Below are 115,343 nucleotides of genomic sequence, written 5' to 3' on the forward strand. Positions count from 1 at the left end.
GAACACACTGCATACCGCCAATGGTCAAACCCCCTTCGTAACCTTTGGGTTTGGTTTAGGCACATCGCAAGAAGCACGCTTGATCCAACAATCCATTCTAAAAAACCGTATCGCTGGGTTAGGTAAAAATCGTAAAACTGCCGTTTTCCCTAAATTAGTGTTTGCTATTAAAAAAGGCCTTAATCACCAATATGGTGATCCTAACTATGATATCAAACAGTTAGCATTAGAGTGTGCGAGCAAACGCATGTATCCCGACATCTTAAACTATGACAAAGTTGTCGATGTAACAGGCTCGTTTAAAACACCAATGGGCTGCCGCAGCTTCTTAGGTATCTACGAAGAAAATGGCCAACAAATTCATGATGGTCGTAATAATTTAGGTGTCATTAGCCTTAACCTGCCGCGTATTGCCATTGAAGCGCAAGGCAATGAAGACGCGTTTTGGCAACGACTCGAAGAACGTCTGGCGATCGCCAAAAAAGCCTTGATGACACGCATTGCACGCCTAGAAAATGTCAAAGCACGCGTTGCACCTATCCTATATATGGAAGGCGCCTGCGGAGTACGACTCAAAGCAGATGATAGTGTGGCGGAGATCTTTAAAAATGGTCGCGCATCCATTTCATTAGGCTATATTGGCTTACATGAAACAATCAATGCACTATTTGGTACACAACAGCATGTGTACGACAACCCATTATTAAGAGAAAAAGCCATCGCGATTGTAGATCGCCTACGCCAAGCGACCGATGAATGGAAAGCAGAAACAGGCTATGGTTTTAGCCTTTATAGCACCCCAAGTGAAAACTTGTGTGATCGTTTCTGTCGCCTTGATACTGCTGAGTTTGGGGTTATCGAAGGTGTTACGGAAAAAGGTTACTACACCAACAGTTTCCACCTTGATGTTGAAAAACGCGTTAACCCATACGATAAGATTGATTTTGAACAGCCATACCCTGCTCTCGCAAATGGCGGTTTTATTTGCTACGGCGAGTATCCAAACTTACAGCACAACTTGAAAGCACTTGAAGACGTTTGGGACTACAGCTATGAGCATGTACCTTATTATGGAACCAACACGCCTATTGATGAATGTTATGAATGTGGATTTACCGGTGAATTTAACTGTACCAGTAAAGGTTTTGTGTGCCCACGTTGTGGTAACCATGACACCAACCGCGTCTCCGTGATCCGCAGAGTGTGTGGTTATCTAGGTAGCCCAGATGCTCGACCATTTAACGCGGGTAAACAAGAAGAAGTCAAACGACGCATTAAACATTTAGGCAATGGCCAGCTGGGTTAATGCGATGAATTACCATCAATACTACCCAGTTGATGTGGTGAATGGCCCAGGAACACGCTGTACACTGTTTGTTTCTGGTTGCATCCACCAATGCAAAGGTTGCTACAACCAAAGTACATGGCGAATTGATTCAGGTCTTCCCTTCACACAAGTAATGGAAGACCAAATCATCCAAGATCTGCAAGATCAACGTATCCGTCGGCAAGGGTTATCCCTTTCCGGCGGGGATCCACTACACCCCGCAAACCTGCCTGCCATTTTGAAATTAGTACAACGTGTAAAAACGGTGTGCCCTGATAAAGATATTTGGCTATGGACGGGTTATCTATTTGCAGATCTCACCCTCGAACAGCAGAAAGTGGTGAGTTTCATCAACGTATTAGTGGATGGGAAATTTGTTCAAGAATTGCATGATCCCGCTTTGCTTTGGCGAGGAAGCAGTAATCAAGTGATCCACCGGCTACGCTAACTATCACGCTGCCAATACAATTTGCTACCAAAGCCTAATTGATTATTCACCATTTTGACTTCTTGCAAATCTAATCGCCATACAGGCAACTTTGCTGTTAACGCCACAGGGAAGCGGCGACAGTAGAAATCACGGGCGGTTTGCTGTGCCGCTTCGACAATAGCAACCACCTCACCAATAAATTGGATCCCTTGGATTTGACTAACGACTTTCGTTTGTGCGGAGACTGTGCCAGCAACACGGCTGTTTTGAAGCATTAATTGACCATGACGCGAGTTCGCATCAGTCATAAAAAACAGGCTCATCTGATTAGCATCAAATGCATAATAGCAACTGGCAGGCCAGATATCATTATCTTGATAAGTAAATAGTGAAAAGACGTGTTGGCGAGAAAAATAACGCTGGATATGTTGTAAGGATTGTTGGGTATTCATCGCAAAAACCTAAGTTAGCCGTTCAGAACACGCTCTTTATACACTATTTCATGTCATCGAGCGTGCTTAAGCTGTTCTGAACGTTTAGAAATGGGTAATTTGCTAACCACTATAACCTATATGGTTCATATCGTCACAGTATGACGAATACTACTATTTATAGATTGCAGCAACACCATTCATTGAGTTTTCACCACCAGCAGAAATTACGCGGAATGAACTTGCACCAGCTTCATCAGCTTTTTTGGCCAATTGTGCGGTCAGATCATTTACACTTACAGCGCCTGTTACTGAAACATAACCTGCGGCTGGTTGGCTAGAATGTTGAACTTCTTCAGCAGCCATTGTTCCAAATGAAATAGCACTTAAAGCTAAAGTTGCAGCAACTAATGTTGATTTTTTCATAATGTTTTCCTCATTGAGATTCAGTTTTTATCAGGGGATTTTACTGTCCCCCTGTGATATGGATCATATTATGCACTTTAATTGATAATGAAAATTAGCTAATTTTGCTGTTGTCATTCAAATTATTTGATCTAGATAGATGGTATTGATGACAAATTCATGAACACTGCGTGTCATTTTTTGTTTATAATTTAGTATGTTACATTTATCTTTATTCGATAACTTTTCACATTTTGGCATCTTTTTTCTCCTTTGATTTCAGCACAGAAAGATAAAAATAGGGCAACAAAAGCAAATGAATACGCAAAAAATTTGGCACATCTACCTAATTAGAGAGAAAAATAACAGGTTATATTGTGGGATCACCACGGATGTCCAACGCCGTTTTACACAACATCAAGAAGGAAAAGGTGCAAAAGCACTGAAAGGTAAATTACCACTGACTTTAGTGTTTAATGGTGCGGTGGGAGATCGCTCGACAGCATCTAAATTGGAATTTCAGATCAAAAAACTCAGCAAACAGGCAAAAGAAAGGCTGGTACTCGACCAGCCTAGTGATATCGTTGACTACTTATTCATTCAAACAGCATCAAAGTGCGCAGAGTAAGTCACTCTCCCTTGGTGATCACTCAATGTGCCATTCTCTAATCCACAAATCATAAAATGCTCTTGTAACTCAGGCCATGGACAAACAACATTATGCTTAGAAGCAGGTTCGAAGCCAAAACGACGATAATACTGGCTATCTCCTAATACCACGACGGCACCATAACCGAACTCATTCAGGCTATCTAACCCTTCGTAGATCAACTGCCCACCGATACCTTGCCTCTGAAATTCTTTTCTCACCGCCAGAGGCGCTAGACCAACCCATTGGACATCTTCATCATTGACGTCAACAGGGGTGAATCCTACATAGCCAATAACTTCGCCATCATCATTTGTTGCAACAACACCAAGGGTTAATAGGCCGTCTTCACGTAGTTTTTGCACTAAATTAGCTTCTGCCTCAGTTGGGAATGCCTCACGCAGCAGCTTATCAATACCCATGGCATCAACGGGGATCTCAACACGAATTAGCATGAAACAACCACAGAGCTTTTAGACTCAGTGTCCTCATCTTGTTGGGCAGCTTTGATAAAGTCCGCCAGTTGTAATAATGCAAAACGTAGTGGCGCCGGCATATTTTCTAGCTCAAACGCATCCATTAGGTTTTTGACGTATAAACCTAGCTCCGTATCACCTTCAATCACCAATCGACGTTGGAAAAACAACGTATCAGGATCTTCTTTACGTGCCGCAATCAGGATCAGATCATTCGCCGCTGCACACACATGCACATCGGCTTGCTCATCAGAGCGCACCACCAATATGCCATTTTGTAGACTAATGAACCAAACTAAGTTAAGGTCACTGACTTCAACTTTCAGCCATTTCCCCTCAAGAAAATCCAACTCTCCTTCTTTGACCGACTCACGAAACTGCCAGCTAAGCAGCTGTTCTAACACTTGACGCTGTATGGCGAATGGGGTCACTTTTAAAGGCAGCTTCAGTAATGAAGGACCTTTTGAAATAAGTTGAGAACGAATTTTTCCTAACATAGTACGACTCCCTTATCATTTTTGCCTATCTGCTAACAGTTACGCACTTCTATAAAGCAACCAACAGAAATCAATAGCGGTATACCTGATTATATGCAGACCATATAAACTCTAAATAATTCGAGATGCAACTAGGCGATAAATAAATGCGCTGCAAGAAACATACATCAATGTGACTCGCGCGAGTCAACCAAACCAACAACGCTGCAACTTGAAATATGATATGTATATTGACAGAAAATAGATTTATTCATTTGATCCTATATCAAGATTTACACATACGACCAGTATTAATTTGTGAAAATCACCAATTCACCATCACAACCACACCGCAATCCGCACAAAATATCAACAATTACTGTTGAAAATAACCACAAATTTATAATGGTTTAATCCCTCATTCACTGCCTTAAATCAAAATGTAGACCTGATGAGTTGACTACAATGCTAAATTGTCGAATTTCTACTCTGGAACAATTCTCATGGAATTACTCTGCCCAGCTGGCAACTTACCCGCCCTCAAAGCAGCTGTAGATAATGGTGCTGATGCTGTCTACATCGGCCTAAAAAATGATACTAATGCACGCCACTTCGCAGGGCTTAACTTTACTGAAAAAAAACTTCATGAAGCCGAACGCTACATTCACAGCCGTAAACGTAAACTTCATATTGCGATCAACACCTTTGCTCATCCTAATGGCTTTCAGCGCTGGAAAGATTCTGTTGATCTCGCTGCATCACTCGGTGCTGATGCGCTGATCCTCGCCGATCTGGCCATGTTGGAATATGCAGCAAACAAATACCCACATATAGAGCGCCACGTTTCAGTACAAGCTTCGGCCACTAATACAGAGGCGATCCGTTTCTATGCACGCAACTTTGAAGTGCATAGAGTTGTATTACCTCGTGTGTTATCCATTCACCAAGTCAAACAATTAGCAAAAAGTAGCCCTGTCCCTTTAGAGGTTTTTGCCTTTGGTAGCCTATGCATTATGGCAGAAGGACGCTGCTATCTGTCATCTTACCTTACGGGCGAATCACCCAATACGGTTGGAGCTTGCTCACCAGCCCGCTTTGTTCGTTGGCAACGAACCCCACGCGGGATGGAATCACGCCTTAATGAAGTGCTAATCGACAACTATCAAGGCAATGAAAATGCGGGCTATCCTACACTCTGTAAAGGCCGTTATTTAGTCGATGGCCATAAGTACCATGTGCTTGAAGAGCCCACAAGCCTCAATACTATTGAGCTATTACCTGACCTAATGGCTGCTAATATTGCCTCAGTGAAAATTGAAGGTCGCCAAAGAAGTCCTGCTTATGTCACTGAAGTAACACGTATTTGGCGGCAGGCCATCGATAAATACAATGCTAATCCAACCGCATTTATGGCAGAGCCTCAATGGCTAAAAACACTCGGGGATCTTTCTGAAGGCAGCCAAACTACGCTGGGTGCCTATCACCGTGAATGGCAATAAAAGGAGTCAAATATGCAGTATTCATTAGGATCAGTGCTGTATTACTGGCCCAAACACAAACTTTACGAATTTTATCAATTAGCCGCCCAAAGTGATGCAGATATTATCTATCTAGGTGAAACCGTTTGTAGTAAACGGCGTGCGATGAAGCCCGCAGATTGGATTGATCTTGCAAAACAGCTCTCCGCAAGTGGTAAACAAATTATTTTAAGTACATTAGCGCTATTACAAGCACCTTCTGAACTTAAAGAGATCAGCAAATTAGTTGATAACGGTGATTTTCTCGTTGAAGCACATGATTTTGGTGTCGTTAACATGCTAGCTGAACGCAAACTGCCTTTTATTGCTGGTCATGGACTGAATTGCTATAACGCCCAAGCACTGAATATCTTATTACGCCAAGGTATGATGCGTTGGTGTATGCCTGTCGAGCTATCTAGAGATTGGCTCATTAATTTGCTAAATCAATGTGATGAATTAAAAATCCGCAATAAGTTTGAAGTTGAAGTGATGAGCTATGGGCGCCTTCCACTGGCTTATTCGGCTCGCTGTTTCACCGCACGTTCAGAAAACAGGGCTAAAGATGATTGTGAGACTTGTTGTATTCATTACCCACAAGGCCGCAAGGTGTTATCTCAAGAGCAACAGCAAGTTTTCACCCTCAATGGCCTGCAAACACAAAGTGGTTATTGCTACAATTTAGGTAATGAGCAAACGTCAATGAACGATTTAGTGGATATTGTGCGTATTTCCCCTGACAGTATCGATTCACTGGCAGTACTGACTCAATTTAAAGCCAATCAAACAGGGAAAGCCCCTCTCCCTATTGATGATAAAGATTGTAATGGTTACTGGCGACAAGTTGCAGGGTTAGAGATGGTGGATTAGAGGTATTATTTTATAGGGTGTGAGTGCCGTATTCACACCCTATAAAAATACAGACATCGATTTCAATCCAATTATTTTACAATATCTATTTATATAAGAACTTAATTCACTCATATATCTATCAATAGTGGAATTCGTGACCTCTTTGCTCAAAGCCGACATCAATACCCCATAAATGGGAACAGTAAACATTTGATGAGTTATTATCGTTATACAAGAAATGAGACATCTTGCTAGTCAAATACGATAAGAAAAACCAAATGTATGCAAATTACAGTATCACGTAATTAATTAACCCATAATATAATGCGGAACAAAGCGAGACGTGTCTTTGGTAATTAATGATCTATCTTCTCGAATACCTATTCCTGCTGGCTCATCACCAATGACCCAACTGCCTATTAATGTATAGTCAGAGCCAAATTTAGGTAATAATGCACTGGCCTGATAAATTCGCGGTTCATGTGCATATTCACCAAATTCTTCCGTTATAACCTCATTTTCGTGATTAAGGAATAGAGAAACATTGGCGCCTTCACGTGAAAATAGTGGCTTTGTGGTAAAACCTTGCCAATTATTGCCCATGTCCTGTTTAAGTTTGCCGACAATATTAATCTGCTCATCGGCAAAATAAGCCGGTAATAAATTAGGATGGTTAGGAAAATAACGCCATAATAAAGGCAATAACCCTTTATTACTTAAAATCGATTTCCACAATGGTTCAACCCATTCTGTACGCTGACTACGCAATACGGGCCCATAATCATCCTGAAACATCCACTCATAAGGGTATAATTTAAAACCTTGATGGATGATTTGATCTTGCAGATCAGTAAAAACCCCACCAACCCCTAAACCAACCTCTTCCATATACAGAAACTGAGTTTGTAACCCTGCTTGGCTAGCACAGTCTTCCAAATATAGAACCGTTCCTCTGTCTTCAATCGAATCTTCACAGCAACAAAAATAGAATGGGTATTCATTTCGCCACAGTAAAAAACGCTGGATCAGTTTTTCTTGAATGGAATTAAATTGATCGGCATTAGTCGGTAATAAACCACATGCCGTCATCTCAGACAGCCATTGCCATTGAAAGAATGCAGATTCATAAAGCGATGTTGGTGTATCTGCATTATATTCCAGTAGTTTTGCAGTACTATAACCATTCCATGAGAAATCCATTCGCCCATAAAGTGAAGATTTATTCGTCTTCCAGCTATCGGCTATTGCATCCCAATACAATTCAGGGATCGCCAATTGATTGAGAACCAACTCATCATTGATTGCTGTATCAACAACCTCTAAGCACATTTGATGTAATTCAGCGGTGGGATCTTCAATACCCGTTTCAATCTGATCTAATGTAAAACAATAGGCGTGTGATTCATCCCAATAGATTTCATCATCAATAATATGAAAGTTAAAACCATAATCTTCAGCTATCTGATTTAAATTCTCTCTAGGTTTAAGTGGTATTCTTAACATAATTACCCACCCTTACTTTTCGATTTGTTCCCGAAACCACCTCGAGATGTCGTGCGGGTTGAATTATGATGATAATTAGCAGGTTTTAACTTATTTGAACCATCGGAAAGCCACTTTTCTGATGACCCCACTTCACGGTAAACATTAGGCTCATATCGAGTAGAATAAAATGGACGAGCTCTAGAAAAATAATAGCTCCCCGATGAGTGAGTATGTGTTGAGCTATAGCGTTGCACTGCTTCAGGAGATTCATCAATTGAAAACCCAGCCAGTTTAGGGCCATAAACATCCTGCTCACTCAAACGATCACAATATTCGGGGGTAGCATTTTCCGCCAAACATTGATCATACTGTGAGCGACTTAATTTACGCTTACTCTGTATACAATTGCCTATACCGTATAAATTTTCGCAAACATCGAGCTGGCTATATGTCGCCATATTTCGTATTAATTCTTGCTGCGCTTCCTCTTGTTTTTGTGCACAAAAAGAAAGGTTATATCCCGCTTGCACGCAGTCATTGGTATCCTTAAATAGCGTGATTTTAGGCGCTTCCGACTCTTGATCGCAGCTGCGTAAACCAAAAAATACCGCTCCACTCATAATAACTAGTGTCAATAACCCTGATCCTTTCCGCTCCTCTTTAGTACTCACACCAACTCGTTTAAGCTGTGGATACCCCTTATAGCCGGCCTTCTTTTTTCGCTTATGATATTTCGTTTTATTTTTCTTATTCATAGTGCATTTTTTTGATTAATAACTCATGCTGACAGCGTTCAAAATACCAAATCCAAGCGATGTCCCACCTAAAAATAAACCAGCAGAGATATTATTTTGTTCAATTTTTTCGCTAATTTTAGGCATATATATTTTGGTTGCACCGAGTACTAATAATTGAACCAATAAAGCAATAACGCCCCAAATAACACAATCCAAAATACTCACCGAATGAGATATCGCGCTCGATAAAGGCGTGATATAGCCGATCATCGCACCAATAAACGCAATACCTGCGGCTGTATTGTTTTGCTTAATCAACACCCACTCATTATGTCGAGAAATACGCGTATAAATAAACAGAAACACCAGTACCATAATAGTACCAATGAAAAAGTAGCTGATAAAAGAAAGTAATGCTGAAAGTATAATAGAAACGTCCATAAATGCCCCTTTTAATTAAGGGCTGAAATTTATATCAATCTATTTTAAAAATAAACTCAATTAAATAAGTTCTTACAAAATGATTAATCATCATTCTTAATATGATTAAAAAATTAATTAAATACTACAATATAGAGTATATTTTAGCTTTGAATTAAATAAACTTAAAATAACAACTCCACTCTATTTTTAATCATGAAAATTACGATGTAAAAAAAACGGGACTGCGCCCGTTTTTCGATTATTCATGATGCTGTTTGCGCCAACGATGAATAATATGAGAGATATGACGTAGCTCACCATCCCGCAACATGCCAATAAACACACCGATGACGGTATAAATCACACCAAGCACTAACATCATGACAATATCCATTAGCACCCCACTGAACGGAAGCCCCATTTGGTTGATACCAGCCATGGCACTCGTAGCCCAAGTAGACGGTAAAGCGTAAGCGATCATTCGTACCCACTCAGGCATCGCTTGTAATGGCCAAATTGTCCCTGACATATAAAATACAGGTGTCGTAATAAATGCCAGCGTCAGATAAATCATTTCAACACTACGTAGACACTCAGTCACTAACTTGCCGAGCCCTAATACGGCAAGTAAGAATGGGAAAGTCAGCATCCACAGCTGGTATAATGGTGCTTCTTGCCGATATCCAAGGATCCATGGCCATAAGGCAAAAAATACTGTCGATAAAAATAGCCATATTGGGATCAGCGCTGAAAGTGCGCCTAAATACACGGCCAGCGGTGGCTTACCCTTAGGTGTTCCACGGATAGCGATACTGACACGCACACAAGCAATCAACAATGAGTGCTGTAATAACATAACTAACAGCCCTGGAAACACAATCGCCGCAAAACTGACTCCAGGGTTATAAAGAGGCTCAGTTACACTTCGAATTGGCGTAATAATCACTTCTGCTTGTTGCTTACTATAACCTGAATCCACCAGCAGCTGAGTGTTATAGCTATTCAACAACGTTTGGTAAGCACTTACTAACTCTTGTTGGATCTGACCACTGGCTAAGCGGTTTGTCGCATCACCATAGACAGGTACGGTGATGTTTTTTCCATTGAGTAAGAATTTTTCAAAATCTGTTGGGATGATAATGATGGCAAACAATTTCCGGTCAATCATGTCTTTGCGCGCTTGAGCCAAATTGTCATAGCTGTGCAACACGACCTTAGGTGCTGCATCTAAATCACGAATTAATGCACGGCTCGCAACACTATGATCCTGATCGATAACCGCAACGGGCAAATCCCACAAAACAGGTTTTGCATACACCAAACTCATTACGCATAAAGAAACCAGCAATAATAACCACATTGGTTTATCCAACATACCGAGCAACACTTTACGGAAGGTTGCAAAATACATTTGCATTAGAGTTCCCCTCCTTGAGCTGCAATCCGTTTAGGTAATCGCTTACGGATCAAAAAAGCGGTGACGATTGGATAAATCAGTAAAAACAAACACACTTCCACAATTCGCATAAATGAAATTTCACGTAAGAAAATATCAAACATGGCGTTAAGTGTATGCGTCAGTGGCTCAATGTTGGAAATGATTTGAGCAGGTAAAATCATTGATAATTCAGGCACCGCCATACCTGAAAAGGCCAAGGCGATACTGACTAACATCCCAATTAAGCTGTAGGCCATAATCGCACTAGAGGTGAAGCTAAACAGTAATAAACCGATACTTTGCGCCGCTATCACATAAAAAAAGCCAACCATTATCATGTATAAAGGATTACCCACCACCTTAGCATCAAAAATGCTCACTAACGCGGCCAATTCCACCACTAATAATGTAGTAAAAAATAGCGTATAAGGTGCCATTTTCCCTAAAACTGCCATCGAAAACGGTTTCACACTTTGTAATATAGAGCTACGCGATAACGTATAGATAGTGCAAGTCACCACAAATAGCTGCAACATATGGATCGTCGCTGCAAATTGCTGATAATAGATATAACTACCACTTGGATTAAATAAGCTATCGTAGGAAAGTGTCACTTGTGCCAATTGCGGCAATGCTTTCCCCATGGAGCTCGCTAATTGAGTACGATATTTCGCATTCAGTTCAGCGACTAATCCACTAAAATCTTGAATGGCATAACTGCCTGAAGCATAGAATAACGCATTGTAATACATACGCAGTTCGGGCTGACGCCCACGCAACACGTCTGCTTCAAAATTGGTTGGAATATATAGCAGTGCATAATCTTTCGCACTCGCCAAGCGTTTTAATGACGTATTGAGGTTATTATCAATCGCTTTAACGTCTGCATGAGGCCCCGCATTTAAGTCTCTCACCACGAGTCTTGAGGCTGGGCTGATATCGTTATCCACCACAGAAACGGGGAGATCCATCAGCGTGCCTTCTGAAAAGTTAGCACTTACCAACGTAAATAGCATCAGCGGAAATAACCAGCTTAACCAATGAAAAACTGGGCTACGAATGGCGGCTTGTGTTTCTCGACTAAAAGCATGTTCAAAACCATGCCAAGCGAATTTTAATTTCATATTCGCGCCTTTTATTTATCCCAACGCCATAACACGCTCATACCAGGTCTTAGACCATCAATGGATCCCAACGGATACAAACGGACTTCAAAGGTTTTCAAGTCAAAATCACCTGTGGCTCGAGTTGCCCTTTTCGTTGCGTAATCCCCTTTCGGCGCAATGTAACGCACTTCTGCTTCAATCTTTTTATCACCTAACGCAGGCACATCAAGCTGAACCTTATCGCCTTTTTTCACATCAACAAGGATGTCTTCACGTAAGTTATAAATAAAATACGCTTGGGGGATGCGGACCATGGTGAGTAATGGACTACCTGCATTGAAAATTTCCCCCACTTCAGCGGGAATTGGACCAACTTCACCATCAACAGGGGCTTTAACTTGTAAATCATCGAGTTGTACTTGTAGTTCAGCTAGTTTTTGCTCTGCTTCATTGAGCTCTGCCTGATATTTTTGGCGCAGTTCAATGCGGTCACCGTTTTTCGCCTCTTCAAGTTGTGCTTTCGCGCCTTGAACTTGCTGAAAAGCTACATCTTTAGCTTTACGTGAGTTATCAAGCTCATTCGCTGACACATATCCTTTACCCGATAAATTGCTTAAACGGTTGTATTCACGAGTGGCATTCTGATACTGAGATTCCGCTTGCGACAATGATGCTTGTAAATTACGGATGGTCTCTTCACGAGTTCCATGAAGTGATTGATCGAGTTGTGCCTGAGCTTGATCTCTTGCGGCTTTCAGTGCCGCATACTGGGCTGCTAGCTCAGGACTTTCTAATGTAATTAACAGCTGCCCTTTTTTAACATCATCTCCGCGCTCGACATGACGTTCAATCACTCGCCCTTTGGCTTTCGATGTCACCATAACTTCAGGTGCGTCAACTTCACCTTGTAATAATAAAAATTGGTTATGGGAATGAAAAAGTGCCGCCGCCGCTATCAAAATCAGCATCAACAAAATCAGTGCTATTGTTCTTTTTTTCATTATTAGTAAAACCTTAAATAATCACGGAGGAAACTATGGCAATAAAATTATCGCAGTAATTGCCGATACAGCGTTAATAAATTTGTGCGCAAGGTCACACATAGAAGGGGAAAACGTCTATTATTGAACCAATTACAGTCTTATGTCAAATATACTCTACATAATGCAAAGTACAGTTAAACATCGTTAACATCTCTATAAGAGGCATTATATACTCTAAATAATTCGAGGTGCAGCTAGGCGACAAGTGAACCAATCGCTAGGCGCAGAGAAAACAATATGACTGACGTGAGTGAACGTAGCCAACAACGCTGCAACTTGAAGTATGACGAGTATAACCAGTATAAAGATAGCATAGCTTGACCAAATCACTATTCTCCTATCAGCCCATTACGCTACAATCGCTATCAGTCGGTTACACAACAATCGCCCTCTTAAAGCAGCAAAACTGGAAACCTTAATGTACGAGTTCGATCTGATCCTGCTGCTCTTGCAGCAGATGTGTGTTTATTTAGTCATAGCATGGGCGCTGAGTAAAACCCCACTTGTCATCCCTTTATTAAAAGTGACAATTCGTCTGCCACATAAAGTGATGTGTTACGTCATTTTCTCAGTTTTTTGTGTGATGGGAACCTATTTTGGTTTACACATTAATGATTCAATCGCTAACACACGTGCTATCGGCTCAGTCCTTGGCGGTCTGCTCGGTGGACCTGCTGTTGGCTTTGCCGTCGGTTTTACAGGCGGCCTACACCGATATTCTCTAGGAGGAATGACCGCCTTCAGCTGTATGGTATCAACAATTGCTGAAGGGCTGATTGGTGGACTGGTACATCGCTACTACATGAAGCGTGGACAAATAGATAAAATATTTAACCCTCTCACCGCTAGCTGTGTCACCTTTGTGGCTGAAATCATCCAAATGCTCATTATTTTATTATTAGCACGCCCTTTCGACGAAGCCTTAGAGCTGGTTAAAAATATCGCAGCGCCCATGGTCATTGCTAATACGATTGGTGCGGCAATGTTTATTCGTATTTTGCTCGACCGCCGTGCCATTGTTGAAAAATATACCACTGCATTTTCAGCCCAAGCCTTAAAAATTGCGCTCTGTACTGATGGGATCTTACGTAAGGGGTTTAATACAGATAACAGCATGAAAGTCGCTAAAATTATCTATCAAGAACTCGAAATTGGTGCCGTTGCCATCACGGATAGAGAGAAAATTTTAGCCTTTATTGGTATTGGTGCTGATCATCATTGTCCAGGAACGCCTATTGCCTCAGAGCAATCGAGGCGAGCTATTGATAACAATGAAGTGGTTTATGCAGATGGTAATGAAACACCTTATAAATGTTCTTTAAGCCCCACATGTAAGCTTGGATCCGCACTTGTTATCCCACTTAGAGGTGAAAATGAACGCGTTATTGGTACCATTAAACTTTATGAAGCGAAGAATCGGCTATTCAGTTCTATTAACCGGACACTGGGTGAAGGTATCGCCAGTTTGTTTTCGGCTCAGATCCTCGCGGGGCAATATGAACGTAATAAACAATCTTTATTACAATCTGAAGTGAAGTTATTACATGCACAGGTGAATCCACACTTTTTATTTAATGTCTTAAATACATTGCAAGCAGTTATTCGCCGAGATAGCCAGCAAGCAGGTCAACTCGTTCAGTATATTTCGACCTTCTTTAGAAATAACCTCAAGCGTCCAGAGCAAGGCGCCACATTAGGCGAAGAATTAGAACATGTGAATGCTTACTTACAGATAGAAAAAGCACGTTTCCAAGAAAAATTACATATAGAGCTAGATATACCAGAACACTTAAAACAAGTTAAATTACCTGCCTTTTCACTACAACCCATTGTAGAGAATGCAATTAAACACGGTACTTCACAGTTATTAGATACTGGATATATTACAATAAGAAGTTATATACGCGGTGAGCAAGTATATATTGAGATAGAAGACAATGCCGGCTGCTATCAACCCACTACACAAAGTGATGGATTGGGTATGAGCCTAGTCGATAAGCGCCTTAAACTTAAATATGGCGAACAATATGGTGTGAGTGTGGAATATGAGCCAGAGCAATTTACACGCGTACAGTTACGATTGCCTTACGTTTTAACATGTACTCTAACTAATCCAAATTGCAGGTAAGCGACAAGCGAAGATAGAGGAAAAGCATAGATAAACGCTATGACTCGGCGAGCGTAGTCACCATACCTTAACAAAAGGCGCTGCAACTTGAAGTATCACGAATATAATAAAAAGATTGAATATTTATGAACGTACTAATTGTTGATGATGAACCATTTGCACGGGAAAACTTGCGCTGTTTGCTTGAAGAACATGATGATATTGAAATCATGGATGAATGCGCCAATGCAATTGAAGCAATCGGTGTGATCCACAAAAAGAAACCCGATGTAGTATTTCTTGATATTCAAATGCCTCGTATCACTGGCCTTGAAATGGTACGCATGCTTGATCCTGAAGATCGTCCTTATATCGTCTTTTTAACCGCTTTTAATGAATTCGCCATCCAAGCCTTTGAAGAACACGCATTTGATTATTTATTAAAACCACTCGAAAGCGATCGACTGAATAAAACACTCACTCGCCTACGCCAAGGCCAACAAAAACAAGATCTTGAAATCTTAAGTGATCACGAGCCATTAAAATTTATTCCTTGTACCGGCCATAGCCGCATTTGGCTGATGAAATTGGATGAAGTGCAGTATGTCACTTCGCGCATGAGTGGCGTTTATGTGATGAGCACACAAGGCCAAGAAGGCTTTACAGAGCTGACTCTCAGAACACTCGAGTTACGCACCTCATTAGTGCGCTGCCATCGTCAATATTTAGTTAACATGACGCAATTAAGTGAAATTTTGTTTGGTGATAATGGGCAAGCAGAGCTAGTCTTAAGCTCAGGGGAACATATCCCAGTAAGCCGCCGCTACTTAAAGCCGTTAAAAGAAGCACTAGGACTCATTTAGAGTATTTATTTAAAAGATGACGCGTATAGGGAGATGATACATGGCCGACTTCTACTTACAACTTCGCACCAACTCAATGACCTTAAAAAACCTAGAGACCCATGAAGAATATACCGCAAAAGGTGATTTCTCATCGTCTCGGCTGATCATTGGTGATTTTTACGTCGCCCAAAGCCTTCTAGTGCAACTTATTGACACAATGAAACTGAGTGTTCGGCTTCCATTAACACCACATCATCGCATTATTGTGCAAGCTTTAGAAAAAAATGAAGGCGGCTTAAGTCCTGTTGAAGTCAGACTACTCGAAGAGATCACTGTTGCAGCTTTTAACCATAAGCTTAAAAAAGTGATCGTCAGTCATGACACTCTCCCCATGCCACAAAAACATGCAGAAGAGTTATTGGATAGGAAATAATCCAAGGGGCCATTAAGCCCCTCAAACTGCTGACAGACGTATTCTGTTTGCCGGCAGTGGTTAAAATTTTTGAAATAGAAATAAATGAGCAAAACCAATTCATTGATTTTCGGCTGATAATACAGAGTTGGAAAAACCATATTTTTATTCCGCTTCATCAACAATCTTAGGAGCCATTAACCCCTTTCTCTCATGCATCTTATGTCTACCATCTAACTTTACAAATAAAATTCTTGTCGTTTTTTGAAAGAAAATGACTACTCAAGAAAAAGATATACTTATTTATCCTAAAATAAATAAGTGGCAAGCAAATGCGATACATAAATACTAAAGAGCTAAGCAATGCAGGAGTATTTACGATAAATAAAAAATAATGCAATGAATATTAAATTTCTCCAATAAAAAACCCGCAGTCCAATTGGAAGCGGGTTTTGTATTTTAACCAGTGCCGGTTTAATCAAGGCACTTAGGCATTTAATTATGCGTTATGGCTAGTGCTGCGACGACGTGGTGCAGCAGTATTGTGATCTTCATTACGACCACGTGGAGCGCTGCTATTACCACGATCACGGTTTCCACCACGGCGGTTACCACCCGCATTATCACGATCACCACCACTACGGCGGTTTCCACCTTCGCGATCGTTACGACGGCCTGCACCAAAACCACCTTCACTACCACGTGAACCGCCACGGCGTTCACGACGTTCAAATGGCTGCGCATCGCCAATCAGTTGCATCTGAGTTGGTTTGTTCAGAATACGTGCACGGCTTAAATGGGTTAATACATCAGTTGGCATGCCTTTTGGCAATTCGATGGTAGAGTGAGTACCATACAATTTAATATTACCAATATAACGGCTGCTGATATCAGCTTCGTTCGCAATCGCACCAACAATGTGACGAACTTCTACACCATCATCGCGGCCAACTTCGATACGGTACATTTCCATATCACCAACATCACGACGCTCACGACGAGCACTACCGCCACGCTCTGCACGCTCAAAACCATTGCCATTGCTGTTATTGCGATCACGACGACGGTCATCACGGTCGTTAAACTCACGACGTGGACGACGTGGAGCATCAGGTGGCAGGATCAGGGCACGTTCGCCTTGAGCCATTTTCAGCAGTGCTGCTGCTAATGTTTCCATATCTACATCTTCTGATGGAGACAGTTTAGTTAACAGTGCACGGTATTGATCTAAATCGCTGCTTTCAAATTGCTGTTGAATTTTTTCAGCAAATTTCGCCTGACGACGTTCACTTAATAGCTGAGAATCTGGCAGTTCCACCTCTGGAATAGTCAGCTTCATGGTGCGTTCAACGTTACGCAGCAAACGACGCTCGCGATTCTCAACGAATAATAATGCGCGACCCGCACGACCCGCACGGCCAGTACGACCAATACGGTGAACGTAAGATTCTGCATCCATTGGAATATCATAGTTAACAACTAGGCTGATACGCTCAACGTCAAGACCGCGAGCCGCAACGTCAGTTGCAATCAATATATCCAAACGACCATCTTTTAAACGCTCTAAGGTTTGTTCGCGCAGTGCTTGGTTCATATCACCATTCAGTGCCGCACTGTTGTAACCATTACGCTCAAGCGCTTCAGCGACTTCCAATGTTGCGTTTTTAGTACGTACAAAGATGATTGCAGCATCGAAGTCTTCAGCTTCTAAGAAACGAACTAATGCTTCGTTCTTACGCATGCCATACACAGTCCAATAGCTTTGAGCAATATCAGGACGTGTTGTAATGCTAGCTTGAATGCGGATCTCTTTAGGCTCTTTCATGAAACGACGTGTAATACGACGAATTGGCTCAGGCATAGTCGCAGAGAACAACGCAGTTTGATGGTCAGCTGGGATTTGGCTCATGATGTTTTCAACATCTTCAATAAAGCCCATACGTAGCATTTCATCAGCTTCGTCTAATACGAGACCTTTCAGTTTAGAAAGATCTAAAGTACCACGTTTTAGATGGTCAAGTAGGCGGCCAGGCGTACCGACAACCACTTGCGGGCCTTGGCGCAGAGCACGTAATTGTACGTCATAGCGTTGGCCACCATACAGAGCAACAACATTAACGCGGCTCATGTGTTTAGAGAAATCGCCCATCGCTTCAGCAACTTGAACAGCCAACTCACGAGTTGGAGCAAGAACCAAAATTTGTGGGGCTTTTAAATCAGGATCGATGTTATGGAGTAACGGCAAACTAAAAGCAGCAGTTTTACCACTACCTGTTTGGGCCATTCCCAGCACATCGTTACCTTCCATCAACAATGGGATACATTGCTGCTGGATTGGTGAAGGTTTTTCGTATCCCAGGTCGTTTAGTGCAGTCAAAATAGACGCTGATAAACCTAAATCAGCGAAAGAGATATCAGTCTCGGTGGTCATGTAAAGGTGCCTCATACTTAATGGCGGCCAGTTTACATAACCGTACGAAATTCATTTCGGTCATTTTCATTTAAAATGTGAACTGGCTCAAATTGTGTTATTAAACGAACAAATAGGCCGTCACCCCTAAAGATGATGGCTCAAAAAATAGTCATGAAATGTTCGTCAGCTATTGCTGGCCCGATTCTAAAAGGTCGTCTTGTTCTTGGCCTAACAGCGCCAATTCCAACAATGCATAGCGGTGTTCAACAAAGCTGTGAGCGTTGTTAGCCACCGTCAGTTTGAATAACGCAGTTGCGCTATCCTTATCCCCCAGACTTAGGTAATGCTTACCTAAATAGAAGTTAGTTTCACTGAGATGCTCAGCGAGCGAAGTGTTATCCGTAAAAGTTTCTTTCAAACGCGTCATCAATGTATTTTCACTGATGTCACCTAAATAAAACTCTACGATATTCCAGCCCCATTGCCCCTTCTCCGCACGATTATAGCGAGCAGCAAGATTTTCTTGCGCTATACGCGGGTCTATGTCTTTTTCAACAAGATAAAGCCATAGAGAACGAAAAGGATCATTTGGATCTATCTGATAATACGCCAGCAGATCATCCTGCGCTAATTTATGACGGCCACCGTAATATAATGCGATGCCACGGTTCATACGCGCGAAATTGTAAGTTGGATCAAGCTCTAATACAGAATCAAACGCTTCATAGGCGGCATCATAATTGCCAGCCTGCGTAAAATATATTCCTAAAAAGTTAAAGATTTCAGGAATATCAGGGCGGATCGCTAACGCAGTTGAAAAATCATTGCGCGCTAATGCCCTCAAACCGAGACTATCATACAACACTCCGCGCTCATATAAAAGCTGGGCGTATTCATCATCGGTTAAAGATCGGCTCGCAAGGATTTGTTCCATACGAGCCAATATCACTTCTTGCTGTAATGATGGTTGCAAAGGAACAGCAAATACCTCGTTTTTACGCCAATCTTTGCTACTACATCCAAGTAGTACAAAAAAGATAAGCGCAGAGACTACACGAGTAAACGTGTTTAAATCCCTAAACCGAAGACAGATACTGTTCAGCATACTCCGTCCTTACATTACCACTAGTTCAGCAAATTACGGCTAAATGCGCCTTCATACAAAAGGCGCTGTTTCAGTATCAGCCTACTCTGCTGAGTCCTGTTGCTGTGCTGGAACTTCTTCCGTTGCCACAGCTTCTTTCATGCTTAGGCGGATACGGCCTTGACGGTCGATTTCCAATACCTTAACGGGCACTTCTTGGCCCATTTGCAGGTAGTCAGTCACTTTTTCAACTCGCTTATCAGCGATTTGAGAAATATGAACTAAACCTTCTTTACCGCCACCGATAGCAACGAATGCACCGAAGTCAACGATACGAGTTACCTTACCTTGGTAGATACGGCCAACTTCAACTTCAGCAGTAATTTCTTCGATGCGACGAATCGCTTCTTTCGCTTTCAGGCCATCAGTTGCAGCAATCTTCACAGTACCATCATCTTCAATTTCAATGGTTGTACCGGTTTCTTCAGTCAGTGCACGGATCACTGAACCACCTTTACCGATAACATCTTTGATCTTGTCTGGATTGATACGGATAGTGTAGATACGTGGTGCGAACTCAGAGATCTCTTCACGAGGGCTGTTAATCGCTTGTTCCATCGTACCTAAAATGTGTAGACGAGCACCTTTCGCTTGATTCAATGCAACTTGCATGATTTCGCGAGTGATACCTTCAATTTTAATGTCCATTTGCAGTGCACTGATACCATCACGGCTACCAGCTACTTTAAAGTCCATATCGCCTAAGTGGTCTTCGTCACCTAGAATGTCAGAAAGTACAACGAAATCGTCGCCTTCTTTAACCAGACCCATTGCAATACCAGCAACAGCCGCTTTAATTGGTACACCAGCATCCATCAGAGCCAGAGAAGCACCACATACAGAAGCCATTGAAGATGAACCATTTGATTCGGTGATTTCGGACACGACACGTACCGTGTATGGGAAATCAGCGTGGTTTGGCATAACAGCCAGAACACCGCGTTTTGCTAAACGACCATGACCAATTTCACGACGTTTAGGCGAACCTACCATACCGGTTTCACCAACAGAGTATGGAGGGAAGTTATAGTGGAACAAGAAGCGGTCAGTGTACTCGCCCATTAGTTGGTCGATTACCTGTGCATCACGCTCAGTACCCAGTGTTGCAGTAACCAGTGCTTGAGTTTCACCACGAGTAAACAGTGCTGAACCATGAGTACGTGGCAGAACACCAGTACGTACGTCTAGAGCACGAACCATGTCTTTCTCACGACCATCAATACGTGGCTCACCACGGATAACGCGGCTACGTACAACTTGTTTTTCTAAGTTAGCAAGGATCTCTGCAACTTCAGAAGTATCGACGTTTTCGTCTTCAGCAACAATTGCTGCGGTGACTTCATCTTTAATCAAGTCAACTTGTGCGTACCGCTCTTGTTTCTCAGTGATACGGTATGCATCGCCCATACGGCTTTCAGCCAAGGCAGCAACTTTATCTTGCAGAGCTTGGTTAACTGGCTCAGGTTGCCAATCCCATTTTTCTTTGCCTGCTTCTTTTACTAATTCATTAATTTCATTGATAACAACTTGTTGTTGGTCATGACCAAAAACAACGGCACCAAGCATTTGCTCTTCGCTTAACAGCTCAGCTTCTGATTCAACCATCAGAACAGCACTTTCAGTTCCTGCAACCACTAAATCAAGGCGGCTTGATTTCAATTCGTCAGCAGTTGGGTTCAATACATATTCATCATTGATAAAACCAACACGAGCTGCGCCGATTGGGCCATTGAAAGGAACACCTGACAGAGCTAATGCAGCTGATGCACCGATCATTGCAACGATATCTGGGTTAACTTGTGGGTTAACAGACACCACAGTAGCGATGATTTGGATTTCGTTCAGGAAGCCTTCTGGGAACAGTGGGCGTAGTGGACGGTCAATCAGGCGAGCGATCAGTGTTTCACCTTCGCCAGGGCGACCTTCACGACGGAAGAAACTTCCTGGGATACGACCAGCGGCATAGGTACGCTCTTGATAGTTAACCGTCAGAGGGAAAAAGTCTTGCCCTTCTTTAACTTTTTTCTGAGCTACCGCAGTAACGAAAACCGCAGTATCATCCATATTCACCATTACCGCGGCTGTCGCTTGGCGAGCGATCATACCAGTTTCAATGGATACAGTGTGCTGACCGTATTGGAATTTGCGAACGATAGGATTTAACAAAATATTACCCTTCATTTTTAGGCCGCTGGAGCTTTTCTAGCGACATTGGCTTTCTCTTCCTACCACAGCCTCGCGACTAATGAGAACACTGATGTTCATGTTATCAATTTTCTCATTAGCCGCGCGAATCGGTGTAGCTGAAGAGGCGTTAATAAAACAATTAATTACGGATCATAGCTTAGCATTTAAGTTAAGTATAATTCGAGTATTACTTCAACTTTAATATAACTTTTAGAAGAAAAGGGGCCGGTGGCCCCTTTTCACTGAAACTGACGATACTCGTCCTACTTCAAGTCGCAGCGTTGTTAACTCTATTCACTCGCACTAGTCACATACTGATGTATGCGCTTAGTATCTCACTCATTTGTCGCCTAGCTGCGCCTCGAATTATTTAGAGTAAAGACTAGCGACGCAGGCCTAAACGCTCGATAAGAGCGGTATAACGCGCGATGTCTTTGCCTTTCAAGTAAGCTTGCAATCTACGACGCTGAGCAACCATACGCAGCAGACCACGACGGCTGTGGTGATCTTTTTTATGCTCTGAAAAGTGGCTTTGCAGATGGTTGATTTGAGCAGTTAACAGAGCGATTTGAACTTCGCTTGAACCAGTGTCGTTTTCACCGCGGCCGAATTCAGCAACGATTTTTGCTTTCGCTTCAGTACTTAGAGACATAATAAACTCCAAATGTATAAATGTATGTAATGAGAGCCAATCTCTAATTTAGCATCTCACAGATTAAGCGCCGCTATTCTACGCTGCTTAACGGCGCAAAGCAATAAGTGCCGCGATGCGGATTATTCATTTTCGACGACTAAACGTCGCGGCGCAACCCGAAGATCTTCACTGATCACCGCAATCCCAATAAAGCATTGAGAGTCACCTCGAGTCACTCTGATCATCGTACCTTCAGCTAATCCACCAATATCGGCTCTAACTGGTTGACCTTGCTTAAAATAAGCGGCTGTTTCTTCAGTTAAATTGACCGCTGGAAAATGCACGACAGCGGTATCCATCGGTAACAATAAACTATCGAGTAATGACTCAAAAGAGCCCTCACCTGCATCGACTCTTGCTCTTAGCTCTGCTAACTGTTCCAATGTCACCATCCGTTCGTACGGATAATTTGCCACTTGAACTCGGCGCAAATAGATCACATGAGCACCACAGCCTAACATTTCACCTAAATCATCAATGATGGTTCGAATATAGGTGCCTTTAGAACAGTGGATTTCCAGCTCAAGCTCATTACCTTCTAAGCGAATAAACTGTAACTCATAGACTGTAATTGGGCGGGCTTCGCGCTCTACGGTGATCCCCTTTCGTGCATACTCATACAGAGGGCGTCCCTGATGTTTCAATGCGGAATACATTGAGGGAACTTGCAAAGTATCACCACGAAAGTGCTCTAAAGCCTCATCAAGCTGAGCTTGTGTAAACTCAATGTTACGCTCACTGATGATTTCTCCGTGAGAGTCAGAAGTGTCGGTACGTTGCCCCAAGCGAGCAATTACACGATAACGTTTATCTGAATCAAGTAAAAACTGAGAGAATTTGGTTGCTTCACCAAGACACACTGGGAGCATCCCTGTTGCAAGTGGATCTAACGCACCGGTGTGGCCCGCTTTATTTGCATTGAAGAAGCGCCGCACTTTTTGCAGCGCATCATTTGAAGAAATATCAGTAGGTTTATCCAGCAGCACAACGCCATCTATATTACGGCCGCTACGACGACGCCCCATTATTTTTCCTCTTTATCGTCCGCATTTGCACGGCGTATTTCATCATTACGAATAACATTAGAAACTAAGTTAGACATACGCATGCCATCAACCAGTGAGCTATCGTAAGAGAACGTTAACTCAGGAATGACACGTAAACGCATTGCTTTTCCGAGTAAAGAACGAATAAAGCCTGAAGCTTCATTTAGCGCTTTAATACCATCTTGAACCATTTGTGACTCATGTTCTTCATGAGAAATGTTTAAGAAAGTGACAAATACTTTTCCGTAGGCCAAGTCTCTTGATAATTCAACACCCGAAACGGTTGCCATACCAATGCGAGGATCTTTCACTTCGCGCTGCAAGATAATTGCAATTTCTTTTTGCATTTCTTGTGCTACACGCTGAGAACGACTAAATTCTCTTGCCATATCCATATCTCCGATACATAGGGGGGCATAAGCCCCCCTAGGAATATATCAATGAGCTTCACACACATTAGATGTGTGATTACTCGTGAAATTAACCGTCAATTGAACGTTTAATTTCAATTACTTCAAAGACTTCGATCATATCGCCAACGCGGACATCGTTGTAGTTCTTAACACCGATACCACATTCCATGCCATTACGCACTTCGTTGACGTCATCTTTAAAGCGACGCAGTGACTCCAACTCACCTTCGTAAATAACCACGTTATCACGTAGAACACGGATTGGGTTATTACGTTTGATAGTTCCTTCAGTCACCATACAACCAGCGATTGCACCAAATTTCGGTGATTTGAATACATCACGAACTTCTGCAAGACCCATGATTTGCTGCTTGTATTCAGGCGCTAACATACCGCTCATTGCTTGTTTGATTTCATCAATCAGGCTATAGATAACGGAGTAGTAACGCAGGTCAACGCTTTCACTTTCAATAACACGGCGAGCAGAAGCATCAGCACGTACGTTAAAGCCAAGAATGATTGCGTTAGACGCCGCTGCCAGAGTAGCATCAGTTTCAGTGATACCACCAACGCCAGAACCGATGATTTTAATTTTAACTTCATCAGTTGACAGTTTCATCAGTGAGTCAGTGATCGCTTCACAGGTACCTTGAACATCTGTTTTCAGAACGATGTTCAATTCAGAAACCTTACCGTCTTCCATGTTAGCAAACATGTTTTCCAGTTTAGATTTCTGTTGGCGAGCCAGTTTAACATCACGGAATTTGCCCTGACGATACAAAGCAACTTCACGCGCTTTCTTCTCATCACGAACAACTGTCGCTTCATCACCCGCTGATGGAACGTTTGATAGACCGAGGATCTCTACAGGCATTGATGGGCCAGCAGATTGAACTTCTTTACCTAATTCGTTACGCATCGCACGAATACGGCCGTATTCAAAGCCACAAAGCACGATATCGCCTTTGTTCAATGTACCTTCTTGAACAAGGATAGTGGCTACTGGACCACGACCTTTATCAAGGTAAGATTCAACAACAACACCGCTTGCCATACCTGCATAAACCGCTTTCAGCTCTAAGACTTCAGCTTGCAGTAGGATAGCGTCGAGCAGGTCATCAATACCTGTTCCTTTTTTCGCAGATACACTGATAAACTGAGTATCACCACCCCAATCTTCAGAAATAACGCCATATTGAGACAGTTCGTTTCTGACACGATCTGGGTCCGCTTCTGGTTTATCAATTTTGTTCACAGCAACAACGATCGGTACACCCGCTGCTTTCGCATGTTGGATAGCTTCGATAGTTTGTGGCATCACGCCATCATCCGCTGCAACAACCAGAACAACGATATCCGTTGCCTGTGCACCACGAGCACGCATCGAGGTAAACGCGGCGTGACCAGGGGTATCTAGGAAGGTGATCATACCTTTGTCAGTCTGCACATGGTATGCACCAATGTGCTGGGTGATACCACCCGCTTCGCCTGAAGCAACTTTGGTTGAACGAATATAGTCAAGTAGTGACGTTTTACCGTGGTCAACGTGACCCATAATCGTCACAACAGGTGCACGTGGCTCTTCCATTGCGGAGCCAGTGTCACGGTCATTCATTACCGCTTCTTCAAGCTCGTTTTCACGACGTAGAATAACTTTATGGCCCATTTCTTCTGCAACAAGTTGTGCAGTTTCTTGGTCAATGACTTGGTTGATAGTCGCCATAGCGCCCATCTTCATCATTGTTTTGATCACTTGTGAGCCTTTAACAGCCATTTTGTTAGCTAATTCGCCAACAGTGATCGTTTCGCCGATAATAACATCACGGTTTACTGCTGCGGCAGGCTTAGTAAAGCTTTGTTGCAGTGAGCTACCCTTACGTTGTTTACCTTTAACGCGACCAGAACGGCCAGCAGCACGTTCTTCTTCACGATCAGCCTTCTCAGAAAGTTTATTGCCTTTCTTTTGGCGAGGTGCTTTCGCACTACGGTTACGAGAACGACGGCCTTCTTCTTTCTCATCACTCTCATCTTCCGCTGCACGCGCATGTTGAGAGGTTGTGGTGTGATAGTCACTATCTTCATCAGATTTTGCATCACTCGTCCACTTTTCACCGTTTTCTTCGGCCATTTTACGAGCTTCTTCTGCAACACGTTTAGCTTCAGCTTCAACTTTACGTTGAGTTTCTTCTTCCGCTTTACGTTTCAGAGCGGCTGCCTCGGCTTCAAGGCGCTGTTTTTCAGAATTACTCTCACCGGCTTTGCCAGCTTTTTGATGATTTTCGCTTGGTTTCACTTTTTCTCTTTCCGCTACTTCGCGCGTAGCTTTTTCAGCTGCTTCACGTTTTGCTTTTTCTTCGGCATCACGTTTTGCTTGTGCTTCTTGTTTCGCTTTTTCTTCTGCGATACGTTTAGCTTCAGCTTCACGTTTTGCCAGTTCTTCAGCTTCGCGCTGTGCCTGCTCTTCCGCTTCACGCTTCGCCTGCTCTTCCGCTTGCGCTTGCTCAGCGTCACGGTTCACATAAGTGCGTTTTTTGCGGACTTCTACATTTACCGATTTACTTTTACCACCGGTAACTGGAACACTCAACGTACTACGCGTTTTACGTTGCAATGTTAACTTACTCGGCTGTCCCGCCGAGCCGCCGTGTTCACGATTTAAGTGCCCCAGCAATGTTTCTTTTTCTGACTGACTAACAGAGTCATTCTCACCTTTTTTGATCCCTGCTTCAGCAAATTGCTGTACCAGGCGCTCAACTGTGGTTTGAATTTCTGCTGCCAATGATTTTACAGTTTCTGTCATGCCGTTCCTTCCTGCTACAGTGTTTACGCATCGTTACCGAACCAGCAAATATTACGTGCAGCCATGATGAGTGCTCCTGCTTTCTCACCATCCAGACCTTCAATATCAATCAGGTCGTCGATGCCCTGCTCAGCAAGATCTTCCAGTGTACAGATACCATGAGTAGCCAAATTATAAGCTAGGGTATTATCCATACCTTCCAGATTCAATAAATCTTCTGCTGGCTGATTATCACCTAGGCTCTCTTTTTGAGCCAATTCAATCGTAGTGAGGGCCGCTTTTGCTCTTTCACGTAGAACTTCAACAGTATCGGAGTCGAGACCGTCAATTTCCAGAAGCTCTTTAATAGGCACGTAGGCCAGTTCTTCTAACGTCGAGAAGCCTTCTTCAACAAGTGCAGTGGCGAACTCTTCATCAATATCAAGATGCTTGGTGAATGTGTCAATAGAAGCATGTGCTTCTGCCTGATGTTTTGCATTCAGCTCTTCTGCGGTCATGACATTCAGTTCCCATTTGTCATCACCACGGTGTTTTTTCAGTAATTGTGCCGCTAAGCGAACGTTTTGACCATTACGGCCAATCGCTTGAGCCAAGTTACTACTTTCTACGGCAACATCCATCGTACATTTGTCTTCATCGACGACAATAGATGCCACATCAGCCGGAGCCATTGCATTAATAACGAATTGAGCAGGGTTATCATCCCATAACACAATATCAATTCGCTCGCCGCCTAATTCACTAGAAACGGCTTGAACCCGTGCACCGCGCATACCTACGCAAGCACCTACTGGGTCAATACGCTTATCGTTAGTTTTTACTGCGATCTTAGCGCGAGAACCTGGATCACGAGCAGCAGCTTTGATTTCGATGATCTCTTCACCAATTTCAGGTACTTCAATGCGGAATAATTCAACCAGCATTTCAGGACGAGAACGGGTAACAAAAAGCTGCGCACCGCGTGCTTCAGGACGAACATCATACAGGACTCCGCGGATGCGGTCACCTGGACGGAAGTTTTCACGTGGTAACATGTCTTCACGTAAAATAACGGCTTCAGCATTGTTACCAAGATCTAACGTGATATTTTCACGATTCACTTTCTTCACTTGAGCAGTGATGATTTCACCTTGTTGCTCACGGAATTGGTCAACAACCATCGCACGTTCAGCTTCGCGAACTTTTTGAACGATGACTTGTTTCGCCGTTTGCGTGGTAATACGGTCGAAAACAACTGATTCAATTTGATCTTCAACATACTCACCCAGTTTCAACTCTGGATTTTCATATTGTGCCGCTTCTAACGTGATTTCACGTGTTGGCATAGTCACTTCATCAACGATCAACCAACGGCGGAACGTATCAAAGTCACCTGATTTACGGTCGATTTCGACACGAACATCGATCTCTTGCTCATATTTCTTTTTGGTTGCTGTCGCCAGTGCCGTTTCCAGAGCCTCGAAGATTTTTTCACGAGGGAGGGATTTTTCGTTAGAAACCGCTTCAACAACAGCCAGAATTTCTTTGTTCATCCTAGTTGCCTCATTGAACTTAATTAAAAGTGGGGTACCAAGTTAGCTTTCTGGATGTTGCCAAGGGCGAACACTTCATCCTTACCATCCACAGTAACCGTTATCATTTCACCTTCGACGGCTTTAATAATACCTTGCCATCTCCGGCGGTTCTGCATCGCAATGCGCAAAGTCAGAGCCACCTCTTCACCGACAAAACGCTCATAGTGGGCGACAGTGAACAGTGGGCGTTCTAGCCCTGGTGACGAAATTTCTAGGTTATAAATGACAGAAATTGGATCTTCGACATCCAATACTGCACTCACCTGATGGCTGACATCAGCACAATCATCAACGGTGATGCCTTCTTCACTATCAATGAAAACACGCAATGTCGATGTACGCGCGCGGACAAACTCTAAGCCTACAAATTCAAAGCCAAGTGCTTCCACCGGTGCTGAAATCATCTCTGTTAATTTTTGCTCTAATGTGGACAAGCCCACCCCCAGACATAAAAAAAGGGCTATAAAAGCCCAGTTAATTCGATTGTCAAATAACAAAAAACCCCGAAATTTCGGGGCTTTATGAAACTGGACCCTGTAGTGCCAACGGGTTCACCATCTTCTTAGTATATCTTTAAAATCTAAATAAATCGATGAGAATTTACGATAAATACATCTGAAAAGATATGCTGACTAAGAGTTGGTTGCGGGGGCCGGATTTGAACCGACGACCTTCGGGTTATGAGCCCGACGAGCTACCAAGCTGCTCCACCCCGCGTTCGAAAACGTGACATATTCTACACAGATAACTCATAGATCACAAGTCATCTTAAATAATGGTGCCGAGGACGGGACTTGAACCCGTACGCCCGTTTTGTAGGCACTACCACCTCAAGGTAGCGTGTATACCAATTTCACCACCTCGGCACTGAGGCGAGGTTATCCGTTTATAACAAACAATAACCTCAAATTCTTTTACTTCTTTGATGATGGCTTAAATGCCTTCATCCGGGATCTTTAACACTTAACGAGGAATGTCGCTCGTTGGTGTAGCTGGTGCTGCCGGAACGTCTGTTGGTTGCTCGACTTTAGCAGGTTCACTAATGTTTTCCCACTTACTACCAGTTCCGTATTTGTTGGCAGTCATATTGCCAAGAATCAAACTGATAATGAAAAACACAGCAGCCAAGATCCCAGTCATGCGGGTCATGAAGTTACCTGAACCCGATGAACCAAACAGTGTTGCAGAAGCACCCGCACCGAATGATGCACCCATGTCAGCACCTTTACCTTGCTGTAACATGATCAGACCAATTAGGCCGATTGCTGCTAGCAAGAAAATAATTAAAAGAGCTATGTACATTTGAGTTACCTATTCAGTTGCGGTTCATAGTATCTATGACCTTTATTACTGCACACCTGCTCTATTGCCCTTGAAGAATGACCTTTGCGGGAATGAGCAGGTGCGAATACTAACTAATGCTGAGCCGACAAGCAAGCCAAATTTTATTTCCTGAGCTCATTTGCAGAAAAAAACAACAATTGAGTAAAATAACTGACAGCACAGCTTTCAACTCAGCAACAAGTCTGTTTTTAAAACAGCAATCACTAATAAATTTTATCAGCCAGCCGCTTTCACTGCATCAGCAATACGATTAGCCATCGCCAATACATCCGCTTCGTTTTCCCCTTCGACCATGACACGGATCAAAGGCTCAGTACCTGATTTTCTGAGCAATACACGACCTTTACCCGCAAGTTCTTTTTCAACTTGCTCATTCGCCGCTAATACTGCCTCACTTTGTAGAGGGTCATGGGTACCTGCAAAACGTACGTTAACGAGTACTTGTGGCAATAATTTCATGCCGCTACACAGATCATGTAGACTCATTTGATTACGGACCATCGCACTCAGAACTTGCAAACCAGCAACAATACCGTCACCGGTTGTCGTCTTATCTAATAAGATGATGTGACCTGAGTTTTCTGCCCCCATGCGCCAACCTTTTTCTTGCAGCTTCTCAAGAACATAACGGTCACCGACTTTTGCTCGCTCAAATGGAATACCCAGTTGTTTTAGTGCGATTTCGAGACCCATATTACTCATTAGCGTCCCGATCACGCCGCCTTTGAGTTGACCTTGACGCAATGCTTCGCGGGCAATGATATAGAGGATTTGGTCGCCATCAACCTTATTACCTTGGTGATCAACCATAATTAAACGGTCACCATCACCGTCAAATGCTAGGCCAACATCGGCTTTTTCAGCGATTACGCGCTCTTGCAGCATGCGTACATCTGTTGCACCACATTTTTCATTGATATTGATGCCGTTAGGTTCGCAACCAATAGCAATAACTTCTGCCCCTAATTCGCGGAAAACGTTCGGTGCAATATGGTAAGTAGCTCCATTTGCACAATCGATAACCACTTTTAGACTAGAAAGGCTTTGTTCACTTGGGAATGTACCTTTACAAAATTCAATATAGCGACCTGCCGCATCGACAATACGGTTTGCACGGCCAAGTTCTGCCGATTCAACGCAAGTAATCGGTTTTTCCATTTCAGCTTCAATGGCTTCTTCAACTTCGTCAGGTAATTTCGTACCATCGATTGAGAAGAATTTAATCCCATTATCATCATAAGGGTTATGTGACGCTGAAATAACAATCCCTGCTTCCGCACGGAAGGTGCGAGTCAAATAAGCAACGGCTGGGGTTGGCATTGGACCTGTAAAAGAGGCTGATAGCCCCGCAGCAGCCAAACCCGCCTCTAATGATGACTCCAACATGTAGCCAGAGATACGCGTATCTTTACCAATGATAATTTTTCGCGAACCATGACGTGCCAGCACTTTTCCTGCTGCCCAACCTAATTTCAAAACAAAATCAGGTGTGATTGGGCTATCGCCCACCTTGCCACGAATACCATCGGTACCAAAATATTTACGGTTACTCATACGCTAACTTTTCCTTTTCTGACAGAGTCATCTGAACGATCTTCATTGCATCAACTGTCTCTTTAACATCATGGACACGAATAATTTGCGCTCCTTGCATCAATGCAATGGTCGCACAAGTAATGCTGCCCGCAAGCCGTTCTTGAGGTGGAACATTCAATAAGTTTCCAATCATAGATTTACGTGACATACCTGCCAATAGCGGTAATCCGAAATCATGAAACTGATCTAAATTTCCTAATAGTTGGTAATTATGCGCTAAGTTCTTACCAAAACCAAAACCTGGATCAAGTATTATCTGTTGTCGATGGATCCCTGCTGCGACACAGCGCTCAATTTCTGAATGAAAGTAATCTTTCACTTCTCGTACGACATTTTCATAATTAGGCGCTTCTTGCATCGTTCGTGGTTGACCTTGCATATGCATAAGGCAGACCGGCAAACCTGTCTTTGCCGCAACTTCTAGGCTACCCTTTTCATGTAATGAACGAATATCATTGATCAGATGCATACCAGCTTTAGCCGCTTCTGACATAACTTCTGCTTTTGAAGTATCAACAGAAATCCATACGTCAAAACGTTGTGCAATGGCTTCGACAATTGGAATAACACGCTCTAGCTCTTCATTAACTGAAACGTCAGCGGCTCCGGGGCGTGTTGATTCACCACCAATATCAATAATGGCTGCGCCTTCCTTGACCATTCTAGCAACGTGTTCAATTGCATCATGATAACGATTATGGGTGCCACCATCTGAAAATGAATCAGGAGTAACATTCAAAATCCCCATCACTTTAGGTGTTGATAAATCAAGTTCACAACCTCTAGCGCTGATTTTCATTATTATTGTGCCTCAATGTAAAAAACCCCAGTAAACTGGGGTTTGAGATTACGTGTCAAACAATAACTTACTGTGGTTTATTATCGTTTGTATTGTTTGATGAATTAGATTCATCAGTATTATCTTTTGGTTCTTCAGACGGAGAAGTATCAGTATTTGCTTCAGTTTTTGAACCACCAAAACCTGTACCAAACGAACCTGTTACATTACTCACTTTTTTGTCTTCATCCCAGCCTGCTGGCTCACGCACTGGACGTCTATTCATCAGATCATCAATCTGAGGCATATCAATCGTTTCATATTTCAATAATGCATCTTTAGTTGCATGCAAAATATCAATATTGTCAGTCAGCGTTTTATAAGCGAGCTGATAGCAGCGGTCTAGGATAATTTTGATTTCTTCATCAACAATACGTGCTGTTTCATCAGAAATACCTGAACCATTACCTGAAGAACGGCCTAAGAATGCAGGACCTTCTTCTTTAGAATACTGCATTGGGCCTAAACGGTCTGAGAAGCCCCATTGAGTTACCATGTTACGTGCGGTATTCGTAGCAAATTGAATATCCGATGAAGCACCTGTAGTGACTTTATCAGGACCATAGATCAATTCTTCCGAAATACGACCTGCGTAAGCAGTTGCAATCATACCTTCAAGTTTCAAGCGGCTACGACTCACTTCATCACCTTCAGGCAAGAAGAAAGCAACACCCAGCGCTTGTCCACGAGGAACAATGGTAACTTTGTGAACAGGGTCATGCTCAGGCATCAAATGACCAACGATCATATGACCTGCTTCATGATAAGCCGTCGACTCTTTTTGCTCTTCAGTCATCATCAGAGAACGACGTTCAGCACCCATCCAAATCTTGTCACGTGCTTTTTCAAACTCAACCATTGAAACAACACGCTTATTAGCACGAGCGGCAAACAATGCAGCTTCGTTGACTAAGTTAGCCAATTCAGCACCCGAGAAGCCCGGTGTTGCACGCGCCAAAATAAACGTATCTACGTTTGGATCAATCGGCACACGACGCATATGAACTTTCAGGATTTGCTCACGACCACGTACGTCAGGTAAACCAACCACAACTTGACGGTCGAAACGACCTGGACGTAATAATGCAGGGTCAAGAACATCTGCACGGTTAGTCGCTGCAATGACGATAATACCTTCATTGCCTTCAAAACCATCCATTTCAACTAACATTTGGTTCAATGTTTGCTCGCGTTCATCGTGACCGCCGCCTAAACCTGCGCCACGTTGACGACCGACCGCATCAATCTCATCGATAAAGATAATGCAAGGCGCTGCTTTTTTCGCTTGTTCGAACATATCACGAACACGAGATGCACCAACACCGACAAACATTTCAACGAAGTCAGAACCTGAAATAGTAAAAAATGGTACTTTTGCTTCACCAGCGATCGCTTTAGCAAGCAATGTTTTACCTGTACCCGGAGGCCCTACCATTAGGACGCCTTTAGGAATTTTACCACCCAGTTTTTGGAAACGCGCAGGTTCACGTAAGAACTCAACGATTTCGCCAACTTCTTCTTTTGCCTCATCACAACCAGCCACATCAGCAAAAGTTGTTTTGATCTGGTCTTCAGTCAGCATCCGCGCTTTGCTTTTACCGAATGACATTGCTCCTTTACCGCCACCACCTTGCATTTGGCGCATAAAGAAGATCCAGACACCAATCAACAGAAGCATTGGGAACCAGGAAATAAAAATAGATGTCAGTAAGCTAGGTTCTTCTGGTGGTTCACCAACGACAGTTACATGCTTGTTAAGCATGGTATCTAACAGCTTCTCATCCTGCATAGGAAGATAAGTTGTATAGCGGCTATTATCCGCCTTTCTGACGTTTAATTCACGACCTGTGATACGAACTTCACGTACCTGATCCTGGGCTAACTCATTGATAAACGTAGAATAATCAACTCTGCGACTATTCGAATCGCTTGGGCCAAAACTCTGGAACAAGGACATCAGAACAACTGCGATGACTAACCAGAGAATCAGGTTTTTCGCCATGTCACTCAAGGGATTAACCTCATATTACAACTGTGTTAACAAATAACGCTCAGGGTACTACAGTTTTAGCCCTGTCGCTACAATGTATACTTCACGCGATCGTGCCCGCGAAGATTCGGGTTTACGAACTTTTACCTTCGTAAATAGGGAACGGATATCCCTTAGGTACTCATCAAAGCCTTCTCCCTGAAACACTTTGACAATAAAACTTCCCCCAGGGGCCAATACTGCACGGCACATATCCAAAGCTAACTCAACCAGATACATTGATCGAGGTATATCGACCGCAGGCGTCCCGCTCATATTCGGCGCCATGTCAGACATGACCACCTGAACTTTTTTATCACCAACTCGTTCCAACAACGCTGCTAGCACTGCCTCATCGCGAAAATCACCTTGTAGGAAATCGACGCCAACAATAGGATCCATAGGTAAAATATCACATGCAATCACCCGACCATTTTGGCCTATTTGGCTGACAACATACTGTGACCAACCTCCGGGTGCTGCACCCAAATCAACAACGGTCATACCTGGTTTAAAAATTTTATCACCTTGCTGGATTTCATCCAGTTTAAACCATGCACGCGAGCGAAGTCCTTTCTTTTGTGCTTGCTGAACATATTTATCACTAAAATGTTCTTGCAACCAACGGCTGGAGCTTGCAGAACGTTTTTTATTGGCCATTGCATTTTCCAACTATACTCATAGAAACACATCTATCCCCAAAGTTCTCCAAACAACATGCTTATTAACGCTTTGACTTACATGTGACCTGAATCTTCTGGGTATTTATTGTCACTTCTTTACCACCCGATAGAGATTAATTGATGGTGATAGATATCAGATGGCGGTAGAATAAGCCATTTTCAATACTAAAGAAGTAAAAAATCGATGAATCTTAATAAAAAACAAATTCAGCACCTGAAAAGCTTAGCTCATCACTTAAACCCTGTTGTTATGATTGGCAACAATGGTTTAACTGAAGGTGTTTTAGCTGAGATTGAGCTTTCATTAGCTCACCATGAGCTTATCAAAATCAAAATCGCAGGCGAAGACCGTGAAACTAAAAACTTGATCGCTGAAGCGATTGTTCGCGAAACAGGTGCTGCAAATGTACAAATTATAGGCAAGATACTTGTTCTTTACCGCCCATCAGCTGAGCGGAAAATTATTTTACCTAAATAATTACACTTAATTTATATAAAAATGCCATTAAAGGCAGCTTCTATATGAAGAAAAAGGCCGCTAGCGGCCTTTTTCGCTAATACCGTAAAATAATATAACCAATTCAGGGAAATAGGAATTAGATATACTCAACTTTAAGAATTTCGAACTCTACATCGCCGCCTGGTGTTTTGATAACAACAACGTCATCAACTTCTTTACCTACCAAACCACGAGCAATCGGAGAGTTAACAGAAATCAGATTAACCTTAATATCTGCTTCATCATCCCCAACAATACGATAAGTCAATTCTTCATCGGTATCGACATTCAAAACGCTGACTGTTGCACCAAAAATGACACGACCGTTATTTGCCATTTTAGTCACATCAATCACTTGAGCATGCGAAAGTTTCGATTCAATTTCTTGAATTCGGCCTTCACAGAACCCCTGTTGTTCACGAGCGGCGTGATATTCTGCGTTCTCTTTCAAGTCACCGTGTTCACGTGCTTCTGCAATCGATGCAATAATTTCCGGGCGGCGGACAGATTTAAGATACTCAAGCTCTTCTCTAAGTTTATCTGCACCAAATACCGTCATTGGAATCTGTTTCATTGATAAATACCTCTGTTTCAATCCTATCTAAAAATAAGTATCTTCCTGATTTTTGTAACAACAGTACACTAAACACCCTACAACATAAGGGGGGTGTCCAAACAATACACAGGCCGTAAATGCGTTTTGAAAATGCATTCACACACTTATCTTATCACAATGGTAACCATTCTAACGTAGACTTAATAGTCGGTCATCGTTTACTTTTTCAGGCATTACACTTTAGTATGTACAGTATGTCTACCCTAATGCGTGAAATTTATGTCGTTATTAACACTCACCAGAAAATGGATCATCACTTTAGGACTCACTTTTACAGTTGGGCAAGCGCTTGCTATTCCGATTGATGATTATAAGCAATATCTACCTGATGGTACTAACCTCGCTCTGGTTGCGCAGAAAGTCGGTAGTGACACCCCCATTATTGATTACAATGCGCAGCAAATGGCACTGCCTGCCAGTACACAAAAAGTGGTCACTGCGCTAGCTGCTCTTTTGCAACTGGGGCCTGATTATCGCTTCGTCACTAACTTCGAGACGGATGCGAAACTAAATAATAATACATTAACAGGCGATCTGGTGATCCGTTTCAGCGGTGATCCTACCCTCACTCGCCAACAAATACGCAATATGGTTAACGCGTTAAAACAAGTAGGCATTCATAAAGTCGATGGCGACTTGATCGTCGATATTTCCGCATTTACCAGCCATGATAAGGCGCCAGGTTGGGTGTGGAATGACATGACTCAATGCTTTAGCGCACCACCAGCGGCGGCGATTATTGACCGCAACTGCTTTTCTGTGTCTCTTTATCCAGCCGAAAAAGTGGGTGATATGGCCTATATCAAGTCGGCTAGCTTCTACCCCGTCAATATGTTTAGTGAAGTAAAAACGATTGCTAAAGGGGCTCCTGAAGGGCGCTATTGTGAACTTGATGTCGTTCCAGGTGAATTAAATCGCTACACGTTGACAGGCTGCTTATCTCAACGTAGTGAACCATTACCTCTTGCTTTTGCGGTACAAAATGGTGCCAGCTATTCAGGTTCGATTGTTAAAAACGAATTACTCAATGCAGGTATTGAAATTACAGGCCATGTGAAGAAACGCACCTTCCCAACGGCTCAATCACAGGTGTTGGTCAAAACAGAATCGAAGCCATTACATGACTTACTGAAAGTTATGTTGAAAAAATCTGACAACATGATCGCAGACACTGTTTTTAGAACTATCGGCCGAGATTATTATGGCGTACCGGGCACATGGCGCTCTGGATCCGATGCAGTGCGGCAAGTTTTGAAACAAAAAGCAGGAATTGATTTGGCGAATACCGTGATGGTCGACGGTTCAGGTTTATCTCGTCATAACCTCATTACCCCCGCAACCATGATGGAAGTATTGCAGTTTATCGCCAAAAACGATCAGCAGCTTGACTTTATTTCGATGCTTCCTCTTGCTGGCCATGACGGAACATTACGCTATCGTGGTGGTTTAGATGAAGCCGGTGTTAATGGCAAGGTCTCTGCTAAAACTGGTGCGCTACAAGGCGTGTATAACCTAGCAGGCTTTATCACAACAGCAAGTGGCCAACGTGTTGCTTTTGTGCAATATATTTCAGCCTATGCCGTACCTCAAAATCAACAACGGACCCGACGAGCGCCATTAGTACGTTTTGAAAGTAGGCTATATAAAGATCTTTATCAAAAGAATTGATCGTTTAAGGCTATTCAAACAACAAAAAGCTCACATGGTGGGCTCAGACTGATAACGAGCCCCCTATTTTTAGTATGGGGGCTTTTTATTTCAGCGATCGTAGGTCACAATCAAATCATCTTTGCGCTATCTCAACAGTGAATAAGCACTTTCTTTAAACCTCTTTTGAGTGCATTCATTGTTATTTTTCGACTAAATGTATTCCTAAGCCACGTGTCTTAAAAATGCATAAAATACCATATACCACTAAAGCGTTACCTCTAAATAGCTAACCGAGGTAATTTCCCTGCTAAATTAGAATGATTTTATTTAACGCATTGATTTAAAAAATAAATAAAATTAAACCTATTAATACTTAGGTATCAAAAGCCCGCTTAGCTTAAAAAGCAAACAAATGTTTGCTTGACGCAGATCATGACTTATCAACAATTCTAATCGTACAAAGGTGCCAATTTAACCGTTAATCGAGGTTGTTATGGCACTCACTCAACACCCAGAAAAAATGCGTAAAGGGGTGATCGAAAATTGGGATCCTGAAAATAATGCTTTTTGGGAAAAGACTGGTCAAAAGATCGCTTCACGCAATTTATGGATTTCTGTTCCTTGTTTACTCTTATCATTCTGTGTATGGATGCTTTTTAGTGCTGTTGCAATAAATTTAAACAAAGTAGGTTTTAACTTTACCACCGACCAGTTGTTTATGTTGACTGCACTGCCTTCTGTTTCTGGTGCAATTTTACGGGTTCCTTACTCATTCGTTATCCCTATTTTTGGTGGCCGTCGCTGGACAGCAATCAGTACTGTATTTCTGATCATTCCTTGTGTTTGGCTCGGTTTTGCTGTGCAAGACACCACAACCTCTTACTCAACTTTTATTGTGATTTCACTATTATGCGGTTTCGCAGGTGCGAACTTTGCTTCAAGTATGGCCAATATCAGCTTTTTCTTCCCTAAAGCACGCCAAGGCGGTGCATTAGGGTTAAATGGCGGGTTAGGCAACCTTGGCGTTAGTGTCATGCAATTAGTTGCACCATTAGTCATTAGTGCTGGCGTTTTTGCTATGTTTAGTGGCCCCGGTGTTGTTCAACCAGATGGTTCACGTTTATGGCTAGAAAATGCAGCGTGGATTTGGGTGCCTTTCTTACTTATCCTAACATTTGCCGCATGGTTTGGTATGAACGACCTTGCTGCTAACAAAGCCTCTTTAAGGCAGCAACTGCCTGTTTTAAAACGTGGCCACCTTTGGTTGTTAAGTATTTTATATCTCTGTTCTTTTGGCTCATTTATCGGTTTTTCAGCGGGTTTTGCGATGTTATCTAAAACCCAATTTCCAGATATCGTTATCTTACATTATGCATTCTTTGGCCCTTTATTAGGCGCCTTAGCTCGCCCCGTGGGTGGGATATTGTCTGATAAATTTGGCGGTATTAGAGTCACGCTGATTAACTTCATTATTATGGCGATTTTCTCAGCCCTTCTCTTTTTAACACTACCTGAAAATGATGCTGGTGGCTCATTTATCGCGTTCTATGGCGTCTTCATGGTGTTGTTTTTAACAGCCGGTTTAGGTAGTGGTTCGACATTCCAAATGATTGCTGTGGTGTTTAGAAAAATCACCATTGATCGTATGAAAGCACAAGGCGCCTCCGATGAAGCCGCTCAAAAAGAAGCGGTCACTGAAAGCGCTGCTGCACTTGGCTTTATCTCTGCAATTGGTGCCATCGGTGGCTTTTTTATTCCTAAAGCCTTCGGTACATCGCTAGCTATGACTGGCTCGCCTGCCGGTGCAATGAAAATCTTTGTTCTATTTTATATCACTTGCGTCTTGATCACTTGGTTGGTCTATGGACGTAAACACAATAAACAATAATGACGAATTATACGCAATGTGAGAGCGCTCACGCGCATTGGGAGAGTATCTGATGAGTAAGTTTCTCGATAGATTCCGCTATTTTAAGCAGCTTGGTGATACCTTTTCAGAGGATCATGGCCAAGAGCTGAATGTTAACCGTGACTGGGAAGATGGTTACCGTAGTCGTTGGCAACACGACAAAATTGTCCGCTCTACTCATGGTGTCAACTGTACTGGCTCTTGCAGCTGGAAAATTTATGTCAAAAATGGGCTAGTGACATGGGAAACTCAGCAAACTGACTATCCACGTACACGCCCTGATTTACCGGATCATGAACCACGTGGTTGTCCTCGTGGTGCCAGTTATTCATGGTATTTATATAGTGCGAACCGCGTTAAATACCCGATGGTACGTAAGCGTCTGATTAAATTATGGCGTGAAGCAAAGGCACAATATAGCGATCCTGTTGATGCTTGGGCTTCAATTGTCAGTTCACCAGAAAAAACAAAAAGCTATAAACAAGCGCGTGGGCGTGGTGGATTCGTACGTTCATCATGGTCTGAAGTAAATGAAATCATTGCTGCTTCTAACGTGTTTACTGCAAAAGAATTTGGTCCTGATCGTATTATCGGTTTTTCCCCCATTCCAGCGATGTCAATGGTCTCATACGCCGCAGGAGCGCGCTATTTATCTCTTATTGGTGGTGCATGTTTAAGTTTCTATGATTGGTATTGTGATTTACCGCCAGCATCGCCAATGACTTGGGGAGAGCAAACAGACGTTCCTGAATCAGCCGACTGGTATAACTCTTCTTATCTGATTGCGTGGGGCTCTAACGTACCGCAAACACGAACCCCTGATGCCCACTTTTTTACCGAAGTTCGTTATAAAGGCACTAAAACCGTCGCGGTCACCCCCGATTACGCAGAAATTGCGAAACTTTGTGACCAATGGTTAAACCCAAAACAAGGCACTGATAGTGCAATGGCTATGGCGATGGGACACGTTATTCTTAACGAATTCCATGTTCAACGCCAAGCTGAATATTTTAGTAACTATGTGCGTACATACACTGATATGCCAATGTTGGTGATGTTAGACAAACACGATTCTGGCAAGTTAGTGGCGGGTCGTATGTTGCGCGCTGCGGATCTAGTCAACAATCTTGATCAAGAGAAAAATCCTGAATGGAAAACCATTGCCATTGATGAAAAAACACAGCAATTGGTTGTGCCTCAAGGCTCAATGGGTTTTCGTTGGGAAGGTGCCGCTAAATGGAATCTTGAACCTAAAGACGGCAAAACTGGCGAAGAGATCATCTTACAATTGGGGCTTTTAAATAACCATGATGATGTTGTAGACGTTGCATTCCCTTACTTTGGTGGGATCAAAAGTGAGTACTTTGAAGGTGTTGCCCTTGATGATGTGATAGTTCATAAGCTTCCAGCTAAACGCATTACACTTGCGAATGGCGAAGAAAAATACGTGACAACTGTTTATGATTTATTATTAGCTAACTATGGTGTTGATCGCGGTTTAAATGATGAAAACTGCGCCTCAAATTATGATGAAATCAAAGCATACTCACCCGCATGGGCTGAGAAAGTCACAGGGGTAAACCGCCAAGATATTATTCGTATTGCGCGTGAATTTGCTGATAATGCAGAAAAAACACATGGTCGCTCAATGGTAATTGTCGGTGCAGGTATTAACCATTGGTATCACATGGATATGACCTATCGTGGCATTATCAATATGCTGATTTTCTGCGGTTGTGTCGGTCAAAGTGGTGGTGGCTGGGCACACTATGTTGGACAAGAAAAACTGCGTCCACAAACCGGTTGGTTGCCATTAGCCTTTGGCCTTGATTGGCAACGCCCTCCTCGTCATATGAACAGTACATCATTTTTCTATAACCACTCAAGTCAGTGGCGTTATGAAACGGTGTCGCCAACAGAGTTATTATCGCCATTAGCCGATAAATCACGCTTTAGCGGTAGTTTGATTGATATGAATGTGCGTTCAGAACGCATGGGATGGCTGCCATCAGCTCCTCAATTAAATGTCAATCCTCTGACTATTGCCCAAAAAGCACAAGAAGCGGGGATCAGTGCAGCTGACTACACTGTTAATGCATTAAAATCAGGTGAAATTCGCTTTGCATCAGAGCAACCTGATAACCCTCAAAACTTCCCTCGCAATTTATTTATCTGGCGTTCTAACCTATTAGGCTCGGCTGGTAAAGGGCATGAATATTTATTGAAATATCTGTTGGGCACAGAGAACGGCTTACAAGGGAAAGATTTAGGTGAACAAGGCCAAGTCAAACCACAAGAGGTCGAATGGCAAGATAACGGCGGCGAAGGTAAAGTTGATTTAGTGGTGACATTAGATTTCCGTATGTCGAGCACCTGCTTATTCTCCGATATCGTTTTACCAACCGCAACTTGGTATGAAAAAGATGATATGAATACCTCGGATATGCATCCCTTTATTCATCCATTAACGGCTGCGGTTGATCCTGCTTGGGAATCTAAAACGGACTGGGAGATTTATAAAGGCATCGCTAAAACCTTCTCTAAACTTTGCGTTGGTCATTTAGGTGTCGAAACTGACTTGGTGACATTACCGATCCAGCATGACTCTGCGGCTGAAATGGCACAACCTTTTGATGTGAAAGATTGGAAAAAAGGTGAATGTGATCTTATTCCAGGGAAAACAGCACCGCACCTTATTTCAGTAGAGCGTGATTACCCGAACACCTATGCCCGATTTACGTCATTAGGACCTCTCATGGATAAACTGGGCAATGGTGGTAAAGGGATCAGCTGGAATACACAAACAGAAGTCGATTTCCTGAAAAAACTCAATCGTGTTCGTCATGACGGTACAGCAAAAGGACGCCCTGTCATTGAGACCGCAATTGATGCGGCAGAAGTTATTCTCTCTTTAGCGCCTGAAACTAACGGTCAAGTGGCGGTAAAAGCATGGGATGCACTGAGTAAAGTCACAGGACGTGACCACACTCATTTAGCAACAGTCAAAGAAGATGAAAAAATTCGTTTCCGCGATATCGTTGCTCAGCCTCGTAAGATCATTTCAAGCCCAACATGGTCGGGTCTTGAAGATGAACATGTTTCTTATAATGCCTGCTATACCAACGTTCACGAGATGATCCCTTGGCGTACTTTGAGTGGCCGTCAACAGCTATATCAAGATCACGAGTGGATGCGTGCTTATGGCGAAAGTTTAGTGGTTTATCGCCCACCAATTGATACTAAAGCTATTGATGCAGTTAAAGGTAAGAAACCTAATGGTTTCCCTGAAAAAGCACTCAATTTCCTTACTCCTCACCAGAAATGGGGGATCCACTCAACCTATAGCGATAACTTACTCATGTTAACGCTAGGCCGTGGAGGGCCTGTGGTGTGGTTAAGTGAAGATGATGCCAAAGAGATGGGAATTAGCGATAACGATTGGGTTGAAGCCTATAACAGTAATGGGGCACTGACTGCGAGAGCGATTGTCAGTCAACGTATTCCAGACGGCATGATTTATATGTATCACGCACAAGAGCGTCAAATTAACCTGCCGGGCTCTGAAATCACAGGAATGCGTGGTGGTATTCATAACTCAGTGACCCGTGTTTGCCCTAAACCAACGCATATGATTGGTGGATACGCTCAGCTAGCTTATAGCTTTAACTACTACGGTACTGTGGGCTCTAACCGTGATGAGTTTGTTGTTGTGCGTAAAATGAAACGGGTTGATTGGCTCGATGGTGAAGGGGATGCTTATCAACAAACCCTGAATGGACAGGAGAAGGCATAATGAAAATTCGTTCACAAGTCGGCATGGTACTGAACCTCGACAAATGTATCGGCTGTCATACCTGTTCAGTGACCTGTAAAAATGTTTGGACTAGTCGCGAAGGTGTTGAATATGCATGGTTCAATAACGTTGAAACAAAGCCGGGTATAGGCTATCCGCAAAACTGGGAAGATCAAGAAAAGTGGAAAGGCGGCTGGATCAAAAATATTAAAGGTAAGTTAGTACCAAGAATGGGGAACCGTGTTGGTCTATTATCTAAAATTTTTGCTAACCCAGATGTACCGGCCTTAGACGATTACTATGAGCCCTTTGATTATGACTATGAACATTTAAAAAATGCTCCTGAAGGCTCTTTACCAACAGCTCGCCCTCGTTCGTTGATCACCGGTCAGCGTATGACGAAAATCGAAAATGGGCCAAATTGGGAAGATGATTTAGGGGGGGAATTTAGTAAACGTGCAGCAGATAAAAACTTCGCCCATATGCAAAAAGAAATGTATGGGCAGTTTGAAAATACATTCATGATGTATTTACCACGTTTATGTGAACACTGCTTAAACCCTGCTTGTGTTGCAACCTGCCCAAGTGGTGCAATTTATAAACGCGCCGAAGATGGCATTGTATTGATAGATCAAGATAAATGCCGTGGTTGGCGCATGTGTTTAACCGGATGCCCATACAAAAAAATCTACTTTAACTGGAAAAGTGGTAAGTCAGAAAAATGTATTTTCTGCTATCCACGCATTGAAGCAGGTCAACCAACCTTGTGTTCTGAAACCTGTGTGGGGCGTATTCGTTATCTAGGTGTGATGCTGTATGACGCTGATAAAATCTCACAAGCAGCTAGTGCTGATAACGAAACAGATCTCTATCAAAGCCAATTAGATATCTTCTTAGATCCTTTCGATCCTGAAGTAATTAAAGCAGCAGAAGAGCAAGGTATTCCACTCAGTGTAATTGATGCCGCACAGCGTTCGCCTGTCTATAAAATGGCGGTGGATTGGAAGTTGGCTTTACCATTACACCCTGAATATCGCACTTTACCCATGGTGTGGTATGTACCACCTCTATCGCCAATCCAATCAGCAGCAGATGCAGGTGTATTACCACATACTGGTGTGCTACCTGATGTAGAAAGTTTACGAATTCCTGTTCAGTATTTAGCAAACTTACTGACTGCCGGTGATACGGCTCCTGTTTTATTAGCCTTAAAACGCATGTTAGCAATGCGTCATTACAAACGCGCTGAAACCGTTGAAGGAAAAACAGATCTAAGCGCATTAGAGCAAGTTGGATTAACCGAAGCACAGGCGCAAGAGATGTATCGCTATCTGGCCATCGCTAATTATGAAGATCGCTTTGTGATCCCATCAAGCCACCGTGAATTAGCCAGAGAAGCCTTCCCTGAGCGGAATGGCTGTGGTTTTAGCTTTGGTGATGGTTGTCATGGTAGCGATAGCAAATTTAATCTGTTTAATAGTCATCGTATTGATGCCATTGATATCACATCAAAAACACCTCAAGACCAACGCCGTTCAGAGGAGAAAATATAATGATCGCTCTGAAAGTTATTTCTCATCTCTTAGATTATCCCACTCAGGAGCTGTGGGATAACCGAAGTGAACTTATTGATGCATTACAGGAAGCTGATGAACTTCCTGTAACTCAAGTTGCGAAATTAATGGCCTTTATTCACCGATTAACACAACAAGAGTTATTAGATGCGCAATCTCACTACAGTGAACTTTTTGATCGAGGTAGAGCAAGATCGTTATTGTTATTTGAGCACGTTCATGGTGAATCTCGCTCCCGAGGTCAGGCAATGGTTGATCTGTTAAATCAATATCAACAAGCTGGGATCACGTTAAGCAGTCGTGAGCTTCCCGACTATTTACCGACTTATCTTGAGTATTTAACACTGCTATCTACCACTGAATGCATTGAAGGATTAAATAACATTGCCCCTATTTTGGCCCTGTTGGCTGAGCGTTTAAAACAACGAGGTAGTGATTATCATGCACTGTTTGATGTGTTGCTTTGTCTCTCACAAAGTGAATTAGATGCATCACAATTGGCCGCTCAGGTAGAGAAAGAGCCTTTAGATGATACTCCTGCTGCATTAGATGCTGTATGGGAAGAAGAGCAAGTGACCTTTCTTGGAGAAGGTGCTCAATGTGGCAATAACAAAATTAGCCAACATCAGCGTCGCTTTGCACAAGAGACCAAAGTTCAATATTTCAACGTGGGGAATTCGTTGGGTACGGGAGCACAAAAATGAATTACATCAATATGTTATTTTTTGATATCTATCCCTATATTGCCGGTGCTGTTTTTATTATCGGTAGTTGGTTACGTTACGACTATGGTCAATATACGTGGCGTGCCGGTTCTAGCCAGATGTTAGACAAAAAAAACATGCGACTTGCTTCTAACTTGTTTCATATCGGGATCATCGGCGTTTTTGTAGGTCACTTTTTGGGCATGTTAACGCCACATTGGATGTATGAATCTTTCTTGCCCATTGAATATAAGCAGATCATGGCCATGGTCGGGGGCGGTACTTGTGGAGTATTAATGTTAATCGGTGGTGTGATGCTATTAAAACGTCGTTTAACCAATCCACGAATTAGAGCGACATCTTCATTTGGTGACATTATGATTTTAACGCTTTTAGTTATTCAGGTTGCGTTAGGTCTGCTCACGATCCCATTCTCTGCTCAACATATGGATGGCAGTGAAATGATGAAGCTAGTTGCTTGGGCACAATCAATTGTGACATTCCATGGCGGTGCTTCAGCAAACCTTGAAGGTGTTGCATGGGTATTTAAATTACACATTTTCTTAGGAATGACAATTTTCTTACTGTTCCCGTTCTGCCGGTTAGTCCATATCTGGAGCGTACCAATTGAGTATTTAACTCGTCGATATCAAATTGTCCGTAATCGCCATTAATGAATGCTCGCCTAATAGCTATTGAGAAACCTTTAACTCCCCCGTCCGCGGGGGTTTTATCTCTTTTTGTTAATAAAATATCAATACATTTTTGAATGGTTAGAATAATAAGCTTTAGATCCATTGAAGCATGACGGATCCTATATGATGATATCGACTTTACCAATCAGATGATCTTCGCAAAGCCACTTGCTTCGAACTGATACTGCTGAGGTAAGCGTTTTTTTAACGCATCGGTTAGATGCACTATTTATACTAGCTTAGCTAGATAAAAGCCCTAACTAAAAAGCTAGGGCTTTGTCCGCAATCTGAGTCCCATCTGATGGGAGTTTAGATCGTTCGATTACTTTTGATAGATGATTTCAACGCCTTCGTCGTCTTCATCATCCCAGTCGTCATCCCAATCATCGTCGAGATCTTCTGCACCTTCGAGCTGCTCTTTATGATAGTCATCCCACATAAATTCAACTTTTTCAGGTTGTTTCTCGTCTTCTGTCACTGCCATATCACGAGGTTGAGTTTCCATAAACTCCATAATGTCCCAGCACAGCGCTTTGACACCTTCGTGATTTACCGCAGAGATCATATAGTATTTATCTTCCCAGCCCATTGCTTTAGCAATTTCAGCCGCACGTATAGCAGACTCTTCAGCGCCGAGAATATCCACTTTATTAAAGACTAACCAACGTGGTTTCTCTGCAAGTTTTTCGCTGTATTTTTCAAGTTCGCTAACAATGATCTTGGCGTTTTCAACAGGATCAGACTCGTCAATTGGGCAAATGTCGATCAGGTGCAATAACACCCGACAGCGCTCTAAGTGTTTAAGGAAACGGATCCCTAAACCTGCACCTTCTGCGGCCCCTTCAATCAAACCAGGGATATCTGCAACCACAAAGCTTTTTTCGTTATCCATACGTACCACGCCTAAGCTAGGCACAAGTGTTGTAAATGGATAATCGGCAACCTTTGGTTTTGCTGCTGATACTGAGCGAATAAAGGTAGATTTGCCTGCATTAGGCATTCCCAACATCCCTACATCAGCTAATAGCATCAGTTCTAGCATCAAATCGCGCGTTTCACCTGGCGTACCCATGGTACGTTGACGTGGAGCACGGTTGACAGAGGATTTAAAACGAGTATTACCTAAACCGTGAAAACCACCTTTAGCAACCATATGACGCTGTTCGTGACGCGTCATATCTCCAAGTATCTCTCCAGTACCTAAATCGCGTACACGCGTTCCTACAGGTACTTTAATCGTGATATCTTGACCACGCTTACCTGTACATTCACGACTTTGGCCGTTCTGACCGCGCTCAGCACGGAAAGACTTTTCAAAACGGTAATCGATTAGCGTATTGAGGTTCTCATCTGCTTGTAAGTAGACGTCACCGCCGTCACCGCCGTCACCGCCGTCAGGCCCGCCTTTTGGAATGTATTTTTCACGACGGAAGCTGACACAACCATTGCCACCATCTCCCGCCACAACCAATATTTTGGCTTCATCAACAAATTTCATAATTCTTTCTCCGTTTGATAGCCATATTATAGTGCTGGATGGCTGTATTACCCAGAGATGGCGTATTTTGAATATAAAAAGCCCCGCAAAAAGTTTTTGCAGGGCTTTAATTCGAATTAAAAGTCAGAAAACTTATTCAGCTTCGATGCTGATAAATTTACGATTGTTAGGACCTTTAACTTCAAATTTAACTTTACCGTCCGCTAAAGCGTACAGAGTGTGGTCACGGCCACAACCTACGTTGTTACCTGCGTGGAACTTAGTACCACGTTGACGAACGATGATGCTACCTGCTAATACAGCTTCACCACCAAAACGTTTTACACCCAGACGTTTTGCTTCTGAATCGCGACCGTTACGAGTCGAGCCGCCAGCCTTTTTGTGTGCCATTAATCTGCTCTCCTAAATCTTAAGCGATGCCAGTGATCTTAACATCAGTGAACCACTGACGGTGACCCTGTTGTTTACGGCTGTGTTTACGACGACGGAACTTAACGATTTTAACTTTATCGCCACGACCGTGAGCAACCACTTCCGCTTTAACTTTAACGCCTTCAACGACAGGAGCGCCGATTTTGATATCGTCGCCGTTAGCAACCATCAGAACGTGATCAAATTCAACAGTTTCACCTGTTGCGATGTCCAGCTTCTCTAGGCGGACAGTTTGACCTTCGCTAACTCGGTGTTGTTTACCACCACTTTGGAAAACCGCGTACATATTAACTCCGCTTTCCGCGTACCCGCTAAAAAAATTTAATGCAAGAGCACGCTATAAAATATTCACAATAGGGCGCGAATTCTACGCAAAAAAGCATCGAAACACAAGCCAATAATGCAGTTAGATCACAAAAAAACCGACTTTTTTATTCGATGCGCTAACTAACCCTTAATTTATGATGAATAACTCGAATTGTTACTTATTTAAACATTTTTTGCATTACAACTAATTATCTTAGAAATATTAATGTTATGCTTACAAGATAACTGTTCCAATGGCAGCACCCTTTTTATGAGTTGGTAGCGGCTAAAATTTAATAATATGAATAAATTACAATGAATTTAGAATCTATTGTTGAACTGACTAGCGAGGATATGTCAGCGGTAAACGAAGCGATCCTCAGTCAATTGAATTCAGACGTTGCGCTAATTAACCAGCTTGGTTATTACATTGTTAGCGGCGGCGGAAAAAGGATCCGCCCGATGATCGCAGTATTGGCTGGACGATCCCTCGGCTATTCAGGGCATAAACATATCCAAGTTGCAGCATTGATTGAATTTATCCATACCGCAACATTATTGCATGACGATGTGGTTGATGAATCTGATATGCGGCGGGGTAAACAAACGGCGAATGCTGTCTTTGGAAATGCAGCTAGCGTTCTTGTCGGAGACTTTATTTATACACGATCCTTTCAAATGATGACGGATCTTGATTCAATGCGTGTATTAAAGCTAATGTCCGAAGCGACTAACGTGATCGCTGAAGGTGAAGTTTTACAGCTGATGAACTGCAACGATCCGAATATTACTGAAGATAACTATATGCAGGTGATCTACAGTAAAACAGCACGTTTATTTGAAGCTGCTGCTCATGCTTCTGCTATTTTAGCATCGGCAACGCCCGAACAAGAAAAAGCACTCCAAGACTACGGTCGCTATCTCGGCACTGCATTTCAATTAATCGATGATTTACTCGATTATGATGCAGATAACACTCAGTTAGGGAAAAATACGGGCGACGATCTTGATGAAGGAAAACCAACGCTTCCTCTTCTCCATGCCATGAATAATGGTACTGAAGAAGAATCAGCAATGATCCGCCAAGCAATTGAACAAGGTAATGGCCGCCACCTGTTAGAAGCCGTGCTTGCAACCATGAAACGTTGTGGTTCTCTTGAATATACCTATGCTCGGGCACAACAAGAATCACAAAAAGCCATTGATGCTTTGAGTATCATTGATGATTCAATATACAAAGATGCGCTTATCAGCCTCGCCGAAGTCGCTATTTCACGTCACTCGTAGCCTAAACGAGTGTGAGTTGAAGGGGGAATGAACCTATTCTTCCCCTTTTTCTTCTTTATCTATCTGAACCAATAATGATGACAAACCGTAACGCAGAATATATTTAACCACTTTATCTCGTTCGGTTTCTGTAAGCTGGTAATACGCTTCTGTCCAGATTTGAGAGCCATCCATTCTATGGCTTTGATAGCCAACAGTAGGTTCAGCAAGACTCAATTGGTTCTGTATTTCCCCTGGCAAGCTATCGAGATAATATTCTACCGCTTTACCTTGTACACCACGCTTACGACGATTTTTCCACCCTTCTCTTCTTGCCATTAAATTGATGCCTTGAGGAGAGGTAGGTAAGCCTTCTAAACCTGCTAATTCTTTCGCAGTGAACCACATTTTTTTCATATTATCTCTTTCGAACTTATATTATGAAATCTGCCGTTGAGGCTGTTATATCTAACGGTTATTAACCAAGAATAATGTTCTGTTATATAGATATTCTTCATTAATTACCTTCAATTCATTTTTCAGGTAAATTATTTTTTATTAATTAAATCCACTAATGCGATTACGCCTTCACGCATAATAAATGCCAATATCTTACCGCGCTCTGCTGTTGAAAGTTGGTTGTAAATCTCTTGCCAAATAAATGCACTGTCATGGTGTTTTACTTGATATGGCATAGGTGCTTCATAAACAGAAGCGGGCTCAAATAAGCCTTCTGGTAGGCTATTTATATGATATTCCAATGCTTTACCTTGAATACCTCGCCGCTTACGGCATAGCCAATTTTCTCTACGCGCCATTGCATTAATACCTTGAGTCGTCATTGGTAATCCCTTTAAACCGACTAACTCTTTCGCTGTTAACCATTCTTTTTGCATGCCTGACCCTCCTAGTCACGATGTACAATTTAATAATAATTGCTGAAAAATGTTTTTATTTTCTCAATAACCTTATTCTCTTTTGTTTTATGAAAATTAATTATTAGTTAGTTTATGAGTTATACATGTAAAATGTATTTTAATTTCTTTTAATAACAATAAATTGGCTGAAAATTCACTGGCAGTTCTCTTTTTTCTCTTTATGTTGCTTCTATATTACAAATACTTTTAACTATAATCGTTAATATGCCAATTTTTATAAATAACTAAAAATAGTTAGTTTTTGTTTTCAATATCTTATATTAGCTCACAAATATAAATGCTAAATCTTTCTCATATTTCACAAAAATAGAATACCTTTCATAAAACTGAATTTTCAGAAAAAATTAGAAATATTTTTGGGAAATTTCTGTTATTTTATTTCCAATAACAGGACGATTGCAGTGAATGTATCACAATCTTCTGTTAGATGTACCACTAACTCTACATGATTCTGAGTAAAAAAAGGACTAAAAAATGATTTTACGGAAATCGGATTGGCACCCAGCAGATATTATTGCGGCTTTACGTAAGCGAGGCACAACTTTAGCCGCGATTTCTCGCCATGCGGGACTGAGTTCATCAACACTTGCTAATGCATTATCTCGTCCATGGCCAAAAGGTGAATGGATTATTGCTAATTTCCTCGAGATCCATCCCTCTGAAATATGGCCAAGTCGCTATTTCAATCCAGTTACAGGTGAATTGTTGGAAAGAAAAGTAAGAGATAAGCCACAGTTACAGAGTTGAAAGAACATAAAAAAACCGCTGTTCGACAGTCAATGTCAAATCAGCGGTTTTCATCAAACAATGATGAGGCGATTAACAGTAATTAACCGTTAATGAATTTCTCACCAAGCTCGATATCTTTTTTCAGTACTTCTAGCATCTCTTTCAGTGCTTTTTGTTCAAAGTCACTCAACTTACCGAAAGAGATATGCTCTTCAATACCATTTTTACCTAAGCGAACTGGTTGAGCGAAGAAGCGTGCATGTTCACCATCACCTTCTGTGTAAACACACTCAATCACATTAGGTTCACCTTGCAGACCACGGATCAGGGATAAACCAAGACGTGCAGCTGCTTGGCCCATAGACAGCGTTGCAGATCCGCCACCCGCTTTTGCTTCAACAACCTCGGTACCCGCATTTTGAATACGCTTAGTTAATGCAGCGACTTCTTCATCAGTGAAGTTCACACCAGGGATTTGAGATAATAAAGGTAGGATAGTCACGCCAGAGTGCCCGCCGATAACTGGCACTTCGATCTCGTGAGTTTTTTTGCCTTTCAGTTCAGCAACGAAAGTATTAGAACGAATAATATCCAGTGTTGTCACACCAAATAGACGGTTTTTGTCATATACACCTGCTTTTTTCAGTACTTCAGCAGCGATAGCAACCGTGGTGTTAACTGGGTTAGTGATAATACCGATCAATGCTTTCGGGCAAGTCACCGCAATTTGTTGCACTAAATTACGAACGATACCTGCGTTAACATTAAATAGATCTGAACGATCCATACCTGGCTTACGTGCAACACCTGCCGAGATCAGAACAACATCAGCACCTTCTAGCGCTGGAGTTGCATCTTCACCTGAGAAACCAACAACTTTAACGTCGGTAGGAATGTGGCTAAGGTCTGCGGCGACACCTGGAGTTACTGGTGCGATGTCGTAGAGAGAGAGTTCTGAACCTGCTGGGAGCTGATTTTTAAGAAGAAGGGCCAAAGCCTGACCGATACCACCTGCTGCACCGAGAACTGCAACTTTCATTCTGAAACTCCTTTATTTGTACTTTAAAAAGTATATGAATTCATCTTGTTATGTATTTAGTACATTACCGATAAAAAACAATTCATTAACAGATGCTGAAACATATTAACGCAAATAATTTTTCACATTGATTCTGTCTATTCTAAACAAAATCCTTATCTGTTAATGAGATAACGGGCACTTTTTTAACAAATAGTTTTTATCACTATTGATTTTTGCATAATAAACTGTTTTTACTGCTAATCATGACTTACTTCACAAAGTGATTAACAAAAAATTTACACCTTTTATTAGCAAATTGCATTATCTCTCTATGCGATCAGCCAAATTTTCTCACTAAAATAGGTAACTACTTAAAATAAATTACTATTTTGTTCATTTAATTCATCGCAAATTCAGTATATAAAATCATCATCACGCAATTTTGTTGCATAAAAATTCACATTTACGGATAATGCAACTCAATTTATTGTCAAAGGATGGGTTAATTATGCGTACACCGTCTAAACAAGAAGACTTGGTTAAGGCTTTTAAAGCCCTACTTAAAGAAGAGAAATTTAGTTCTCAGGCAGAGATAGTGATCGCGCTGCAAGAACAAGGGTTTGAAAATATCAACCAATCTAAAATTTCCAGAATGCTAACAAAGTTCGGTGCTGTGCGCACTCGTAACGCAAAAATGGAAATGGTCTATTGCTTACCAACGGAGCCGGGCGTACCGACTGCCACTAGCCCATTAAAAAATCTTGTTCTTGATATCGACTATAACCACTCTGTGGTTGTGATTAGAACGAGTCCAGGCGCAGCACAACTTATCGCCCGTTTATTAGATTCTTTAGGCAAAGCAGAGGGGATTTTAGGAAGTATCGCGGGTGACGATACCATTTTTTCAACCCCTGCCAATAACTTCACTACAAAAGAGCTTTACGAAGCGATTCTCACTCTGTTTGATCAAGAGCTTTAATAAAAATACTCTTACAGGCGGGAGCTTCTCGCCTCTTCACTTGGATATTTTGTTGCTGACCTGTCTTTATATAGCCGGTTTATTAGCAATAGCAATGAAAAGGCAGCCTAAGCTGCCAATATATTCGTTATACTTCTAACCGTAGTGTCGTTGGCTGCACTTCAATTAGTTAGAATATAGTTTAATGAGAAAGCATTACTCTTCGTGAGCAGATTCGGCTTTCTTTTTTAGTTCTGCCAATAAATTACTATGGATCCCACCAAAGCCACCATTGCTCATGACTAAAATATGATCACCTGGCTGTGCCGTTTCGATCACCATATTAGTCAATGTTTCAATATCAGAGCTCCAGCGCGCAGGTTGAACACAATTTTCTGCAATATCAGTGACCATCCAAGGAATATTAGGCGGTTGGAACAAGAACACTTCATCAGCACGCCCAAGCGCTGGCGCGATATCATTTTTGTTGATCCCCATCTTCATGGTATTAGAGCGAGGTTCCAGTACTGCAATAATACGCGAAGTACCACCAACTTTGCTGCGTAATGCCTCTAAAGTCGCTAAAATCGCCGTTGGGTGATGCGCAAAATCATCATAAACACTGACATCATTTTCAACACCACGTAATTCTAAGCGACGGCGGGCATTGATAAATTTATCCAATGCTCGGCAAGCTTCTTCAGCGGGAACACCAACATGATGCGCGGCGGCAATCGCCATTAACCCATTATGAATATTGTGATTACCCACTTGCGACCAGTTTACTTCACCCACTTTTTTAGTTTGGTAGAAAACTTCAAATTGGCTGCCATCATGGTTTAATTTACGTGCTTGCCACTCACCATGTTCACCAACAAATTCTTGTTCGCTCCAGCACCCCATCCCCATTACTTGCTTTAAGTTCGAATCATTATCAGGCATAAAAATTTTGCCACTACTTGGTACAATGCGAACTAAGTGATGGAATTGCTTTTGGATTGCTTCAAGGTCATCAAAAATATCTGCATGGTCGAATTCGAGATTATTGAGCACCAATGTTCTTGGGCTGTAATGCACAAATTTCGAGCGTTTATCGAAAAATGCACAATCATATTCATCAGCTTCTATCACAAAAAATGGGCTTTCTCCCAATTGTGCGGAAACCTCAAAATTTCCTGGTACACCACCAATTAAAAACCCTGGTTTGTAGCCACAATCTTCTAAAATCCACGCTAACATACCCGCGGTTGTGGTTTTACCATGAGTGCCCGCAACGGCAAGCACCCAACGCTCAGGCAGCACATGATCATGTAGCCATTGAGGGCCAGAAGTATAAGTTAAACCTTTTTCTAATACAGCTTCTACGCATGGATTACCGCGGGTCATTGCATTGCCAATAACCACCATATCAGGAGTGGGTTCGAGCTGACTAGGATCATAACCTTGAATTAGTTCAATACCTTGTTTTTCGAGCAGCGTACTCATAGGAGGGTACACGTTTGCATCAGAGCCCGTGACTTTATGACCAAGTGAACGAGCCAGTATTGCCAAGCTTCCCATAAACGTACCGCAAATACCCAAAATATGTATGTGCATTATTTTCCATCCAATAGCATGAGGTTTGTCACTATTCTACCCATCAAATACAGGTTTATAAATGCATTAACCTATGAATCTTTTTTTAATTTAGATAAACTCCACGCGCAGGGTAAGGTACAATCCCTCCCTGCAAACCTCTGTCAATTATATTCAGGACCTTCGTCATGAAAACATTAGGCGAATTCATCGTCGATAAGCAACAAGATTTTCCTCATGCAACAGGAGAGCTGACGGCGTTACTGTCAGCGATTAAACTGGGCGCTAAAATTATCCATCGTGATATTAATAAAGCTGGACTGGTAGACATTCTTGGCACGAGCGGTGTTTCGAATGTTCAAGGTGAAGTCCAAATGAAGCTTGACCTGTATGCAAATGAAAAACTGAAAGCGGCTTTGAAAGCACGCGGAGAAGTTGCCGGTATTGCCTCTGAAGAAGAAGACGAAATTGTCATTTTCGAAGGTGACCGTGCAGAAAACGCGAAATACGTCGTTTTAATGGATCCACTGGATGGTTCTTCAAATATCGATGTAAACGTTTCCGTCGGCACAATCTTCTCAATTTACCATCGTATAACTCCAATTGGCCAACCTGTGACTGAAGCTGATTTCTTGCAGCCAGGCCATCGTCAAGTCGCCGCTGGCTATGTTGTTTATGGCTCATCAACCATGCTAGTTTATACTACGGGTTGTGGCGTGCATGCCTTCACTTATGATCCATCTCTTGGCGTATTCTGCCTATCTCATGAGAAAGTCATGTTTCCAGCAGAAGGAAAAATGTATTCAATCAACGAAGGTAACTATATCAAGTTCCCTATGGGGGTTAAAAAATACATTAAGTACTGCCAAGAACAAGATGAGGCAACTGGGCGTCCATATACGACACGTTACATTGGTTCATTAGTCGCAGATTTCCATCGTAACTTGCTAAAAGGTGGCATTTATATCTACCCAAGCACAGCAAGTCATCCAAATGGTAAACTTCGTCTATTGTACGAGTGCAACCCAATTGCTTTCCTTGCAGAGCAAGCTGGCGGTAAAGCGAGTAATGGCCGTGATCGTATCTTAGATATTATCCCAAGTGAGCTTCACCAACGAGCACCGTTCTTTGTTGGAACTGAGTCTATGGTTGAAAAAGCAGAATCATTCATGCGTGAATTCCCTGACACTGAATAATCTGTTTCACTGAGCAAAGGCGGGAAATCTCGCCTTTTTTGTTTTGCATTCTCAGCTTTTTTTTATGAATGTCCTACCAACTAGTGAGTTTTACCCCTCTTTACGGCTATAATACCCCCCACGTTATGTATCAATCATGATAGCAGTTGTATTTTTTACGACTTAACATATTGATGACTATATTAGTTTTTAACATAAAGGATACTTTTCCATGGGCCTGAACAATGTACCGGCAGGTAAAGAACTGCCAGAAGATATCTACGTTATTATCGAAATCCCTGCTAACGCAGATCCAATCAAATATGAAGTTGATAAAGACTCTGGCGCTCTGTTTGTCGATCGTTTCATGTCTACCGCGATGTTCTATCCATGTAACTATGGTTACATCAACCACACGCTGTCTTTAGACGGTGATCCTGTTGATGTGTTAGTCCCTACCCCATACCCATTACAACCGGGTTCAGTGATCCGTTGCCGCCCAGTTGGCGTACTGAAAATGACTGATGAGTCAGGTGAAGATGCGAAACTGGTTGCAGTACCACACACTAAACTGAGCAAAGAATACGATCACATTAAAGATGTGAACGATCTGCCTGAATTACTGCGCGCACAAATCACACATTTCTTTGAACACTATAAAGATCTCGAAAAAGGTAAGTGGGTTAAAGTTGATGGTTGGGATAATGCAGCAGCCGCTAAAGCTGAAATCATCGCTTCTTTCGAACGCGCTGCAAAGAAATAATTAACCCTTTCGGGGGATACTCTAAATAATTCGAGGTGCAGCAAGGACAAGCGAATAAATCGCTAGCAGCATAGAAAACGGTGTGACTGGCGTGAGCAAGCTAGGCCAACAACGCTGCAACTTGAAGTATGACGAGTATATAAGGCTCTAACAGGACTGTTAGAGCCTTTTTCATATCTGAAAAACGCCGATATCCTATATGAGATATCGGCATTTACTGACACTACTCTTCTTCGTGGCGTTTTAGCCAATCACCACTCTTGATGCGGTGCAAGCCGTCAACGGAATGACGATAGAGGTAAATCCAAGCATTACCATATGGCGTAGAAATTAATTCACGGACATAGTCCTGTGAGTTTTTCTTTAGCTCATCTAATTCAGTCAAAATAGAGGGATTGATACGGTAAACTTCGCATTCAATCACCCCATCTCCTTTGACAACTGCTGGATAATACCCAAGATCGTAAAGCTCATAGCCTTCTAACTTATGCTCTCCAAGTAATTGAGCATAAGTCATCCAGTGATGATTTCCCTGCTTGCGCCTTAAACTGCCATAAACAATTACACGCATATTCTAAAACTCAAATTGGTAAAGGAGATCAAGAGCCTGATTAACACCAGACACTGCTTCCAAATATAATTTAGGCATTAATCGATAACGTAATGTTAGCGTTGCCAATGAATCAAATATACCAACACCATACTTAATTTGTAGGTCGTTAGTAATTTTGCCGCTCACGACCACTTGGGATTTATCACCTACCCCTTGGGTATCGAGCGCCAGATCAGATACCCCAAATGTCTCACCAATTTTACCGACAAGCTGTCCACTTTGTGCCACACCAAGCCCAATGAGCATTGAGGTCATCTGAGAGCCATTAGCATCTCCGCTATCTAATCCTTCTCCGCGTAACAGATAGGATAGTGCTTCTTGCTGAGTTTTGGCTGGCTCAGAGAATATCTCGACTTTTGGTTTGTCTGCAAGTCCTGTGACCTTAACGCCTGCAATAACACCATCAGCCGTGTTATCTGGATTACGAATAGCCTCTAGATTCAAGAACGGCTGTTCCGGTGGCCCAGAGAACTGAATTTGCCCTTTACGTACAAGCAAATCTTGGCCGTAAGCATGGAAACGCCCTGACGGGATATCAATTTGCCCATTGAGACTCAAGCCTTGTTTGTTTTGCAACACTTTCAGCATACCCGTTAAGCGCGCTTTCAAACCAAAGGCATCCAATTGCACATCATTACCAATTTTAATATCCAAATTAGTTTGAATTGGAATTGGCGTACTAGTTTCATCAATTGGCTTCAGATCACTGTCTAACATGACCACATCAGAAGATGCCCCTACCGCTGATTCAGGGATCTCCTGTACGGTAATACGCGCCCATGGGATATTCACACTACCATTTAGCGTCAGTAGTGAAGGTGAAGCTTCAAATACAATATCAGGCTGCACATCGACTTTGATCATCGGTGGGATAGAGACACGCAGGTTATTCCCCACAGCCATCACCTTGGCTCGCCATGCATCCACTTTACGCCAATCCGCATCACCATTGATGTTGAGATAACCTTCTGGCGTATTGATTTGACCAGTCATCACCGAGCTTGTGCCATTAAAAGCAATGCCTAAATTACCACTTTTAATATCAAATGGAATTAATGACGATTTCACTTCCAATCCAGAAAGTGCCAAATTACCATTCAACAATGGATTATTGGCACTACCACCGAGGCGTAAATTGGCATTTAAGTCACCATTTGCCACTTCTTTCTCGCCAATCAGTGGCTTAATCATGGCTAATGTAATAGCGTTGATTTCCACATTACCTGAAAGTTGACGTTTTTTCTCAATGTCAGAAACTTGGATATTACCTTTCAGTTGACCGTTATTAGCAATTTTAAATAACCAATTCAAATTGGCTTTACCATTTTGTAATGCGGCACTGAGCGTCAGTGTTTCAAACTCCAATGGTAAACGCGTGCCATCCACTAGCTGAACGGCTTTGACACCATTGCCTTTCAGATCAATTTTAGCTTGTGGCAAGCTACCATTATCTTTCCATACTACGTTAGCCTTGCCACTGAAAACACCTTGAACACGCGTTTCATCGGTTAGGAAAGGTTTTAACATCGCCAAATCAAAGCGCTCTAACACGATGTCAGCACTACCACTTTTTCCAGCTTTGATCGGTTTTGGCACACAAAGACGTGCATTCGTATTGACCCAGCAATGGGTTCCGATCGTCACTTCTTGTGTTTGATTGGCATAATCCAATGCCATAACTTTACTCAGCTGCCATTCACCAACAGGGGTTTCAAATAGCGTATTGCTTAGGTTACCTTTCCATTGCTCTGTTTGACGATCGAAACCACCCGCTAAGGTTAAATGACCTGAAACAGGCTCACCTTTGACATCTAATTTTAAAGTGTGCTTTTTCTCGCTGCCTTTAGCGTCTAATGTCAAATTGCTGACCACAAGGTCACCTTGTTTTAACTGGCGTACAACAACGGATAAATCGCCTTTGATTTGCTCGCCAGAAGCAACATTACCTTTAATGGCCACATTATCGATAGCAAGGTCTTTTTGCCATCTAACGCCACGTGCTGTTAAATCAGCTACCACTTCAGGGGCGGTGAGATCGCCTCGTAACTTAATGTCACCAAGAATGACGCCGCCTAAGCCTGGTAGAATACCATCCAGCCCCGGCGCGTTAATTTTCGCATCTAAGTTCCATTTCTCAGCAAGATTTCCTTTAACATCCAACTGATTTTTGCCTAAGGCAAGTTTGAATTCAGGTATATCCCACTGCCCAGCCGCATTACCTGAAGCTTGGCCACGTGCTTTTAAAACGTTATTTTTCACATTGCCATCAAGGGAAATATCTGGGATTTGCATTTGCCAGCTACCGCCATACAAACTCCCTCGCGTGGCGATCTTACCATCAACCTTCGCTGGCCATTCGGGCCATTGTTTGGCGGTATTAATACCCGATAGCGTCAGCACTGCATTCCAACTGATCGCCTTACTCCAATCTGCCACCCCCGTAATATCTGCATTACCTTGCAGAGCGGCTAAGCGTAGGCGGGTAATGTTAATTTGCTCTTCATTACCTTTCGCGTCTAACATCAGAGTTGACGGTGGAATTTCTTGACCTGTAATCGCTGAACGCAGTGATAAATCATAGGCAGATGGACGCCCGTTTAAACGTAAACGCGTGCCATCCAGTTGATACTGAGCATCGCCTACCAAAGGCCATGTTAACTTTTGGCTTTCTAAGGTCAGTAAAATAGGTAGATCGGCTTGACCAAGGTCAGTTTCCGCATTCAATGTTGCATTAATGGGGCCACTAAGATTTAAAGCCAATTTTAGTTCTTCAAGCAATCCGCCTTTCAAGGATAAATCAATTTTTTGGCCATTTAGGTCATCAAGACGACTTTCCCCTGTAATCGATAGGGATACAGGCCACTTATCTTTTAAAGTTGCCGTACCTGACAAAGCAACATTGCCTTGTGGTGCATCAACAGTAAACTGTTTCAGTAAAACATTTTGCCCATCATTAGACAGCTGCAAGCGCAAATCATTGATAGATGCCTCTGTTGCACCAGAAAGTTGTAGATTCGAACCATTGATACCCTCAACATTCAAATCAACAGGTAAAATGACCTCAGGCAATTCAGCTAATAAAGGTTTTTCAAACAATGCCTTTAGCGTTTCACCTATCGGCTTCTCTTCACCCACAGGGGTTTCTGGCACTGGCTGCTCAGGCTGCTTTTCTTCACTGACAGGTAAATTAATCGCTAAATCAATGATGTCAGTCGGGGCTAATGTCAGTGCTTTTTTCTGCCAATGCAATCCCGTTTTGAACTTCGCTAAATCAATATTCGTTCCATCAACAGTCACTTTAGTTGATGTTAATTGCAGCTGATTGAGGCTGATAGTTAATGGCGCATTCAATTCCGTTAACGGCTCTGAAGGCGGAGTTTCTTCCGAAGGTGGCATTTTTGAAGTATCAACATCGACCACAACATTCTCAGTCGAAAGATCGTCAATGCACAATTCACGATGAGTTAAGCAACGTAAACGTAAAGCAAGATGGATTTTCTCTGCATTCACATCGACACCCGGCATTTGATATTTAACGCCTGCTAAGGTTAAGTCGCGAATGTCACCTTCAATAGAACTGATTTCCAGCCCCGGAACGAAGCGCGTTGCGCTATTTAGTGCAAAATGCAGGCCTGATTGCGTACCAAGTACCCATCCCAATGCCACAAAGACTAAGACCAGTACTAATAAAACGGCGAGACTTATCCATTTAAACCACTTCATCCATTTCATAGTTCAGTCCCCAAGCCGATATAGAATTGAATCTTATTATTATCAGGGTCACCTATCGGGGTTGCCAAATCAAACTTAATTGGCCCTACTGGTGAAACCCAACGGACACCAATACCCGCCCCCGTTTTAAAATCACTTTTCTTAATGTCATTAACCGCTTCACCGCTATCAATGAAGGCTGCTCCCCACCAATTCCCCGTGAAGTTGTAATCATATTCGATAGAGCCTACCACCAGTTTTGATGCCCCTGTCAGCTTGCCCTTGCTATCTTCTGGTGAAATTTTTTGGTAGCCATAACCACGCACACTGCCATCACCCCCCGCGAAGAAACGTAAATCAGGTGGCACTTTGTCAAAGTTATTGGTTTCGATCCAACCTAAATTGCCTCTGACAACAAAGCGGTGTCCTTCCCAAGGTGAACGGATCCACACTTGTTTCGTTTGCAAGACAAGAAAATCGATATCAGAACCCCAGATTTCATTAGAGTAATCGATTGAATAACGTTGGCTATCTCCCCAACTTGGCATGACCCCACCGCGCTGACGAATTCGACTTACATTTGCTCCAGGGTAAAGTAACATGGTGGTATTCGTTACATCGGCCTGCGTAAAGTGGCTCAGCATCCAACGCATATTAACGCCATACTGCCAACCACTTGAATAATCCCAGTTACGTGACACATTCAAAGTCGTTGTATCTGATTCTGTATCGTTTAAATCAGTGCGCTTATAACCCCCTTGGACCGCATAATATTGCTCAAGTGGATTCGCTTTTAGGGGGATTTTGTAGCTCGCGTCAATGATTTGCTCTGGCTGAGATAAACTAATATTGGACGTAATACTTTGCCCACGCGAGTTTACCCATGGCCGATTCCACGTCGCTTTTACTCGAGGACCAACATCTGTCGCATAGCCGCCGCCTAACTCAACAAAGTTTTTTGCCCGAGGAACCATCACGCCTTCCATCGGTAAGATATCTGTATGGTTCTCACGCGCTTTGGCAATATTTGGCGTCACAATTGAGGAAGTAAACCAACCTGTTTCTGCAAGTCTACGGTTAAACTCAGCAAGCTGCTCTGAAGTATAGTATTCACCTTCTTTGAAAGGCGCTAAGTTGTTGAGGTAATCAGAGCGAATTTGTGAGCCTTCATAGGAAATAGCACCGAAACGATAACGTTCACCACTATTAAAATCGAAATCCCAATAAGAAGCATGATGATCTAATGAAATACCCAGTTGGCTTTTTTCCATAACGGCATCAAAGTAGCCTTCACGGATAGCTAAACTGCTAAATTTCCCTTTAAAACTTTCATATTCGCCATCATTTTGAATAGTCCCTATTTTAGGGGTATTATTTTTTATCATTTTGGCATAGTTGGGGTCAGTTTTTGCGCCCCCTTCTAATATCACCTTCACGCCTTGCACCGTGACCGGTTCACCTAACGTGACTTTTGCCGTTAATATTGAACGTGCGGGAGGCTTGTTTTCTTGATAACTAAACTCAATCTTAGGCTCATAATAGCCAAGTGGTCTTAGCCCTTCTTCGATCGCTTTAGTGACTCGAGCGCGAAAACGACCATTAGGAGCCACTTCATCTTGAGAAATATTGGAAAGTTGAACGCGGACGTTCTGATTTGTTTGCCCTTCAAGTCCTTCAATATTAAGGCGAAGATTTGCACCATACGCTACAGGCACAGCCGCCGTTAAGCAGAGAAAACAGATGATAGGGTATTTTGACACGCCCGCTCCTAAGATCATTGATAGTTTGACTAAACACTTAATATCAATTTATTTTGAGTAAAATAAACATTAGATACAAGTTTTTATCCTAATTTACTCTAAATAATTCAAGTTTCAGCTAGCCGACACGCGAACGAGCCGCTAGCAGCATAGAGTACTCTGTGACTGGCACGAGTGAACGTAGTCAACAACGCTACAACTTGAAATACGATGAGTATTTTTACTTAAATTGCACACCATCACTTATAAGGTTCTGTTATGTCTTCCAATAAATTACACCCAGTGAGTATTTCACAAGCATTACCCGGTCGACAATGTGCGATCCCTCATTCACCATATCATGCAGTTAACCATCATTCGATTGATAATATTCCGAACAATACTGAAACGGCTTATTTTGCTATGGGCTGCTTTTGGGGTGTAGAGCGACTATTTTGGCAACAACCGGGGGTATATTCAACATCTGTCGGCTACAGCAGGGGGATCACCCCAAACCCAACTTACGAAGAGGTTTGCACTGGCCTAACTGGCCATACAGAAATTGTCCGTGTTGTCTTTGATCCACAAGTCATTAGCTACGCTGATTTATTAACCCTATTTTGGGAGAATCATGATCCTGCCCAAGGCATGCGTCAAGGTGGTGATATTGGAACCCAATATCGTTCAGCAATCTACACAATTTCTGAATCACAGCAACAGCAAGCACAAGCCACACTGAATGCCTATCAACAAGCAATGAAGGCACAACAAGACTCACGAACCATCACCACTGAAATTGCACCATTAGATGCGTTTTATTTTGCAGAAGACTATCATCAACAATACTTACACAAAAATCCAGCGGGCTACTGTGGATTAGGGGGGATTGGGATTTGCTTGCCGCCAAACATAAACTTATACTCTAAATAATTCGAGATGCAGCTAGGCGACAAGCGAAGATAGGCGAGGAGCATAGATAAACTCTATGACTTGGCTAGCTTAGTGCAGCCAACAACGCTACAACTTGAAGTATGACAAGTATAGGCAGATAATTTAACCTAATGCTATACTAACGTGACTAACCAAATTTTGCGCACTCCGCGCCACTTTTATCTGTGTAGTAAGGACAGTTACCTTCAGGGGATCCTACATTACCAAGGATCATATGTTCCTGAAGGTATTATCTGGATAATTTATGCTTAATAGTTTACTGATCGTTCTTTTATTATGTGCAATTAGCGCATTTTTTTCGTTGTCAGAAATTTCACTGGCAGCCTCCCGCCGCATTAAATTGAAACTGATGGCCGATGAAGGCAATATCAATGCAGCTCGCGTTCTCAAATTACAAGAAATGCCGGGTAAATTCTTTACTGTGGTACAAATCGGCCTAAATGCTGTCGCCATTTTAGCGGGTATTGTTGGTGAATCCGCCTTTTCTCCCGCACTACAGGATATTTTTATTAACTTCCTATCACCTGTTTGGGCACAACAGGTCGCCTCTATTCTGTCATTCACCATTGTCACTAGCCTATTCATTTTAGTCGCTGACTTAACGCCTAAACGTATTGGCATGGTAAAACCAGAAGCGATCGCGGTCCACATTGTCAATCCAATGCGCTTTTGCCTCGCAGTACTTAGTCCATTTGTATGGTTTTTTAATGGCCTTGCTAACCTTATCTTCAAAATTTTCAAATTGCCTACAGCACGTAATGAAGATATCACGTCTGATGATATTTTTGCGGTCGTTGAAGCAGGTGCAGTGGCAGGTGTATTACGTAAACAAGAACATGAGCTGATTGAAAACGTATTTGAATTAGAATCTCGTACAGTTCCTTCAGCAATGACGCCACGTGAAAGTATTATTTACTTTGATAAGCAAGAATCTGAAGACAGCATCAAACATAAAATATCAACAGAGCCTCATTCGAAGTTTTTGGTATGTAACGGTGACATTGACCATGTGATTGGCTATGTTGACTCAAAAGTACTGCTGAATCGCGTACTAAATGGACAAAGCCTGAATTTAAAAGATGGTGTACATATTCAGCCTGCATTAATGATCCCTGATACGCTATCGCTTTCTGATACCCTAGAGGCATTCAAAGCCAATGGCGTTGATTTTGCGGTTATTCTTAATGAATATGCCATGGTCATGGGGGTGATCACGATTAATGACGTTATGATCACATTAATGGGTGACCTACTCGGCCCCGGACAAGAAGAACAAATTGTCACACGTGACGAGAACTCATGGTTAGTCGAAGGTGGCACACCAATTGAGGATGTACAGCGTATTCTTGATATTGATGATTTCCCTGATTTCAGCAACTACGAAACCATCGCAGGGTTTATGATGTACCGCCTGAGAAAAATGCCAAAACGTACGGACTATGTGAAGTATGCAGGTTATAAATTCGAAGTGGTCGATATTGATAACTATAAGATTGACCAGCTGCTTGTGACTCGTCTAACGACACCACCAGCACCCGTTGTCGTACAAGCAGGTAAAAACAACACCGAAACGGCTAACGCAGAACAACCAACAAAAAATATCAAAGATTAATGTCTTACAGCGAAGCCGTTTCTTGTTAACGCGCCACTTTATGTGGCGCTGTTTTTAGCTCAATAGCAACACAGCATAACTATTGATACTAACAGCAATCACCCCAACTCAGTTTGCAAAACAAGAATTTGTTTGTTCACCTCACTCATCACATTGTAATGGCGTTTATCACCCACCTTAGGTGGTAAAATCTTGCCATAGTTAAATTCAAAAGCGCCAAAATCCTTAATATATAGGCGACCACGGAATAGCGTTTTAACGTAGAGTGCAATTTTGGATGGGTTATAACGGTTAAATATTTTCATTAGAACTTTTCCTTTCCTTTTGTCTGACGATACTCGTTCACTCATACCGCTCGTTAATAATAGACCAGCAATGTTTACTTTGGTTCGATTATTGCAGTTTTATTCAATTCATTTACAGAAAATGACACTGCAAACTCTCTGTCAATAACCGCAAAAACTGTGTAGTTATGCTAAATTTTGCAAAAATGTTAATTTTCATCTCACAACTCATCGGATGAGCTATGCTATAACAGTAACTACTTAGTACCTTCACCGTCACACATTGCCATTTGATGTAAGGCAATCACAAAAATGAGGTAATATAATGATTAAAAAGAATTTTTTATTTGCTTGCTTACTGGCTTTATCATCAACCGCTTTTGCAAGCCAAATCCAGCTCAATCAACCCGTTCCAGCCGTTACTGTGACAGACAAAGGTGAAATGCTCTTAAACCAAGAAGGGAAATTTTCATACCAAGAGTGGAAAAGCCAACAGTTACCGGGAAAAGTTCGGACAATTCAGCATATTGCAGGCCGCTCCTCCGCGAAAGAGCTCAATGCACCATTAATTGAAGCGATCAAAAAAGCCAGCTTCCCACATGATAGTTATCAAACGACCTCAATTATTAATGCCGATGATGCTATTTTTGGTACAGGCGTGTTTGTTAGCAATAGTGTTGAGGACAGCAAAAAAGAATTTCCTTACTCACAATTTATTGTCGATAGCGACGGTGTTGTGAAGCAAGCTTGGAGCCTCGCCCCTGAAAGCTCAGCGATTATCATATTGAACAAACAAGGCAATGTACTTTATTTTAAAGATGGCGCACTCACAGCCCCTGAAATCAATAAAGTGATTGAGCTGATTAAAACTGAATTAACTAATTAGTATTACTTAACCGCTAGTACACAGTAACTGTGTACTAGCGAATAGCATAAAAATTGAAAATGTCGATTACAAAAACAGACAGTTATTCTGAATTATGTCTCAAGCGTTATGATCAACATTATGAATAATTATCCTGAATAGAGTCATAAAAAATCATCACTCTAGATAATATTGGTGAGCTATTATGACTCTAATCAATTCCTGAGTAATAATACCTATATTCTCAGCTTGGAATTATTTTTCTATACTCGTTATACTTCAAGTTGCAGGGTTGTTGATTACACTCAGCGAGTCGAGTCATAGAGTTTATCTATGCTCCCCGCCTATCTTCACTTGTCGCCTATCTGCATCTCGAATTATTTAGAGTATATACCCCATTTTTATTTAATATTCTTAAGCTCGATAATCTAATTATATATTTAACTTAGGGTTGCGCTGTTGTATTATCTAAACTTATATTAAATTTTTATAATAGGAATACTCAAATGGCGAATATTATCTATCTTACGTTAAAAGGAAACAAGCAAGGACTAATCTCAAAGGGGTGCTCAACAATAGATTCAATTGGAAATAAATATCAAAATGGACATGAAGATGAGATCCTCATTCATGAACTATCTTCTAACTTATCAATGGATCAAAATGTGAGTTTTCAACCCATCGATATTAGAAAACCAATAGATAAATCGTCCCCACTACTCTCGCAATCTTTAGTATCTAACGAAATATTAACTTGTGACTTTGCTTTCTATAGAACATCAATGAGTGGTGGGCTAGAATTATATTACAAAATAAAATTAACAGGGGCATCAATTGTTAGTTTAAATTGCTTTTACCCTAATTCAGTTAGTCATAACCAAGCTCAACCAGAAGAATCTGTATCGATTAAGTTTCAGTCGGTCACATGGGAACATGTCATTGCAGGAACCAGTTCGTACAGCATATGGGATGAGAGGGTTTTCTAAATGTTTTCTACCCCAGAAGAAACTTTTGAATGGTATGCAAATGAGTTAAGAAAAGTGGGAATTTTTGCACGTAACTTTCCTGATAATGTTGGATTTAGAATTGTTAAATGGACTAGTGAAAATTATAAAAGAAAATTAGCGCTAGGAAATAAACCAATGTTATTGTATGCAGCAACGACCTCAATAATTAAATTAAAATTAATTCTTGAATTGAATCAAGAAAAAAAATAAATTTTTAACTTGATCTTTAAATAGAAAAAAAAAGGTATTCTTTTTGTTAATGACATTATAAAAGTAAATATTATCACAGGAACTAAATATGCGATTGTTAAAGGTATTAGCGATAGAATTAATGGGGCCCCCATAAAAAAACAAGTGTTATGTAATTTATTATAAAAATTAAAATTAATACTCTTGGTGTTTTTTTACTTGCTATTGATTCTTCAAACCATGAGTCAAAACTATCTGCAGTTCCAATAGATGAATGGATTAAACTAAGTTTGGCAATATCATCTTTACTTAACTTATCTATGTTTCGTCTTTTCACTATGGCCTCATACAATAATCTATTCTTGTTTATTATAGTAGCTGTAAATAATATAAATCATCACTTTCATTTAACTTACTTATTATTTCATTTAGTTTTTCTTTTTTAACTTTTGTTTTTTCTTCTGTTTTCATTTTTAAATTTCATATATATGGTTATTATCGTGTAGTTTATTATCAATATGTTGTTTTATAGTATGATATTATATCACACTATTTTTGTTTTCTCCCAGAAAGACCGTCACACAAAATCCACCCGTTTCTCTATTAGAAAATTCAAGTCTTAAATGGTGTAACTCCGCAATACGTTTCGCAATAGAGAGGCCTAAACCGCTTCCTGTTTTTTCTTGCCCAGCAGGTCGATAGAAGCGTTCGCCTAACCGCGCTAATACCTCTTTGGTGACCCCTTCCCCATCATCTTTAATGGCAAGATAACGGTAATTCAGTTCAATATCTATTCTCCCACCCGTTTTGCCATAACGAATAGCATTATGAAGAAGATTTCGTAGCAAAATGGCTAGCAGTAACCGCTGTCCCATAATCGGTGGCGGTTCATTGAGTACTGAGACTTCAACGGTGACTTGTGCTGCTTTCGCTTCTGAGTCAGCCTCTTGTACTGATGATTCGATTAATGCAGACCATTGTAACTGCTCGATATCATCAAGCTGTGATAACGATTCTAAACGGGATAAGGTCAGCAATTGGTCAACGAGGCGTGTTGCTCGATCAATACCTTCAGATAAATTGGCCACCGCATGCTGACGGATCGCCGCATCTTGTCCTGCAATTTGTACCACTTCGGCTTGCACTTTCAACGCAGCTAATGGGCTACGTAATTCATGTGCCGCATCAGAGGTGAATTGCCGCTCTCGCGTAAACATGATTTGGATGCGCTCAAATAAGCTATTAAGCGCATCTAACAACGGTTTCACTTCTGAGGGTAATCGTTTTACGTTAACCGCATTGAGCTCATTAGGCTGCCGTCGATAGAGCTGGGCAGCCACTTGACGTAAAGGACGAAGTGCACGGGTCAATAACCATAAAAATAAAACTAACATCACGGGTAGTGCTATTAGCCAAGGTAAAAACTGGGCGACCATAATATCTTTTGCCAGATCTTGCCGATATTCCCATTCTTGCCCTACCGCAATGATGTATTGCCCGTCAGACGATTTTAGCCAAACAAATCGCCACTCATCATCACTGCCCTTCACTTTGCCTTCGCTAAAACCTTCACGACGAAAGTCGAAGGCTATTTTTCGGCCATTGTCGCCATCATTCAGTAACATTTCACCTTGTGGGCTAAAAATAGCAAAGGCCAATGCATCATCATCTTGATTACCACGGTTTTTACGTAATATTTTCTTCGTTTTGGCTAATGAAGAGCCAGCAAAATCTAAGTCTGAAGGGAGAACCGATAAACGTTTCGCAAATACCATCTGCTGAGTATCAAATAACTCATTAATGGTCTTATAGGTTTGGTGCCACGCCAGTAAACTGGCCACTCCCCACGTCATTAACGCAAGTAGTAATAACATCAAGGTCAATTTTAAGCGCAAGCTAAAAGTTTTCATGCATTTTCACCTAAGCGGTAACCGACCCCATGGACTGTACGAATAAAGTTTGTACCTAACTTACGACGTAAATGATGAATATGTACTTCGACTGCATTGCTTGAAACGTCATCATCCCAGTTATACAGTTTTTCTTCGATTGCTGCTCGAGACAATACTTTATTTGGATGGTGTAAAAATAGAGACAATAGTGCTAATTCTTTGCTTTTTAGCTCAACCAACTCACCGTGACATGTCACGGTCATCGCTACAGGATCTAATTCAACATCACCATGCTTCAAGGTCGGTGTTAATTGACCACTACGCCGACGGATCAGAGCCTGCAAACGGGCTGCAACTTCAACTAATGCAAAAGGTTTACACAAATAATCATCGGCCCCTTGTTGTAGGCCTTGTACGCGTTGATCCAACGCATCCCTTGCGGTCAAAATTAAAACAGGTTCCTCTCGGCCTTGTTTGCGCCAATGTTTTAAAATATCCATACCATCTAAACTGGGTAAAGAGAGATCTAAGATCACGGCATCATAAGGTGCATCGAATAATGCCGTTTGCCCTTGCTTACCATCAGTAAACCAGTCAATCGTGAAGCCAAGTTGGCTTAAACCCACCTTTAAACCATCACCAATTAACCTGTCATCTTCTATCAGCAAAATACGCATGGCCATCTCCCTCATTCGAATATTAATATATTTATCTAATTAATAGGCCGATGACTAGCTATAATTAGCTAAATTAAAAAACTATTCTTTTATTACGACTTCTTAAGATCTTGTTAAGAACTTTTTGTTTTAATAGCCTCCGTCAACAAATTTAAGTAATCAATGGAGAGAACCACGATGAAAAAACTACCTATTATTGCAATGATCGCTGCTCTTGCTTCTGCACCTGTATTTGCGGCAACAGGTGGATTTGACGGCCCAGGATCAGCACCACAAACTTCATCCACTCAAGCAGGTGGCTTTAATGGCCCGAATAGCGGTGAAACTACTGTTGCCAAAGCACTTGAACTATCAGATGACAGCTGGGTAATTTTACGTGGAAATATCGTGAAACAGTTAGATCAGAAGCATTATGAATTTACTGATGGCACAGGCACTATCAATCTTGAGATTAGTCCAAAACGTTGGAACGGCCTCAATGTGACCCCAAAAGATAAAGTAGAAATCCGTGGTAAAATTGATAAAGATTGGAATTCTCGCGAAGTCGAAGTTAAGCAAATTCAAATCATTCAATAAACCTTAAAAAATACGAAGAGGGGCCTTGCCCCCTTTTCGCTAACATTTTTCCCCTCAATATTTATCATGCAAACTGTCATAGACTCTTATTTTCGGGCACTAACGATAATGTTAGATTAATTATTACCACCATTATGAAGGTAATATCATGTCCGCTAAACATCCCAAAGTGCGCAATATCCGTGAAACTTTACTCTCTGATAATTGGTACACCCTCAAGAAATACACTTATGAGCTACAACGTAGCGATGGAAACTGGCAAGAGCAGAGCCGAGAATCTTATGATAGAGGCAATGGCGCTGTCATTTTGCTCTATAATCGCAGTAAAAATACCATTGTCCTGATCCGCCAATTTCGGCTTCCTTTATATATCAGCGGCTACAATCAATTTCTTATCGAAGCTGCTGCTGGGTTACTCGACAATGCTTCCCCCGAAGAAAGAATTATCGCTGAAGCAGAAGAAGAAACTGGCTTTAAGGTACAAAAAATCGAAAAAGTTTTTGAAGCTTATATGAGCCCCGGCTCAGTCACCGAAAAGCTGTATTTTTATATTGCTGAATACCATGATCAAGATCGCTTAAATTTAGGTGGCGGACTCGCTGATGAAGGGGAAGATATTGAAGTATTAGAGTGGGCATTTCCCAGAGCATTACAAGCGATCAAAAACGGTGAAATTGTCGATGGTAAGACAATTATGCTCATACAACACGTAGCATTAAATAATATATTAAAAAACACTTAATATAACATTTTATATTTCTCTATTTTCCTTCTCGATACGAATTGAGAAGGAAAATTAAATCATGTTTATTTGGATTTATAGATTTTTCATTATGTTACATTTTTTACAAGTATGCCAATCAAGATAAATAATCATTTATAATCAATAAGATATATATTTTTCTTTTTTTCTACCATTATCTTCTAAAAACATCCCGCTAATTACTACAGTATTTATTTTAATTAGAATAAGTTACAATGTATTAATGAATTATCTCTTTTAAAAGGTAACAAAATATATTCATTTGGCTTTTACCAATTTAGGAAACGTCTTTTTATGAATATCTTTTATTGGTTTTTTATCCATTCAATAGTGCAAAATACAAAGTAAGGGGTTAATAATATGATACGTTGTGTTCGTATGTGGACCGGTGAAGATGGTAACTCTCTTTTTGAAGAAGGCACGATAGAATTAAGTGGTGAAGCAAGAGGTGACAATGAAACACCCGCGATTGCAGTGAGTGAACTTTCATTTCGCGAAACCACATCAGGCGGATCATGGGATTGGCACAAAGATCCTGTTCCACGTTATGTGCTGACGCTGACGGGTACGCTAGAATTTGAAACCAAAGATGGTTCAACATTTATCATCAAACCCGGTGATGTTTTATTAGCACAAGATAATACAGGCACTGGCCACAAATGGCGTTTAATCGGTGATGACCCATGGCGCCGTGCTTATGTTGTGTATCAAGAAGGCACTGAACTGTGTTTTAAGCCCACTAAGCAGTAGGAGTTTTTAATGAGTAAGCCTATTTCTGAACAAGTCGATATCGCGCTAATTGGTGCCGGTATCATGAGTGCAACATTGGGAACTTTTTTAAAAGAGCTCGAGCCATCACTCAACATCGCCGTATTTGAAAGACTCAATGATTGCGCACAAGAAAGTTCTCATCCATGGAACAACGCAGGTACAGGCCACGCCGCTAACTGTGAAATGAATTACACGCCACCGAATCCAGATGGTACGGTAGATATCAGTAAAGCACTTGAAGTCAATACTGAATTTGACCTCTCTCGCCAGCTTTGGTCTTATCTCGTCACCAAAGGTAAAATTAAAGATCCACGTGACTTTATTCATCCGTGCCCACATATGAGCTTTGTTTGGGGCGAAGACAACGTAAAATTCTTAAAGCAACGCTACCAGCAGATGTCTGCTCACCACTGTTACCACAATATGGAATACAGTGATGATCCAAAACAGATCAACGAGTGGGCTCCACTGATCATGGAAGGCCGTGATCCTAAAGAAGCGATTGCCGTTACCCGTGTTAATACCGGTGCAGATGTCGATTACGGTGCACTAACGCATTTATTAATGGCGCAACTCAGCGAACAATCCGGTTTTTCCGTTCACTATAAACATGAAGTCATCGACGTTAAAAAAACAGCCGATGGTAGATGGAATATTGAAGTTAAAAACCTACTTACCCATGAAAAAACCATTACCTCTGCAAAATTCGTGTTCGTAGGTGCAGGTGGCCGTGCGATCGAATTACTACAAAAATCAGGGATCCCTGAAGGCAAAGGCTATGGTGGTTTCCCAGTTAGTGGTATCTGGCTACGTTGCGATAACGAAGAAATTGCCTCTCGTCACCACGCAAAAGTGTATGGTAAAGCGGATAAAGGTTCACCACCAATGTCTGTCCCACACTTAGATACACGCATTATTGGTGGTAAGCGCTCCCTATTATTTGGACCTTATGCAGGTTTTTCGAGTAAATTCCTTAAACATGGTTCCTATTTAGATCTGTTCGAATCCGTTAAATTGAATAACCTTGAGCCAATGCTTGCGGTTGCAAAAGATAACTGGTCGCTAGCAGAATACTTAGTAGGCCAAGTGTTGCAAACATCTGCTCACCAATTTGCCATGCTGCAACAATTCTACCCAGAAGCGCAGCATGAAGACTGGAAAGAAGTGGTCGCAGGCCAGCGCGTGCAGATCATTAAACCAGATCACGACAAAAAAGGTGTTTTAGAATTCGGTACCGAACTCATCACCAGTGCCGATAAGTCATTTACTGTCTTGATGGGTGCGTCACCGGGAGCTTCTACAGCTGCCTTCATCGCCTTGAATGTATTGAAAACCTGCTTTGCAGAGCAATTAAATTCAGATGGCTGGGAAGCACGCTTGAAAGATATTATTCCAACTTATGGAATTGACTTAAAAGTTGATGCCAAAGCTTGTCTTGATATTCGAGCTGCTACGGCAAAAGTATTAAAACTGGATAATTAATTCAATAAGGGTGGAAAATAATCATTTTTCCACCCTTCTTTATTTTATCCACATCAAAACAATGTCACGCGAAACCCTGGATTTAAAAAGGATTCACGTGGTGTATAATCTAATGTCTTTCCATTCCAATCTAGCACTTTCGCTCCCGCAGCAATTGCCACTGCATGGCCCGCGGCTGTATCCCAAATATTGGTAGGCCCAAAGCGTGGATAAAGTTGTGCTTTGCCTTCAGCGACTAAGCAAAACTTTAATGATGACCCTACAGCAACGGTTTCATGACTTCCCATTTGATTGAGGTAATCACGTAATTCACCGTCTTGATGGGAACGGCTAATGACTATTGTAGGTGGCGTCATCTCTTTGACATGAATAGATTGCTTATGGCCGCCTTCTTCCTTCCATGCTTGATTACCTTCAGCATAGTAAAGTAAGTTTTTTGCTGGTGCATAAACCACGCCCATGACAGGAACACCATTTTGAATCAACGCGATATTAACGGTAAAGTCACCATTACGGTGGATAAATTCTTTGGTACCATCTAACGGATCAATTAACCAATAACGTTGCCAATTCTTACGTTCATCCCACGATGGTGGTGCTTCTTCTGATATTTGAGGAATTTCAGGCGCGATCTGCGTTAATCCTGTTGTAATAATATTATGAGCAGCAATATCGGCAGCAGTTACAGGTGAATCATCACTTTTCCGTTCAACCTGTAGCGGCTCTTCGGCGGTATAGTAACTCATGATGGCAGAACCCGCGTCTATAGCCAGTTCGCAAATTTGTTTTAACATAATTCACCTCTCTCCCGCTAACTGTTAAAACTAGGTTAGCAGTCATAAGCCATTGATGCACCTTTTTCCTATAAACCTAAACAACAAAAAGTAGAGATAAAAAAATAGCGGGTGTTTAGACCCGCTATTTCTCAATCCAGCAATAAAACGAATTACAGGATATCTAATAATTCAACTTCAAAAACTAAAGTGCTAAATGGTGGAATAGATGCACCCGCACCACGCTCACCATAAGCGAGTTCAGAAGGAATGTAGAGCTCCCACTTAGAACCAACAGGCATCAGAGTCAAAGCTTCAATCCAACCAGGGATCACGCCACTAACAGGGAATTCGGCTGGCTGACCACGTTGTACTGAGCTATCAAATACAGTGCCATCAACCAAACGACCAGTATAGTGCACGCGAACGCGGTCGCTACGAGTCGGGATAGCCCCCTCACCTTGATTGATAACAGAGAATTGCAAACCTGAATCTGTGGTTGAAACACCTTCACGTTTTTGGTTTTCTTCTAAGAACGCACGGCCTTCGGCTGCCATTGCTTCTTGGCGAGAAACACGGACGGCATCAGCACGTTCATGAATTTCACGTAGCGCTTTATGTAGTGCTTCAACAGGAACTGAAGGCATATTACCTTCTAGTGCATCAGTCAAGCCAGCAAGGATCGCTTCAGGCACTAAGCCTTCTAAGCCTGACTCTAATAGTTGTTGGCCCACTTGTAAGCCAATCCCATAGCTTGCTTGTGCTTCTACTGAATCAAAATTTTGGTTTGCCATGAAAATACCTGTATGGTTTTAAGAAAAAACCAAGGATAACAGCCTTACACTTATGGGTAAACCTAAACGATTAGCTCATCCTTCTTCATATCGCAATACTTTATTTAACGCACTAAAGCTGCCTAAAGGCCTTTATGACATATTACATCGGTTTTTTAATCGCTGTAATATGTCAATTGTCTACAACTCTGATGATAGTTGTTTCAGTATAAACCCTTCTAATGAATCACTAATTTCTTCTAACACGCCAGCAAGAGATGACCAAACTAAAATGGCACCTATATCATTATCATATAGGTAGAATTGCCCATCGCCAGCATCCATGAGTGGTACAGCAGATGCTGGAAAGTTCGAGTTTTCCTGACGCAATTCAGGGGTTGAACGTAAAATATTCAGCCATGATGTTTCTTTAACCCCTAATCCAAAAAATTCATAAGAGAGGTAAGAAAGCACCCCAAAATTCAACAACCACTGTTTATATTCCGCAGAAAATGTCATGTTCAGCGTCTTTTCAGCTTCCGTCAACTCCGTTAACGTTGCAGGGCGAGTCAGCACATCATGGCTCTTCGTAAACTCAATTAGCTTATTCATTGCATTCCCTCATTTTGTTGGAGTTTAATTTCTTCTGCGCGAGCTTTCCAATGTTCTGCCCGCTCCTTATTAAAGTCATTGCGGTCAATTTCAGATTCTTTGGTCACATCATGAAGAATTTTATTATTACCGCCCCCCATATGTTCGCTGCGAGTTAGCTCAGCTAAAGGAGAATCTGTATTTTGACCGATATGATGAAGTTCGTAGGGTTTTCCATCCGCATCTAATGGTGCCAATCCTTTTTCCATCCGCTCTAGATTGGTTTGCCCAAAGTCATCGGTTTGCTCAAGGTCAATGTCTGTTCGGATCAATGCATCTTTACCATTAATTTCTGTACATTCTAGCTCTGCATCTAAATATATTTGAGCTTCTTCTTCACTGCCGATACGTTCTATAACATCGTCACTATAATCATGGTCACTCATGATATCTTTTGTTTCAGCGGTGAGTTCATGCCTTAAAGTTGTCGATTCTAAAGCGATAGGTTTATCTAATTTAGTGATATCAATATCACGAATATCAATTCCTTTAGATAACCCTTCTTTAGCAAACTCTTTTGCTATTTCCCTGATAATGATGTCACTCATTGTATGGCTTCCTTTATGTGATTATGCCAGCCCGAATAAATTTTTAACCCTTCCTCCGAGCGCTCTGAAAGATCTTTCATCATGCACTGCTGCAATGTCACCATCAGATCAAGAGGAAGCTCACCGATACGTTGCTTGATTATTAAATTCAGCGCATGGTTTAACTCACTAAAGCTTTGACTACTTTTGCTATATGCTATGACGTCATTGCGACAATCTAATAAATCCACAACATGGTTAGCTAACTGAGCAAAATTATCTTCTTGCTGTAACGTTAGCTCCCCCGTTGATTCAAACTCAGCAATAAAATCACGCAATAAAATTTGTTGGCGTGTTGAAAGATTTAGACGCTGGATCATGGCATATAGCTCTTGGCTATTCACTGTCGTTAACTTGGGTAATCGATGATTTAACATCCAAGACAACAATGTTTGCCAATCTTGTTCAGTGGTATGCTGACGAGGTAATTCACGCTGATAGTTCCAACATGTTGAAGCTTCTTGAAACTTAGCCACTCGACATAAAACAGGCTCTAACCAATCATTTTGATATACCACTGCGACACCGCGCGGCAAGCGAGCAAGCTCATCGAGTTGATCATCATTAAGTGCTGCGGATTTACCAACTACTCGGCGATCAGTTTCCTCAGGTAGACGTAAAATGATTTTAGTATTGGTATTACGTATCGCAGCCATATCGACAGCAGAAGGTGACTGATCTGCAATAATAAACCCTTCTCCCCATGTCCGCATTTCGGCTATTGCATTTGCTAGCATTTCGACTGCCTTGCCTGCAATATCGGCTCCTTCTCCACCTTGGCTACCATTACTCCGTTTCAGCAAATGGTGCGCTTCTTCAAGCACCGTAACGTGCCGTAGTGCTTGGTTCATCTCTGGAGTTGCTGCCCGATGTTCATTTAGGCGGATCACTAATATTCCAGTAATAAAAGATTTAGTTTCTTGCGAACCAATACGACTTAAATCAATAATACAATTGCGATCAAACAGTACCGTATTATCAATTTCATCATCATTGAAAATTTGGCCATTTAGCCCGTTTGTCAAAGAATTAACTCGAGTCACTAAAGAACCGATATAGTTGCTTTTCACTTCCTGTGACCATTCCGAACGCTCAATTACCGTTTTCAATTGCTCTTGTAGATCGACAAAGGTTGGAAATAATGCGGGCTGACAACAATTTTGTGAACTGACGAGATCCCATCCACATGCAGTATAAGATTGTAAAATAGCATCTTTTAACACTGCTGGCATTGCGGCATACATAGGCCAGCACATCGTGAAAACTTCAACAAGGCGGTCTATATGCTCAAAAACATGAGTTTCAGCAGGAAAACGGAAAGGATTAATACGTAATAAAGGTGTGTATTGAGCATTGGAACCAAACACAGCAACGTCGTCTCGTTGACCAAATACGTGTTTATACTCTCCCTTCGCCGGCTCAATCACTAAAAATGGAACATTGTGTTGACCTAGCTGTTCAAGCAAAGCATACACAGTATTGCTTTTACCTGCCCCAGTAGAGCCAGTGATAAACAGATGGCTCGTGAGTTGGTCAATATCCAGTTCAATCGGTGTAGCTAGGTCATTCCATAAATGGCGCATTTGCCCAAGTTTAATCATCCGCTTATTGCAGTTAGAAAACTCAAGACCATCTAAATGTTGTACCTTGCGTCCAAATGAAGGAGTCTGTAGCACAGCAACCGTAGAAGTAGAGCGACGTGGTAAACTCAATTGAAGTGCCATTTCTTTACTTGATACCAGTGTCGCAGGGCTGATCCAATCTATCGACAACATTGGTGCAATTGCGGGTTTTAACGGCGGATGAGCCAATACAGATAGCCAATCTAAAATAGGTTTTTTCGCTTGTGAATTCCATGTTGTTAATGCGAAATCTTCTGTACTTGAGCGCGTACCTCGCATCAATCCTAAAAATAGACTAGCCAAAGATTCGGAAGAGGCTGTGCTATCACCAATAAAATAAGCAGCAGTTTGCCACCCACCATAAGTACGAGCTTCATTCACTCGCTCTAAGTGATGGTCAATTTTCTCCAGTAAGTTTTCAATGGTTTTATCATTCACTTCCAACGAAATTTGTTGATTACTGCCGACTGTTTTATTGATTGATTGACCATCAGTACGTGTGGTTGTGTTGGTTTGAGTATTGGTTTTTGAATCACTCTGAGACCATGTCGACCCAGTCGTTTCCGATGATCCTTCTGTAGAGCTTTCATTCACACTCACATTATGACTGCGATTTAACAGTGCTCCTTTGATCATCCCTTTAAGACCTGCTGCGATCGAGGTTTCTCGACCACTACGATAACCATCCATAATATCGGCGACCATGCCTGATGTGTTTTCAGCTTTCGCAGATCCTTGAGTGGTTGAAGTATTAGTGCCTCGTGTAAAAGAAGTCCCCTGTGAAACCGTCATACCTAAGCTTTCGCCCAGCGACTCACTAATACCTTCGCTGATGCTCAACCCGACTGTATCACTATCCTGAATACCAAAAGAATACTGACGTTTAGCGAGCACCGATAATTGAGAAGAGACTTTCTCATAACCAGTACGAATACGATCGAGATCTTGTGGCGACACAGGTTCCGCAAGAATAATTGCTTGGTAAACTCGGTTTTCAGCAGCATCGATAAAGTGTTCCAAACCTTGCATAAAGTTTTCACGTTCATCCGTTGCTAATGATGGCACACTCGTCACCGCGGTCACTGACGTTGCAGGGTTTTGTTTTTCTTCAGTAATACCATTCAAGCGCTGAGTGGTTTCTGCTGCATTCAAAGGAACTAACTTACTACCTGGAAAATGTCCTTTAAATGCCTCATTCAGCAATTCACCTGAATTATGGCCTAACATTTTTCCCGGTGTACCGCGGGTACCGATACAAATTTCAGTTTCGTCACCATCAGATTTCAGAAATAGAAAGACGCCATAACCCGCAGCACCTAAGGCAGTATAGGCGGCAGTGGTACTTTCAAGTACCGACTGTTTGTTTTGCTGAACAATACGTTCAATGCGAAACAAACGAATATCACTCGAAGGGTTAATCGGCACCCCTTGATAGTCACTGAGTGAGATCACCGGATATTGGCGTAGCTCTGCTAAATAGCTACGGTTGATCAGTAAATTAGCTGAAGCCAAAGAGCCTGCTGCACGCTTTTCCATTTCTTGAATTTGTCTTGGAGCCATCAATGAATTAGACATATCTTCCCCTACAATAATGCAATAATAGCCAATGCCAATACCGCGATAGCACCACCAATTTTCACAGCCAAACTAAGAACTGGCGGGCGAGCTTTCTCGCTTCGTGCTAATGACGACGGACTCGTTTGATAAACGGTATTTGATGTTTTTTGCCCAGCGGAGCTAGTTTGGGCTTGCGGTTTAATGGCAGGTTGATAAATAAAGCGTTCAGTATTTTTTTCACGCAGATACTGATACATCTCCACTAAATGTTCAAAACGCGCTTGAGAAAAGTTTGAGTTTAAATACGCGCAATGCAGATAATAACAATCTGTATCCCATTTTAGTTTATCGGTTTCTAATGGCCTTGCTAACGAGTCTTCTTCATATGGCACAAATAAATTAGCCACATTTTTTTGCGCCCACAGCATCATTTGTTGGATCTCTTGCTGAAGATGACGATTATTTTCTAATTCAGCTAACAGTACTGCGCGTATTTGGTACACAGATCCAGACTCTATAGCTGAAGATAAATTTTGTGTGGGTATAAAATTGTGATCGAGCTTGGGCACAGCCTTAACTTGTTCTAATGAAGTCTCCTTCTTCACTACAAAGCCGACATCGCCTCTTTCTGATAAAAATTGGCAAACATCGACCAAATGGCTTGCTCGCTCAAGCGAGAAGTTTTCTTTTAAACTATTTTTTTGCAAGTTGAAATACTGGCTATTCCAATCAATTCGGTCTTGATTAATTGGATCAACTAATCCCCCCTCCTGATGAATTTGAAATAATTCAGGCTTATTTTCCGTGAGCACCGTTAACATTGATGTCAATAAAGTGAAATCACGTTGTTCACTTTCTAATGCTGCAATAAAAGCGGTTTTTAACTCTGCAATTTCAGGCTGTTGATGTGTCATATCCCCCCTCCTTAAACGCTCAATGTTTGATCAAGTTGAGCCTTAAATTGCTTAATCCAAGCTTTTTGTTCATGTGCTTGAGCAATAGCGATTTCGCGAGCCTCTTGGTTGACCAGTTTTTCCTTCAATGAATCAATAATTTGATTAAATTTACTTTCGAACTCACGATCGATAAAGGCGAGATAGCTTTCAACCAACTTATTTTTATCTTGCTCGGTTTTCTTTTTGGCATTGTCCAGTAGCTGCATAAAATCCGCTTGCAATATACTTCTGCTTTCATCCCAAAGAGGTACCATATCGACATATTTAACATCACGATAATCCCATACAGTACGCGTTCTCCCCCAACTGAACGGATTCCACCAACTAGAATCACTCACTTCTCGCGGGTTATAGCGTTCTTGTTTACTTTTCACATGCTGGCTATTGAGGTTTAAATTGAGAGAAAAATCAGCAATTTCTTCTTTAAGCCCCTGTAAAACAGGCAAATTTAATGTACGGGCATCATCAAATAAAGTGCCAATATACTGCTTATATTCATCATGTAGCTGCTTTTTAATCAGTTCTTGTGAAAGTTGAAAGGCATTTTCACAGTCATTAACCAATTCTTTGTGCAAGAATTCAGCGTTACGCTTAGCTTCATCAAGAATACGTTCAGCTATATTGGGGGTTTCCTGCTGATTTTTCTGGAATTCAGCACCTATTTGAGCGATTTCTTTACTCACTTTAGCCATTTGTTGGGTAAATTGGTTGGCAATAGGTTGAGGAAGCTCTTTACCTCGATGGCGCAATTCCTGTTTATAGCTTTCAGTATTCGCTCCTTCTTTACGGCGCTGCTGTAATATTTCAATTTGCTCATTAAGCAATGCGAGCTCTTGTTCGTCTTGCTCTAATTGCTCAGTAAGTTCCGCTTCGCGCATACCTTTTTCAATCGCTTGGTTCAGTGCGTCATAGGCGCGTTTTAAGCGATTAGGGAAAGTATATTTCTCAATATATTCATCGATCATCACTTCAACCGCAGGCAAACCACTGCGGCGCTCAACACTGGAAATTTTTCTTTCTTCCAATGCACGGCTAACACGTGAAGTTAATGGCATATATGAAGGTAAGTTCATACTCGCTTCTTCAAGGAACAGCTCCGTCATGGTATTGAGATCACCGCGTTCTTTACGTGTCAGATCATCAGGATTTTTGCGTAATAAACGAGTCAAGTTAGCCGAAATTGGGTACACCTGTGGATTTGGAACACCATTATTTTCTAAGTACGCTTTAACGCGTTCTAATGCAGCACTGACATTTTCACCATTTTCAGGGTCAAAGTTATCCATTTTATTGACGGCAAAAATAAAACGATCCTTACTTTGCTTACCACCACGAGCCATCGTTTGTGCTACTAAACGCAATAAGTTTTGGTCGTCATTGATCCCTAATTGAGAGGCATTTAGTACATATAAAATCAGCGGATTACGATAAGAATCTTGAATGAAGCTCATGGTGACTCGTTCATGATCTTCATCTTGACTGTTATTCGGGCCAGGAGTATCAGTGAGTACTAGGCGCACATTTTCACGCTCTTGCATGGAAACAATATCGCCACGTAAATCGATTTGACGAGTATTACTCAGCATATTCCATTCTTTAAGTAACTCTGATGTCACTTCAACTTCTTCACTAACAGAGGAATCGGCATCAATACGGCGCCCCATAAACTGGCTACCAACCGTTTTGTCATCGGTAATTTGCGCAATGGTTGCTGTCGTTGCTTCGTTCGCTGCGGGTAATAAATCTTGTCCCAACATGGCATTAATCAATGTTGATTTACCTGAAGACATGGTGGCAACCACATACAGGTTAAAATCACGATTAAATGCTTCTTGGAACCCTTTGCTAACGCTTTCATTGTTTTCAATATATTCATTGAACTGCGGGTTTTGTTTCGCTTGTTCCATCAATGATTGAATTTCGCTCAGTCGATGTTCTACCTCTTTGACTGGTAACCATTCGACTTCAATTTCCATACCATCAGCACGAGCCGCTTCAGCTGCATCAAGGATATCCATGTAGTCGGATTCAACCCCTTTAAACTCAACACTAAAATGAGTTTCACCATTAAGTTGACGACTGAATTCTTCAAAAATCGACTCTACCCACATTTGTAAACGAAGTTCTTTATAGCTAGATAATTTACAACCTTCAGCTGGTTCTGAACCATTAATTAAAAAATGTGTTTCCACTATAAAGGGATTATGTTCAATATAAATCTTATTCATAATAGACTCTTAAAGATAATGTTTGAGATAAAGTTCTAATGCAGTTAGGCCGCTGTAATTTATAAATTGCATAAGCTCTTGTTTACAAAATTCGTTGTTATTTAGGTGAGGTGTATGTGATCCCTCTATTTTGTTTAACATGACACTAATTTTATTTGGGAGCTGTGCCGCATGGTTTAAAAGATGTTTATTGTGACGAAAACGAATCAACTCATTTTTTAAACAGCTACGCTGCAAACGCGTTGTTGAAGCGTTCGCTAATATTTTTTGTGCAATTAATGCCGCATGCATCATACTTGGAATAATAACTGGTTTAGAAAAGCCAAGTTTTTCTAAATATTGTTGTGCAGAGTTAACGGTATTTTGAATGCTTTCGTCTTTTTCTTCATCAATCTCATCAATTTTATTCAATACAAATATAATTTTCTTAGCCGGATGACTTCCTAAATGTGACTTTATTTCGCTTAATAAATATGCATCATCCTTTGTTCCTAATTGTGTTGCATTAAGAACATAAATAATCATCCCATTTTGGCACTCGTTTAATGCTTCATTAAATAATATCGCATGGTTTGGATCTTGGCTGTTATTTGCACCAGGCGTATCATAAATAATGGGTTTAAAAGCACTTGAGGCAAATCGACTAATATAATGGCTTAATTCGATATGCTTAACTTCAGGGTGTGCATTCCATTGATGGAGTAGTATATTATCAATATTATCTCTCCATTCACGACAGTTCCCATTCCAATCAAAACAAGCACCAGCAGTGCTATTTTTGATAGTTTTCGAATGATGAATTCGAGTAATTGAGGCTGTTGCAGCTTCATTCGCCGACCATAATAAATCAGATCCTAACAATGCATTAATTAAGGAGGACTTCCCTGCACTCATCGTGGCAGCAACAAAAATATTTACTGTTTTGGGAATATTGTTAAGATTATTTTTCGATTTTCTCTTGATACGTTTTCTGAACGATGTCATGCTGTTATCTACTCTTTTAGCCAATCTCGTATAGTGGTAACTAGCTCTTCTTTTAAGTAATAAGGCTCGATTATCTTAATATGTGGTATCCAATATTGAACAGTTGGTAGAAGTTCTGTTGGATGCGAAATTTTTGTTGAAATAATAAGATCACCATCGACAGTGTGATGCTTTATCTCTTGCTCATTGAGTAGCTCACGACGTAAAAAATACTCAGCAACATGAGATGAGACACTCAAGGTTACCTCTACTTTTTGTGTGCTCCCCCATACACTCTCTTCCTGATCGACTTTATCCAATATTTCTTTACTAGGAATAAATGTATCGAATGTACAATTGAGGTTAGTTATTTTAATCAATGAAAAATTTTTAATTTTATTATTATGAATAGCAGCGAGATACCATATCCCATTGTAGTTCACCAATTTATATGGCTCGACAGAATAACTTTTTTCTTTACCACGTCCTGAATAAAAAAAAGATATTTTTCGATGCTCTAAAATGGATTTTTTTATTCTCTCAAAGTCATCGCTATTTATTTTCTCTGTAATATATTTATGCCCATGAACAATAACTCCATTTTCATGTTCACCCTTAAGCAAAGAGTTAATGGTTTCTTGGTTCAGCCTAGGAAACAATCCATTAACACCTACTAAACGTGAAAATAACTCAATGCTGTCAATATCAGATTTTTTATTTATTCGAGTAACAAGAGAATATCCATAATTTTTAGGATCGTGAGAAATGCCAAGAAATGACAATCTCTCCTCAATATCTCTACGAATAGTTCTTTGATGAACACCATATTCTTCAGCAAGCTTAGCTAAATATAATGTTTCACCTTGAAAGAGTCGTAATATAATACTAGCAAGACGAGAAGCCAGTATCGAATTTCTATTTAGCATCCAACATAATCCAATTATTCTAATCAATTGATTATATCACCCGACATTGACAGGATGTGTCACTCAATATTGATTTTTATAATTTTTTTGTAACTTCATATAATTAATAGAAAATTAAATTACTATTCATTAAGTTAAATCACTTATCACCTGATTGGTATTCATACATATATAAGATTTTCAATGGTTTATTTTTTTAATCTATGATCTAAATAATTCTAGATAAGCTCGACAATAAGCGAATGAATTACTAGTTGCATAGAAAATACAAGCATTGGCGTCAGTAAACATAGTCACCATACCTTAGCGAAGGTGCTACAACTTGAAGTATCACGAATATATATTCAAAGCACGCCTAGGTGGTAGACCACATAACCGCATTTATTAACAATTCGATGAATAACCAGTACATTTCTGATTTAATATTTCAGTGATTAAGGCTATAACAAGTTTCAAGCCATCTATACTCTAAATAATTTGAGGGATAGCTAGGCAATAAGTGGATGAGTCACTAGGCGTATAGAAAATACGATGACTGTTACGAATGAACGTCATCGCCATAGATTAGCGAAAAGCGCTGCAACTTGAAGTATGTCAGGTATATAAACACGCAGTATGTTGAGTTATTTTGGCTCTATAAGCTATCTTTCTACAAAAAATGCCCAAACCTTTCCTAGACAAGGAGGAGCCATGTTTAAACTTTCGGTATTTCATCGTATTGGTATCGCTATTTTAGCCATTATCATTATAGCGGCACTATTTTGGCCTACAGGTGAAAAAAACACCGAAAGCCAAATTACGCAAAATCAGCCTCAACCGATTGTTGTACCACCACCGACAACGCCTGAAATCATCACCTCAACACCAGAAGAGCCTGTCAGTAACGGGGACTCTGAGCAACCACAAATAGGCTTACCGACTGAACCTGAAATAGTTCAAGAGCCTCCAGAGGATCCTGCGCCAGTTGATACCACTCCACCAGCGACAACGACACCACCAAAACAAACGCAGCAGCCGACGACAGCATCTCAACCATCGGCAAATGAGTGGCGGAATTATCAAATACAGAAAGGAAAAACACTCGCGCAGCTATTTCGTGATAATAATTTGCAGGCTAATGATGCCTTTGTCATGGCACGAGCCGAAGGGGCAGAAAAACCCTTAAGCAACTTACATAAAGGCCAAAAAGTTCGCTTAAAAGCGAATGCTAAAGGTGAAGTAGAGGTGTTGGAGATCACCACTCCAGATGGAAAAACCTTTAGTTTTGCTCGTTTAAGCGATGGTAGTTACTACCGTACACCTTAGTTTTAGTAAAATCATTTATTACAGACAATAAAAAACACCGGACCAGCCGGTGTTTTTTTGTGCCATCAGTAAACTCATGGCACTACCATCATTATTGATTACTCAGCAACGATGATAACGTTCAGCTCTGCAAAAACATCGCTGTGTAACTGGAAGTGAACTTCGTGGTCACCAGTAGTACGCAGAACGCCGTTTGGCAGGCGAACTTCGCTTTTCGCGATTGCAACGCCAGCTGCAGTTACTGCATCAGCGATGTCACGAGTACCGATAGAACCAAACAGTTTACCTTCGTCACCCGCTTTAGAAGCGATAGTGACAGAACCCAGTGCAGTAACAGATGCTGCACGAGCCTGAGCTGCTGCTAGAACGTCAGCTAATTTAGCTTCCAGTTCAGCGCGGCGAGCTTCGAAGAATTCGATGTTTTTCTTAGTTGCAGGAACAGCTTTGCCCTGTGGAACTAAGTAGTTACGAGCATAGCCCGATTTAACGTTAACCTGATCACCCAGGCTACCTAGGTTAGCTACTTTATCAAGCAGAATAACTTGCATTACCTTATCCTCTTAAAGTCGTTAATGGACTGTACCAATTACTGATGACGATCAGTATATGGCAACAGAGACAGGTAGCGAGCGCGCTTGATAGCACGAGCGAGCTGACGCTGATATTTTGCACGAGTACCGGTGATACGGCTTGGTACAATTTTACCACTTTCAGTGATATAGTTTTTCAGCGTTGCGATATCTTTATAGTCGATCTCTTGAACGCCTTCCGCTGTGAAACGGCAGAACTTGCGACGACGGAAATAACGTGCCATATGGCTAGTCTCCAGAATCTATCAAATCAATCTGCTCGGCATGAAGGACCAGTTTACTTAGGCCATTGCGCCCTTGGTGGGTGCTAATAAAACCAGTGACTGTAATCCGACTGCCGACCGTTATACTGTGAGTATGGGCTTGTAAGGTTTGTCCGCTAGCAATTATGGGCATTCTGCACCATGCTTGCCGAGTCAACCCAGCTTCCTGTTGTTCCGAACGATGTTCTAAAACAAACTGGCAGTGAGGGATGCCCGATGGACTCACTTTTCGAATCAATGCTTTACAGACTGTACCTGTGAGCACCAAACGATTAGTGAACACCTGCGCAATTACTCTTCAGAATCCCCAGCTTCTTCAGCTTCTTCATCCTGATATTCATCAGACAGGTCACGGCCACGACGTTCGTCTTTAGCTTTAACCATTGGAGAAGCTTCTGTTACTGCGTGTTTTAAGCGCATAACCATGCTGCGGATAACGGCATCGTTGAAGCGGAAGTTAGTTTCCAGCTCATCAATCGCTTCCTGTGGAGCTTCTACGTTCAGCAGAACATAGTGAGCTTTGTGCAGTTTATTGATTGGGTAAGCCAGTTGGCGACGGCCCCAGTCTTCTAGACGGTGGATTTGACCTTGTGCGTTAGTGATAACAGCACTGTAACGCTCGATCATACCCGGAACCTGTTCGCTTTGGTCAGGATGGACCATAAAAACGATTTCGTAATGACGCATTAGTAGTTGCTCCTTACGGATTATTCAGCCTCCTGTCAGGGTTAACCGCGGCCCGCGGAGGCAAGGAACTTATTGAGTGCGGCTAAAAAATTGACGCGTAACTATACCCATCCCAGAGGAAAAACTCAAGGGATGGCGACAAATTATTTATTTTGCACTGCGCTGACGTACAGCTTCAAATAAACAAACACCTGTCGCTACAGAGACATTCAATGAAGAAACCGTGCCCGCCATTGGAATACTAATGAGCTCATCACAATGCTCACGGGTTAAACGACGCATTCCTTCACCTTCAGCGCCCATTACTAGAGCCATTGCCCCTGTCAGTTTACTTTGATAAAGCGTATGGTCTGCTTCACCAGCAGTACCGACAATCCAAATATTATACTCTTGCAACAAACGCAATGTTCTTGCCAAGTTAGTCACACGGAACAGTGGTACACTTTCTGCTGCACCACATGCCACTTTTTTGGCAGTTGCATTCAATTGTGCGGATTTGTCTTTAGGCACAATCACCGCATGTACGCCTGCCGCATCGGCACTACGTAGGCAAGCACCCAAGTTATGGGGATCTGTCACACCATCTAAAATTAATAAGAATGGCGCTTCTGTACTTTCCAGAAAATCAGGTAAATCACCTTCTTGATACTGTTTACCCGGCAGCACCTTTGCAATAATGCCTTGATGCACAGCCCCTTCCGTTTGTGTATCCATCCATTGGCGATTAGCAACTTGCACAACAATGCCAAGCGCCTCGATTTCATGAATAATCGGCATCAAACGGCGATCTTCACGCCCTTTTAAAATATAAACTTCTTTGATCCGTGATGCATCACGATCAAGTAAGGCTTTCACTGCATGAATGCCGTAAATAATTTCGCTCATAAATATCTTTTTTGTTGATGGAATTCAAGGTGACATCACGTCACCTAACCTAATTTGTTGGCTCACAGTTTGGGGTAGCCTACGCTACCCCCTTTACTTATATTAGCCTGCTTGCTTCTCAGCTTTTTTTGCTGCGCGTTTTGCTTTTAATTTTGCAGTGATCTTCTTCGTCTTATCAGAGGCTTTTTTCGCTTTTGCCTTGGTATCCGCTTTTTTATCGGTTTTTTTATCCGTTTTCTTGCCTTTCTTCTCTGAACGACGGAAAGCTGAATCAGGTTCGAAATTCTTTTCTTTGCTGACATCACGCTTACCACGCGCTGATTTCGTGGCATTTTTAACTTCTTTTTTCATTTTGTCACGAGCTGTTTTGCCCGGATTTTTCGCCTTACGCGTTGTTGAGATCAAGGCGAAATCAATGGTGCGCTCATCCATGTGTACTGCTTCAACACGGATTTCCACTTCATCGCCAAGACGATAAGTGGTACCTGATGATTCACCAATCAAACGCTGACCGACTGCATCATAGCGATAATAATCGTTATCTAATGTCGAGACATGAACTAAACCATCAATGAATAAGTCATTAAGGCGCACAAAGAAGCCAAAACCGGTAACACTGGTGATCAAGCCTGTAAACACTTGACCCACTTGATCCTGCATAAAGTCACATTTTAACCAATCGGCGACATCACGAGTAGCTTCATCAGCACGACGTTCAGTCATTGAGCAATGCTCACCGAGTTGTAACATGCTATCCATATCAGAATGCCAGCCACCTGTTGGTGTCCAACGATGATCCGAATGCCCCTGTTCTTTCGCCAGTAAATATTTGATCCCCCTGTGCAAAGTAAGGTCAGGGTAACGACGAATTGGTGATGTAAAGTGCGCATAGGATTTGAGTGCCAGCCCGAAGTGGCCACGATTTTCAGGATCATAAATCGCTTGTTTCATGGAGCGTAAAATCATCGTTTGCAGCAATTCATGATCAGGGCGCTCTGCCACATCATTCATCACTTGAGCATAATCTTTCGGCTCTGGTTTCATGCCACCCGGTAATGTGAGTCCCAGTTCACTAAACACCGAACGCAGGTTCATCACGCTCTCTTCTTTCGGGCGGTCATGCACACGATATAGCGCAGGTTCTTCATTTTTCTCAACAAAACGCGCCGCTGCAATGTTGGCTAAAATCATGCACTCTTCAATTAACTTGTGAGCATCGTTACGCTCGACAGGTTCAATACGTTCAATGCGTCGCTCGGCATTAAAAATAAATTTCGCCTCTTCCGATTCAAACGAAATTGCACCTCGCTCAATACGCGCAGCATCTAATGTCTTATACAGTGCATGTAGCTGCTCGATATGCGGAACTAATGTTTTGTAATGTTCACGCAGCTCTTCATCACCCTGCAAAATTTTCCAAACTTTTGTGTAAGTCAGCCTTGCATGTGAATTCATCACCGCTTCATAGAATTTAAAGGATGACAAACGCCCCGATGCTGATACGGTCATTTCACAGACCATACACAGGCGATCTACCCCTGGATTTAATGAGCAGAGGCCATTGGATAGTACCTCTGGTAACATCGGCACTACCTGTGATGGGAAATAAACGGAGTTACCACGGCTTCGAGCTTCATCATCAAGGGCTGTTTGTTGACGTACATAATAGCTAACATCCGCAATCGCGACCCATACACGCCAGCCACCACCTTTTTTCGGTGCACAATGTACTGCGTCATCAAAGTCTCTAGCATCTTCACCATCAATGGTCACTAATGGTAAATCACGCAGATCGACTCGACCTTTTTTAGCTGACTCAGGTACATGTTCGCTTAAATCAGCAACCTGCTTCTCAACTTGAGTAGGCCATGTGTGTGGAATTTCATGGGTACGCAAAGCGATTTCAACCGCCATACCTGTGCCCATGCTTTCACCTAAAATTTCAATAATGTTACCTACTGCTTGAGCACGGCGCTGAGGTCTTGAAACCAGTTCAACCACCACCACATTGCCCATGCGAGCACCATTAATTTGATCTTTAGGAATTAAAATATCAAAACTTAAACGGCTATCATCAGGCACCACAAACCCCATACCTGATTCAATAAAATAGCGACCCACAATTTGATTATTACGTGGTTCAAGTACACGAACGACTCGAACTTCAGTACGCCCTTTACGATCTTGGCCATAAGCTTGCGCTAAAATGACATCACCGTGCAGGGCGCGTTTCATTTCATCTTGTGAGAGATAATAATCTTCTTTTTTACCTTCAACGCGCAAAAAACCATAACCATCACGGTGACCAATAACTTTACCTTTCAGTAGGTCTAAGCGCTCTGGTAAGGCGTAACATTGACGGCGAGTGAAGACCAATTGTCCATCGCGTTCCATTGCCCGCAAGCGGCGGCGCAAGGCTTCGAGTTCTTCTTCTGAAGAAAGGTTTAATAATTGTGCAATTTCTTCACGTTTTGCGGGTGCAGTCCGCTTGGTCAGGAGTTCAAGAATAAACTCTCGGCTCGGAATAGGGGATTCGTATTTTTCTGCTTCTCTTTCCTGAAAAGGATCATGTGACATCGTTACCTCCGTTGTCATCAGAATTTGTTATTACTGCCTATCTAATCAAGCAGTAATTGATAAAGCGGGCTGTTGTCTTTGACCATATCAGCCAGCGTATGTTTATCAAGTTCTTGTAAAAATTGTTGTATCGCCTGATGAAGCACACCCTTCAATCGACAGGCTGGTGTTATATGACAAAATTCGCCACTACAGTTAACTAATGTTAAGGGTTCAAGTGCCCTAACAACATCGCCAATGCGTATTGTTTCTGCTGCTTGGCCTAATGTAATCCCGCCATTCTTACCACGTGTTGCTTTAATATAGCCAAGGTGACTGAGCTGATTAATGATCTTAACCATATGATTACGCGAGACACCATAAACTTCAGTGACTTCTGTGATACTGGTCATTTTCCCCTCAGGGAGCGATGCCAAGTATATCAATGCACGTAATCCATAGTCCGTAAAACTTGTTAGCTGCACAATCACCTCAAAATTTTTGGCTAGGCCAATGGCAATCTCACCATCTGTGCCTTTTCAATCTCAAATTATAGAAAAATTATTGTCGACGTGTTGCGTGAGGCCAATACCTTAATCACCACTAGACTTCACGTTATTGGTCTTCGCGCTACAGTCACTCAGTATCAGTAATCCTATTCTCAAATGAATAAACTCACCCTAACAATAAGATAATGGAGCTAATTTCGCTTCAATTTGACATCACAAAATAGCGTTTAACTTAACTTATCAACAAAGAAAAATGGCTCTATCATGAGATAGTAGGATCAGCAATTACCATTATAGGGTGTTTAGTTGTCACCCTTTTTCGCTCTACCTTGACAACAAAGAATATCAAAGAACAATCGAACACATAATAGCACATATTTTTTAGCGACTCGTGTTTCTTGAGCTTACCTTAGTTTATCTATACTGTTTAGAAAGAGTCATAACGGAATAGATACTGCTGGATCCACTTTTAATATCAAATCTTTTAATTTGATCTGCTTTACAATGAACGGTTAGTACCATAAAGAGGTGACATAGGAAATTATGGAACAAATTATTGAAATATATAATTATATATCAGGGAACACCTTCTTAATGACTTCCCTTCTAGTGGCCATATTGCTACTCACATGGTTTGTTGGAAAAGTGATTTTTTTGCGGTTTGCTAGAAGATTATTACCATTACTCACTAATTTAAGTGATGATGAGTTAATTGATGGAGTTGCGCGAAAAATAGCGTCGATCGTCGCCGTGACGTTAGTACTTTATATCAATCAGATGCTGCCTTCATTTTCTGATGAAGTGAACATTACCTTTAAAACTATCTGTTGGGCGCTGATTATTATTAATGTTGCCGCATTAGTGAATGATGGGCTAGATGTATTTATCCTGCGCCAATCAAAAAAAGTGCTACATCGCAATAATTCGATCAAGGGCTATATTGAAATAGCTAAAATTGTCGTTTGGATAATTTCCTTTATCTTGATCATCGCATTGATGACCGAACAATCTCCAATCATTATCATTTCCAGCTTCGGTGCTATCGCGGCAGTATTAATGTTTGTATTTCAGCATACACTGTTATCGTTTGTCGCCAATATTTTGGTATCAAATGGAAAGGTATTAAAACTGTATGATTGGATCGAATTACCCAGCAGTAATATCAGCGGAGAAGTCATTGATATAGCACTACATACTATTACGGTTCGAAATTGGGATAACACTATTTCACGTATTCCCACCAAAGATTTTTTGACCGAAAAATATACTAACTGGCAACCGATGTTTTCTTCAGGAGGACGTCGCATTAAGCGCAGCTTTTATATTGACCAATCGTCTATCTGCTTTGCAACTGAAGATCTGATCAGCGAATTAAAAAATACCGCTCCGTTACGTCAGAGTATAGAAAATATGCTAGAAGAACGAGGTGATATCGGTGATATAAATGACTGGATAATGAATAATGGCGTCACTAACCTACAGCTATTTCGAAAATATATTTTGAATTGGATAAAAATGCGCGGTGATGTCAGAACCGATATGTATTTAGTCATACGTACCATGCCACCAACACCCAATGGACTACCTGTCGAAATCTATTGTTTCACCCGTTCAACCACTTGGGTTGAATATGAAGAAGTCCAATCGGAAATTTTTGAGTATGTTAATGCGTCTGCAAACTACTTTAAACTACGGATCTATCAACACCCATCCGGAAGTGACTTAGCGAGTTTAAAATATCGGTAACAAATAACAAAAAACACCGAATAAATCGGTGTTTTTTCATCTGCTTATCAGCACTTTTTAATGCATGCTTCTAGCAAGTCGCTATCTGTAGACTATACGTCAAACGGGTCACGTAGGATCATAGTCTCTGAGCGATCAGGACCTGTTGAAATAATATCAACTGGGATACCGGTTAGTTCTTCAACGCGCTTGATGTAATTCAAAGCGGCTTGAGGTAATAGCGCTCTGTCTTTAACACCAAATGTTGTTTCATTCCAACCAGGCATGACTTCATAAACTGGTTCTAAACCTTCCCACTCGTCAGCTGCTAACGGTGTGGTTTCAAGAACTTGACCATCTGGACGGCGGTAGCCTACACAGATTTTAACTTCTTTTAGACCATCTAAAACGTCCAGCTTCGTCATACAGAAACCAGACAATGAGTTGATCTGAACCGCGCGGTTAATAGCAACAATGTCTAACCAACCTGTACGACGTTTACGACCAGTAGTTGCGCCAAACTCTTGGCCTTTTTCACGCAAAAACTCACCCGTTTCGTCAAACAGCTCAGTTGGGAATGGACCCGCACCAACACGCGTTGAATAAGCTTTAATAATACCTAATACATAGCTAACATAACGTGGGCCTAAGCCTGAACCTGTTGCTACACCACCCGCAGTGGTATTTGAAGAGGTTACATATGGGTAAGTACCGTGATCGATATCCAGTAATGTACCTTGTGCACCTTCAAACATGACTAATTCATTCTTCTGATGTGCTTTATAGAGCAGATCAGAAACATCAATTACCATACCGGTTAAGATATCAGCAACTGCCATGATATCGTCGAGCGTTTTTTGATAATCAACCGCTGGCTCTTTATAGTAATTCACCAGCTGGAAGTTATGGTACTCAACGATTTCTTTTAACTTCTCAGCAAAAGCTGCTTTATCAAACAAATCGCCAACACGTAGTCCACGACGAGCAACTTTATCTTCATAAGCAGGGCCGATACCACGACCTGTTGTACCGATCGCTTTCGCACCACGTGCTTTTTCGCGCGCATTATCTAACGCAACGTGATAAGGCAGGATCAGTGGGCATGCTTCAGAAATATACAAACGTTCGCGAACAGGCACACCGCGTTCTTCTAATTGCTTCATCTCTTTCATCAATGCATCAGGCGCAAGTACCACACCGTTAGCAATAATGCTGATGACATTTTCACGAAGAATACCGGATGGAATTAAGTGGAGAACGGTTTTTTCACCGTTTACAACAAGAGTATGGCCAGCATTATGGCCGCCCTGATAGCGAACTACATATTTAGCGCGCTCTGTCAGCAAGTCTACAATCTTGCCCTTCCCTTCGTCACCCCATTGGGTGCCCAGTACGACAACGTTCTTACCCATTTCGAAATACACTCGGTTGCTTAAAAATGAATTCTACCATCTAAAATAATCTGTTCCAGTGATTTTTAGCACAGTAAAAATTTTTTTGCTGGAAAGCCAAAAAGATGGCATTTTTTATTTCTGTCATAACCCAAACTGACCGTAATCTGCTTGAGAAGCATGAATTTTCCCTGAAAAATCCGCAACTTAAAATGACAGGCGAAAAAAAAGCCCGCGAAGCAGGCTTTTCTTTACTAGATTAACAGTTATTTTCAACTGTTGCACGTAACTTAAGCGATTACATGTAACTTAATCAGTCGCACGTAACTTAGTTGGCGCTTTCATAAAACGGAAGAAGTCAGTATCTGGGCTAAGCACCATAACATCATCACCATTTTTGAAGCTCTGCTCGTAAGCACGTAAACTACGGATAAAGGCATAGAACTCAGGATCCTGATTGAAGGCATCAGCAAACAGTTTTGTTGCCATCGCATCACCTTCACCGCGCAGCGTCAATGCTGTACGCTCAGCTTCGGCTAAAGTTTCAGTTACCGTTTTATCAGCAACCGCACGGATCTTCGTCGCTTCTTCCTGACCTTGCGAACGATGTTGACGTGCAACGGCTTCACGTTCTGCACGCATACGTGCATAGATAGCCTCAGAAACTTCGTTTGGCAGTTCAATACGTTTGATTCGAACGTCAACCACTTCGATACCTAACGCAGCCATACTGTTTGCGTTAACAACCAGTGGCTTCAGGTTAGTTTCTTGCTCAACGCGTGCTGCCGCAGAAGCGATAGCAGCATCAGCATCTTTCGTTGCATCATCTGTCGCGGTTCCTTTGTTCAACGCATCACGTACATCAATGGTTAAACGACCACGAGAGTCTGTGATGATATCTTTTACGCTTAAACGACCAAACTCAGAGCGTAAACGGTCACTAAACTTACGTTTTAACAGTGTTTCCGCTTGATAAGGGTTACCACCACCCGTTGCCACATAATAGCGGCTAAAGTCAGTGACGCGCCATTTCAGGTACGAATCCACCATCAAGTCTTTGTTTTCGCTAGTTAAGTAACGGTCTGCTTGAATTTCTAATGTCTGAATACGTGCATCTAGCATTTTCACCGTTTCAATAAACGGAACTTTAAAGTGCAGACCCGGCTCATAAATGATCGGTTTGTTTTCAGAGTCACGCAGTACCTTACCAAAACGCAACACAATGCCACGATCAGTTTGAGGAACAATAAAGATTGATGCGTAAGCGACTGCCAAAATGGCAATAACGATAACAATTAGCGATTTACGCATGATTATTGTCTCCCTACTCTAACGGCATCACCACGAACGCCACTGCTTGGCTGTGCTGGTGCCGAACCATAAGATGATGAACTGTTAGTGTTTGGATTCATCACTTTAGGTGCTAAGCTTGATTTTGGTGCCGCACTGTTGTCACTACCACGCATTAATTGATCCAGTGGTAAAACTAACATGCTGTTGCTCTTATCATTGGCGATAATTTTACGTGTATTACTTAACACACGCTCCATGGTGTCAATGTAGAGACGCTCACGGGTGATTTCAGGTGCTGCACGATACTCAGGCAACATTTTGGCAAAGCTAGCCACCTCACCCTCTGCTTTAAACACCACACTGGCCTTATAAGCTTCAGCTTCTTCGATCAGCTTCTGCGCGTTACCTTTTGCCATTGGCAGAACTTCGTTACGGTAAGCATGCGCTTCACGAATCGTTTTTTGCTCTTCTTCCCTTGCCGCGATCACGTCATCAAATGCTGCTTTAACATCTTCAGGTGGACGAGCTGCTTGGAAGTTGACGTCGAGCAATGTGATACCCATTTTGTATGGGGCAATAGTCGCTTCGAGCTCTTTTTGCGTTACATCACGAATAAATGCACGATTTGTCGTCAAGACTTGTTCCATTGCTGACTGACCAATAACACCACGTACCGCACTGTCTAAAGCTTGGCGTAAGCTGTTATCAGGGTTAGTCACACTGAACAGGTATTCAGCAGGATCGGTCACACGATACTGTACGTTCATTTCAACGCGGATCACGTTTTCATCTGATGTCAGCATCATGCCGTTAGTTGCTTGTTCGCGGACTGTTTCAACGTTAACTGGGATCACTCTATCAATAAACGTTGGTTTCCAGTTCAAACCAGGCCCTACAATACCGCTATATTCGCCAAAGCGTAGCACAACGCCTCGGTCACTTTCTTTAATGGTATAAAAACCTGAACCGGCCCATACAACGACTACCGCAGCCAGAGCCAACATACCAAGACGGCCACTGATTTGTGATGGTTGCTTATTGTCACCATCACCATTGCCGCCTTTTTTACCACCAAGCTTACTGCTCAGCTTACGAAAGAGATCGTCGAGATCAGAAGCCCCACGTTTTCGACCACCTTTATTCCCGCCAGAGTTGCCGCCTTTATTGCCGCTTCCCCACGGATCGCGGTCTTGTCCGTCATTACCGGGCTGATTCCACGCCATGTTTTAGCTCCATATCTTTATGATTGATTTTTCGGGTTAAGAGCAAAGCATTACTCTTAATATCAATTCCATCTCCTAGCGACATATTAAATCACATAGCTAGGCAATTGTTGTTCCTGTTTGCACAAACGCAGCCAATCAACCATTGGCATACGCACCTCAAGGCCAATTGAGCCGTCTTCCTCTTGCCATTCACGCTCAATAGCTTGGAGCTGATAAAAACGGCTACGTAGACGACCTGCACTTGGTGGCAAACGCATTTCAACGTGTGCGATTTCACCTGAAAGGCGTTCCGTCAGTGCTTGTAGCAACAAGGGGATACCTTCACCCGTTTGCGCTGAAACCCAGACACGAACCGGCTTGTTATCCTCATTTCTGTCGATACGCGGGACAAAATCCTCCAGCATATCCACTTTGTTCATAACTAATAGTGTCGGGATCTCATCAGCTTCAATTTCTTCCAAAACACTTTCGACCGCATGAATGTTTTCATCCAAACGGTTATCCGCTGCATCAATAACGTGTAACAATAAAGTTGCTTCACGTGTTTCCTGCAACGTTGCTTTAAAAGCCGCAACTAAATCATGTGGTAAGTGACGAATAAACCCAACTGTATCTGCAAGCACAACCGTCCCAACATCATCAACGTCAATACGCCTCAATGTTGGATCGAGTGTTGCAAACAGCTGATCAGCCGCATAAACCTCTGACGATGTCATTCGGTTAAATAAACTTGATTTACCCGCATTGGTATAACCCACTAACGATATCGTTGGGATATCTGCTTTATTACGTGCTTGCCGGCCTTGTTCTCGCTGCTTTTCGACTCGACTAAGGCGGGATAAAATCTGACTGATTTTTCCCCTTAATAACCGACGGTCAGTTTCAAGCTGAGTTTCACCAGGGCCACGTAGACCGATTCCACCTTTTTGGCGCTCAAGGTGCGTCCATCCTCTCACAAGGCGAGTGGACAAGTGACGTAATTGCGCGAGTTCAACTTGCAGTTTCCCTTCGTGCGTCCGCGCCCTTTGCGCAAATATATCTAAAATCACGCCTGTACGGTCAACAACCTTACATTCGCATAGCCGTTCAAGGTTACGTTCCTGAGCAGGGCTAAGAGTATGGTTAAATAACACCACATCTGCACCACTTTCCTTTACTGCATCAGCGATTTCTTCCGCTTTCCCTTCCCCGACATAGTATTTAGGATGAGGGGACTTTCGACTGCCTGTTACTATCTGTACGGGTTTAACCCCCGCAGATGTCACGAGTGACTCAAATTCCGCCAGATTTTCAGTGTCTTTTTCTTGAGAAAAAAAGACATGTACCAATACAGCCAGCTCACCGCCTTCATACCTATCAAACAAGGGCTATAACCTCTTAGGCTTAATCACTATAAAGACAAAGGAAAAACACAGGTAAAGTCTCCCTACCTATGTTTTCCTTGAATTTTAACGTGCAACTGGTATTACTCAGCAGCTTCGCCATCCTGTTGAGCAGGAGCCCCAGCGTGATAATTACCATTGCCTGCACCACCAGCAGCGCTACCGCTATGATGAGAAACAGGACGAGCAGGGACAACAGTAGAGATAGCATGCTTATAAACCATCTGACTTACTGTATTTTTCAGTAAAATGACAAACTGGTCAAAAGATTCAATCTGCCCCTGCAATTTGATGCCGTTAACTAAATAAATTGAGACCGGAACCCTTTCACGACGTAATGCGTTCAGGAACGGATCTTGCAAAGATTGCCCCTTAGCCATTCTATGTTTTCCTTATTTTGTTGTTTTTAAATGAGAACCTTACGGCTCCAAAAAGTAACTACTCAAAAATTGCGCTTAACCGTTCTAATTGTACACAAACAATGGCTCTATGCACGTATATACTTCAAGTTACAGGGTTGTTGGCAACATTCATTTGTACCCGTTACATAGTCATTTACGTATCTAACGGCTCAGTGACTTGTTACCTAACCATACTCGTCATACCTCAAGCTACGACATGGTTGACTACGTTCACTCACACTAGTCACATAATTTTCATGCTTCTAGCGGTGCGCTCGCTTGTCGCCTCGCTGCACCTAAAATTATTAGAGTATACACCTCAAATTAATTAGCGTATGACCTGCATAACTGCCTTAAGCGCCTGCTGTGGTTGTTCACTATCTAACCAATGAACATTTTCCCAGCTTCTCAACCAGGTAATCTGGCGTTTTGCCAATTGGCGTGTTGCACAAATTCCCCGATAAACCATTTCATCATAATTTATTTCGCCTTCCAGATATGACCACATTTGTCGATAACCCACACAACGGATTGAAGGTAAATCAACATGTAAATCACCTCGTTTATAAAGAGCACGAACTTCCTCTTCAAAACCAGCGGCTAACATCTGATGAAAACGTTGTTCAATGCGCTCATGTAAAATTTTACGATCTTGGGGCGCAATAGCAAACTGAAACACATTATAAGGTAATTCTTCACCTGCTGTTTGTGTCATTTCAGTCAAAGTTTGCCCTGAAATGAGATATACCTCTAAAGCTCGGGATAATCTTTGTGGATCATTCGGATGAATCCTAGCTGCCGCAACAGGATCAACCTCAGCTAAACGGCGATGTATTTCAGTCCACCCTTGTAATTGTGCTATTTGTTCAATTTCTGCACGCACAACAGGATCTGCTGAAGGTAATGGCGAAAGACCTTCAAGCAAAGCCTTAAAATACAACATTGTGCCGCCCACTAATAATGGAATTTTACCTTGAGCGGTAATTTCATCCATTACATTTAGTGCGTCTCGCCGGAAATCGGCAGCGGAATAAGGTAAAGAAGGATCGAGAATATCGATCAGACGATGAGGCGCTTGACTCAGTTCCTCTGCATTTGGCTTCGCTGTGCCGATATCCATACCACGGTAGATCAGCGCCGAATCGACACTGATTATCTCTACAGGCAAGTGTTGACGCAAAGCAATCGCCAACGCGGTCTTACCTGAGGCCGTAGGCCCCATCAGGAATATTGCATTCGGTTTGTTTTGAGTTACCAATTCACTCATTTGTTAGCGTAGCTACCACGGGTTGTAAATTAATTAATTGTAATAATGTTGGTGACGGCTTTTTAACCTGCTGCGGGCAAAGCCGCTCAACATCAGCGAGTAACTGTACTGCTTGCGCTAAACTCCAGCTTTCTTGCATTTTTTCTTGTGAAACTGTTTTTGCAAGCCACTGTGCAATATCTTGATGTGATAAATGCTCTTTTGACGACAAAAACGCCAGTAAATTGGCAAAAAGCTGTGATAAATTTTGCGTTCTTAACGGTAACGATACCGCATGAATAGTAACTTTTCCATGAGATATCGTGGCTTCAATACCAAATAATGCCAATTGTTCCTTATTACGCTGAAAAATCGCAATTTCATCATGACTAAGTGTCAATTTTAGCGGGATCAACAGCGGCTGAGGTTTTAACGCTTCTCCTGTTGGAGATAATTGCGCCAACTTCAACAAGTAATTTGCTTCAGTTAAGGATAACAGGATTAACCCTAATGAAGACTCAATTAATGCAAAGTTTTTTGCGTAAATTGTCAATACTTTACCAAAAGTATAGCTATTGGCATTTTCTGCAACAGACTGAGAAGAAATAACCGAGCCATCTAATGGCGGGCGAGTTGGGAATAATGGTTTTTTATCATCTTCAGCAACAGGAACTGACATTAATGCCTGATACAATTGACCTGCTTTACGATCGTATGTTGGTGCTGTGTGTTCAAACCCACCCTTTGCTCGGTTTACATGGCCGATTGGCTCCGATGATGATGAACGTGGTTTTTCACTGTACAAATGCTCCGTTTCAGAAAGAGCCTCTCGCTCAGGCTTTATTGTCAGAGGCACTGCTGATGGGGCAAAATAATTATCACCCGCTGCGGTTCTGTTCACCACTTCATGAGTAACAGGTTCTATTCCCGGTAATTCATCCGCTTGATGTGCATTTAATAGCGCAGTCCGCACCCCTTGATAAATAAAATCATGCACTAACCGCGCTTGATGAAAACGCACTTCATGTTTAGCTGGATGCACATTAACATCAACCTGTTGAGGATCAACCGTTAAGTAAAGCACATAGGCTGGTTGCTGATTTTCATCTAGATGCCCTTCATAGGCCTGACGAATAGCATGGTTAATCAACCTGTCCCGCATCATTCGTCCATTCACATAACAATATTGAATATCACTAACAGACCCAGCAGAGGGCGACACGATCCAACCTTTAATACCAAGGTCACCGTGATCCCATGCAATAGCCAATGCACCTTGCATAAAACCGGTACCACACACCGCGGCTAAACGACGCTCTTGCTGCGTGTCATCTTGTGCAGCACGATATTGCTTAACTAACTTACCATTATGATTCAAATTAATGGCGACATCAGGACGAGAAAGCGCAATACGCCGTACAATTTCATCAATATGACCAAATTCCGTTTTTTCCGTACGCATGAATTTACGCCTTGCTGGCGTATTATAGAAAAGATCTAATACTTCAACCGTTGTTCCATTAGGGTGAGCCGCAGGCTTGACAGTCACCGCCATATCACGCCCTTCTGCATATGATTGCCAAGCTTCGCTCTGCTGCGCGGGTTTTGATGTTAGAGTTAAACGCGACACTGAGCTAATACTCGCTAAGGCTTCACCACGAAACCCCATACTCACAATCGCCTCAAGATCATCCAATGTCGCAATTTTACTCGTAGCATGGCGAGCTAATGCAAGGATCAGTTCATCCTTACTGATACCACAGCCATTATCACGAATACGGATCAACTTTTCTCCACCACGCTCAATATCAATATCAATACGTGTTGCCCCCGCATCTAGGCTATTTTCAACCAGTTCTTTGACAACAGAGGCGGGACGCTCAACAACCTCACCCGCAGCAATTTGGTTGGCAAGTTGGGGAGAAAGGATCTGTATCGCCATGCCTTATCTCCTTATTTAGGTGCAGCTTGCAGAGGGTTTGCCAAAAAGTATTGACGCAAACCTTGATGAATAGCTTCTGCGACTTGTTCCTGATAAGCATCCGATTTTAGTAACTGCTCTTCCGCACTGTTACTGATGAAACCAGTTTCAACAAGAATCGACGGAATATCAGGCGAACGTAGCACACCTAAACTTGCGTGTTCCGGACTACTTTTATGGATATTACCCACTTTTCGTAACTGACGTATCACATGCACAGCAACATCATAGCCAACGCGCTGTGAGTGGCCGAATTGCAAATCAAGTACCGCTTGGCTTAAATAAGGATCAGCCCCATTCAGAGCATCTCCCGCACCACCAAGCAATTCAGATTGTTTTTCACGTTGCTCTAACCAACTACCTAATTCGCTATTTGCTCGGCGGTTAGAAAGTACCCATACCGATGCACCACGAGCTCGACTATTTGGCGCAGAGTCAGCGTGAATAGACACAAGCATATTGGCATTTTTTTTACGAGCGACATCCGAACGACCACTTACCGAAATAAAATAATCACCATCACGGGTCATTGCGGGTTTAAACATGGGGTCTGCATCTAATTTCGCATATAACTTACGTGCCACACTTAAAGTAACATCTTTTTCACGGTAACCATTTTTACCGATGGCGCCAGGATCTTTGCCTCCATGGCCTGCATCGATTGCAATCACAACTTGTTTAGAACCTTTGGGCATCGTTTTATTTGTCTTCACAGGCACAGGTACCGCAGCCGACGGCGAATTCATTTTTAGCTGTTTATCTGGGACAGCATTACTTCTGCTTTGCGCAGATTGGGCGCTATTATTAAATGTAGTGGCCGAATTTCCTTTGCCTGTAGAAAGCGTAAAGACGACTTGATACTGACCAGCCACTTGTTTAAGTGATGCTTGAGCTTTTGCTGCTGCCGCTAATTCTAAAACAATACGTTTATGTTGACTTGTCGGTGGCTGACTAGCGCGGATCACTTTGACTAGATCACCCGCGGGCAATTTCATAGGTAATCCGATGATTTCACCGCTTTGTTTCAGATCAATAACCAGCCGCTCTGGCGAATGCAAAGGGAAAAATTTGTAATCAGGGCTGCCATCTGCAAATGTTAAGGTCACCTCTGCATTTGATGGGCTGTTGTTTACCTGAATATTCGATAAGGTGGCTGCTTGTATAGGGCTAGCAACCAACAATAACGCAAAAATAGTCAACAATAATAAGAAGGAGAAGAAGCTCCTTTTTGTTATTTTTATTGGCAATGCATTCGTCATGAGCAATATATCCCTTAGAGTGCTTGTAATGCTTCTAACAACGACTCCCCATTTGCAGAAAAAGCAATAAAGTGAGCCTGACGACCTTCACCTTGATAAGTTAAATGCAGCTCAAGGTCAGCTTCAGGTAAAAAACCTTTGCCTTGTTGAGGCCATTCCACCAAACAGATCGACTCAGGGGAGAAATAATCACGGATCCCCATAAATTCCAGTTCTTCTGGATCAGCCAAACGGTAAAGATCAAAATGAAAAACTTGCTTACTAGGAAGATCATAGGGTTCTACAAGTGTATAAGTAGGGCTTTTCACATGCCCTTGATGCCCTAACGCTTGTAAAAAACCACGGCTAAATGTCGTTTTGCCTGCACCAAGATCGCCATATAAATTGATCACGGTCCCTTGTTTACAAGCGGCTGCGACAGCACGCCCTAATGCTACGGTCTGTTCTTCGTTAGCAAGTTGTAAAATGCGTTCTTTCATGAATGGTTTAATCAGCTTTATAAAAAATAGATCAATTTAGTGACTATATTAACTCAAGCCACTTTATTTTCCTTAAAAATACTCTAAATAATTCGGAATATCGCTAGGCAGCCAGTCAATAGAGCCACTCTATCTCAACAAAAAGTGCTGCAACTTGAAATATAACATTACAGAAATATTCAAATTATGGATATCAGATAACCGCTTGATCCTTATTAAGGCCAATCTTTTTGCAACGGAGATACTTTGTGAAACAGCGTTAGCGTGATAAAGTGCCGCTGCAATTATACTGAGTTTAATACCCTGATAAAATCACATGGCAACACTTCTCGATCTCGATCTTCTCGCACAAAATATCAAACAATGGGGCCTTGAATTAGGGTTTCAGCAAGTCGGTATTTGTGATACTGACTTATCATTAGAAGAGCCGAAGCTACAAGCATGGCTGGATAAGCAATATCATGGCGATATGGAGTGGATGGCACGCCATGGCATGATGCGCGCAAGACCACATGAATTACACCCCGGAACACTTCGCGTCATCAGTGTTCGAATGAACTATTTGCCTGCAAAAGCGGCCTTTGCTAGCACACTCAATAACCCCAAACTTGGCTATATCAGCCGCTATGCTCTAGGTAGAGACTATCATAAACTACTCAAGAAGCGGTTAAAACTACTCAGTGATCGCATTTTAGCATACTGCCGCGAGCACCGTTGTTCTGATGATCTTAATTTTCGCCCCTTCGTTGATTCCGCGCCTATTTTAGAGCGGCCACTTGCGGTTAAAGCGGGTTTAGGCTGGACAGGTAAACATTCCCTGATCCTCAATCGTGAGGCTGGATCTTGGTTTTTTCTTGGTGAGTTACTGGTTAATTTACCTCTTCCCGTCGATCAACCAATTGAAGAGCAGTGCGGCCGCTGTGTAGCCTGTATGACAACCTGCCCAACTGGCGCGATTGTCGAGCCTTATGTCGTTGACGCAAGACGCTGTATTTCCTATCTGACCATCGAACTTGATGGCCCTATTCCAGAAGAGTTTCGCCCATTAATGGGCAATCGTATCTATGGCTGCGATGATTGCCAGCTCATTTGTCCTTGGAACCGTTTTTCTCAATTAACAGACGAAGAAGATTTTAGTCCAAGGCGCGTATTACATACACCAGAGCTGCTTGAGCTATTTAGTTGGAGTGAAGAAACATTTTTAAAAGTCACTGAAGGCTCTGCCATCCGCCGTATTGGCTATTTGAAATGGCTGAGAAATATTAGTGTGGCATTAGGTAATGCCCCCTATCAAGACACTATCGTGACTGCACTACGTTCTCGTTTGCAATTAAATGATATGTTGGATGAGCACCTTACATGGGCAATACAACAGCAATTAAAACGCAGGGAAGAAAACCAAGTAACAATTCAAACTTCACAACAAAAACGCCTTGTACGAGCCATATCTAAAGGTTTACCAAGAGACGCTTAAAAATAATACGCCTATATAACCCAATTCAATAAAAGTCAATCTCGTGTGCATAAAATAAAAAATTGCTTAATAGACAATAGCTAAAGAATTTGCAAGTTGTGCTGCCCACATTTTAAATAAAAATATTTTATATTTAAATTCAATTATATAACTAATAACATAGCGCAAGTATTTTTATGGACACATAAAAATACCTAGCCCATCACCCTGTGGATAACTCTGTGCAATAAAGTATTACAGAGCCTTATAGGCGATATGATTTCGCGAATAGATTGTGGATAACTCGATAACAATGGGAAAATAAATAAATTGACTTTTTAACTACTCACAGAGCAAGTAAAGTTATAAAAACTTTAGATTGAAACAAGAAATTAACTGAAATAGCCAAAAATAGGCTTTTTGCTTATTGTTACAAACGAAACTATAACAATCAGGATACTTATTGATAGCCCCTATCGCTAAGGGGAGGCTATTCTATGGCGACAACCCGATGAATGCAAGCAGAAAAAACCACAAGATCGAAAAAAGATCGTGATGATCATCACCGATTTCTTTCGCGATATAGAAATATCCCCCGAAGGTTATAAATAGGTATAGTGCATAGACATCAATAAATCTAATACTAAATAAAAATATACTTCGAGAACTAAAGAATAAGGAATGTATAACAAAAGAGGCTAAAACTTTGGAGCGGGAAACGAGACTCGAACTCGCGACCCCGACCTTGGCAAGGTCGTGCTCTACCAACTGAGCTATTCCCGCATTTGGTGGGTTACTGCACTAAAACACTAAGAGAGATTGGAGCGGGAAACGAGACTCGAACTCGCGACCCCGACCTTGGCAAGGTCGTGCTCTACCAACTGAGCTATTCCCGCAAAATACACTCTTTTTGCTTTGCCGTACTAACGAAAATCTTCATCGGTACGGGGAGCGCATTATACGAAAAATTGCACGTCAGGCAAGCCCCTTGACGCAAATTTTTTATTTTTTTGTTCGTTTGCTGATAAATTCGACATTATGATGGTTTTATCAGCATCATAAGTAAACTTTTGATTTCAATCGATTAACATTTTTCACTTTTATCGATATTGAACTGAAGAGTATAAATATTGAAGGCGTTCTAAATTGATATATCGCTGATGGCTGGTTGACATAAACAAGCAACGGAGTGCCTAAATAGGCATTCCGTTAACTCGGCGGGATAGCAAAACTTATTTATTAAGATCTGCACTCATCGTCACAAAGTTACCGACACGTGCACTTGTGATGGTGTAATTGTCTGCACCCGCATCTTTTGCTTTCTGAGCAATGATTGCTTCAGTAGAAGAAAGTGTGTCGCCTGTTGCAGTAATCGTTTGAGCCGAAGCACCAAAAGCCAGTAAAGATAACAGAGAGGCAGTTGTTAGTGTTTTAATCATGTTCATAATTTTTATCCTTCATTTATTTTTTTAGGCTGAGTAGATAACCGATGTTATCTGCGATGGAGTTAATCTACCCCCTATCACCCACCAATGAAAGTAACTAAATTTGCCTTTGTTAGACAAAAAATTTGAAGGAACTTTTTGAGATTTAGATCACAGAGAGGAAAATTACAGTAATACTTTTAATAGCAAAACCATAGGAAAAGAAAAATTAGCCACCCGCAGGCAGCCAATGATTAGCCACACAAACACTATGAACATGATTCATGCTTTGCTAATACTAATTTTACACCTTCGTTTAATAGATCATTAATAGACAAGCCTGAAGCCTGTGAGACTATCGTCAATGCATGGTGATCTTCAGATTTCAATCTCGCTGAAATTTTACCACTATAATTTTTATAAGGTGCGATCCCTTCTTTCTGGCATTCATCTAAAAATATAGCGAGGGATATAGCGCCTTCTTTCTTCAATTCATCAACGCTATATGCGTAGAAATCAGCACCACCATTCAAACCAATAAATTCACCTCTAAACATTTCAATTTCAGGATCAAATGTGATAACCGCCACGCATCCATCAATTGTCATTGTATTTTTTAACATGGTTTAATCCCTAGGCTATCCAGCCAGTTACGAATAGAATTAACCGCCCCTTTGTCAGTCGTTGGCCTTGGATGAGGTCTGTGAAAAATACGCTTTTCGCCTTTCAATAAAACCGCAATCCTTGATCCTTCCCTTTCATGTATTTCAGCTCCAAGAGCAATAAACAGAACCTCTATCTCTGACCACTTTATTGACCCATTAACAGGGCGAGCAAACACATCTGAAAGTGTCTTTAGATGTCGTTTATTCATACTAAAATGGTATCATTATTTAATACCATTTAAAACAACTAAAGCTTATCTGCTTATATCAAAAAAATTGGCTGCCCACTCGCAGCCAATTGCTTTAATCATTTGATTAGGTAACCACTATTTAATAAAGGTTTCGCGGTAGTAGGCTAATTCCGCAATAGATTCACGAATATCATCCAGTGCTTGGTGAGTGCCTTTTTTGGTGAAACCATCTAAGATCTCTGGTTTCCAGCGACGTGCAAGCTCTTTTAGTGTGCTCACATCAAGGTAACGATAGTGAAAATAACTTTCTAACTCAGGCATGTAGCGGAACAAAAAACGGCGATCTTGGCCAACACTATTGCCACAAATCGGTGATACACCTTTCGGCACCCACTGCTCTAAAAATTCAATCGTGGCTAATTCAGCATCGCGCTCACTAAATTGGCTACTTTTGACACGTTCAACTAAACCGCTACTGGTGTGTGTATTCACGTTCCAATCATCCATCAAATCAAGCTGAGCTTGTGTTTGATGAACCGCTATTACGGGGCCTTGTGCTAAAATATTAAGTTGACTGTCCGTCACAATCGTCGCAATCTCGATGATACGGTCACGTTCAGGGTCGAGTCCTGTCATCTCTAAATCGATCCAGATTAAATTATTCTCATTCTTTTGCATCATATGCCCTAATTTGATCCACTAAAGTTCATGCTATAATAGCGCGTTTGAGATATCGGTGCGAACGACTCAAATAAACAAAACTCAGCCAACATTATCAAGAGAGGTCAGGTGGCTAAGCAAAAACTGTCGAAAGGCCAGCAGCGCCGCGTACAAGCAAATCATCAGAAACGATTGAAAAAGCAACATGCTGTAGAAATTGATGATAGCCAACTCGGCGAAGCCCAAGAGGGGCTGGTGATCAGCCGATTCGGTCAACATGCGGATATTGAAGCAAATGATGGCACCATACAGCGTTGTAACTTACGCCGAACCATCTCATCCCTTGTGACGGGCGATCGTGTTGTTTGGCGCCCTGCGCTCAATACGCAAACTGACATTAAAATCAATGGCATTGTCGAAGCGGTACACGAGCGCCACTCAGTGCTGACTCGCCCTGATTATTATGATGGATTGAAACCGATCGCCGCAAATATTGACCAAATTGTCGTTGTTTCGGCAATTTTACCCGAGCTTTCACTGAATATTATTGACCGCTATTTAGTAGCTTGCGAAACATTAGGCATCAAACCCATCATCGTTTTAAATAAAATTGATCTATTAGATGAAGAAAACCGTGAATGGGTGAGTGATTTGATGACTATTTATAGCGATATTGGCTATCAAGTCCTCGAAGTTTCCAGTCATACCAATGAAGGAATGGAAGCACTTACTAACACGCTAGAAGGCAAAATATCGGTATTTGTCGGCCAATCTGGTGTGGGTAAATCCAGTCTACTGAATACGCTGCTGCCTCATAATGAACAAACCATTTTAGTGAATCAGGTATCCGATAATTCAGGATTAGGCCAACACACGACCACCACCTCAAGGCTCTATCACTTCCCGCTAGGGGGTGATGTGATTGACTCACCAGGTGTACGTGAATTTGGCTTATGGCATCTTTCTACGGAACAAGTGACGAAAGGTTTTGTCGAATTTAAAGAGTACCTAGGGGGTTGCAAATTCCGTGACTGTAAACATTTAGATGACCCAGGCTGTTTAATACGCGAAGCCACCGAGCGAGGGGACATTGCTGAATCACGCTTTGAAAATTATCACCGTATTTTAGAAAGCATGGAACAAGTTAAACCACGCGGTAATTTTACGGGTAAAGAGAAGTAATACTTTTTGCAGAGCAAATATAGTAAGTGAGCACTTACATCACATATTGAAAAGTCCTCACTTGATGGTAAAGATTTTTCAGTTCGTCGAAACAAAATATACTATTTAGATAGGCAAAGGTACAATGCCGGCTTGCGAAAAATAGAGTGTATTTGGCAGCCAACAGAAGTTGTGAAATTAATGGAAGGCAACCTTCTCCACCAACAATTTCAATGGCTGTTATAGGCTAATTAGCGTTTACGAATTTGAGGTTAACGTGCTAGAGAAAATTAAAATACGTTTGCAATATATGTTGCCTAAACAAGGTCTTACTCAATTTGCTGGCTGGTTTGCTAGCCGAAATGTTGGCTTTGTTACTCAATGGGCAATAAAACTATTTGCAAAAGCATATAAGGTGAATATGAGTGAAGCACAGAAAAGTGAATTCTCCGCATATGCAACGTTTAACGATTTCTTTGTTAGACCACTAAAAGAAGAAGCGCGCCCGTTGGTTTCTGGTAATCACCAATTAGCGCAACCTGCTGATGGTGCGGTGAGTCAATTAGGCCTTATCCAAGATGACCAAATCTTCCAAGCCAAAGGCCATAATTATACTGTGGAAGCCCTGCTAGCAGGTAATTACCAATTAGCGGATAAATTCCGTAATGGTGACTTTATCACCACTTACCTGTCACCAAGTGATTACCATCGCGTCCATATGCCATGTGATGGTTTATTGACTGAAATGATTTATGTACCGGGTGATCTGTTTTCGGTAAACCCACTGACTGCGGCCAATGTGCCTAATTTGTTTGCCCGTAATGAGCGCCTTATTTGTGTTTTCAAAACTGAAATGGGCACCATGGTGCAAATTTTAGTGGGTGCCACCATTGTAGGTAGTATTGAAACAGTTTGGAGTGGGTGTGTGAATAATCAGCGTGAAGGCGTAATCAAACGCTGGACCTACCCTGAGCAACTCACTGAAAATGCAGTATTTTTGAAAAAAGGCGAAGAAATGGGCCGCTTTAAATTAGGCTCAACAGTGATCAACCTCTTCGAACCTAATACCATACGTTTTAATCCTTCGCTGATCCCTGGTTATGCAACACGTATGGGAGAATTATTAGCGGAAGTGATCGTTGATGAAACTGACACTGACTCTATTAATAGTTCGGTTGAAACTCAGTAAGATCTTATTAATTGCTTGAAGGAGCTCCTGACTGTGCGTTTGATTATCAGTTTTTTTTTCAGCCTGCTAATCGCCTTCTCTGCGGCTGGGGCTTCTAACACCACGCAGAATGAAGCACAGATTAAGCAGGAGCTAGCGCAACTTGATCCAAGCAAAAACCCCAAAGATGCTGAAATTGCTCAAGCATTGCAAGGGGCACTCAATTGGATCAATGAAGCCAATGACTCTGATGCAAAAGCAAAGTCTTATCAAGAAGCTATTGATAAGTTCCCTCAAATTATTAAAGGATTGAGGCAAGATTTGCTCAATGAGAGCGATGAACCTAATCCTATTCCTTCAAATATTGGCCTCTCTGAACTTGAACAACAAATTGTTCAAGTGAGCAGCCAACTACTGGAACAAGGCCGTAAAACCCAGCAAGAGCAAGATAAAGGCCGCGAAATCAGTGAATCACTTGGTGCATTGCCTCAGCAATTATCTGAAGCACGACGCTTACTCTCTGAAGCTTCCTTTCGCTTACAGTCGTTAAGCACACCAGCGACTCCACTTGCAGAAGCCCAAGCTATACTTGCTCAAGCCGAAGTAAGTGCTCGCAAATCAGAAGTTAATGAACTCGAAATGGCGCAGTTATCAGCCAATAATCGCCAAGAAATTTCCCGAGTCACATTAGAACTGAATAAAAAACGCTACAATCGCCTAGAGCTAGAACTTCAGAAATTACGTGAAGTTCAAAGCACCTTGCGCCAACAAAAAGCGGTATTAGCCTTAGAGCACACCGAGATGCTTGCCGAACAGGGTGAATTAACCCCTTTTCTTAAAGAGCAAATCGATATTAACCGTAAGTTATCACAAGCACTGACTGACCAAGCCGTTCGTATGAATGGTATTAGCGTCAGCCAAACCGAAATTTCTGCGGGTATACAAGATGCACGTCAAGCGTTGACAACAATCCGCGAACAAGCTCAGTGGCTAAACGGTTCCAGTACTTTAGGTGAAGCATTACGAACTCAACTATCGCGCCTACCTGAAATACCGAAAAGTCAGCAGCTTAATCGCGATATGGCTGATTTACGTGTACAACGATTAAATTATGAAGATACGCTAGAGCGCTTATCTAAATTAGATATTTCTAGTCAAGAAACTGAAAATAATTTAAACGCTGCACAAGCGCAGGTATACACTTCATTAATCAAAACGCGTAAAGAATTATTGACCGCTCTGATTTCTGGTTTTGATACCGAGATGCTAGAGCTCACAAAACTTAATGTTGCCACCAGCCAGCTCACTGATGCCTTAAAAGAAGTTAAAGACGCATCACACCGTTATCTGTTTTGGATTGCGGATACCCCACCAGTAACGCTGCATTATCCGGTACTTTTGATCACCGATATCACCCAACTGCTTTCCTTAGATACCTTGTCACAGCTAACAGGGGCTTTAGAGGTGATGTTAACAACCCAAGATACTTTCTTATATCTGCTTGGGTCGATTATTTTAGTCATTTTCAGCATCAGTACGCGCCGCCACTATCAAGACTTTCTCGATCGTGCAAGCCTACGAATTGGTAAAGTCACTCAAGATCACTTTTATCTGACAATACGAACGATTTTTTGGTCAATCATCGTTGCATTACCTCTGCCGATGATGTGGTCAGCCATTGGTTATGGGCTGCAAAGCGCTTGGCAATATCCAATGGCCGCGGCGATTGGATACGGTGTCAGTGCCACTACGCCTGTACTATGGCTATTTATGATCAGTGAGACTTTTTCACGCCCTACCGGTTTATTTATTGCTCACTTTGGGTGGGATAAAGACGCGGTCAAACGGGCAATGCGCTACTATCGCCTCGCAATTTTCGTGATCGTCCCGTTAATGATGGCGCTGATCACCTTTGAGTATTACAGCGATAGGGAATTCGCCGCCACTATTGGCCGCTTCTGCTTCTTATTGTTGTGTATTGCTTTAAGCTTAATGACCAACAATTTACGTCGCACCCATGTTCCGCTTTATTTAGACCGACATGGCTCAGGTGAGAATCTGATCAATAAAGCGCTATGGTGGATGTTGTTGATTGCGCCCGTTGTCGCTGCCTTTTTCTCTTTATTAGGCTATTTTTCAACATCTCAAGCCTTATTAGGCCGCTTAGAAACTTCGGTCGCAATTTGGTTTGTCTTGTTAATTGTTTATCATGCAATTCGTCGTTGGATGTCAATACAGCGTCGTAAGTTAGCTTTTGAACGCGCTAAGCAACGTCGTGCAGATATCTTAGCGCAGCGGGCAAAGGGAGAAGAAGATTCTCCACTACCGAATGCAAGTGGCGAAGGCGCGATTGACATTGATGAGCAAGTGATTGACCTCGATGCAATTAGCGCACAATCCGTCGGGTTGGTACGTTCGATCCTAACGATGATTGCCTTAGTTTCCCTCATTTGGCTATGGTCCGAGCTGCATACCGCGTTTTCATTCCTCGAAAATATTCGTCTATGGGATGTCACCTCAACCGTTAATGGTGTGGATACCGTTCAGCCAATCACGATGGGGTCAATTTTCATTGCCATATTGATCATTATTGTCACTACGCAGTTAGTTCGTAATTTACCCGCATTGCTTGAGCTTGCGGTATTACAACATTTAGATTTAACACCGGGTACTGGCTATGCTATCAGCACACTAACCAAATATTCACTGACTATCATCGGTACCATTGTTGGTTTCTCAATGTTGGGGATTGATTGGTCTAAATTGCAATGGTTAATCGCTGCAATGGGGGTCGGTTTAGGGTTTGGTTTACAAGAGATTTTTGCCAATATTATTTCAGGTCTGATGATTTTATTCGAAAAACCGATTCGTATTGGAGATACGGTGACTATCCGCAATCTGACGGGGAGTATTACAAAAATTAATACTCGAGCAACAACGCTGACAGATTGGGATAGAAAAGAGATCATTGTGCCAAATAAAGCCTTTATTACTGAGCAGTTTATTAACTGGTCTTTGAGTGACACTATCACACGTATTGTCATGACAATTCCAGCACCTGCTGATGCAGACAGCAAACTGGTGACATCAACCATACTCAATGCAGCGGAACGCTCAACAATGATATTAGAAAACCCCAATCCTGAAGTCTATTTAGTGGATCTCCAGCAGGGTATTCAAATTTTCGAGTTGCGCGTCTATGCCGCTGAAATGGGACATCGACTGCCCGCTCGTCACGAAATCCATCAAAATATATTGGCTGCATTTGCCGAACAAGGTATCCCTCTGCCGTTCCCACCATTCCAAGCACGAGTGGATGTTCGTGATAATGCACTACAAAGTGCCACCAATAACCTTTCGAGCCGTAATCCTACACGTAAGTCAGGTGAGTTATGAAAACGGCGATAACACCAGAAGATGAGCTGACTCTGTTACGAGTCAACCAATTTGAGAAAGTTGGCTCAATTCTATTTTTTCTTATCCCATTGGTGATATTACTCGTTGTTGGTAAATCTTTTGCTGTCAATATATTGTATTTATGGCAGTTGCTAACTCTGCTCTATATTGTTAGCTATCGCATATTGGTGAGTAAATTATCTAATCAACCGTTACAGTTGAGTGTACGTAGGGGTCGGGGATATAACCGCTTTTACCGAATGAGTTGGGCGTATCTGGTATTATCTGCAATTATCATGGTGGGATACCGAGTAATATCCCACTAATCGAATATGCTCTTTAGCCTGCTTTAAATCCATAGGTTTGAATATAATTATCCGCTAATTTTTGCGCTTGTTTTAACTCATTGTCATTAAGCTGTGACGCAATTTTTTCTTGTAAGCGATGACTTTCTTTATTACCGCTGTATACCGCGGTGGCTAACCATGCATAAGACTGTTGAAGGTTTTTTTTCACACCTTTACCTTCAGAATACATCACCCCAAGGCGATCTTGCGCTTTTGCATCTCGCTGTTTAGCGGCTTTGCGGAACCAAAAAACCGCTTTTTCATTATCCACTTCAACGCCACTACCTATCGTATACATCTGCCCAATCTGAAATTGAGCGATAGCATTACCACCCTGTGCTGCTTTTCTAAACCAATACGCGGCTTTATCGAGATCTTGAGCAACACCAAGGCCCTGAGCGTACATCATCGCCATGTTAGTTTCAGCGCGGGCGTCATTATTCTTTGCCGCTTCTTCATACCACAGCATTGCTTTATCATAATCACGGCGTACACCGAAACCATTCACATA

106 protein-coding genes and 4 tRNA genes (2 of these 110 cut by a window edge) are annotated in these 115,343 nt (G+C 41.9%); 37 read left to right on the top strand and 73 right to left on the bottom strand.

From position 1 onward, the window contains the following. Window positions 1–1,306 carry the 3' portion of an anaerobic ribonucleoside-triphosphate reductase gene (gene nrdD / locus SC428_RS08455; RefSeq protein WP_318707042.1) on the top strand. The gene continues 833 nt to the left of window position 1, outside the view, so only the last 1,306 of its 2,139 coding nucleotides appear in the window; its start codon lies beyond the left edge, outside the window; the stop codon is at window positions 1,304–1,306. Window positions 1,307–1,310: 4 nt separating this feature from the next. Continuing rightward, complete coding sequence (gene nrdG / locus SC428_RS08460) at window positions 1,311–1,775, top strand: anaerobic ribonucleoside-triphosphate reductase-activating protein (protein WP_070925671.1); 465 nt, start codon at window positions 1,311–1,313, stop codon at window positions 1,773–1,775. On the opposite strand, the gene SC428_RS08465 is transcribed toward nrdG, so the two are convergent. Together SC428_RS08465 and SC428_RS08470 are read right to left on the bottom strand one after the other, a co-directional pair. Then, entirely contained in the window at window positions 1,772–2,209 is a 438-nt protein-coding gene (locus SC428_RS08465) for a YhbP family protein (protein WP_070925554.1), read from the bottom strand. The genes nrdG and SC428_RS08465 overlap by 4 nt on opposite strands. A gap of 153 nt (window positions 2,210–2,362) precedes the next feature. Further along, the gene (locus SC428_RS08470; protein ID WP_070925555.1) at window positions 2,363–2,614 is read right to left on the bottom strand and encodes a DUF1471 domain-containing protein; all 252 of its coding nucleotides are present in this window, start codon (window positions 2,612–2,614) and stop codon (window positions 2,363–2,365) included. 295 nt (window positions 2,615–2,909) lie between these two features. On the opposite strand from SC428_RS08470, the gene SC428_RS08475 reads away from it, so the two are divergent. Continuing rightward, window positions 2,910–3,221, top strand: coding sequence for a GIY-YIG nuclease family protein (locus SC428_RS08475; protein WP_070925556.1), 312 nt, complete (start codon window positions 2,910–2,912; stop codon window positions 3,219–3,221). Here the strand turns inward: SC428_RS08475 and SC428_RS08480 are convergent. Together SC428_RS08480 and ubiT are read right to left on the bottom strand one after the other, a co-directional pair. Continuing rightward, window positions 3,194–3,697 carry a GNAT family N-acetyltransferase gene (locus SC428_RS08480; RefSeq protein ID WP_070925557.1) on the bottom strand — a complete coding sequence of 168 codons (504 nt, stop codon included), beginning with the start codon at window positions 3,695–3,697 and terminating at the stop codon, window positions 3,194–3,196. The genes SC428_RS08475 and SC428_RS08480 overlap by 28 nt on opposite strands. Next, on the bottom strand, window positions 3,691–4,215 hold the full coding sequence (ubiT, locus tag SC428_RS08485) for a ubiquinone anaerobic biosynthesis accessory factor UbiT (protein WP_070925558.1): 525 nt from the start codon (window positions 4,213–4,215) through the stop codon (window positions 3,691–3,693). The genes SC428_RS08480 and ubiT overlap by 7 nt, the downstream gene beginning before the upstream one ends. A 482-nt stretch (window positions 4,216–4,697) precedes the next feature. Here ubiT and ubiU point away from each other — a divergent pair, with 482 nt between their 5' ends. After that, window positions 4,698–5,693 carry a ubiquinone anaerobic biosynthesis protein UbiU gene (gene ubiU / locus SC428_RS08490; protein ID WP_318707051.1) on the top strand — a complete coding sequence of 332 codons (996 nt, stop codon included), beginning with the start codon at window positions 4,698–4,700 and terminating at the stop codon, window positions 5,691–5,693. Between the two features lie 12 nt (window positions 5,694–5,705). After that, window positions 5,706–6,581, top strand: coding sequence for a U32 family peptidase (locus SC428_RS08495; RefSeq protein ID WP_318707053.1), 876 nt, complete (start codon window positions 5,706–5,708; stop codon window positions 6,579–6,581). 291 nt (window positions 6,582–6,872) lie between these two features. On the opposite strand, the gene SC428_RS08500 is transcribed toward SC428_RS08495, so the two are convergent. From SC428_RS08500 to SC428_RS08525, 6 genes are all read right to left on the bottom strand, one after another. Continuing rightward, window positions 6,873–8,066, bottom strand: a complete 1,194-nt coding sequence (locus tag SC428_RS08500) for a glutathionylspermidine synthase family protein (RefSeq protein WP_070925560.1) — start codon at window positions 8,064–8,066, stop codon at window positions 6,873–6,875. A 2-nt stretch (window positions 8,067–8,068) separates the two neighbouring features. Next, a complete protein-coding gene (locus SC428_RS08505; RefSeq protein WP_070925561.1) occupies window positions 8,069–8,803 on the bottom strand; it encodes a DUF1190 domain-containing protein in 735 nt (244 codons plus the stop codon). 15 nt (window positions 8,804–8,818) lie between these two features. After that, on the bottom strand, window positions 8,819–9,226 hold the full coding sequence (locus tag SC428_RS08510) for a DUF350 domain-containing protein (protein ID WP_070925562.1): 408 nt from the start codon (window positions 9,224–9,226) through the stop codon (window positions 8,819–8,821). 241 nt (window positions 9,227–9,467) lie between these two features. Further along, on the bottom strand, window positions 9,468–10,625 hold the full coding sequence (locus SC428_RS08515; protein ID WP_070925563.1) for an ABC transporter permease: 1,158 nt from the start codon (window positions 10,623–10,625) through the stop codon (window positions 9,468–9,470). Next, entirely contained in the window at window positions 10,625–11,770 is a 1,146-nt protein-coding gene (locus tag SC428_RS08520; RefSeq protein WP_070925564.1) for an ABC transporter permease, read from the bottom strand. The genes SC428_RS08515 and SC428_RS08520 overlap by 1 nt, the downstream gene beginning before the upstream one ends. 11 nt (window positions 11,771–11,781) lie before the next feature. After that, the gene (locus SC428_RS08525; RefSeq protein ID WP_070925565.1) at window positions 11,782–12,753 is read right to left on the bottom strand and encodes an HlyD family secretion protein; all 972 of its coding nucleotides are present in this window, start codon (window positions 12,751–12,753) and stop codon (window positions 11,782–11,784) included. A gap of 460 nt (window positions 12,754–13,213) precedes the next feature. On the opposite strand from SC428_RS08525, the gene SC428_RS08530 reads away from it, so the two are divergent. The 3 genes from SC428_RS08530 to SC428_RS08540 all read left to right on the top strand — a co-directional run bounded on the left by SC428_RS08530 (window position 13,214) and on the right by SC428_RS08540 (window position 16,180). Then, entirely contained in the window at window positions 13,214–14,923 is a 1,710-nt protein-coding gene (locus SC428_RS08530; RefSeq protein WP_318707069.1) for a sensor histidine kinase, read from the top strand. A gap of 125 nt (window positions 14,924–15,048) precedes the next feature. Beyond that, a complete protein-coding gene (gene btsR, locus SC428_RS08535) occupies window positions 15,049–15,765 on the top strand; it encodes a two-component system response regulator BtsR (protein ID WP_070925567.1) in 717 nt (238 codons plus the stop codon). A 40-nt stretch (window positions 15,766–15,805) separates the two neighbouring features. Next, entirely contained in the window at window positions 15,806–16,180 is a 375-nt protein-coding gene (locus SC428_RS08540; RefSeq protein ID WP_140181047.1) for a YjaA family stress response protein, read from the top strand. Between the two features lie 478 nt (window positions 16,181–16,658). Here SC428_RS08540 and SC428_RS08545 read toward each other — a convergent pair whose 3' ends face one another. From SC428_RS08545 to rlmE, 16 genes are all read right to left on the bottom strand, one after another. Continuing rightward, on the bottom strand, window positions 16,659–18,590 hold the full coding sequence (locus tag SC428_RS08545; protein ID WP_140185966.1) for a DEAD/DEAH family ATP-dependent RNA helicase: 1,932 nt from the start codon (window positions 18,588–18,590) through the stop codon (window positions 16,659–16,661). Window positions 18,591–18,759: 169 nt separating this feature from the next. After that, the gene (nlpI, locus tag SC428_RS08550; RefSeq protein WP_070925570.1) at window positions 18,760–19,677 is read right to left on the bottom strand and encodes a lipoprotein NlpI; all 918 of its coding nucleotides are present in this window, start codon (window positions 19,675–19,677) and stop codon (window positions 18,760–18,762) included. Window positions 19,678–19,758: 81 nt separating this feature from the next. Continuing rightward, window positions 19,759–21,882: a polyribonucleotide nucleotidyltransferase gene (gene pnp, locus SC428_RS08555; RefSeq protein WP_140185982.1), complete on the bottom strand. Its 2,124-nt coding sequence runs from the start codon at window positions 21,880–21,882 to the stop codon at window positions 19,759–19,761. Window positions 21,883–22,285: 403 nt separating this feature from the next. Then, the gene (gene rpsO, locus SC428_RS08560; protein ID WP_006657959.1) at window positions 22,286–22,555 is read right to left on the bottom strand and encodes a 30S ribosomal protein S15; all 270 of its coding nucleotides are present in this window, start codon (window positions 22,553–22,555) and stop codon (window positions 22,286–22,288) included. A gap of 122 nt (window positions 22,556–22,677) precedes the next feature. Further along, entirely contained in the window at window positions 22,678–23,622 is a 945-nt protein-coding gene (gene truB / locus SC428_RS08565; RefSeq protein ID WP_140181053.1) for a tRNA pseudouridine(55) synthase TruB, read from the bottom strand. Next, window positions 23,622–24,032: a 30S ribosome-binding factor RbfA gene (gene rbfA / locus SC428_RS08570; protein ID WP_070925673.1), complete on the bottom strand. Its 411-nt coding sequence runs from the start codon at window positions 24,030–24,032 to the stop codon at window positions 23,622–23,624. Before rbfA ends, truB begins: the two co-directional genes overlap by 1 nt. 91 nt (window positions 24,033–24,123) lie before the next feature. After that, window positions 24,124–26,856, bottom strand: a complete 2,733-nt coding sequence (infB, locus tag SC428_RS08575; protein ID WP_070925572.1) for a translation initiation factor IF-2 — start codon at window positions 26,854–26,856, stop codon at window positions 24,124–24,126. 23 nt (window positions 26,857–26,879) lie between these two features. Then, window positions 26,880–28,388: a transcription termination factor NusA gene (gene nusA, locus SC428_RS08580; RefSeq protein ID WP_070925573.1), complete on the bottom strand. Its 1,509-nt coding sequence runs from the start codon at window positions 28,386–28,388 to the stop codon at window positions 26,880–26,882. Window positions 28,389–28,411: 23 nt separating this feature from the next. Next, entirely contained in the window at window positions 28,412–28,864 is a 453-nt protein-coding gene (rimP, locus tag SC428_RS08585) for a ribosome maturation factor RimP (RefSeq protein ID WP_070925574.1), read from the bottom strand. Between the two features lie 206 nt (window positions 28,865–29,070). Further along, window positions 29,071–29,147: transfer RNA gene (locus SC428_RS08590), tRNA-Met, on the bottom strand. A gap of 59 nt (window positions 29,148–29,206) precedes the next feature. Then, window positions 29,207–29,296: transfer RNA gene (locus SC428_RS08595), tRNA-Leu, on the bottom strand. A 97-nt stretch (window positions 29,297–29,393) separates the two neighbouring features. Further along, window positions 29,394–29,732 (bottom strand): preprotein translocase subunit SecG, encoded by a 339-nt coding sequence (gene secG / locus SC428_RS08600; RefSeq protein WP_070925575.1) that lies wholly within the window; start codon window positions 29,730–29,732, stop codon window positions 29,394–29,396. A gap of 258 nt (window positions 29,733–29,990) precedes the next feature. Then, window positions 29,991–31,328: a phosphoglucosamine mutase gene (glmM, locus tag SC428_RS08605; RefSeq protein WP_070925576.1), complete on the bottom strand. Its 1,338-nt coding sequence runs from the start codon at window positions 31,326–31,328 to the stop codon at window positions 29,991–29,993. Continuing rightward, complete coding sequence (gene folP, locus SC428_RS08610; protein WP_070925577.1) at window positions 31,321–32,169, bottom strand: dihydropteroate synthase; 849 nt, start codon at window positions 32,167–32,169, stop codon at window positions 31,321–31,323. Before folP ends, glmM begins: the two co-directional genes overlap by 8 nt. Window positions 32,170–32,236: 67 nt before the next feature. Next, on the bottom strand, window positions 32,237–34,210 hold the full coding sequence (gene ftsH, locus SC428_RS08615; RefSeq protein WP_070925578.1) for an ATP-dependent zinc metalloprotease FtsH: 1,974 nt from the start codon (window positions 34,208–34,210) through the stop codon (window positions 32,237–32,239). A gap of 57 nt (window positions 34,211–34,267) precedes the next feature. Next, window positions 34,268–34,897, bottom strand: coding sequence for a 23S rRNA (uridine(2552)-2'-O)-methyltransferase RlmE (rlmE, locus tag SC428_RS08620; RefSeq protein ID WP_070925579.1), 630 nt, complete (start codon window positions 34,895–34,897; stop codon window positions 34,268–34,270). 207 nt (window positions 34,898–35,104) lie between these two features. Between rlmE and yhbY the strand changes: the two genes are divergently transcribed. Next, on the top strand, window positions 35,105–35,398 hold the full coding sequence (gene yhbY / locus SC428_RS08625) for a ribosome assembly RNA-binding protein YhbY (RefSeq protein ID WP_070925580.1): 294 nt from the start codon (window positions 35,105–35,107) through the stop codon (window positions 35,396–35,398). Between the two features lie 118 nt (window positions 35,399–35,516). Here yhbY and greA read toward each other — a convergent pair whose 3' ends face one another. Next, a complete protein-coding gene (gene greA / locus SC428_RS08630) occupies window positions 35,517–35,993 on the bottom strand; it encodes a transcription elongation factor GreA (RefSeq protein WP_070925581.1) in 477 nt (158 codons plus the stop codon). Between the two features lie 261 nt (window positions 35,994–36,254). Here greA and dacB point away from each other — a divergent pair, with 261 nt between their 5' ends. From dacB to narI, 6 genes are all read left to right on the top strand, one after another. Then, on the top strand, window positions 36,255–37,703 hold the full coding sequence (gene dacB, locus SC428_RS08635; protein ID WP_140181059.1) for a serine-type D-Ala-D-Ala carboxypeptidase: 1,449 nt from the start codon (window positions 36,255–36,257) through the stop codon (window positions 37,701–37,703). A 475-nt stretch (window positions 37,704–38,178) separates the two neighbouring features. Further along, on the top strand, window positions 38,179–39,573 hold the full coding sequence (locus SC428_RS08640) for a NarK family nitrate/nitrite MFS transporter (protein ID WP_070925583.1): 1,395 nt from the start codon (window positions 38,179–38,181) through the stop codon (window positions 39,571–39,573). A 52-nt stretch (window positions 39,574–39,625) separates the two neighbouring features. Beyond that, on the top strand, window positions 39,626–43,387 hold the full coding sequence (locus SC428_RS08645) for a nitrate reductase subunit alpha (protein ID WP_140185973.1): 3,762 nt from the start codon (window positions 39,626–39,628) through the stop codon (window positions 43,385–43,387). Next, window positions 43,387–44,940 (top strand): nitrate reductase subunit beta, encoded by a 1,554-nt coding sequence (narH, locus tag SC428_RS08650; RefSeq protein WP_140181065.1) that lies wholly within the window; start codon window positions 43,387–43,389, stop codon window positions 44,938–44,940. The genes SC428_RS08645 and narH overlap by 1 nt, the downstream gene beginning before the upstream one ends. Then, window positions 44,940–45,665, top strand: coding sequence for a nitrate reductase molybdenum cofactor assembly chaperone (narJ, locus tag SC428_RS08655; protein WP_070925587.1), 726 nt, complete (start codon window positions 44,940–44,942; stop codon window positions 45,663–45,665). Before narH ends, narJ begins: the two co-directional genes overlap by 1 nt. Then, window positions 45,662–46,339: a respiratory nitrate reductase subunit gamma gene (gene narI, locus SC428_RS08660; RefSeq protein WP_318707094.1), complete on the top strand. Its 678-nt coding sequence runs from the start codon at window positions 45,662–45,664 to the stop codon at window positions 46,337–46,339. Before narJ ends, narI begins: the two co-directional genes overlap by 4 nt. A 343-nt stretch (window positions 46,340–46,682) precedes the next feature. Here narI and cgtA read toward each other — a convergent pair whose 3' ends face one another. The 3 genes from cgtA to rplU all read right to left on the bottom strand — a co-directional run bounded on the left by cgtA (window position 46,683) and on the right by rplU (window position 48,576). Next, entirely contained in the window at window positions 46,683–47,858 is a 1,176-nt protein-coding gene (cgtA, locus tag SC428_RS08665; protein ID WP_070925591.1) for an Obg family GTPase CgtA, read from the bottom strand. A gap of 132 nt (window positions 47,859–47,990) precedes the next feature. Then, complete coding sequence (rpmA, locus tag SC428_RS08670; protein WP_070925593.1) at window positions 47,991–48,248, bottom strand: 50S ribosomal protein L27; 258 nt, start codon at window positions 48,246–48,248, stop codon at window positions 47,991–47,993. A gap of 19 nt (window positions 48,249–48,267) precedes the next feature. Beyond that, window positions 48,268–48,576, bottom strand: coding sequence for a 50S ribosomal protein L21 (gene rplU / locus SC428_RS08675; RefSeq protein WP_004915752.1), 309 nt, complete (start codon window positions 48,574–48,576; stop codon window positions 48,268–48,270). Window positions 48,577–48,911: 335 nt separating this feature from the next. Between rplU and ispB the strand changes: the two genes are divergently transcribed. After that, a complete protein-coding gene (gene ispB, locus SC428_RS08680) occupies window positions 48,912–49,883 on the top strand; it encodes an octaprenyl diphosphate synthase (protein ID WP_070925595.1) in 972 nt (323 codons plus the stop codon). A 33-nt stretch (window positions 49,884–49,916) separates the two neighbouring features. On the opposite strand, the gene SC428_RS08685 is transcribed toward ispB, so the two are convergent. Together SC428_RS08685 and SC428_RS08690 are read right to left on the bottom strand one after the other, a co-directional pair. After that, window positions 49,917–50,279 carry a DNA-binding protein gene (locus SC428_RS08685; RefSeq protein WP_070925597.1) on the bottom strand — a complete coding sequence of 121 codons (363 nt, stop codon included), beginning with the start codon at window positions 50,277–50,279 and terminating at the stop codon, window positions 49,917–49,919. Between the two features lie 131 nt (window positions 50,280–50,410). After that, entirely contained in the window at window positions 50,411–50,758 is a 348-nt protein-coding gene (locus SC428_RS08690; protein WP_070925599.1) for a DNA-binding protein, read from the bottom strand. 516 nt (window positions 50,759–51,274) lie between these two features. On the opposite strand from SC428_RS08690, the gene SC428_RS08695 reads away from it, so the two are divergent. Continuing rightward, on the top strand, window positions 51,275–51,547 hold the full coding sequence (locus SC428_RS08695) for a helix-turn-helix domain-containing protein (protein WP_070925600.1): 273 nt from the start codon (window positions 51,275–51,277) through the stop codon (window positions 51,545–51,547). Window positions 51,548–51,629: 82 nt separating this feature from the next. Here the strand turns inward: SC428_RS08695 and mdh are convergent, their stop codons facing one another. After that, complete coding sequence (gene mdh / locus SC428_RS08700; protein WP_140181067.1) at window positions 51,630–52,568, bottom strand: malate dehydrogenase; 939 nt, start codon at window positions 52,566–52,568, stop codon at window positions 51,630–51,632. A gap of 490 nt (window positions 52,569–53,058) precedes the next feature. On the opposite strand from mdh, the gene argR reads away from it, so the two are divergent. Continuing rightward, the gene (argR, locus tag SC428_RS08705; protein WP_070925602.1) at window positions 53,059–53,529 is read left to right on the top strand and encodes a transcriptional regulator ArgR; all 471 of its coding nucleotides are present in this window, start codon (window positions 53,059–53,061) and stop codon (window positions 53,527–53,529) included. A gap of 195 nt (window positions 53,530–53,724) precedes the next feature. Here argR and mpl read toward each other — a convergent pair whose 3' ends face one another. After that, complete coding sequence (gene mpl, locus SC428_RS08710) at window positions 53,725–55,104, bottom strand: UDP-N-acetylmuramate:L-alanyl-gamma-D-glutamyl-meso-diaminopimelate ligase (protein WP_283125979.1); 1,380 nt, start codon at window positions 55,102–55,104, stop codon at window positions 53,725–53,727. Between the two features lie 167 nt (window positions 55,105–55,271). Between mpl and fbp the strand changes: the two genes are divergently transcribed. Both fbp and ppa read left to right on the top strand, forming a co-directional pair. After that, entirely contained in the window at window positions 55,272–56,279 is a 1,008-nt protein-coding gene (fbp, locus tag SC428_RS08715) for a class 1 fructose-bisphosphatase (RefSeq protein ID WP_140181069.1), read from the top strand. A gap of 211 nt (window positions 56,280–56,490) precedes the next feature. Continuing rightward, entirely contained in the window at window positions 56,491–57,021 is a 531-nt protein-coding gene (ppa, locus tag SC428_RS08720; protein WP_070925606.1) for an inorganic diphosphatase, read from the top strand. Between the two features lie 223 nt (window positions 57,022–57,244). On the opposite strand, the gene SC428_RS08725 is transcribed toward ppa, so the two are convergent. From SC428_RS08725 to tamA, 3 genes are read right to left on the bottom strand one after another with little or no spacing between them, the layout of a single operon-like run. Beyond that, window positions 57,245–57,592 (bottom strand): gamma-glutamylcyclotransferase, encoded by a 348-nt coding sequence (locus tag SC428_RS08725; protein WP_070925608.1) that lies wholly within the window; start codon window positions 57,590–57,592, stop codon window positions 57,245–57,247. A 3-nt stretch (window positions 57,593–57,595) separates the two neighbouring features. Continuing rightward, the gene (tamB, locus tag SC428_RS08730; RefSeq protein WP_318707108.1) at window positions 57,596–61,366 is read right to left on the bottom strand and encodes an autotransporter assembly complex protein TamB; all 3,771 of its coding nucleotides are present in this window, start codon (window positions 61,364–61,366) and stop codon (window positions 57,596–57,598) included. Then, window positions 61,363–63,105 carry an autotransporter assembly complex protein TamA gene (gene tamA, locus SC428_RS08735; RefSeq protein WP_070925613.1) on the bottom strand — a complete coding sequence of 581 codons (1,743 nt, stop codon included), beginning with the start codon at window positions 63,103–63,105 and terminating at the stop codon, window positions 61,363–61,365. Before tamA ends, tamB begins: the two co-directional genes overlap by 4 nt. 258 nt (window positions 63,106–63,363) lie before the next feature. Between tamA and msrA the strand changes: the two genes are divergently transcribed. Together msrA and SC428_RS08745 are read left to right on the top strand one after the other, a co-directional pair. After that, the gene (gene msrA / locus SC428_RS08740) at window positions 63,364–64,014 is read left to right on the top strand and encodes a peptide-methionine (S)-S-oxide reductase MsrA (RefSeq protein ID WP_318707111.1); all 651 of its coding nucleotides are present in this window, start codon (window positions 63,364–63,366) and stop codon (window positions 64,012–64,014) included. A gap of 265 nt (window positions 64,015–64,279) precedes the next feature. After that, window positions 64,280–65,647, top strand: coding sequence for a hemolysin family protein (locus SC428_RS08745; RefSeq protein WP_070925616.1), 1,368 nt, complete (start codon window positions 64,280–64,282; stop codon window positions 65,645–65,647). 98 nt (window positions 65,648–65,745) lie between these two features. Here SC428_RS08745 and SC428_RS08750 read toward each other — a convergent pair whose 3' ends face one another. Then, the gene (locus tag SC428_RS08750) at window positions 65,746–65,952 is read right to left on the bottom strand and encodes a DUF1107 domain-containing protein (RefSeq protein WP_070925618.1); all 207 of its coding nucleotides are present in this window, start codon (window positions 65,950–65,952) and stop codon (window positions 65,746–65,748) included. A gap of 304 nt (window positions 65,953–66,256) precedes the next feature. Here SC428_RS08750 and SC428_RS08755 point away from each other — a divergent pair, with 304 nt between their 5' ends. The 3 genes from SC428_RS08755 to SC428_RS08765 all read left to right on the top strand — a co-directional run bounded on the left by SC428_RS08755 (window position 66,257) and on the right by SC428_RS08765 (window position 68,013). Further along, a complete protein-coding gene (locus tag SC428_RS08755) occupies window positions 66,257–66,817 on the top strand; it encodes a YtfJ family protein (protein ID WP_070925619.1) in 561 nt (186 codons plus the stop codon). 485 nt (window positions 66,818–67,302) lie between these two features. Next, on the top strand, window positions 67,303–67,782 hold the full coding sequence (locus SC428_RS08760) for an Hcp family type VI secretion system effector (protein ID WP_070925621.1): 480 nt from the start codon (window positions 67,303–67,305) through the stop codon (window positions 67,780–67,782). Then, the gene (locus SC428_RS08765) at window positions 67,783–68,013 is read left to right on the top strand and encodes a hypothetical protein (RefSeq protein ID WP_318707116.1); all 231 of its coding nucleotides are present in this window, start codon (window positions 67,783–67,785) and stop codon (window positions 68,011–68,013) included. Window positions 68,014–68,131: 118 nt separating this feature from the next. Here the strand turns inward: SC428_RS08765 and SC428_RS08770 are convergent, their stop codons facing one another. From SC428_RS08770 to qseB, 3 genes are all read right to left on the bottom strand, one after another. Further along, window positions 68,132–68,329 (bottom strand): hypothetical protein, encoded by a 198-nt coding sequence (locus SC428_RS08770; protein WP_318707118.1) that lies wholly within the window; start codon window positions 68,327–68,329, stop codon window positions 68,132–68,134. Between the two features lie 202 nt (window positions 68,330–68,531). Next, window positions 68,532–69,902, bottom strand: coding sequence for a quorum sensing histidine kinase QseC (gene qseC / locus SC428_RS08775; RefSeq protein ID WP_070925626.1), 1,371 nt, complete (start codon window positions 69,900–69,902; stop codon window positions 68,532–68,534). Further along, a complete protein-coding gene (gene qseB / locus SC428_RS08780) occupies window positions 69,899–70,561 on the bottom strand; it encodes a quorum sensing response regulator transcription factor QseB (protein ID WP_140181079.1) in 663 nt (220 codons plus the stop codon). The genes qseC and qseB overlap by 4 nt, the downstream gene beginning before the upstream one ends. Before the next feature lie 177 nt (window positions 70,562–70,738). Between qseB and SC428_RS08785 the strand changes: the two genes are divergently transcribed. The 4 genes from SC428_RS08785 (at window position 70,739) to mqo (ending at window position 74,153) form a co-directional block, all read left to right on the top strand. Beyond that, entirely contained in the window at window positions 70,739–71,137 is a 399-nt protein-coding gene (locus tag SC428_RS08785) for a YgiW/YdeI family stress tolerance OB fold protein (RefSeq protein ID WP_070925630.1), read from the top strand. Window positions 71,138–71,285: 148 nt separating this feature from the next. Continuing rightward, window positions 71,286–71,879, top strand: a complete 594-nt coding sequence (locus SC428_RS08790; RefSeq protein ID WP_140185975.1) for an NUDIX domain-containing protein — start codon at window positions 71,286–71,288, stop codon at window positions 71,877–71,879. Window positions 71,880–72,260: 381 nt separating this feature from the next. After that, window positions 72,261–72,650, top strand: a complete 390-nt coding sequence (locus SC428_RS08795; protein ID WP_070925632.1) for a hypothetical protein — start codon at window positions 72,261–72,263, stop codon at window positions 72,648–72,650. Between the two features lie 9 nt (window positions 72,651–72,659). Beyond that, complete coding sequence (gene mqo / locus SC428_RS08800; RefSeq protein ID WP_070925634.1) at window positions 72,660–74,153, top strand: malate dehydrogenase (quinone); 1,494 nt, start codon at window positions 72,660–72,662, stop codon at window positions 74,151–74,153. Window positions 74,154–74,206: 53 nt separating this feature from the next. Here mqo and cysQ read toward each other — a convergent pair whose 3' ends face one another. The 9 genes from cysQ to SC428_RS08845 all read right to left on the bottom strand — a co-directional run bounded on the left by cysQ (window position 74,207) and on the right by SC428_RS08845 (window position 85,189). Beyond that, complete coding sequence (cysQ, locus tag SC428_RS08805) at window positions 74,207–74,947, bottom strand: 3'(2'),5'-bisphosphate nucleotidase CysQ (RefSeq protein WP_318707125.1); 741 nt, start codon at window positions 74,945–74,947, stop codon at window positions 74,207–74,209. A 152-nt stretch (window positions 74,948–75,099) separates the two neighbouring features. Beyond that, window positions 75,100–75,720, bottom strand: coding sequence for an FKBP-type peptidyl-prolyl cis-trans isomerase (locus SC428_RS08810; RefSeq protein ID WP_070925638.1), 621 nt, complete (start codon window positions 75,718–75,720; stop codon window positions 75,100–75,102). A gap of 180 nt (window positions 75,721–75,900) precedes the next feature. Next, a complete protein-coding gene (locus SC428_RS08815; protein WP_283125987.1) occupies window positions 75,901–76,311 on the bottom strand; it encodes an SMI1/KNR4 family protein in 411 nt (136 codons plus the stop codon). Then, the gene (locus SC428_RS08820; protein WP_318707130.1) at window positions 76,308–76,898 is read right to left on the bottom strand and encodes an HNH/ENDO VII family nuclease; all 591 of its coding nucleotides are present in this window, start codon (window positions 76,896–76,898) and stop codon (window positions 76,308–76,310) included. The genes SC428_RS08815 and SC428_RS08820 overlap by 4 nt, the downstream gene beginning before the upstream one ends. Further along, window positions 76,895–80,134: an ATP-binding protein gene (locus tag SC428_RS08825; RefSeq protein ID WP_318707132.1), complete on the bottom strand. Its 3,240-nt coding sequence runs from the start codon at window positions 80,132–80,134 to the stop codon at window positions 76,895–76,897. Before SC428_RS08825 ends, SC428_RS08820 begins: the two co-directional genes overlap by 4 nt. Before the next feature lie 8 nt (window positions 80,135–80,142). Beyond that, the gene (locus SC428_RS08830) at window positions 80,143–81,030 is read right to left on the bottom strand and encodes a hypothetical protein (RefSeq protein WP_318707134.1); all 888 of its coding nucleotides are present in this window, start codon (window positions 81,028–81,030) and stop codon (window positions 80,143–80,145) included. Between the two features lie 11 nt (window positions 81,031–81,041). Further along, on the bottom strand, window positions 81,042–83,300 hold the full coding sequence (locus tag SC428_RS08835; protein ID WP_283125991.1) for a dynamin family protein: 2,259 nt from the start codon (window positions 83,298–83,300) through the stop codon (window positions 81,042–81,044). Between the two features lie 9 nt (window positions 83,301–83,309). After that, window positions 83,310–84,284 carry a dynamin family protein gene (locus tag SC428_RS08840; protein WP_318707137.1) on the bottom strand — a complete coding sequence of 325 codons (975 nt, stop codon included), beginning with the start codon at window positions 84,282–84,284 and terminating at the stop codon, window positions 83,310–83,312. Between the two features lie 8 nt (window positions 84,285–84,292). Next, window positions 84,293–85,189, bottom strand: a complete 897-nt coding sequence (locus SC428_RS08845) for a helix-turn-helix transcriptional regulator (RefSeq protein WP_283125993.1) — start codon at window positions 85,187–85,189, stop codon at window positions 84,293–84,295. Between the two features lie 690 nt (window positions 85,190–85,879). Between SC428_RS08845 and SC428_RS08850 the strand changes: the two genes are divergently transcribed. Further along, entirely contained in the window at window positions 85,880–86,494 is a 615-nt protein-coding gene (locus SC428_RS08850; protein ID WP_070925640.1) for a LysM-like peptidoglycan-binding domain-containing protein, read from the top strand. 98 nt (window positions 86,495–86,592) lie between these two features. Here the strand turns inward: SC428_RS08850 and rplI are convergent, their stop codons facing one another. The 7 genes from rplI to nsrR all read right to left on the bottom strand — a co-directional run bounded on the left by rplI (window position 86,593) and on the right by nsrR (window position 91,960). Further along, the gene (gene rplI / locus SC428_RS08855) at window positions 86,593–87,042 is read right to left on the bottom strand and encodes a 50S ribosomal protein L9 (protein WP_070925642.1); all 450 of its coding nucleotides are present in this window, start codon (window positions 87,040–87,042) and stop codon (window positions 86,593–86,595) included. A gap of 38 nt (window positions 87,043–87,080) precedes the next feature. Next, entirely contained in the window at window positions 87,081–87,308 is a 228-nt protein-coding gene (gene rpsR, locus SC428_RS08860; RefSeq protein ID WP_000135199.1) for a 30S ribosomal protein S18, read from the bottom strand. Window positions 87,309–87,312: 4 nt separating this feature from the next. Then, window positions 87,313–87,630 (bottom strand): primosomal replication protein N, encoded by a 318-nt coding sequence (priB, locus tag SC428_RS08865; protein ID WP_070925644.1) that lies wholly within the window; start codon window positions 87,628–87,630, stop codon window positions 87,313–87,315. An 8-nt stretch (window positions 87,631–87,638) separates the two neighbouring features. Beyond that, window positions 87,639–88,034 carry a 30S ribosomal protein S6 gene (rpsF, locus tag SC428_RS08870; protein ID WP_070925646.1) on the bottom strand — a complete coding sequence of 132 codons (396 nt, stop codon included), beginning with the start codon at window positions 88,032–88,034 and terminating at the stop codon, window positions 87,639–87,641. Between the two features lie 147 nt (window positions 88,035–88,181). Beyond that, a complete protein-coding gene (rlmB, locus tag SC428_RS08875) occupies window positions 88,182–88,919 on the bottom strand; it encodes a 23S rRNA (guanosine(2251)-2'-O)-methyltransferase RlmB (RefSeq protein ID WP_140181087.1) in 738 nt (245 codons plus the stop codon). Window positions 88,920–89,021: 102 nt separating this feature from the next. Then, on the bottom strand, window positions 89,022–91,496 hold the full coding sequence (gene rnr, locus SC428_RS08880) for a ribonuclease R (protein WP_318707145.1): 2,475 nt from the start codon (window positions 91,494–91,496) through the stop codon (window positions 89,022–89,024). 41 nt (window positions 91,497–91,537) lie between these two features. Next, window positions 91,538–91,960 carry a nitric oxide-sensing transcriptional repressor NsrR gene (gene nsrR / locus SC428_RS08885; protein ID WP_070925675.1) on the bottom strand — a complete coding sequence of 141 codons (423 nt, stop codon included), beginning with the start codon at window positions 91,958–91,960 and terminating at the stop codon, window positions 91,538–91,540. Between the two features lie 567 nt (window positions 91,961–92,527). Between nsrR and SC428_RS08890 the strand changes: the two genes are divergently transcribed. Beyond that, complete coding sequence (locus SC428_RS08890) at window positions 92,528–93,730, top strand: mechanosensitive ion channel family protein (protein WP_318707148.1); 1,203 nt, start codon at window positions 92,528–92,530, stop codon at window positions 93,728–93,730. A 92-nt stretch (window positions 93,731–93,822) separates the two neighbouring features. Here SC428_RS08890 and SC428_RS08895 read toward each other — a convergent pair whose 3' ends face one another. Beyond that, window positions 93,823–95,121: an adenylosuccinate synthase gene (locus tag SC428_RS08895; protein WP_070925653.1), complete on the bottom strand. Its 1,299-nt coding sequence runs from the start codon at window positions 95,119–95,121 to the stop codon at window positions 93,823–93,825. Window positions 95,122–95,225: 104 nt separating this feature from the next. Between SC428_RS08895 and SC428_RS08900 the strand changes: the two genes are divergently transcribed. Next, window positions 95,226–95,363 (top strand): hypothetical protein, encoded by a 138-nt coding sequence (locus SC428_RS08900; RefSeq protein ID WP_318707151.1) that lies wholly within the window; start codon window positions 95,226–95,228, stop codon window positions 95,361–95,363. A gap of 46 nt (window positions 95,364–95,409) precedes the next feature. Here SC428_RS08900 and hflC read toward each other — a convergent pair whose 3' ends face one another. From hflC to tsaE, 8 genes are all read right to left on the bottom strand, one after another. After that, a complete protein-coding gene (gene hflC / locus SC428_RS08905) occupies window positions 95,410–96,411 on the bottom strand; it encodes a protease modulator HflC (RefSeq protein WP_070925655.1) in 1,002 nt (333 codons plus the stop codon). A gap of 2 nt (window positions 96,412–96,413) precedes the next feature. Beyond that, the gene (hflK, locus tag SC428_RS08910) at window positions 96,414–97,616 is read right to left on the bottom strand and encodes an FtsH protease activity modulator HflK (RefSeq protein WP_070925657.1); all 1,203 of its coding nucleotides are present in this window, start codon (window positions 97,614–97,616) and stop codon (window positions 96,414–96,416) included. Between the two features lie 86 nt (window positions 97,617–97,702). Continuing rightward, a complete protein-coding gene (gene hflX, locus SC428_RS08915; RefSeq protein WP_070925659.1) occupies window positions 97,703–98,983 on the bottom strand; it encodes a ribosome rescue GTPase HflX in 1,281 nt (426 codons plus the stop codon). 101 nt (window positions 98,984–99,084) lie between these two features. Continuing rightward, window positions 99,085–99,381, bottom strand: coding sequence for an RNA chaperone Hfq (gene hfq, locus SC428_RS08920; protein WP_070925661.1), 297 nt, complete (start codon window positions 99,379–99,381; stop codon window positions 99,085–99,087). 349 nt (window positions 99,382–99,730) lie between these two features. Beyond that, entirely contained in the window at window positions 99,731–100,669 is a 939-nt protein-coding gene (gene miaA, locus SC428_RS08925) for a tRNA (adenosine(37)-N6)-dimethylallyltransferase MiaA (protein ID WP_070925663.1), read from the bottom strand. After that, the gene (gene mutL / locus SC428_RS08930) at window positions 100,662–102,590 is read right to left on the bottom strand and encodes a DNA mismatch repair endonuclease MutL (RefSeq protein ID WP_318707157.1); all 1,929 of its coding nucleotides are present in this window, start codon (window positions 102,588–102,590) and stop codon (window positions 100,662–100,664) included. Before mutL ends, miaA begins: the two co-directional genes overlap by 8 nt. 11 nt (window positions 102,591–102,601) lie before the next feature. Then, window positions 102,602–103,888, bottom strand: a complete 1,287-nt coding sequence (gene amiB, locus SC428_RS08935; RefSeq protein WP_283125997.1) for an N-acetylmuramoyl-L-alanine amidase AmiB — start codon at window positions 103,886–103,888, stop codon at window positions 102,602–102,604. Window positions 103,889–103,902: 14 nt separating this feature from the next. Then, complete coding sequence (tsaE, locus tag SC428_RS08940; protein WP_070925667.1) at window positions 103,903–104,367, bottom strand: tRNA (adenosine(37)-N6)-threonylcarbamoyltransferase complex ATPase subunit type 1 TsaE; 465 nt, start codon at window positions 104,365–104,367, stop codon at window positions 103,903–103,905. A 316-nt stretch (window positions 104,368–104,683) separates the two neighbouring features. On the opposite strand from tsaE, the gene queG reads away from it, so the two are divergent. Continuing rightward, window positions 104,684–105,841 (top strand): tRNA epoxyqueuosine(34) reductase QueG, encoded by a 1,158-nt coding sequence (gene queG / locus SC428_RS08945; protein ID WP_283125998.1) that lies wholly within the window; start codon window positions 104,684–104,686, stop codon window positions 105,839–105,841. A gap of 686 nt (window positions 105,842–106,527) precedes the next feature. On the opposite strand, the gene SC428_RS08950 is transcribed toward queG, so the two are convergent. From SC428_RS08950 to orn, 6 genes are all read right to left on the bottom strand, one after another. After that, window positions 106,528–106,603: transfer RNA gene (locus tag SC428_RS08950), tRNA-Gly, on the bottom strand. A 37-nt stretch (window positions 106,604–106,640) separates the two neighbouring features. After that, window positions 106,641–106,716: transfer RNA gene (locus SC428_RS08955), tRNA-Gly, on the bottom strand. 336 nt (window positions 106,717–107,052) lie between these two features. Further along, window positions 107,053–107,265 (bottom strand): DUF1471 domain-containing protein, encoded by a 213-nt coding sequence (locus tag SC428_RS08960; protein WP_070927787.1) that lies wholly within the window; start codon window positions 107,263–107,265, stop codon window positions 107,053–107,055. 248 nt (window positions 107,266–107,513) lie between these two features. After that, window positions 107,514–107,867: a type II toxin-antitoxin system HicB family antitoxin gene (locus tag SC428_RS08965; protein WP_070927789.1), complete on the bottom strand. Its 354-nt coding sequence runs from the start codon at window positions 107,865–107,867 to the stop codon at window positions 107,514–107,516. After that, entirely contained in the window at window positions 107,861–108,118 is a 258-nt protein-coding gene (locus SC428_RS08970; RefSeq protein WP_140187679.1) for a type II toxin-antitoxin system HicA family toxin, read from the bottom strand. Before SC428_RS08970 ends, SC428_RS08965 begins: the two co-directional genes overlap by 7 nt. A 117-nt stretch (window positions 108,119–108,235) precedes the next feature. Further along, entirely contained in the window at window positions 108,236–108,778 is a 543-nt protein-coding gene (gene orn, locus SC428_RS08975; RefSeq protein WP_070927792.1) for an oligoribonuclease, read from the bottom strand. A gap of 111 nt (window positions 108,779–108,889) precedes the next feature. On the opposite strand from orn, the gene rsgA reads away from it, so the two are divergent. The 4 genes from rsgA to SC428_RS08995 all read left to right on the top strand — a co-directional run bounded on the left by rsgA (window position 108,890) and on the right by SC428_RS08995 (window position 114,811). Then, window positions 108,890–109,942, top strand: a complete 1,053-nt coding sequence (gene rsgA / locus SC428_RS08980; RefSeq protein ID WP_283126624.1) for a small ribosomal subunit biogenesis GTPase RsgA — start codon at window positions 108,890–108,892, stop codon at window positions 109,940–109,942. Window positions 109,943–110,198: 256 nt separating this feature from the next. Then, entirely contained in the window at window positions 110,199–111,110 is a 912-nt protein-coding gene (asd, locus tag SC428_RS08985; protein ID WP_318707166.1) for an archaetidylserine decarboxylase, read from the top strand. Window positions 111,111–111,143: 33 nt separating this feature from the next. Continuing rightward, window positions 111,144–114,485, top strand: coding sequence for a miniconductance mechanosensitive channel MscM (mscM, locus tag SC428_RS08990; RefSeq protein ID WP_318707168.1), 3,342 nt, complete (start codon window positions 111,144–111,146; stop codon window positions 114,483–114,485). Then, complete coding sequence (locus SC428_RS08995) at window positions 114,482–114,811, top strand: hypothetical protein (RefSeq protein ID WP_318707170.1); 330 nt, start codon at window positions 114,482–114,484, stop codon at window positions 114,809–114,811. Before mscM ends, SC428_RS08995 begins: the two co-directional genes overlap by 4 nt. Before the next feature lie 13 nt (window positions 114,812–114,824). On the opposite strand, the gene SC428_RS09000 is transcribed toward SC428_RS08995, so the two are convergent. Further along, window positions 114,825–115,343, bottom strand: partial view of a tetratricopeptide repeat protein gene (locus SC428_RS09000; RefSeq protein WP_070927804.1) — the 3' portion only. It continues 273 nt past the right edge of the window; the window shows 519 of its 792 coding nt (coding positions 274–792); its start codon lies off the right edge, out of view; it ends in the stop codon at window positions 114,825–114,827.

This window comes from Providencia sp. 2023EL-00965 (assembly GCF_033550225.1).
In the GTDB taxonomy this organism is placed as follows: Bacteria; Pseudomonadota; Gammaproteobacteria; order Enterobacterales; family Enterobacteriaceae; genus Providencia; species Providencia manganoxydans.

Excerpts from the sequence above, each read along its gene's own strand:
- nrdG (WP_070925671.1), top strand. The coding sequence starts at position 1,311 with ATGAATTACCATCAATACTACCCAGTTGATGTGGTGAATGGCCCAGGA.
- SC428_RS08465 (WP_070925554.1), bottom strand. The coding sequence starts at position 2,209 with ATGAATACCCAACAATCCTTACAACATATCCAGCGTTATTTTTCTCGC.
- SC428_RS08470 (WP_070925555.1), bottom strand. The coding sequence starts at position 2,614 with ATGAAAAAATCAACATTAGTTGCTGCAACTTTAGCTTTAAGTGCTATT.
- SC428_RS08475 (WP_070925556.1), top strand. The coding sequence starts at position 2,910 with ATGAATACGCAAAAAATTTGGCACATCTACCTAATTAGAGAGAAAAAT.
- SC428_RS08480 (WP_070925557.1), bottom strand. The coding sequence starts at position 3,697 with ATGCTAATTCGTGTTGAGATCCCCGTTGATGCCATGGGTATTGATAAG.
- ubiT (WP_070925558.1), bottom strand. The coding sequence starts at position 4,215 with ATGTTAGGAAAAATTCGTTCTCAACTTATTTCAAAAGGTCCTTCATTA.
- ubiU (WP_318707051.1), top strand. The coding sequence starts at position 4,698 with ATGGAATTACTCTGCCCAGCTGGCAACTTACCCGCCCTCAAAGCAGCT.
- SC428_RS08495 (WP_318707053.1), top strand. The coding sequence starts at position 5,706 with ATGCAGTATTCATTAGGATCAGTGCTGTATTACTGGCCCAAACACAAA.
- SC428_RS08500 (WP_070925560.1), bottom strand. The coding sequence starts at position 8,066 with ATGTTAAGAATACCACTTAAACCTAGAGAGAATTTAAATCAGATAGCT.
- SC428_RS08505 (WP_070925561.1), bottom strand. The coding sequence starts at position 8,803 with ATGAATAAGAAAAATAAAACGAAATATCATAAGCGAAAAAAGAAGGCC.
- SC428_RS08510 (WP_070925562.1), bottom strand. The coding sequence starts at position 9,226 with ATGGACGTTTCTATTATACTTTCAGCATTACTTTCTTTTATCAGCTAC.
- SC428_RS08515 (WP_070925563.1), bottom strand. The coding sequence starts at position 10,625 with ATGCAAATGTATTTTGCAACCTTCCGTAAAGTGTTGCTCGGTATGTTG.
- SC428_RS08520 (WP_070925564.1), bottom strand. The coding sequence starts at position 11,770 with ATGAAATTAAAATTCGCTTGGCATGGTTTTGAACATGCTTTTAGTCGA.
- SC428_RS08525 (WP_070925565.1), bottom strand. The coding sequence starts at position 12,753 with ATGAAAAAAAGAACAATAGCACTGATTTTGTTGATGCTGATTTTGATA.
- SC428_RS08530 (WP_318707069.1), top strand. The coding sequence starts at position 13,214 with ATGTACGAGTTCGATCTGATCCTGCTGCTCTTGCAGCAGATGTGTGTT.
- btsR (WP_070925567.1), top strand. The coding sequence starts at position 15,049 with ATGAACGTACTAATTGTTGATGATGAACCATTTGCACGGGAAAACTTG.
- SC428_RS08540 (WP_140181047.1), top strand. The coding sequence starts at position 15,806 with ATGGCCGACTTCTACTTACAACTTCGCACCAACTCAATGACCTTAAAA.
- SC428_RS08545 (WP_140185966.1), bottom strand. The coding sequence starts at position 18,590 with ATGACCACCGAGACTGATATCTCTTTCGCTGATTTAGGTTTATCAGCG.
- nlpI (WP_070925570.1), bottom strand. The coding sequence starts at position 19,677 with ATGCTGAACAGTATCTGTCTTCGGTTTAGGGATTTAAACACGTTTACT.
- rpsO (WP_006657959.1), bottom strand. The coding sequence starts at position 22,555 with ATGTCTCTAAGTACTGAAGCGAAAGCAAAAATCGTTGCTGAATTCGGC.
- truB (WP_140181053.1), bottom strand. The coding sequence starts at position 23,622 with ATGGGGCGTCGTCGTAGCGGCCGTAATATAGATGGCGTTGTGCTGCTG.
- rbfA (WP_070925673.1), bottom strand. The coding sequence starts at position 24,032 with ATGGCAAGAGAATTTAGTCGTTCTCAGCGTGTAGCACAAGAAATGCAA.
- infB (WP_070925572.1), bottom strand. The coding sequence starts at position 26,856 with ATGACAGAAACTGTAAAATCATTGGCAGCAGAAATTCAAACCACAGTT.
- nusA (WP_070925573.1), bottom strand. The coding sequence starts at position 28,388 with ATGAACAAAGAAATTCTGGCTGTTGTTGAAGCGGTTTCTAACGAAAAA.
- secG (WP_070925575.1), bottom strand. The coding sequence starts at position 29,732 with ATGTACATAGCTCTTTTAATTATTTTCTTGCTAGCAGCAATCGGCCTA.
- glmM (WP_070925576.1), bottom strand. The coding sequence starts at position 31,328 with ATGAGTAACCGTAAATATTTTGGTACCGATGGTATTCGTGGCAAGGTG.
- folP (WP_070925577.1), bottom strand. The coding sequence starts at position 32,169 with ATGAAAATCAGCGCTAGAGGTTGTGAACTTGATTTATCAACACCTAAA.
- ftsH (WP_070925578.1), bottom strand. The coding sequence starts at position 34,210 with ATGGCGAAAAACCTGATTCTCTGGTTAGTCATCGCAGTTGTTCTGATG.
- rlmE (WP_070925579.1), bottom strand. The coding sequence starts at position 34,897 with ATGGCCAATAAAAAACGTTCTGCAAGCTCCAGCCGTTGGTTGCAAGAA.
- yhbY (WP_070925580.1), top strand. The coding sequence starts at position 35,105 with ATGAATCTTAATAAAAAACAAATTCAGCACCTGAAAAGCTTAGCTCAT.
- greA (WP_070925581.1), bottom strand. The coding sequence starts at position 35,993 with ATGAAACAGATTCCAATGACGGTATTTGGTGCAGATAAACTTAGAGAA.
- dacB (WP_140181059.1), top strand. The coding sequence starts at position 36,255 with ATGTCGTTATTAACACTCACCAGAAAATGGATCATCACTTTAGGACTC.
- SC428_RS08640 (WP_070925583.1), top strand. The coding sequence starts at position 38,179 with ATGGCACTCACTCAACACCCAGAAAAAATGCGTAAAGGGGTGATCGAA.
- SC428_RS08645 (WP_140185973.1), top strand. The coding sequence starts at position 39,626 with ATGAGTAAGTTTCTCGATAGATTCCGCTATTTTAAGCAGCTTGGTGAT.
- narH (WP_140181065.1), top strand. The coding sequence starts at position 43,387 with ATGAAAATTCGTTCACAAGTCGGCATGGTACTGAACCTCGACAAATGT.
- narJ (WP_070925587.1), top strand. The coding sequence starts at position 44,940 with ATGATCGCTCTGAAAGTTATTTCTCATCTCTTAGATTATCCCACTCAG.
- narI (WP_318707094.1), top strand. The coding sequence starts at position 45,662 with ATGAATTACATCAATATGTTATTTTTTGATATCTATCCCTATATTGCC.
- cgtA (WP_070925591.1), bottom strand. The coding sequence starts at position 47,858 with ATGAAATTTGTTGATGAAGCCAAAATATTGGTTGTGGCGGGAGATGGT.
- rpmA (WP_070925593.1), bottom strand. The coding sequence starts at position 48,248 with ATGGCACACAAAAAGGCTGGCGGCTCGACTCGTAACGGTCGCGATTCA.
- rplU (WP_004915752.1), bottom strand. The coding sequence starts at position 48,576 with ATGTACGCGGTTTTCCAAAGTGGTGGTAAACAACACCGAGTTAGCGAA.
- ispB (WP_070925595.1), top strand. The coding sequence starts at position 48,912 with ATGAATTTAGAATCTATTGTTGAACTGACTAGCGAGGATATGTCAGCG.
- SC428_RS08685 (WP_070925597.1), bottom strand. The coding sequence starts at position 50,279 with ATGAAAAAAATGTGGTTCACTGCGAAAGAATTAGCAGGTTTAGAAGGC.
- SC428_RS08690 (WP_070925599.1), bottom strand. The coding sequence starts at position 50,758 with ATGCAAAAAGAATGGTTAACAGCGAAAGAGTTAGTCGGTTTAAAGGGA.
- SC428_RS08695 (WP_070925600.1), top strand. The coding sequence starts at position 51,275 with ATGATTTTACGGAAATCGGATTGGCACCCAGCAGATATTATTGCGGCT.
- mdh (WP_140181067.1), bottom strand. The coding sequence starts at position 52,568 with ATGAAAGTTGCAGTTCTCGGTGCAGCAGGTGGTATCGGTCAGGCTTTG.
- argR (WP_070925602.1), top strand. The coding sequence starts at position 53,059 with ATGCGTACACCGTCTAAACAAGAAGACTTGGTTAAGGCTTTTAAAGCC.
- mpl (WP_283125979.1), bottom strand. The coding sequence starts at position 55,104 with ATGCACATACATATTTTGGGTATTTGCGGTACGTTTATGGGAAGCTTG.
- fbp (WP_140181069.1), top strand. The coding sequence starts at position 55,272 with ATGAAAACATTAGGCGAATTCATCGTCGATAAGCAACAAGATTTTCCT.
- ppa (WP_070925606.1), top strand. The coding sequence starts at position 56,491 with ATGGGCCTGAACAATGTACCGGCAGGTAAAGAACTGCCAGAAGATATC.
- SC428_RS08725 (WP_070925608.1), bottom strand. The coding sequence starts at position 57,592 with ATGCGTGTAATTGTTTATGGCAGTTTAAGGCGCAAGCAGGGAAATCAT.
- tamB (WP_318707108.1), bottom strand. The coding sequence starts at position 61,366 with ATGAAATGGATGAAGTGGTTTAAATGGATAAGTCTCGCCGTTTTATTA.
- msrA (WP_318707111.1), top strand. The coding sequence starts at position 63,364 with ATGTCTTCCAATAAATTACACCCAGTGAGTATTTCACAAGCATTACCC.
- SC428_RS08745 (WP_070925616.1), top strand. The coding sequence starts at position 64,280 with ATGCTTAATAGTTTACTGATCGTTCTTTTATTATGTGCAATTAGCGCA.
- SC428_RS08750 (WP_070925618.1), bottom strand. The coding sequence starts at position 65,952 with ATGAAAATATTTAACCGTTATAACCCATCCAAAATTGCACTCTACGTT.
- SC428_RS08755 (WP_070925619.1), top strand. The coding sequence starts at position 66,257 with ATGATTAAAAAGAATTTTTTATTTGCTTGCTTACTGGCTTTATCATCA.
- SC428_RS08760 (WP_070925621.1), top strand. The coding sequence starts at position 67,303 with ATGGCGAATATTATCTATCTTACGTTAAAAGGAAACAAGCAAGGACTA.
- SC428_RS08765 (WP_318707116.1), top strand. The coding sequence starts at position 67,783 with ATGTTTTCTACCCCAGAAGAAACTTTTGAATGGTATGCAAATGAGTTA.
- qseC (WP_070925626.1), bottom strand. The coding sequence starts at position 69,902 with ATGAAAACTTTTAGCTTGCGCTTAAAATTGACCTTGATGTTATTACTA.
- qseB (WP_140181079.1), bottom strand. The coding sequence starts at position 70,561 with ATGCGTATTTTGCTGATAGAAGATGACAGGTTAATTGGTGATGGTTTA.
- SC428_RS08785 (WP_070925630.1), top strand. The coding sequence starts at position 70,739 with ATGAAAAAACTACCTATTATTGCAATGATCGCTGCTCTTGCTTCTGCA.
- SC428_RS08790 (WP_140185975.1), top strand. The coding sequence starts at position 71,286 with ATGTCCGCTAAACATCCCAAAGTGCGCAATATCCGTGAAACTTTACTC.
- SC428_RS08795 (WP_070925632.1), top strand. The coding sequence starts at position 72,261 with ATGATACGTTGTGTTCGTATGTGGACCGGTGAAGATGGTAACTCTCTT.
- mqo (WP_070925634.1), top strand. The coding sequence starts at position 72,660 with ATGAGTAAGCCTATTTCTGAACAAGTCGATATCGCGCTAATTGGTGCC.
- cysQ (WP_318707125.1), bottom strand. The coding sequence starts at position 74,947 with ATGTTAAAACAAATTTGCGAACTGGCTATAGACGCGGGTTCTGCCATC.
- SC428_RS08810 (WP_070925638.1), bottom strand. The coding sequence starts at position 75,720 with ATGGCAAACCAAAATTTTGATTCAGTAGAAGCACAAGCAAGCTATGGG.
- SC428_RS08815 (WP_283125987.1), bottom strand. The coding sequence starts at position 76,311 with ATGAATAAGCTAATTGAGTTTACGAAGAGCCATGATGTGCTGACTCGC.
- SC428_RS08820 (WP_318707130.1), bottom strand. The coding sequence starts at position 76,898 with ATGAGTGACATCATTATCAGGGAAATAGCAAAAGAGTTTGCTAAAGAA.
- SC428_RS08825 (WP_318707132.1), bottom strand. The coding sequence starts at position 80,134 with ATGTCTAATTCATTGATGGCTCCAAGACAAATTCAAGAAATGGAAAAG.
- SC428_RS08830 (WP_318707134.1), bottom strand. The coding sequence starts at position 81,030 with ATGACACATCAACAGCCTGAAATTGCAGAGTTAAAAACCGCTTTTATT.
- SC428_RS08835 (WP_283125991.1), bottom strand. The coding sequence starts at position 83,300 with ATGAATAAGATTTATATTGAACATAATCCCTTTATAGTGGAAACACAT.
- SC428_RS08840 (WP_318707137.1), bottom strand. The coding sequence starts at position 84,284 with ATGACATCGTTCAGAAAACGTATCAAGAGAAAATCGAAAAATAATCTT.
- SC428_RS08845 (WP_283125993.1), bottom strand. The coding sequence starts at position 85,189 with ATGCTAAATAGAAATTCGATACTGGCTTCTCGTCTTGCTAGTATTATA.
- SC428_RS08850 (WP_070925640.1), top strand. The coding sequence starts at position 85,880 with ATGTTTAAACTTTCGGTATTTCATCGTATTGGTATCGCTATTTTAGCC.
- rplI (WP_070925642.1), bottom strand. The coding sequence starts at position 87,042 with ATGCAAGTTATTCTGCTTGATAAAGTAGCTAACCTAGGTAGCCTGGGT.
- rpsR (WP_000135199.1), bottom strand. The coding sequence starts at position 87,308 with ATGGCACGTTATTTCCGTCGTCGCAAGTTCTGCCGTTTCACAGCGGAA.
- rpsF (WP_070925646.1), bottom strand. The coding sequence starts at position 88,034 with ATGCGTCATTACGAAATCGTTTTTATGGTCCATCCTGACCAAAGCGAA.
- rlmB (WP_140181087.1), bottom strand. The coding sequence starts at position 88,919 with ATGAGCGAAATTATTTACGGCATTCATGCAGTGAAAGCCTTACTTGAT.
- rnr (WP_318707145.1), bottom strand. The coding sequence starts at position 91,496 with ATGTCACATGATCCTTTTCAGGAAAGAGAAGCAGAAAAATACGAATCC.
- SC428_RS08890 (WP_318707148.1), top strand. The coding sequence starts at position 92,528 with ATGGAACAAATTATTGAAATATATAATTATATATCAGGGAACACCTTC.
- SC428_RS08895 (WP_070925653.1), bottom strand. The coding sequence starts at position 95,121 with ATGGGTAAGAACGTTGTCGTACTGGGCACCCAATGGGGTGACGAAGGG.
- SC428_RS08900 (WP_318707151.1), top strand. The coding sequence starts at position 95,226 with ATGGCATTTTTTATTTCTGTCATAACCCAAACTGACCGTAATCTGCTT.
- hflC (WP_070925655.1), bottom strand. The coding sequence starts at position 96,411 with ATGCGTAAATCGCTAATTGTTATCGTTATTGCCATTTTGGCAGTCGCT.
- hflK (WP_070925657.1), bottom strand. The coding sequence starts at position 97,616 with ATGGCGTGGAATCAGCCCGGTAATGACGGACAAGACCGCGATCCGTGG.
- hfq (WP_070925661.1), bottom strand. The coding sequence starts at position 99,381 with ATGGCTAAGGGGCAATCTTTGCAAGATCCGTTCCTGAACGCATTACGT.
- miaA (WP_070925663.1), bottom strand. The coding sequence starts at position 100,669 with ATGAGTGAATTGGTAACTCAAAACAAACCGAATGCAATATTCCTGATG.
- mutL (WP_318707157.1), bottom strand. The coding sequence starts at position 102,590 with ATGGCGATACAGATCCTTTCTCCCCAACTTGCCAACCAAATTGCTGCG.
- amiB (WP_283125997.1), bottom strand. The coding sequence starts at position 103,888 with ATGACGAATGCATTGCCAATAAAAATAACAAAAAGGAGCTTCTTCTCC.
- tsaE (WP_070925667.1), bottom strand. The coding sequence starts at position 104,367 with ATGAAAGAACGCATTTTACAACTTGCTAACGAAGAACAGACCGTAGCA.
- queG (WP_283125998.1), top strand. The coding sequence starts at position 104,684 with ATGGCAACACTTCTCGATCTCGATCTTCTCGCACAAAATATCAAACAA.
- SC428_RS08960 (WP_070927787.1), bottom strand. The coding sequence starts at position 107,265 with ATGAACATGATTAAAACACTAACAACTGCCTCTCTGTTATCTTTACTG.
- SC428_RS08965 (WP_070927789.1), bottom strand. The coding sequence starts at position 107,867 with ATGTTAAAAAATACAATGACAATTGATGGATGCGTGGCGGTTATCACA.
- SC428_RS08970 (WP_140187679.1), bottom strand. The coding sequence starts at position 108,118 with ATGAATAAACGACATCTAAAGACACTTTCAGATGTGTTTGCTCGCCCT.
- orn (WP_070927792.1), bottom strand. The coding sequence starts at position 108,778 with ATGCAAAAGAATGAGAATAATTTAATCTGGATCGATTTAGAGATGACA.
- SC428_RS08995 (WP_318707170.1), top strand. The coding sequence starts at position 114,482 with ATGAAAACGGCGATAACACCAGAAGATGAGCTGACTCTGTTACGAGTC.